The sequence below is a fragment of the Bacillus sp. FSL M8-0063 genome, from assembly GCF_038005545.1.
Classification (GTDB): Bacteria; Bacillota; Bacilli; order Bacillales; family Bacillaceae_G; genus Bacillus_A; species Bacillus_A wiedmannii.
The window spans coordinates 1,054,152-1,169,494 of the sequence record NZ_JBBOTJ010000001.1; the positions used below are offsets into that span (position 1 = coordinate 1,054,152).

At 35.5% G+C, this 115,343-nt stretch carries 125 protein-coding genes, 1 other RNA gene, 1 pseudogene, 2 riboswitches and 1 other annotated feature (1 of these 130 only partly in view); of the genes and pseudogenes, 102 read left to right on the forward strand and 25 right to left on the reverse strand.

Translation table 11 applies throughout. The features are described from left to right. Positions 1–12: 12 nt before the first annotated feature. Positions 13–271: a binding site (T-box leader), on the reverse strand. Positions 272–542: 271 nt separating this feature from the next. Continuing rightward, a complete protein-coding gene (locus MKX31_RS05450; RefSeq protein ID WP_000880630.1) occupies positions 543–752 on the forward strand; it encodes a hypothetical protein in 210 nt (69 codons plus the stop codon). A gap of 39 nt (positions 753–791) precedes the next feature. On the opposite strand, the gene MKX31_RS05455 is transcribed toward MKX31_RS05450, so the two are convergent. After that, entirely contained in the window at positions 792–1,568 is a 777-nt protein-coding gene (locus MKX31_RS05455) for a class I SAM-dependent methyltransferase (protein WP_064476647.1), read from the reverse strand. Between the two features lie 108 nt (positions 1,569–1,676). Here MKX31_RS05455 and MKX31_RS05460 point away from each other — a divergent pair, with 108 nt between their 5' ends. After that, positions 1,677–2,528: a hypothetical protein gene (locus MKX31_RS05460; RefSeq protein WP_142289430.1), complete on the forward strand. Its 852-nt coding sequence runs from the start codon at positions 1,677–1,679 to the stop codon at positions 2,526–2,528. A gap of 99 nt (positions 2,529–2,627) precedes the next feature. On the opposite strand, the gene MKX31_RS05465 is transcribed toward MKX31_RS05460, so the two are convergent. Continuing rightward, complete coding sequence (locus tag MKX31_RS05465; RefSeq protein WP_001053356.1) at positions 2,628–2,825, reverse strand: hypothetical protein; 198 nt, start codon at positions 2,823–2,825, stop codon at positions 2,628–2,630. A 150-nt stretch (positions 2,826–2,975) separates the two neighbouring features. Between MKX31_RS05465 and MKX31_RS05470 the strand changes: the two genes are divergently transcribed. From MKX31_RS05470 to hmpA, 3 genes are all read left to right on the forward strand, one after another. After that, complete coding sequence (locus tag MKX31_RS05470; protein WP_088048389.1) at positions 2,976–4,073, forward strand: site-2 protease family protein; 1,098 nt, start codon at positions 2,976–2,978, stop codon at positions 4,071–4,073. 114 nt (positions 4,074–4,187) lie between these two features. Further along, positions 4,188–4,706, forward strand: a complete 519-nt coding sequence (locus tag MKX31_RS05475; RefSeq protein WP_340980250.1) for a hypothetical protein — start codon at positions 4,188–4,190, stop codon at positions 4,704–4,706. A 159-nt stretch (positions 4,707–4,865) separates the two neighbouring features. After that, positions 4,866–6,074, forward strand: coding sequence for an NO-inducible flavohemoprotein (gene hmpA / locus MKX31_RS05480; RefSeq protein ID WP_088048390.1), 1,209 nt, complete (start codon positions 4,866–4,868; stop codon positions 6,072–6,074). Between the two features lie 32 nt (positions 6,075–6,106). Here hmpA and MKX31_RS05485 read toward each other — a convergent pair whose 3' ends face one another. After that, positions 6,107–6,619, reverse strand: a complete 513-nt coding sequence (locus MKX31_RS05485) for a Crp/Fnr family transcriptional regulator (protein ID WP_000600574.1) — start codon at positions 6,617–6,619, stop codon at positions 6,107–6,109. Between the two features lie 169 nt (positions 6,620–6,788). Here MKX31_RS05485 and MKX31_RS05490 point away from each other — a divergent pair, with 169 nt between their 5' ends. Continuing rightward, the gene (locus MKX31_RS05490; RefSeq protein WP_000882907.1) at positions 6,789–7,016 is read left to right on the forward strand and encodes a hypothetical protein; all 228 of its coding nucleotides are present in this window, start codon (positions 6,789–6,791) and stop codon (positions 7,014–7,016) included. A 293-nt stretch (positions 7,017–7,309) separates the two neighbouring features. Here the strand turns inward: MKX31_RS05490 and MKX31_RS05495 are convergent, their stop codons facing one another. From MKX31_RS05495 to MKX31_RS05505, 3 genes are all read right to left on the reverse strand, one after another. Then, entirely contained in the window at positions 7,310–8,110 is an 801-nt protein-coding gene (locus MKX31_RS05495) for a sulfite exporter TauE/SafE family protein (protein WP_000455764.1), read from the reverse strand. 117 nt (positions 8,111–8,227) lie between these two features. Continuing rightward, positions 8,228–9,226, reverse strand: a complete 999-nt coding sequence (locus tag MKX31_RS05500; protein ID WP_000380274.1) for an inorganic phosphate transporter — start codon at positions 9,224–9,226, stop codon at positions 8,228–8,230. A gap of 11 nt (positions 9,227–9,237) precedes the next feature. Further along, positions 9,238–9,858, reverse strand: a complete 621-nt coding sequence (locus MKX31_RS05505) for a DUF47 domain-containing protein (protein ID WP_000231446.1) — start codon at positions 9,856–9,858, stop codon at positions 9,238–9,240. Between the two features lie 312 nt (positions 9,859–10,170). On the opposite strand from MKX31_RS05505, the gene MKX31_RS05510 reads away from it, so the two are divergent. Next, positions 10,171–12,213: a transglycosylase domain-containing protein gene (locus tag MKX31_RS05510; protein ID WP_088048391.1), complete on the forward strand. Its 2,043-nt coding sequence runs from the start codon at positions 10,171–10,173 to the stop codon at positions 12,211–12,213. Positions 12,214–12,339: 126 nt separating this feature from the next. On the opposite strand, the gene MKX31_RS05515 is transcribed toward MKX31_RS05510, so the two are convergent. The 3 genes and pseudogenes from MKX31_RS05515 to MKX31_RS05525 all read right to left on the reverse strand — a co-directional run bounded on the left by MKX31_RS05515 (position 12,340) and on the right by MKX31_RS05525 (position 15,704). Continuing rightward, complete coding sequence (locus tag MKX31_RS05515) at positions 12,340–12,768, reverse strand: hypothetical protein (RefSeq protein ID WP_088048392.1); 429 nt, start codon at positions 12,766–12,768, stop codon at positions 12,340–12,342. Positions 12,769–12,963: 195 nt separating this feature from the next. Then, positions 12,964–14,225, reverse strand: a pseudogene (locus MKX31_RS05520) (Gly-Xaa-Xaa repeat protein). A gap of 207 nt (positions 14,226–14,432) precedes the next feature. Beyond that, positions 14,433–15,704 carry an ATP-binding protein gene (locus MKX31_RS05525; protein ID WP_064476640.1) on the reverse strand — a complete coding sequence of 424 codons (1,272 nt, stop codon included), beginning with the start codon at positions 15,702–15,704 and terminating at the stop codon, positions 14,433–14,435. A 160-nt stretch (positions 15,705–15,864) separates the two neighbouring features. On the opposite strand from MKX31_RS05525, the gene MKX31_RS05530 reads away from it, so the two are divergent. After that, entirely contained in the window at positions 15,865–16,710 is an 846-nt protein-coding gene (locus MKX31_RS05530; protein ID WP_064476639.1) for a DUF72 domain-containing protein, read from the forward strand. 290 nt (positions 16,711–17,000) lie between these two features. Here MKX31_RS05530 and MKX31_RS05535 read toward each other — a convergent pair whose 3' ends face one another. The 4 genes from MKX31_RS05535 to deoD form a co-directional block, all read right to left on the reverse strand. Then, the gene (locus MKX31_RS05535) at positions 17,001–17,195 is read right to left on the reverse strand and encodes a DUF3924 domain-containing protein (protein ID WP_001094858.1); all 195 of its coding nucleotides are present in this window, start codon (positions 17,193–17,195) and stop codon (positions 17,001–17,003) included. 124 nt (positions 17,196–17,319) lie between these two features. After that, positions 17,320–17,850: a tyrosine-type recombinase/integrase gene (locus MKX31_RS05540; RefSeq protein ID WP_000806236.1), complete on the reverse strand. Its 531-nt coding sequence runs from the start codon at positions 17,848–17,850 to the stop codon at positions 17,320–17,322. 107 nt (positions 17,851–17,957) lie between these two features. Further along, the gene (locus MKX31_RS05545; RefSeq protein WP_064476638.1) at positions 17,958–19,769 is read right to left on the reverse strand and encodes a sensor histidine kinase; all 1,812 of its coding nucleotides are present in this window, start codon (positions 19,767–19,769) and stop codon (positions 17,958–17,960) included. 156 nt (positions 19,770–19,925) lie between these two features. Continuing rightward, positions 19,926–20,633, reverse strand: a complete 708-nt coding sequence (gene deoD, locus MKX31_RS05550; RefSeq protein ID WP_000110707.1) for a purine-nucleoside phosphorylase — start codon at positions 20,631–20,633, stop codon at positions 19,926–19,928. A gap of 175 nt (positions 20,634–20,808) precedes the next feature. On the opposite strand from deoD, the gene MKX31_RS05555 reads away from it, so the two are divergent. After that, positions 20,809–21,597: a hypothetical protein gene (locus MKX31_RS05555; RefSeq protein WP_340980255.1), complete on the forward strand. Its 789-nt coding sequence runs from the start codon at positions 20,809–20,811 to the stop codon at positions 21,595–21,597. A 4-nt stretch (positions 21,598–21,601) separates the two neighbouring features. Here MKX31_RS05555 and mprF read toward each other — a convergent pair whose 3' ends face one another. Beyond that, positions 21,602–24,187 (reverse strand): bifunctional lysylphosphatidylglycerol flippase/synthetase MprF, encoded by a 2,586-nt coding sequence (gene mprF, locus MKX31_RS05560; protein ID WP_340980257.1) that lies wholly within the window; start codon positions 24,185–24,187, stop codon positions 21,602–21,604. 186 nt (positions 24,188–24,373) lie between these two features. Here mprF and MKX31_RS05565 point away from each other — a divergent pair, with 186 nt between their 5' ends. From MKX31_RS05565 to MKX31_RS05630, 14 genes are all read left to right on the forward strand, one after another. Beyond that, positions 24,374–24,763: a hypothetical protein gene (locus MKX31_RS05565; protein ID WP_340980259.1), complete on the forward strand. Its 390-nt coding sequence runs from the start codon at positions 24,374–24,376 to the stop codon at positions 24,761–24,763. Positions 24,764–24,785: 22 nt separating this feature from the next. Next, entirely contained in the window at positions 24,786–25,277 is a 492-nt protein-coding gene (locus MKX31_RS05570; RefSeq protein WP_016133998.1) for a YpuI family protein, read from the forward strand. 105 nt (positions 25,278–25,382) lie between these two features. Continuing rightward, positions 25,383–26,297, forward strand: a complete 915-nt coding sequence (locus MKX31_RS05575; protein ID WP_000082674.1) for a superoxide dismutase — start codon at positions 25,383–25,385, stop codon at positions 26,295–26,297. A 111-nt stretch (positions 26,298–26,408) separates the two neighbouring features. After that, positions 26,409–27,533 carry a D-alanyl-D-alanine carboxypeptidase DacB gene (gene dacB / locus MKX31_RS05580; protein ID WP_064476633.1) on the forward strand — a complete coding sequence of 375 codons (1,125 nt, stop codon included), beginning with the start codon at positions 26,409–26,411 and terminating at the stop codon, positions 27,531–27,533. Next, a complete protein-coding gene (spmA, locus tag MKX31_RS05585; protein WP_000247805.1) occupies positions 27,526–28,122 on the forward strand; it encodes a spore maturation protein SpmA in 597 nt (198 codons plus the stop codon). The genes dacB and spmA overlap by 8 nt, the downstream gene beginning before the upstream one ends. Continuing rightward, on the forward strand, positions 28,119–28,649 hold the full coding sequence (gene spmB, locus MKX31_RS05590) for a spore maturation protein SpmB (protein WP_000029511.1): 531 nt from the start codon (positions 28,119–28,121) through the stop codon (positions 28,647–28,649). The genes spmA and spmB overlap by 4 nt, the downstream gene beginning before the upstream one ends. 292 nt (positions 28,650–28,941) lie before the next feature. Beyond that, complete coding sequence (gene rluB / locus MKX31_RS05595) at positions 28,942–29,670, forward strand: 23S rRNA pseudouridine(2605) synthase RluB (RefSeq protein ID WP_064476632.1); 729 nt, start codon at positions 28,942–28,944, stop codon at positions 29,668–29,670. Between the two features lie 94 nt (positions 29,671–29,764). Beyond that, entirely contained in the window at positions 29,765–30,286 is a 522-nt protein-coding gene (gene resA, locus MKX31_RS05600) for a thiol-disulfide oxidoreductase ResA (protein ID WP_064476631.1), read from the forward strand. Between the two features lie 121 nt (positions 30,287–30,407). Then, a complete protein-coding gene (resB, locus tag MKX31_RS05605; protein WP_340980264.1) occupies positions 30,408–32,033 on the forward strand; it encodes a cytochrome c biogenesis protein ResB in 1,626 nt (541 codons plus the stop codon). A 14-nt stretch (positions 32,034–32,047) separates the two neighbouring features. Then, positions 32,048–33,205, forward strand: coding sequence for a cytochrome c biogenesis protein ResC (gene resC, locus MKX31_RS05610; RefSeq protein ID WP_088048397.1), 1,158 nt, complete (start codon positions 32,048–32,050; stop codon positions 33,203–33,205). 302 nt (positions 33,206–33,507) lie between these two features. After that, positions 33,508–34,224, forward strand: a complete 717-nt coding sequence (gene resD, locus MKX31_RS05615; RefSeq protein WP_000426862.1) for a DNA-binding response regulator ResD — start codon at positions 33,508–33,510, stop codon at positions 34,222–34,224. Further along, entirely contained in the window at positions 34,224–35,999 is a 1,776-nt protein-coding gene (resE, locus tag MKX31_RS05620; protein WP_088048398.1) for a sensor histidine kinase ResE, read from the forward strand. The genes resD and resE overlap by 1 nt, the downstream gene beginning before the upstream one ends. A 137-nt stretch (positions 36,000–36,136) precedes the next feature. Beyond that, on the forward strand, positions 36,137–36,718 hold the full coding sequence (locus MKX31_RS05625) for a cob(I)yrinic acid a,c-diamide adenosyltransferase (RefSeq protein WP_340981538.1): 582 nt from the start codon (positions 36,137–36,139) through the stop codon (positions 36,716–36,718). 85 nt (positions 36,719–36,803) lie between these two features. Beyond that, positions 36,804–37,418: a peptidoglycan DD-metalloendopeptidase family protein gene (locus MKX31_RS05630; RefSeq protein ID WP_088048399.1), complete on the forward strand. Its 615-nt coding sequence runs from the start codon at positions 36,804–36,806 to the stop codon at positions 37,416–37,418. A gap of 31 nt (positions 37,419–37,449) precedes the next feature. Here MKX31_RS05630 and MKX31_RS05635 read toward each other — a convergent pair whose 3' ends face one another. Then, positions 37,450–38,136, reverse strand: a complete 687-nt coding sequence (locus tag MKX31_RS05635; protein ID WP_340980267.1) for a hypothetical protein — start codon at positions 38,134–38,136, stop codon at positions 37,450–37,452. Between the two features lie 245 nt (positions 38,137–38,381). Further along, positions 38,382–38,521: riboswitch (FMN riboswitch) on the forward strand. A 162-nt stretch (positions 38,522–38,683) separates the two neighbouring features. On the opposite strand from MKX31_RS05635, the gene MKX31_RS05640 reads away from it, so the two are divergent. Then, complete coding sequence (locus MKX31_RS05640) at positions 38,684–39,262, forward strand: ECF transporter S component (protein WP_000810851.1); 579 nt, start codon at positions 38,684–38,686, stop codon at positions 39,260–39,262. Between the two features lie 123 nt (positions 39,263–39,385). On the opposite strand, the gene MKX31_RS05645 is transcribed toward MKX31_RS05640, so the two are convergent. After that, positions 39,386–39,634, reverse strand: a complete 249-nt coding sequence (locus MKX31_RS05645; protein WP_001151994.1) for a ferredoxin — start codon at positions 39,632–39,634, stop codon at positions 39,386–39,388. Positions 39,635–39,932: 298 nt separating this feature from the next. Here MKX31_RS05645 and MKX31_RS05650 point away from each other — a divergent pair, with 298 nt between their 5' ends. The 12 genes from MKX31_RS05650 to MKX31_RS05705 all read left to right on the forward strand — a co-directional run bounded on the left by MKX31_RS05650 (position 39,933) and on the right by MKX31_RS05705 (position 49,930). Continuing rightward, positions 39,933–40,994 (forward strand): helix-turn-helix domain-containing protein, encoded by a 1,062-nt coding sequence (locus MKX31_RS05650; protein ID WP_064476627.1) that lies wholly within the window; start codon positions 39,933–39,935, stop codon positions 40,992–40,994. Continuing rightward, a complete protein-coding gene (locus MKX31_RS05655) occupies positions 40,984–42,513 on the forward strand; it encodes a RecQ family ATP-dependent DNA helicase (RefSeq protein ID WP_064476626.1) in 1,530 nt (509 codons plus the stop codon). The genes MKX31_RS05650 and MKX31_RS05655 overlap by 11 nt, the downstream gene beginning before the upstream one ends. Next, complete coding sequence (locus tag MKX31_RS05660; protein ID WP_001025763.1) at positions 42,513–43,076, forward strand: CPBP family intramembrane glutamic endopeptidase; 564 nt, start codon at positions 42,513–42,515, stop codon at positions 43,074–43,076. Before MKX31_RS05655 ends, MKX31_RS05660 begins: the two co-directional genes overlap by 1 nt. A 22-nt stretch (positions 43,077–43,098) precedes the next feature. Continuing rightward, on the forward strand, positions 43,099–43,578 hold the full coding sequence (locus MKX31_RS05665) for a LysM peptidoglycan-binding domain-containing protein (RefSeq protein WP_064476625.1): 480 nt from the start codon (positions 43,099–43,101) through the stop codon (positions 43,576–43,578). 58 nt (positions 43,579–43,636) lie between these two features. Next, a complete protein-coding gene (locus tag MKX31_RS05670) occupies positions 43,637–44,413 on the forward strand; it encodes a metallophosphoesterase (RefSeq protein WP_064476624.1) in 777 nt (258 codons plus the stop codon). Continuing rightward, positions 44,413–45,288, forward strand: a complete 876-nt coding sequence (locus tag MKX31_RS05675) for a MerR family transcriptional regulator (protein WP_064476623.1) — start codon at positions 44,413–44,415, stop codon at positions 45,286–45,288. The genes MKX31_RS05670 and MKX31_RS05675 overlap by 1 nt, the downstream gene beginning before the upstream one ends. Before the next feature lie 77 nt (positions 45,289–45,365). Next, entirely contained in the window at positions 45,366–45,974 is a 609-nt protein-coding gene (locus tag MKX31_RS05680; protein WP_001235391.1) for a genetic competence negative regulator, read from the forward strand. A 351-nt stretch (positions 45,975–46,325) separates the two neighbouring features. Then, positions 46,326–47,612, forward strand: a complete 1,287-nt coding sequence (gudB, locus tag MKX31_RS05685) for an NAD-specific glutamate dehydrogenase (protein WP_000225171.1) — start codon at positions 46,326–46,328, stop codon at positions 47,610–47,612. Between the two features lie 78 nt (positions 47,613–47,690). After that, entirely contained in the window at positions 47,691–47,900 is a 210-nt protein-coding gene (locus MKX31_RS05690; protein WP_064476622.1) for a hypothetical protein, read from the forward strand. A gap of 93 nt (positions 47,901–47,993) precedes the next feature. Continuing rightward, positions 47,994–48,230, forward strand: a complete 237-nt coding sequence (locus MKX31_RS05695; RefSeq protein ID WP_001983018.1) for a DUF3961 domain-containing protein — start codon at positions 47,994–47,996, stop codon at positions 48,228–48,230. Between the two features lie 79 nt (positions 48,231–48,309). Next, on the forward strand, positions 48,310–48,840 hold the full coding sequence (locus MKX31_RS05700) for a peptidoglycan recognition protein family protein (protein ID WP_001240648.1): 531 nt from the start codon (positions 48,310–48,312) through the stop codon (positions 48,838–48,840). 109 nt (positions 48,841–48,949) lie between these two features. Then, positions 48,950–49,930, forward strand: coding sequence for a YpdA family putative bacillithiol disulfide reductase (locus MKX31_RS05705; RefSeq protein WP_001168483.1), 981 nt, complete (start codon positions 48,950–48,952; stop codon positions 49,928–49,930). Positions 49,931–49,966: 36 nt separating this feature from the next. Here MKX31_RS05705 and ansA read toward each other — a convergent pair whose 3' ends face one another. After that, complete coding sequence (ansA, locus tag MKX31_RS05710) at positions 49,967–50,941, reverse strand: asparaginase (RefSeq protein ID WP_081257388.1); 975 nt, start codon at positions 50,939–50,941, stop codon at positions 49,967–49,969. Positions 50,942–51,121: 180 nt separating this feature from the next. On the opposite strand from ansA, the gene MKX31_RS05715 reads away from it, so the two are divergent. The 4 genes from MKX31_RS05715 (at position 51,122) to MKX31_RS05730 (ending at position 54,644) form a co-directional block, all read left to right on the forward strand. Then, a complete protein-coding gene (locus tag MKX31_RS05715; protein ID WP_000738047.1) occupies positions 51,122–51,295 on the forward strand; it encodes a YpfB family protein in 174 nt (57 codons plus the stop codon). A gap of 128 nt (positions 51,296–51,423) precedes the next feature. After that, positions 51,424–52,101, forward strand: a complete 678-nt coding sequence (cmk, locus tag MKX31_RS05720) for a (d)CMP kinase (RefSeq protein WP_000361262.1) — start codon at positions 51,424–51,426, stop codon at positions 52,099–52,101. 332 nt (positions 52,102–52,433) lie between these two features. Continuing rightward, the gene (gene rpsA / locus MKX31_RS05725) at positions 52,434–53,582 is read left to right on the forward strand and encodes a 30S ribosomal protein S1 (protein ID WP_000229549.1); all 1,149 of its coding nucleotides are present in this window, start codon (positions 52,434–52,436) and stop codon (positions 53,580–53,582) included. Positions 53,583–53,594: 12 nt separating this feature from the next. Further along, a complete protein-coding gene (locus MKX31_RS05730) occupies positions 53,595–54,644 on the forward strand; it encodes a type 2 isopentenyl-diphosphate Delta-isomerase (protein ID WP_088048403.1) in 1,050 nt (349 codons plus the stop codon). Between the two features lie 331 nt (positions 54,645–54,975). Here MKX31_RS05730 and MKX31_RS05735 read toward each other — a convergent pair whose 3' ends face one another. Next, the gene (locus MKX31_RS05735) at positions 54,976–55,110 is read right to left on the reverse strand and encodes a YpzI family protein (protein WP_000513900.1); all 135 of its coding nucleotides are present in this window, start codon (positions 55,108–55,110) and stop codon (positions 54,976–54,978) included. Between the two features lie 116 nt (positions 55,111–55,226). On the opposite strand from MKX31_RS05735, the gene MKX31_RS05740 reads away from it, so the two are divergent. The 29 genes from MKX31_RS05740 to MKX31_RS05880 all read left to right on the forward strand — a co-directional run bounded on the left by MKX31_RS05740 (position 55,227) and on the right by MKX31_RS05880 (position 79,860). Beyond that, positions 55,227–55,838: a YphA family membrane protein gene (locus tag MKX31_RS05740; protein WP_000399216.1), complete on the forward strand. Its 612-nt coding sequence runs from the start codon at positions 55,227–55,229 to the stop codon at positions 55,836–55,838. Then, positions 55,831–56,724, forward strand: a complete 894-nt coding sequence (locus MKX31_RS05745; protein WP_064476620.1) for a YIEGIA family protein — start codon at positions 55,831–55,833, stop codon at positions 56,722–56,724. Before MKX31_RS05740 ends, MKX31_RS05745 begins: the two co-directional genes overlap by 8 nt. Beyond that, on the forward strand, positions 56,721–56,906 hold the full coding sequence (locus MKX31_RS05750) for a capping complex subunit for YIEGIA (RefSeq protein WP_000979052.1): 186 nt from the start codon (positions 56,721–56,723) through the stop codon (positions 56,904–56,906). Before MKX31_RS05745 ends, MKX31_RS05750 begins: the two co-directional genes overlap by 4 nt. A 124-nt stretch (positions 56,907–57,030) precedes the next feature. Continuing rightward, positions 57,031–58,341 (forward strand): ribosome biogenesis GTPase Der, encoded by a 1,311-nt coding sequence (gene der / locus MKX31_RS05755; RefSeq protein ID WP_001125888.1) that lies wholly within the window; start codon positions 57,031–57,033, stop codon positions 58,339–58,341. Positions 58,342–58,359: 18 nt separating this feature from the next. Continuing rightward, positions 58,360–59,382 carry an NAD(P)H-dependent glycerol-3-phosphate dehydrogenase gene (locus MKX31_RS05760; RefSeq protein WP_000161770.1) on the forward strand — a complete coding sequence of 341 codons (1,023 nt, stop codon included), beginning with the start codon at positions 58,360–58,362 and terminating at the stop codon, positions 59,380–59,382. Positions 59,383–59,497: 115 nt separating this feature from the next. Further along, complete coding sequence (locus MKX31_RS05765; protein ID WP_000369753.1) at positions 59,498–59,749, forward strand: stage VI sporulation protein F; 252 nt, start codon at positions 59,498–59,500, stop codon at positions 59,747–59,749. A 266-nt stretch (positions 59,750–60,015) separates the two neighbouring features. Continuing rightward, positions 60,016–60,219: a DUF2768 domain-containing protein gene (locus tag MKX31_RS05770; protein ID WP_001288995.1), complete on the forward strand. Its 204-nt coding sequence runs from the start codon at positions 60,016–60,018 to the stop codon at positions 60,217–60,219. A 64-nt stretch (positions 60,220–60,283) separates the two neighbouring features. After that, complete coding sequence (locus MKX31_RS05775) at positions 60,284–60,997, forward strand: hypothetical protein (RefSeq protein ID WP_064476619.1); 714 nt, start codon at positions 60,284–60,286, stop codon at positions 60,995–60,997. Positions 60,998–61,239: 242 nt separating this feature from the next. Then, positions 61,240–62,718: a stage IV sporulation protein A gene (gene spoIVA, locus MKX31_RS05780; protein ID WP_000416522.1), complete on the forward strand. Its 1,479-nt coding sequence runs from the start codon at positions 61,240–61,242 to the stop codon at positions 62,716–62,718. A gap of 298 nt (positions 62,719–63,016) precedes the next feature. Next, positions 63,017–63,289 (forward strand): HU family DNA-binding protein, encoded by a 273-nt coding sequence (locus MKX31_RS05785; RefSeq protein ID WP_001043860.1) that lies wholly within the window; start codon positions 63,017–63,019, stop codon positions 63,287–63,289. 120 nt (positions 63,290–63,409) lie between these two features. Further along, positions 63,410–63,979, forward strand: a complete 570-nt coding sequence (gene folE / locus MKX31_RS05790; RefSeq protein WP_001151478.1) for a GTP cyclohydrolase I FolE — start codon at positions 63,410–63,412, stop codon at positions 63,977–63,979. Between the two features lie 212 nt (positions 63,980–64,191). Beyond that, entirely contained in the window at positions 64,192–64,941 is a 750-nt protein-coding gene (locus MKX31_RS05795; RefSeq protein WP_002096763.1) for a heptaprenyl diphosphate synthase component 1, read from the forward strand. A 29-nt stretch (positions 64,942–64,970) separates the two neighbouring features. Then, complete coding sequence (menG, locus tag MKX31_RS05800; RefSeq protein WP_001187666.1) at positions 64,971–65,684, forward strand: 2-heptaprenyl-1,4-naphthoquinone methyltransferase; 714 nt, start codon at positions 64,971–64,973, stop codon at positions 65,682–65,684. A 39-nt stretch (positions 65,685–65,723) separates the two neighbouring features. After that, positions 65,724–66,686: a heptaprenyl diphosphate synthase component II gene (gene hepT / locus MKX31_RS05805; protein WP_064476618.1), complete on the forward strand. Its 963-nt coding sequence runs from the start codon at positions 65,724–65,726 to the stop codon at positions 66,684–66,686. 124 nt (positions 66,687–66,810) lie between these two features. After that, positions 66,811–67,257, forward strand: coding sequence for a nucleoside-diphosphate kinase (gene ndk, locus MKX31_RS05810; protein ID WP_098111393.1), 447 nt, complete (start codon positions 66,811–66,813; stop codon positions 67,255–67,257). 273 nt (positions 67,258–67,530) lie between these two features. Then, the gene (aroC, locus tag MKX31_RS05815) at positions 67,531–68,703 is read left to right on the forward strand and encodes a chorismate synthase (RefSeq protein ID WP_064476617.1); all 1,173 of its coding nucleotides are present in this window, start codon (positions 67,531–67,533) and stop codon (positions 68,701–68,703) included. After that, positions 68,703–69,788, forward strand: coding sequence for a 3-dehydroquinate synthase (aroB, locus tag MKX31_RS05820; RefSeq protein ID WP_098111394.1), 1,086 nt, complete (start codon positions 68,703–68,705; stop codon positions 69,786–69,788). The genes aroC and aroB overlap by 1 nt, the downstream gene beginning before the upstream one ends. A 116-nt stretch (positions 69,789–69,904) precedes the next feature. Beyond that, entirely contained in the window at positions 69,905–71,017 is a 1,113-nt protein-coding gene (gene hisC / locus MKX31_RS05825; protein WP_098111395.1) for a histidinol-phosphate transaminase, read from the forward strand. 363 nt (positions 71,018–71,380) lie between these two features. Continuing rightward, positions 71,381–72,643 (forward strand): tetratricopeptide repeat protein, encoded by a 1,263-nt coding sequence (locus tag MKX31_RS05830; RefSeq protein ID WP_064476614.1) that lies wholly within the window; start codon positions 71,381–71,383, stop codon positions 72,641–72,643. A 73-nt stretch (positions 72,644–72,716) separates the two neighbouring features. Beyond that, entirely contained in the window at positions 72,717–73,253 is a 537-nt protein-coding gene (locus tag MKX31_RS05835) for a ReoY family proteolytic degradation factor (RefSeq protein ID WP_001095922.1), read from the forward strand. Positions 73,254–73,407: 154 nt separating this feature from the next. Continuing rightward, positions 73,408–73,863 carry a YpiF family protein gene (locus MKX31_RS05840; protein WP_340980285.1) on the forward strand — a complete coding sequence of 152 codons (456 nt, stop codon included), beginning with the start codon at positions 73,408–73,410 and terminating at the stop codon, positions 73,861–73,863. Positions 73,864–74,006: 143 nt separating this feature from the next. After that, positions 74,007–74,519 carry a menaquinol-cytochrome c reductase iron-sulfur subunit gene (gene qcrA / locus MKX31_RS05845; protein ID WP_098111396.1) on the forward strand — a complete coding sequence of 171 codons (513 nt, stop codon included), beginning with the start codon at positions 74,007–74,009 and terminating at the stop codon, positions 74,517–74,519. Next, complete coding sequence (gene qcrB / locus MKX31_RS05850; RefSeq protein WP_000932700.1) at positions 74,520–75,194, forward strand: menaquinol-cytochrome c reductase cytochrome b subunit; 675 nt, start codon at positions 74,520–74,522, stop codon at positions 75,192–75,194. 43 nt (positions 75,195–75,237) lie between these two features. Then, a complete protein-coding gene (gene qcrC, locus MKX31_RS05855; protein ID WP_000554600.1) occupies positions 75,238–76,005 on the forward strand; it encodes a menaquinol-cytochrome c reductase cytochrome b/c subunit in 768 nt (255 codons plus the stop codon). 120 nt (positions 76,006–76,125) lie between these two features. Then, positions 76,126–76,716: a DUF1405 domain-containing protein gene (locus tag MKX31_RS05860; protein ID WP_098102214.1), complete on the forward strand. Its 591-nt coding sequence runs from the start codon at positions 76,126–76,128 to the stop codon at positions 76,714–76,716. A 25-nt stretch (positions 76,717–76,741) separates the two neighbouring features. Beyond that, positions 76,742–77,428, forward strand: a complete 687-nt coding sequence (lit, locus tag MKX31_RS05865) for a lipoprotein intramolecular transacylase Lit (protein ID WP_000739736.1) — start codon at positions 76,742–76,744, stop codon at positions 77,426–77,428. A 107-nt stretch (positions 77,429–77,535) separates the two neighbouring features. Beyond that, a complete protein-coding gene (ypjB, locus tag MKX31_RS05870; RefSeq protein ID WP_048561338.1) occupies positions 77,536–78,324 on the forward strand; it encodes a sporulation protein YpjB in 789 nt (262 codons plus the stop codon). A 101-nt stretch (positions 78,325–78,425) separates the two neighbouring features. Then, a complete protein-coding gene (locus tag MKX31_RS05875) occupies positions 78,426–79,109 on the forward strand; it encodes a zinc metallopeptidase (protein ID WP_073517780.1) in 684 nt (227 codons plus the stop codon). Between the two features lie 109 nt (positions 79,110–79,218). Continuing rightward, positions 79,219–79,860, forward strand: a complete 642-nt coding sequence (locus tag MKX31_RS05880; protein ID WP_088048408.1) for a uracil-DNA glycosylase — start codon at positions 79,219–79,221, stop codon at positions 79,858–79,860. Positions 79,861–79,888: 28 nt separating this feature from the next. On the opposite strand, the gene MKX31_RS05885 is transcribed toward MKX31_RS05880, so the two are convergent. Further along, complete coding sequence (locus tag MKX31_RS05885; protein ID WP_064476612.1) at positions 79,889–80,770, reverse strand: YitT family protein; 882 nt, start codon at positions 80,768–80,770, stop codon at positions 79,889–79,891. A 385-nt stretch (positions 80,771–81,155) separates the two neighbouring features. Here MKX31_RS05885 and MKX31_RS05890 point away from each other — a divergent pair, with 385 nt between their 5' ends. The 7 genes from MKX31_RS05890 to MKX31_RS05920 are packed head-to-tail and all read left to right on the forward strand — an operon-like array spanning position 81,156 to position 86,710. Then, positions 81,156–81,497 carry a nucleotide pyrophosphohydrolase gene (locus MKX31_RS05890; RefSeq protein WP_001992677.1) on the forward strand — a complete coding sequence of 114 codons (342 nt, stop codon included), beginning with the start codon at positions 81,156–81,158 and terminating at the stop codon, positions 81,495–81,497. Further along, positions 81,497–82,297, forward strand: a complete 801-nt coding sequence (gene dapB / locus MKX31_RS05895) for a dihydrodipicolinate reductase (RefSeq protein ID WP_000658814.1) — start codon at positions 81,497–81,499, stop codon at positions 82,295–82,297. The genes MKX31_RS05890 and dapB overlap by 1 nt, the downstream gene beginning before the upstream one ends. A 14-nt stretch (positions 82,298–82,311) precedes the next feature. Then, positions 82,312–82,707 carry a methylglyoxal synthase gene (gene mgsA, locus MKX31_RS05900; protein WP_000684766.1) on the forward strand — a complete coding sequence of 132 codons (396 nt, stop codon included), beginning with the start codon at positions 82,312–82,314 and terminating at the stop codon, positions 82,705–82,707. 11 nt (positions 82,708–82,718) lie between these two features. Further along, complete coding sequence (gene bshB1, locus MKX31_RS05905; RefSeq protein WP_087979995.1) at positions 82,719–83,423, forward strand: bacillithiol biosynthesis deacetylase BshB1; 705 nt, start codon at positions 82,719–82,721, stop codon at positions 83,421–83,423. Continuing rightward, positions 83,420–84,565: an N-acetyl-alpha-D-glucosaminyl L-malate synthase BshA gene (gene bshA / locus MKX31_RS05910; RefSeq protein WP_000768303.1), complete on the forward strand. Its 1,146-nt coding sequence runs from the start codon at positions 83,420–83,422 to the stop codon at positions 84,563–84,565. The genes bshB1 and bshA overlap by 4 nt, the downstream gene beginning before the upstream one ends. Then, complete coding sequence (locus MKX31_RS05915; RefSeq protein WP_098102158.1) at positions 84,552–85,745, forward strand: CCA tRNA nucleotidyltransferase; 1,194 nt, start codon at positions 84,552–84,554, stop codon at positions 85,743–85,745. Before bshA ends, MKX31_RS05915 begins: the two co-directional genes overlap by 14 nt. Further along, positions 85,730–86,710, forward strand: coding sequence for a biotin--[acetyl-CoA-carboxylase] ligase (locus MKX31_RS05920; RefSeq protein ID WP_064476609.1), 981 nt, complete (start codon positions 85,730–85,732; stop codon positions 86,708–86,710). Before MKX31_RS05915 ends, MKX31_RS05920 begins: the two co-directional genes overlap by 16 nt. 26 nt (positions 86,711–86,736) lie before the next feature. Here MKX31_RS05920 and MKX31_RS05925 read toward each other — a convergent pair whose 3' ends face one another. Beyond that, positions 86,737–87,126, reverse strand: coding sequence for a cupredoxin domain-containing protein (locus MKX31_RS05925; RefSeq protein ID WP_142315013.1), 390 nt, complete (start codon positions 87,124–87,126; stop codon positions 86,737–86,739). 412 nt (positions 87,127–87,538) lie between these two features. On the opposite strand from MKX31_RS05925, the gene panB reads away from it, so the two are divergent. The 10 genes from panB to MKX31_RS05975 all read left to right on the forward strand — a co-directional run bounded on the left by panB (position 87,539) and on the right by MKX31_RS05975 (position 96,704). Then, entirely contained in the window at positions 87,539–88,375 is an 837-nt protein-coding gene (gene panB, locus MKX31_RS05930) for a 3-methyl-2-oxobutanoate hydroxymethyltransferase (RefSeq protein WP_000853116.1), read from the forward strand. Further along, the gene (gene panC / locus MKX31_RS05935; RefSeq protein ID WP_098092965.1) at positions 88,375–89,223 is read left to right on the forward strand and encodes a pantoate--beta-alanine ligase; all 849 of its coding nucleotides are present in this window, start codon (positions 88,375–88,377) and stop codon (positions 89,221–89,223) included. Before panB ends, panC begins: the two co-directional genes overlap by 1 nt. Before the next feature lie 12 nt (positions 89,224–89,235). After that, positions 89,236–89,619 (forward strand): aspartate 1-decarboxylase, encoded by a 384-nt coding sequence (gene panD / locus MKX31_RS05940; protein ID WP_000490178.1) that lies wholly within the window; start codon positions 89,236–89,238, stop codon positions 89,617–89,619. Positions 89,620–89,747: 128 nt separating this feature from the next. Further along, complete coding sequence (dinG, locus tag MKX31_RS05945) at positions 89,748–92,552, forward strand: ATP-dependent DNA helicase DinG (RefSeq protein WP_098102163.1); 2,805 nt, start codon at positions 89,748–89,750, stop codon at positions 92,550–92,552. A gap of 250 nt (positions 92,553–92,802) precedes the next feature. Continuing rightward, positions 92,803–92,973: a YpmA family protein gene (locus MKX31_RS05950; protein WP_000358354.1), complete on the forward strand. Its 171-nt coding sequence runs from the start codon at positions 92,803–92,805 to the stop codon at positions 92,971–92,973. Between the two features lie 7 nt (positions 92,974–92,980). Further along, positions 92,981–93,484, forward strand: a complete 504-nt coding sequence (locus MKX31_RS05955; RefSeq protein ID WP_000758745.1) for a cell wall elongation regulator TseB-like domain-containing protein — start codon at positions 92,981–92,983, stop codon at positions 93,482–93,484. An 18-nt stretch (positions 93,485–93,502) separates the two neighbouring features. Continuing rightward, complete coding sequence (gene aspB / locus MKX31_RS05960) at positions 93,503–94,690, forward strand: aspartate transaminase AspB (protein ID WP_000761545.1); 1,188 nt, start codon at positions 93,503–93,505, stop codon at positions 94,688–94,690. Between the two features lie 121 nt (positions 94,691–94,811). Continuing rightward, positions 94,812–95,519, forward strand: coding sequence for a DNA replication protein DnaD (gene dnaD, locus MKX31_RS05965; RefSeq protein WP_064476605.1), 708 nt, complete (start codon positions 94,812–94,814; stop codon positions 95,517–95,519). 15 nt (positions 95,520–95,534) lie between these two features. Next, entirely contained in the window at positions 95,535–96,182 is a 648-nt protein-coding gene (gene nth, locus MKX31_RS05970; RefSeq protein WP_340980298.1) for an endonuclease III, read from the forward strand. Between the two features lie 3 nt (positions 96,183–96,185). Continuing rightward, on the forward strand, positions 96,186–96,704 hold the full coding sequence (locus MKX31_RS05975) for a YpoC family protein (RefSeq protein WP_064476604.1): 519 nt from the start codon (positions 96,186–96,188) through the stop codon (positions 96,702–96,704). Positions 96,705–96,727: 23 nt separating this feature from the next. On the opposite strand, the gene MKX31_RS05980 is transcribed toward MKX31_RS05975, so the two are convergent. Both MKX31_RS05980 and recU read right to left on the reverse strand, forming a co-directional pair. Beyond that, positions 96,728–99,415 carry a PBP1A family penicillin-binding protein gene (locus tag MKX31_RS05980; protein ID WP_088048409.1) on the reverse strand — a complete coding sequence of 896 codons (2,688 nt, stop codon included), beginning with the start codon at positions 99,413–99,415 and terminating at the stop codon, positions 96,728–96,730. Between the two features lie 65 nt (positions 99,416–99,480). Next, positions 99,481–100,083, reverse strand: a complete 603-nt coding sequence (gene recU, locus MKX31_RS05985; RefSeq protein ID WP_064476602.1) for a Holliday junction resolvase RecU — start codon at positions 100,081–100,083, stop codon at positions 99,481–99,483. A gap of 103 nt (positions 100,084–100,186) precedes the next feature. Here recU and MKX31_RS05990 point away from each other — a divergent pair, with 103 nt between their 5' ends. Continuing rightward, the gene (locus MKX31_RS05990; RefSeq protein WP_340980302.1) at positions 100,187–101,212 is read left to right on the forward strand and encodes a DUF2515 domain-containing protein; all 1,026 of its coding nucleotides are present in this window, start codon (positions 100,187–100,189) and stop codon (positions 101,210–101,212) included. A 139-nt stretch (positions 101,213–101,351) separates the two neighbouring features. Here MKX31_RS05990 and MKX31_RS05995 read toward each other — a convergent pair whose 3' ends face one another. After that, the gene (locus MKX31_RS05995) at positions 101,352–101,528 is read right to left on the reverse strand and encodes a hypothetical protein (protein WP_001982922.1); all 177 of its coding nucleotides are present in this window, start codon (positions 101,526–101,528) and stop codon (positions 101,352–101,354) included. Positions 101,529–101,613: 85 nt separating this feature from the next. On the opposite strand from MKX31_RS05995, the gene MKX31_RS06000 reads away from it, so the two are divergent. Continuing rightward, positions 101,614–101,856 (forward strand): hypothetical protein, encoded by a 243-nt coding sequence (locus MKX31_RS06000; protein ID WP_001252042.1) that lies wholly within the window; start codon positions 101,614–101,616, stop codon positions 101,854–101,856. A 15-nt stretch (positions 101,857–101,871) separates the two neighbouring features. Beyond that, positions 101,872–102,216, forward strand: coding sequence for a YppE family protein (locus MKX31_RS06005; protein WP_000872967.1), 345 nt, complete (start codon positions 101,872–101,874; stop codon positions 102,214–102,216). 24 nt (positions 102,217–102,240) lie between these two features. Here the strand turns inward: MKX31_RS06005 and MKX31_RS06010 are convergent, their stop codons facing one another. Beyond that, positions 102,241–102,432, reverse strand: a complete 192-nt coding sequence (locus MKX31_RS06010; RefSeq protein ID WP_000242661.1) for a YppF family protein — start codon at positions 102,430–102,432, stop codon at positions 102,241–102,243. A gap of 177 nt (positions 102,433–102,609) precedes the next feature. Between MKX31_RS06010 and MKX31_RS06015 the strand changes: the two genes are divergently transcribed. The 10 genes from MKX31_RS06015 (at position 102,610) to MKX31_RS06060 (ending at position 111,044) form a co-directional block, all read left to right on the forward strand. Further along, positions 102,610–103,146: a YppG family protein gene (locus MKX31_RS06015; protein WP_064476601.1), complete on the forward strand. Its 537-nt coding sequence runs from the start codon at positions 102,610–102,612 to the stop codon at positions 103,144–103,146. Positions 103,147–103,302: 156 nt separating this feature from the next. After that, the gene (locus tag MKX31_RS06020; RefSeq protein ID WP_000546280.1) at positions 103,303–103,743 is read left to right on the forward strand and encodes a CotD family spore coat protein; all 441 of its coding nucleotides are present in this window, start codon (positions 103,303–103,305) and stop codon (positions 103,741–103,743) included. A gap of 56 nt (positions 103,744–103,799) precedes the next feature. Next, entirely contained in the window at positions 103,800–104,354 is a 555-nt protein-coding gene (locus MKX31_RS06025) for a DUF1273 domain-containing protein (protein WP_048543489.1), read from the forward strand. Between the two features lie 97 nt (positions 104,355–104,451). Further along, positions 104,452–104,790, forward strand: a complete 339-nt coding sequence (gene gpsB / locus MKX31_RS06030) for a cell division regulator GpsB (RefSeq protein ID WP_000622425.1) — start codon at positions 104,452–104,454, stop codon at positions 104,788–104,790. Between the two features lie 87 nt (positions 104,791–104,877). Next, an RNA gene (gene rnpB / locus MKX31_RS06035) (RNase P RNA component class B) lies at positions 104,878–105,268 on the forward strand. Positions 105,269–105,448: 180 nt separating this feature from the next. Beyond that, positions 105,449–106,588: a THUMP domain-containing class I SAM-dependent RNA methyltransferase gene (locus MKX31_RS06040; RefSeq protein ID WP_064476600.1), complete on the forward strand. Its 1,140-nt coding sequence runs from the start codon at positions 105,449–105,451 to the stop codon at positions 106,586–106,588. 61 nt (positions 106,589–106,649) lie between these two features. Then, positions 106,650–106,832: a DUF3921 domain-containing protein gene (locus tag MKX31_RS06045; protein ID WP_000376887.1), complete on the forward strand. Its 183-nt coding sequence runs from the start codon at positions 106,650–106,652 to the stop codon at positions 106,830–106,832. A gap of 138 nt (positions 106,833–106,970) precedes the next feature. Further along, on the forward strand, positions 106,971–108,908 hold the full coding sequence (locus tag MKX31_RS06050) for an ATP-dependent DNA helicase (RefSeq protein ID WP_000493718.1): 1,938 nt from the start codon (positions 106,971–106,973) through the stop codon (positions 108,906–108,908). A gap of 100 nt (positions 108,909–109,008) precedes the next feature. Next, positions 109,009–110,526: a carboxypeptidase gene (gene ypwA / locus MKX31_RS06055; protein WP_088048410.1), complete on the forward strand. Its 1,518-nt coding sequence runs from the start codon at positions 109,009–109,011 to the stop codon at positions 110,524–110,526. Positions 110,527–110,573: 47 nt separating this feature from the next. Continuing rightward, positions 110,574–111,044 carry a GNAT family N-acetyltransferase gene (locus MKX31_RS06060; protein ID WP_340980305.1) on the forward strand — a complete coding sequence of 157 codons (471 nt, stop codon included), beginning with the start codon at positions 110,574–110,576 and terminating at the stop codon, positions 111,042–111,044. A 43-nt stretch (positions 111,045–111,087) separates the two neighbouring features. Here the strand turns inward: MKX31_RS06060 and mphL are convergent, their stop codons facing one another. Next, the gene (gene mphL / locus MKX31_RS06065) at positions 111,088–111,984 is read right to left on the reverse strand and encodes a macrolide 2'-phosphotransferase MphL (protein ID WP_088048411.1); all 897 of its coding nucleotides are present in this window, start codon (positions 111,982–111,984) and stop codon (positions 111,088–111,090) included. A gap of 607 nt (positions 111,985–112,591) precedes the next feature. On the opposite strand from mphL, the gene MKX31_RS06070 reads away from it, so the two are divergent. The 3 genes from MKX31_RS06070 to pbuX all read left to right on the forward strand — a co-directional run. After that, the gene (locus MKX31_RS06070; protein WP_088048412.1) at positions 112,592–113,338 is read left to right on the forward strand and encodes a type I methionyl aminopeptidase; all 747 of its coding nucleotides are present in this window, start codon (positions 112,592–112,594) and stop codon (positions 113,336–113,338) included. A gap of 116 nt (positions 113,339–113,454) precedes the next feature. Continuing rightward, a riboswitch (purine riboswitch) is annotated at positions 113,455–113,556 on the forward strand. 106 nt (positions 113,557–113,662) lie between these two features. Beyond that, positions 113,663–114,256 carry a xanthine phosphoribosyltransferase gene (locus tag MKX31_RS06075; protein WP_064476595.1) on the forward strand — a complete coding sequence of 198 codons (594 nt, stop codon included), beginning with the start codon at positions 113,663–113,665 and terminating at the stop codon, positions 114,254–114,256. A 3-nt stretch (positions 114,257–114,259) separates the two neighbouring features. Further along, a protein-coding gene (pbuX, locus tag MKX31_RS06080; protein WP_000809222.1) for a xanthine permease PbuX crosses the window boundary here: on the forward strand, positions 114,260–115,343 show its 5' portion. 239 nt of this gene lie beyond the right edge of the window; 1,084 of the gene's 1,323 nt are visible here — the first part of the coding sequence; it begins with the start codon at positions 114,260–114,262; its stop codon lies off the right edge, out of view.

A 115,343-nucleotide genomic window follows, 5' to 3' on the forward strand; every position in this document is an offset into this window, starting at 1 on the left:
CTCGTCCCTAAAGAAAGGGACGAGTTATATTTACCCGCGATACCACCCTAATTTATACATGTAGAAATTAGTCTATATGTATACGGCTTTACAACGTACAACATGATACGTGTTCCTTGTAACGGGGGACAGCCGGTAAGAACTTACTGTGACATTCGGTTCTACTTCTCGGAGATGATTTTCGGCTACGCACTGAACGTTGGCTTTCAGCAAATCGCCAACTCTCTGGGGGACAGTCCTATAACGTACTCGTTCTCGTCAATGAATTTTTATTCAAGTATTCTGAAAGTATTGTCACATGTTTTTTTTTGAAAGTCAATATTTTTTTGAAAGATATATGTATATACGGAAATATTGAATGTGATATTCGTTGATGTAAAGGGAATGGTGGATTGTAAAACGGGAGTGAAAATTTGTAGAGAATTGTAAAATTTGTAGAGAAAGTTGATATTTATAGGAGTAAAGAAGGTATTGTTTGAATTTACAGAGAATAATACAACAATCCACTTGCTGGAAAGAACAAACCAAAAGAGGTGACTGAAATGCTTGCGATGGGAGTATTATTTGGCATTATTGCTATAATTGGTTTTATGTGGTTATATTATTCGCGTTCGTTTAAACAAGCAGAAGTTTTACTCTTTCAAAAAGGTAGTTTGTTGACAAATCAGTCTAGATATTTAGTATGTCCGAAGTGTGGAAGTGCACAGGCCAGAAGTGGAGGCTATCAAGAGTGTTGCAAAATTAGATTATGAAAGAAGGAAGCCTCACATTATGTTGTGAGGCTTCCTTCCTTACAATTTCATGGCGCTCCAAATTGTCCACCGATCTCTTTCGATAATAGGAGAGATGCTTTGTAGTGCGGTCTGGACTTGTTGTAGAAGTTGAGAAAGTTCATGATCTGTTAATTCATATAGAATGGATCGACCTGTTCGAGGTGATAAATCTTGTAGCAATGCTTCTACAGAATCATGTATTTTTCGTACTTCCCATTGTGTTTGAGAGGGGAACACGTGAAGAAAATGTTTTTGTAATTCTTGCTGTATCGTGGTGGTTTTTGGCCGCCTTTTTGATTCTATTTCAATGAGTTTTGGAAAGATAGAGAAAAAATATCCACGAATGTGTTCGGGGCTTCCAGGAATTGTACAATCTTCAATGGTTCGGTCTTGTACAATAAGTACACCGTTTTTCTTTAATATACGAGAAGCTTCACGTAGAAATGTAGGAATGTCTTGTAAATGATGAATCACTGCGCGCGAAATAACAATGTCGAATGTATCATTAGAATATGGGACGCTATGTGCATCACCGTGAATGAATGAAATATTTGGAAAGCCGCTACAATTTTCTTTTGCAGCTTGTAATATTTCTTTTGAAAAATCAAGTCCAATGACATTTTTTGCCCCCATAAGAGCAAGTTCTTTCGTATAAATCCCGCCACCACAGCCAATATCAATTATTTGTTTGTTTTGTATATTTGTAATACTTTTTATCATTTCTCCCCAAGAAATATGGGCGTTTCGCTGTGCGTATGTGTATTTATTATTTGCATCGTGAAAATTAATGGACATGAAAAAGACCTCCTTTCAATACTTAGTATAGCGTATTTTATAGTGTGTCACGTTTTTGTTTTTTATATGAAGAGTATAAGAATTTCTTATTGTAAGAGGAGGATTAAGTTGAAAAGGAAATATGTATTGTTGTTATTTGCTATGTTACTAGCATCTTGTGGTCAAGTAGAGCAAAAAAAAGAAACAAAAAAAGTGGAAGAGACGGTGAATGAAGTGAAAGAAACAATAGGGGCAACCGTTATACAAAAAAAACATAAAGAGAAAAAGTTACAGGAATCAGAAGCTAAGTTAGTAATAGACATTATAGATAAAGCGGAAAAACAAGAAGTAACAGGTAGTTTTGGTGAACCGGAATATGAAATACAAATTAATAGGGATGGAAAAAAAGAAACATATTATGCATGGCTAAGAGGAGAAGACAGACGAGGATGGGTACAATATAAGAAAGCTATGTATATGCTGAATAAAAAAGATACGGAAAAGCTTTTGGCTATATTTCCAAATGTTTCAGAACAAAAAGAAGATGAGATGCAGGTAGGTCCTTTAACGGAAGTAACAAAAAAAGATTTGCAGATTACTGCGTTTCATATTAAAGCAGGCGATCAAAAAGTGAATTATACGGTGCGTTATACGATTTCACAATCACTATACAACAAGTTAGAGAAGGAACAAGAATATTATTTACAAGTCGTTTTCCCAGAAAAAGTTCAAAAATTAATTGGAGCAAAAGAGAGTGAAAAAATTTCAGGTGAAAAGGTAAAGGAAGGGTATAAACAATATGAATTGCATGCTACTGTGCAGGTAAAAGATGCTTCAGAATCACAATTAAAGTCATTAGAAACATATTATGAAAATTATGATTTGATAATATTAAATAGTAAAAAAGAAAAAATAGGTGTTTTTCAAAATATCATTCAAATTGTTAAAGAGTATGGTGAAAAAATGGATTTACAAAGATAAAATGAAACTTTAATTAGCCCTTACGGATCGGGATGAATGTAAAGTCTATATGACCTTTCCTAGGAAATGATAATAGAGAGGGGAAAACACCCCTCTCTATTATTTTGCTTTTGCAGATGGCTCATTCATTGATTTTCGTGTAATAAGAAAAGAAATCATAAGAGCGGAAAGGATGACAAGGGCAATAAATACGTGATTGGGCAACAAATCTAATAATAATACGTAACTAACAGTATAAAAAATAAGAGTTGAAGCTAAAAACGATAGAGCGCCTATTATGAGAGATTGTAAATTCATTTGCAAACACCTCCTTATATTTATATTTTTGGCTAAAAATGGATTAAATAAACATTATTTCTAACGATAGAAAAAAATATGTCATAATAGAGAAAAGAATAGTTTTGATGAATGAATATGATTCATTAATGAGAGATAAAGGAGAGAAATATGAAAAATAATAAAAAAGGATTATGGGGAATTATAGTTGCAATAGGGCTATTTTTACTCTCTAAGTTAAAGTGGGTATTTGCAATTTTTAAATTAGCAAAGTTTTCAACGGTATTTAGTATGTTTATATCACTTGGTGCATACGCAGTTATATATGGTTGGAAATTTGGGGTAGCGCTCATTTATTTATTGTTTATTCATGAAATGGGCCATTTATGGGCTGCGAAAAGAAAGGGGATACCAACATCGCCAGCAATATTTATTCCGTTTATGGGTGCTCTTATTGGGATGAAAGAGATGCCAAAAAATGCAAAAGATGAAGCTTATATCGCCTATATGGGACCTCTTTTCGGATTGTTGTCATTTTTACCTGCGATTCCACTTTATATAATAACGAAAGAGCCATTTTGGGCATTAATTATTTTACTTGGAAGTATGATTAACTTCTTTAACTTGATTCCGGTTTCTCCATTAGATGGTGGACGAATTATCTCAGTTGTAAGTACAAAGATTTGGGGAGCGGGTCTTATTGTATTGCTCGGTTATTCCATTTACTTTAAAAGTATTTTGGGAGGATTTATTTTTATTATCGGCTGTATGGAATTATATAGAGTAATAAAGAGAGATGAGCCAATTAAGGAATTAGGATATAGAATTGATGGAATGAAAGAATATGTTGCAAGGCTTGAAGAAGAGTTAAAAGAAACAGGTGCGGTGCATCGAAATATATATATGATGCAACATGAAATAAATATATTAAGGCAAAAAGAAAGAGAGAAAGAATTAAAAGTAGGAGAACTTCAAAAGATTGAAGTGTTAGAGCATCTTTTACCAAAGTTTGAGCCGCTTGATTACGTTCCATATGAAGATGAAAAAGAAACGCATACAATTCATATAAGAGAAGCATTTGAAATGTCAGAAAGAAAATTACAGGAATGGGAGACAGAAAAGAGACAACAGGAAAACTATTATAAAGTTGATATGAAAACAAAATGGACAGTCTTTGCTTGTTATATCGGATTAATGGCTATACTCGGTTACACAGCTTATGAAGGGTACATTGTTTTACAAGAACATTTACCAACGAGAAATGTATAGAAAAATATTGTCGAAATGATAGGAAGAATTTATACAGGAATTATATTTCTACGAGAGAATGTTACAAGTATAGTTATACATTGTAATATCTTTAGTAGAGAAGGAGTTCTGTATATGAAGAAATTGTTAATTGTATTCGGGAGTATTATCGTAATGATCATTGCGAGCTATAGTCTTATGAAATTGCTATTACATTATGCGAATAAGCCTGCTGAGGTAAGTACAATAGCTCAAATAGAAGATGGGCAAGAAGAGACAAAAGTGCTAGATTTTATTCGTATGACGCATGAAAGTTATAATAATTTCTTAAATTACGGTAAAGCAGAGAATTATACAGAAGGGGACTGGAACCAATTTAAACAATGGTTTCAACAACAAGAATCGTCTTTAAAAAATATACATACAGAAATAAAGAATGAAAAAATAAAACGTGATGTAAATAGAAGCTATGAAATTGTAAAAAAAGGTGTGGAACTTCAAAATATTGAGTATGTAGTTTATGCACATCGTGTATACCATGACTTAGATATTATTGTAAATAAATATAGAGGTGAAACGAACATCTGGGGGTATACAGAGTTTGGAGAGGGGAAAGATATAAGGGTAATTGAACAAGCTATACAGTCCAAATAATAAGCTAGCTAGAATTCTAGTTGGCTTATTTTCTTTTGTAAGTGCAATGTTCATATATTATTCACAAAAACACCGTGTTAATAGTGATTAAAATCACAATATGTACTATACAATTCAGTTAAACTAAAAACAGTTAAGGAAATAGAGGAGTGGGATACAATGTTAAGTGCAAAAACAATTGAAATCGTAAAGTCAACAGTACCATTATTACAAGAAAAAGGCGTTGAAATTACAACGAGATTTTATCAAATTTTATTTTCGGAACATCCGGAGTTATTGAATATTTTCAACCATACAAATCAGAAAAAGGGAAGACAACAACAAGCGCTAGCGAATGCTGTTTATGCAGCTGCAACGTATATTGATAATTTAGAAGCTATTATTCCAGTTGTAAAACAAATTGGTCATAAGCATAGAAGTTTAGGTATTAAAGCAGAGCATTACCCGATTGTAGGTACATGTTTACTACGTGCAATTAAAGAGGTCGCAGGTGCACCTGATGAAGTTTTAAATGCATGGGGAGAAGCTTATGGTGTCATTGCTGATGCATTCATTAGCATTGAAGCAGAGATGTATGAAGAAGCGGCACATAAAGAAGGTGGATGGAAAGATTTCCGTAACTTTGTGGTTGTTAAAAAAGTGAAGGAAAGCGACGTTATTACATCATTTTATTTAAAACCTGAAGATGGAGGGCAAGTTTCTTCATTCATCCCAGGACAATATGTAACGATTCAAATAAACATAGAAGGTGAAACGTATACACATAATCGTCAATATAGTTTATCAGATGCTCCTGGAAAAGAATATTATCGTATTAGTGTAAAGAAAGAAAAAGGTGTAGATACACCGGACGGTAAAGTATCTAACTACTTACACGATCATGTAGAAGAAGGGGATATGTTACCAGTAAGTGCACCAGCAGGAGATTTCGTATTAAATATGGATTCAACATTACCAGTTGTGCTAATTAGTGGTGGAGTAGGTATTACACCAATGATGAGTATGCTAAATACGTTAATTGAACAAAACTCAAAACGTAATGTATGTTTTGTTCAAGCAGCGATAAATAGTAATACACATGCAATGAAAGAACACGTTGAGGCAGTAGATAATGAATACGAACAAGTTAAAGCATACACTTGCTATTCTGCACCAACTGAAAAAGATTTGGAAATGAAGAACTTTGATAAAGAAGGTTTCATTGAAGCTGAATGGTTACAAACTATTATTCCGACAACTGAAGCAGAATTTTATTTTTGTGGTCCCGTACCATTTATGAAGCATATAAATGCTGCACTAACTAATTTAGGTGTGGAACAAGAGCATATTCATTATGAATTTTTCGGTCCAGCAGCAAGCTTACAATAGATGAAGTTTGAAATAAGTAAAAAAACGAGGTATTATTTTACCTCGTTTTTTATTTGTTCTCGTAACAGCCGATTTACCGTTTCACGGCGTATACCTATGAGTTGACCGATTTCAGTTTGTGTTAATATTTCATATATAGGAATGTCACCTAAATATAGTGTGAACCATTCTTGTAAACGATGTAGACGTTCTTTCGGAGAGACGGTTGTCAATTGATCGATACGCTGTTGCATCATTCTTAATTTTGATTGTAGTTGCATAGCAATATTTGCATATGATGCAGGATTTGCCTGAAGCTGATCGTACCATTCATTACTAATTATAGGTTCAACTTCTGTTTTCATTAAAGCGATTGCTGTACCGTGATATTCCTTCGGTGAAATTAAAGAATGGTGAGGTATCGTTTCACCTGGAACGATAATGTTGAATAGAAATGGTGTTCCATCTTCTTCTATCCGTACTACTTTTAATAAACCTGTTTTTATAAAATATAAAGGACCGTCCTCGCCTTGACGGAATAGTACATCTCCTTTGTGTAGAATCAATGTTAGCCCCCCATTTAAACATTTCTATTTCTTCTATTTTAGCGTATATGTATAAAGACAATATGCTTTTAAATAGCAATTTCATTGACGAAATATATGCTATTACAGTAGTATACTATTTAGTGTGTAATAGTACTAGCAATGAATACGCTGTAGGGGGTTTAGTATATTGTTAGATGCGATAAAAATGACGGATATGAGAATTCCGGCGAATGCTATCATTCATGTAGAAGAGATGAAAGGTGGAGTCGTGTTATCCGTTGAAGTAGACGGCCAAATTATTTATACGATGGCTTATGATGAAGAAACAGATAGTTATGCTGAATTATATGATCGAAACGATAAGAGGGCGTGCCAAGTACATGAGGATTTTATGGGATGGTCACTTCTTCACTAAAAAAGATGTCAATATGACATCTTTTTTTATTAAAACGATAGAATATACAAAGAAATGAAATATAAGGATAAAATTTGTAATAAATGATTTTGCATTGTTAGCACTTTGTAACTGCAAGTGAATTATTTTTTCGCTATCATAAAGATAACAGTCGCAGTTATAGGAGTGGTCAACTTGAAGAAAGTACATATTTCCAATTATATGTTATTATGTGTTTGTTTAATTTTATTTGTTCTCTTAGGAGGATTTTTATATTCATGTGTATAAGAAAAACGCATCCTAAAAAGAACGCGTTATAAAAAAGAAGTGATGATTAATCTAGTTCCGAGAATAATTAATGTGATACGTAATAAATTAATTACGGCATTACCACTTAATTTTGTATTAATATAAGCCCCGATTTTTCCGCCAATCCATGCACCAGGAATAAGAATTAATGCGTAAACCCAGCTGACATTTCCAAGGGAGATGTGAGTTGCAGAACTTACAATTGCTGATAAAAATACGATAAACATCGAAGTTGCTACAGCAATATGTGCTGGGAATGCAAAAAGTAGCATCATTGCTGGAACAAGTAAGGCACCGCCGCCAATTCCAAATAATCCAGATATAAAACCAACTATAAAGGCGATAAAGATAGCGAGAAGCGGTGGGAATTGATAGTGTACAGTGTTTCCTTCGTTATCTGTAAAAGAACGCTTAATTACCGTCATATTGGATAAAGAAAGGGGGTTTAATTTGTCTCGTAACATAAGAAGAATGGAGACAAAAATAAGGAAAATCCCAAAATATAAAGAAAATGTATCTTGGTTTAAAAATTTGTTTGCCCACGAGCCGATGATACCACCAGGGCCACTCCCGATAAATAAAATAAGTCCACTTTTGTAATCTACTCGTTTATGCTTCATATAAGTAAGGGTGGAAGATAGTCCTGTAAAAACGACTGTTACCATTGAAGTTCCTACTGCAAGTTGTGGTGATAGACTGTGTAATCCAATTAATAACGGAACAATAATAATTCCGCCACCAAGCCCGACTAGACTCCCGACTGTCCCGGCGATTAACCCGATGAAAAGTAACATGATGTATTCCAAAATTTCCAACTCCTCTATATAACTTATCCACCAATTATTATACACGCTTTTTAATAAAAAAAAGGTTTGTTCACAAAAAAGTCGTCTTCCTAGAAAAATAAGGAAGACGACTTTTAATTAAAAGATTAAGTGTAATAAAGCGTAAAATAATGCAGCTAACGAAGCTGAAATAGGAAGTGTAATAACCCATGTAATTAACATACGTTTTGCAGTTCCCCATTTTACACCTTTCACACGATGTGAAGCACCAACCCCTAAAATAGAAGAAGAGATAACGTGCGTTGTACTAACCGGTAAGTGAATGAATGTTGCGCCGAAAATAACAAGTGATGATGATAAATCAGCAGCTACACCATTTACAGGACGAATTTTCATAATTTGTCCACCGACAGTTTTAATAATTTTCCATCCGCCGACAGAAGTACCAAGACCCATTGCGATTGCACAACATAATTGTACCCAGAACGGGATGTCGTCAGAAGTATGATAGTTATTGGCCATAAGAGCCATCGTAATGATTCCCATTGCTTTTTGTGCATCATTCGTACCATGTGTATAAGCTTGTAATGCTGCAGTGAAGATCTGGAATATACGGAAGTTTTTGTTCGTTTTCGTTAAATTAAAGTTTTTAAAGACTACTTTAAAAATACTGTATACGATATAACCAATAACAAAAGCGATAATCGGTGAAATGATTAAAGCTTCAAGAATTTTTATGAACCCTTTAAGATTTAATGAGCTAATACCGGCAGCAGCGATAGCTGCACCTGCGATTGAGCCGATAATTGCATGCGAAGAACTACTTGGAATACCGTAGTACCAAGTAATTAAATTCCAAGCTATTGCCGCAAGTAAAGCAGCTAAAATTACAAGAGAACCATTTTGCAAGGCAAATGGATCAACGATATCTTTTGTAATCGTTTTTGCTACACCTGTAAATGTCATCGCACCTAAAAAGTTCATAATAGCTGCCATAATAATTGCATGTCTAGGCTTTAGAGCTTTCGTTGAAACAGCCGTTGCAATAGCGTTTGCTGTATCGTGAAATCCATTGATAAAGTCAAAAGCTAAAGCGCAAATGACTACTAAAACGGTCAGTATCAAGAGTGTATCCATGATCAAACTCCTTACGCGTTCTTCATAATAATTGTTTCTAATACGTTTGCAACGCTTTGGCAGCTATCCGCTACTTCTTCAAGCTCTTCGTAAATCTCTTTGTATTGAATAATCTTAATCGGATCTTTCTCACGAGAGAATAAGTGCTTAATCGCATGACGGCGAATATCATCACATTGTGATTCGTAATCCTTAATCTTAATCGCGTTCGTACGAATGTCGACTAACTTCTTTTTAGACAGTAGTTCAACAGAATTTGCAATCTCAATCGCACATTGATTAATTGCTTCAACGAATTTAATCATGTATTCATCAGCTTCTGTAATAGAATACATTTCGAATAGACCAGCACTATGATCTAATCCGTCTAATACATCATCCATACTCATTGCAAGTTGTAGGATGTCCTCACGTTCAATTGGAGTAATAAACGCTTTGTTTAGCTCCATAATGATTTCGTGAATAAATGAGTCACCTTTTGACTCATACTCTTTCATGCGCATAGAAAACTCTTTTAAATCGCTAGCATTTTTAATTTTATACTCCACGAAAAACTGCGCGCCTTCTTTTAAATTTTCGGAAACATTCATTAACATTTCAGAAAATTTATCTTTTTTTGATTTAAATACCATTATTAGTTACCCCCACAAAAGTAATATATGTAAAATATATTGGCTAGTCAATTCTAACAAAAAACTGTCGTTTTTTAAAACATTTTATCGAAAAGTTTACAAAAACTTAACATAACTCTCATTGTTGTATTAATAATATTAATAATCAATAGTGAATATCTTACTTGTAGAATGTCCTTTTCTTGCAAAAAGTATGAATGTGAAAGAAAAGCTTTACACTACAGGAAAGACTACGTTATTATAATAAATTTAAAAGGAGGTATATTCTTCCTTTTGAAAAGAAGAGTGTAAACAAACGAAGGAAGTGAACGAATGAAATTGAAGAACACTCACTTAAAAAAAATGCGGGAGTGGTTCAACAAGAGGAAGAAACTTCGTAATTCATTAATTGTATTAGGAAGTTTACTTGCTACTCTATTTATTGCTATAAATATAATAATTTCTATTCAAGACATATCTGAATTGAAACAAGCTGTTCCGCAACCGACCTTAATTTATGATGCAAATAATGAAGTTGCGACGAAATTAGCTTCTTCTAAAACAGAAGGTGTTAAAAGGAAAGATATTCCTGACATTATGGTTCAGGCAATTGTTGCAGTAGAAGATAAGGAATTTTTTAACCATCACGGTATTTACTATAGTGGAATTATAAGTGCAGTTTTTAAAAATATTACAGCAGGAGAAGTCGTGGCGGGGGGAAGTACAATTACACAACAACTTGCGAAAAATGTATTTCTGACACAAGACCGCACATACTCTCGAAAAATAAAGGAATATTTTTTAACAAAAAAAATAGAGCGTACGTATACGAAAGATGAAATTATTGAAATGTATATGAACCAAATTTATTTTGGTGAAGGTGCTTGGGGCATAAAAAGGGCAGCTAAATCTTATTTTGATAAAGATGTAAAAGATTTAACAGTTTCAGAAGCTGCAACGATTGCTGGCTTGATTAAAGCACCGTCTGCATATTCGCCTTATAAAAACTTTAATAAATCAATCGAACGACGTAATGTTGTATTAAGTTTAATGAAAGAGCAAGGATATATCTCTGACGAACAGTATAATAAAGAAAAAGAGAGCGGTCTTGTGTTAAAACGTGGTGTGGATGATAAATACAAGGGGAAATACTCTCAATATGTAGATTATATTGTTAGAGAAGCAATGGACAAGTACGAATTAACACAAAATGAAATTTTAGCGGGTGGTTATCGTATTTATACAGAGCTTGATCCGAAAAAACAACAGGCTGTGGAAGACGTTGTGAATAATGAGAGTTATTTCAAAGATAATGGCTCAGACCAGCTTATGCAAACGGGTGTAGTTCTTATGAATCCAAAAACAGGTGGCGTACCAGCTTTAGTTGGAGGAAGAGGGCCGTATCAGTTTTTACAGTTTAACCATGCAACTCAATTAAAAAGACAACCTGGCTCAACCTTAAAGCCCTTGGCTGTATATGTACCAGCGTTAGAGCAAGGGTATGAAGTATACGATATATTGAAAGATGAACCATTTAATATTAAAGAATATAAACCACAAAATAGCGATCACACTTTTCACGGTGATGTGACAATGTATGAAGCTGTGGCAAAGTCGTACAATGTTTCGGCTGTTTGGCTATTAGAACAAATTGGATTGGATAAGGGATTGAAATCTTTAGAGCGATTTGGTATTCCATTAGTGCCAGAAGATCGTACGTATCCGATCGCTTTAGGCGGTATGCATGTGGGGACATCTCCATTTGTAATGGCTCAAGCGTATAGTGCATTTGCAAATGACGGTGTCCAAGTGGAAGCTCATGCGATTAGAGAGATACAAAATGCTGAAGGTGAAATAATTGGAAAGTGGTATAAGAAAGAGACACGAGTGACGAGCGAGAAAATTGCTCAAAAGATGACATATTTATTAAAAGGTGTTGTCGAAAAGGGAACGGGCGAAAAGGCGAAAGTTAATAATGTTGATACGGCTGGTAAGACAGGAACGACTCAAATTGTAAATGGACCAAGCACCGGTGCAAAGGATTCATGGTTTGTTGGATACACACCAGATTTAGTAGGTGCGATTTGGGTAGGATATGATAAAACAGATAGTGATCATTATGTTCCGGGGGGAAGTCAAATTACGACGACAATGTTCCGGGATATTATGAAAAAAGCGAATGCCAATCCAGCTCAAAAAGCATTCCAGTTATCGCTCATATCTGAGGCTGATTATAAAAAACAATTGAATACAATAGAAGAGGAAAAACGAAGAAAAGAAGAAGAGAAGAGAAGAAAAGAAGAGGAACAACAAAGAAAAAAAGAGCAACAAGAGTGGATTGATAAAGTGAAAGAATGGATTCCTTCATTTTGGTAAAAGAAAGAGGCGAATAACGAAATTCGCCTCTTTTTCGTATGAGAAATTAAGTGAACTTTTAATCGGTGGGAGGAGCTGTATCTATCTCTACGAGTTGTTAGCCCATATCAATTGGGATAAATAGTATTACTCGTTAAGTGTAACATTTGTACTGCCAAAGGATTGAGAATCGTATGTGATGATTATTTTTCCTTTACTAATAGGCTCGTAAAGTAATTCTTCTTCGTAATTACCATTATTTTCATTGTGGATAGAAAGTGTGATTTCATCGATTTTTTTATTTGTATACTGATCTTTAATCGTTTCAGCAATTTGAAGTAACGCTTCGGAACTAGAAGCTTTCGTAATAAGCATTCCTTTTATAACCTTTTTTTCATTCTTTGTGGTATTGGAATAAGGGATGTTGCTTTGTTTTGTATACAAAAGTTTGTATGGAACAGTTTTTCTCTCTGCTTTTGATATAGTGGAATATTTTAGAGTTAAAAAAAATCCTACACATAAAATAATGCATACCATAAGAGCAAACCAAATGCGTATTAGTGACATAACTCTCATCTTCATCCCTCTTTCATATCTTTGACTTCACTATTTATCATACAAAATGAGGATTAAGACAGAGTAAATTTGAGGTAAAGAAACGTAAAGAAGGAGCACTTATCCTCCCAAATAAGTGCTCCTTTCTATATAAAGAGAGATTTAATGCACGGTTAAACGATACATATTAGTATAAATCTATTTATTGATTGAAAATTAGTAAATTCGGAATACGGATAGTGTTGCAGTTGTATCACCTGTGTTAGGAATAGAAATAGTGTTTGCTGTAGGCTGTATAGAAATCGTTGTACCAGCTTGTAAAGTAACGATTGTAGAGAAAGAAACAGCACTACCGATAACGTTAGTTGAGAAATTACGAGTAGGTGGTTGACCATTGAATGAAATACCGAATCCAAATGGTGAAGATCCTGGGAAAGTTGTAGACGCTGAGAAACTAATATCATATACGCCTGTTTCTAAAACTGTTAGAGTATCTGTAGTGTCATTAAAATTAATATTATTTATTTCAAAAACTTGATTGAATTGGATATTCATTCCAGGTGATATAGTTTGAGCATTGGAGTTTCCAATTGCAGCGATAGTTACAGGAATTGGAGTACCCGCTGGTCCTGTTGCGCCAGTAGCGCCTTGAGCACCAGTAGCACCTTGAGCACCAGTAGCGCCTTGAGCACCAGTAGCACCTTGAGCACCGGCTGGACCTTGAGCACCAGTAGCGCCTTGAGCACCGGCTGGACCTTGAGCACCAGTAGCACCTTGAGCGCCGGCTGGACCTTGAGCACCAGTAGCACCTTGAGCACCGGCTGGGCCTTGAGCACCAGTAGCGCCTTGAGCGCCGGCTGGACCTTGAATACCTTGAGCTCCCTGAGGTCCAGTAGCGCCTTGAGCACCCGCTGGTCCCTGAGCACCTTGAGGACCTTGAGCACCAGTAGCACCTTGAGGTCCAGTAGCTCCTGTTGCTCCTCCTCCAAGGCAACCTGATCCGTATTGAACTAGGATAGTTTGAATCTCTGTTATGAGTTTAACTAATTTGTCGATCGTACAACAATCTACTTTGAATAACTTAGCGATATACAATAAATAATTAAGCAGGCTTTGTAGTTCAACGTACAATGCTCCGCATGAGAAAGGGTTGTTCTTAAAATAGTTAATAGATTAGCAATAATAGAATTTCCAATTTGTTTTTGTGCTGGAGATAAATCTAAGCAATTGAGGAATTTTTGTAAGTTATTTAGGGCAGCGATTAAGTTATCGATATTATTTTGAGAAGGGTTTTGAAAGACAGCTTGAATAGCTTGGCCAAGAGCTTGAAGAAGTCTAACGAATTCTGTAAGTTCGGACTTAGAAATGTTAATATGACTACAAGCTCTGACTTCGCAACAATCATTCCCATAAAATACTTTTCCTTTATTTTTATTGTTCATCTTTTCATTCCTTTCTTTCATAGAATCAATAGTCATTACTATATATTAAAATGAAGTTCATACTAAATTCGTGATGGACAAACTACCATTTCTAAAAAAATAAGAAATTGGCCCATCTAGCAAAAATAAGTAAGATATAGAGAAGGGTTTATATAATGTAAAGAAGAAACGTGCAACATAAAAAACTGCATGCCAATTGTTGGGAGTGTTTAACAATTGGCATGCAGTTTGTGGCTTGGTCCTTTATTTGCATTGATTTAATTTTTCAAGGGCTGTTTTAGGTAAGATTGGAATTGAAATAGTGAAAGTTGTACCATCTTCAGTACTAGTCATTTTTAATGTACCGTTATGATTTTGAATGATTTTCTTCGTTACGGACAAGCCAAGCCCTGTACCTGAATCTTTTGTTGAGAAGAATGGATCAAAGATGTATTCTTGAATGGCTGGAGGAATACCAATCCCATTATCAGTGAAAGTAATACGAACAAAATTATCTAGGCGATAACTAGTAATTTGGATAGAAAGTTTTTTTTCACCTTGGGCATCGAAAGCGTTCTGAAATAGGTTTAAAAAAACTTGCACAAGTTCGTGACGATCAATATGGACCAATACATCATCTAATTCGGTAGAAAAATTATAATCAATTGAAATGTTATGTAAAAATACTTCACTAGCTAGTAACTGTTGAATATACTCACGTAAAAATGTATTAATAGGAAACGGTTCTCTTGTAAATTCGCGTGTTTTTGAAATAGATAAAAATTTTGTAATAATACTATTTGCACGATCTAATTCAGGAATAAGTAAGTTTTTAAATAGTTCTTTATTAGATGGAGAAACAGTTTCTTGTAAAAATTGTAAATAACCTCGTACGGTTGTAAGAGGATTACGTACTTCATGTGCAATACCGGCTGCGATTCGTCCTGCTAACGAAAATTTTTCTGCATCACGTTCTGTGTTTAAATAATGAAAGACACTAATAACTCTAAAAATCTCTCCGTTATAATCACGAATAATTCGGTTATTTAAAATGCCATAGTTTTTGTCTAAAACTTCTTCATTATATATTTCTGTTCCCGTTCTTAATGTTTCAAGAGCTTTAATTTTTTCTTCTGGTAATTGTAGTAATTGTTGAATTGGCTTTCCGATTATATCATTTCGTACTACACCAAAATCATCTGCTGCAATTTGATTACATAATGTTATATTTCCTTTATTATCAACAAAGGTTACATGATGTGAAAAAGCATCAAAAATATGAACAAAGTATGTTTCAAGTTGTTTAAATAAAAATAATGAATCGCAAGTAAGTTGAAAATCAGCCTCTCTATTCTCTTTTTGTATGTTTTGAATGGAATGAGTCGTTCTCGTTTTCTTTATTTGTAAACCAATATGTGGATTTTTGTATGTGAAATGATGTGGTAATTGATTCACAAGTTCTTCATAAAAACGTACTTTATTTTCTAATTCTTCTATTCGTTTTTCATGAGATACAATATCATCGTTTGGAAGCATAAATAAATAACCCCTCAATTTAAAAATTCTTCCATCTAGTATATCATATTTTTATACGGATACTCTTAAAGAAGGGGCTACTTAATAAAATTGATTAGCTGAATTGTTCGGGAAGTGAGTAGAATGAATAGAAGGTGAAGTGAAAAAGGGAGGGATATATTTGCTTTTCATTGGAGTGACAGGGTGGGGAGATCATGATTCTTTATATATAGATCCCTATGAAAATAGAAATAAATTACGAACATATAGTGAGCATTTTCCTATTGTGGAAGTAGATAGTTCATTTTATGCGATGCAACCTGCACGAAACTATACAAAATGGGCAATGGAGACACCGAAAGGTTTTTCTTTTGTCGTAAAAGCATATCAAGGGATGACCGGACATATGAAAGGTGAAATCCCTTTTTCTACGTTCGACGAGATGTTTGATGTGTACAAACAATCTATTCTGCCTTTAATAGAAGCTGATAAATTAAAAATGATTTTATTTCAATATCCACCATGGTTTGATTGTAAAAAGAAAAATGTGGATTTTCTTCGATATACGAAAGAAAAAATGGAAGGTTTACCGTGTGCTATAGAATTTCGGAACCAAACATGGTTTTATCCGGAAATGAGAGATAAGACGCTACAGTTTTTGGAACAAGAGAAATGGATTCATACCATTTGTGATGAGCCACAGGCCGGGACAGGTTCGGTACCGCTCGTATTAGAAGTAACGAATGCAGAGATGGTGTTAATACGTTTTCATGGTCGAAATGTTCATGGCTGGCTTGATAAAGGAGAAAATTGGAGAGCGGTTCGTTGCTTATATCGCTACAACAATAAAGAACTAGAAGAATGGGTAGAAAGACTAGAGCAATTAAAAAAGAAGACAAAGGACATATATGTACTATTTAACAATAATTCGGGCGGAGATGCAGCGGATAATGCGAAACAACTTATGAAAATGATGGACATTACATATGGTGAGCCGAAGCCCGAGCAATTAAATTTGTTTGAATGATAATAAACAAGAAAGGCACTGTACAAACAGGGGGAATGTACAGTGCCTTTCTATATGAAAAAGAGGGGTAACAATGTTACTGAGCGTTTGGTTGATTCATCAATTGTTGGCTTCGTAATAAATGATAATGGTTATCATTATCAATGTCAATAGTTTTCCGAAAAATAAATAAAAAACTTTTTATGAGACATTAAAAGTAGATAGATTTCTAAAAAAGTGTGGCTGATGCAAAGAAGTTTTTCGGGGTATCCAGTAAACCATTGATAAAGTATCAAAAAAAAGAACAGCAATTAATGCTGTTCTTTTCCAGTGATGAATTGTTGTAAATCAAAAGGAGTTATCGCTTGGATAAACTCTTTTGAGATAAGTGTTTGAACAAGAGTACTCTCAGAAATGGAAGCACCTGTTTTCTTTTCATAAGCTTGTTTTAATAAATCAAGTTTTTCAGCCGTTTCTTTCGGTAATTCAATTGTTAATGTGTTCATAATTTCTCCCCCTTACTATTAGAGTACCACTACAATATAGGAGAGACAAGACAAGAAAAGAGAATGTGAAACATAAAAAAGGTTACCATTTATAAATGGTAACCTTTTTTATGTATAAGAGTTATTAAGCAATACCGATATACTTTAAAGTTTTTGATGGAGTACTATGATCAAAGAAGTGTTGTAAAAATGCGATATCAACACCTGATTTGTATGCACAATATCCCCAAGTTTTTCGAAGTGTATGTGAGCTAATCCCTTCTAATCCAACTTCTTTTGCAGCTTTGTTTAAAATGTACCATGCATGTTGTCTCGTAATAGATTTCGTTCCTTTTTGAGACTTTAATAATGGTTCATTACGTTTCCAAGTTTTACGTTCTTTCATGTAGTCTTCGATCGCGTGCTGTAAGTCTTCATTTACAGCAAACCATTTATGTTTTTTTACTTTTTCATTGTAAAATAAAATGGAATGGCGAACATTTTCATTTTCATCAATTACATCACTAACTTTTAATTGTAAGATTTCACTTACTTTTAAGCCAGAATTTACAGCTAATACGAATAATAAGCCATCACGTTTCGAAGATTGTAAAAGTATATTTTTGATAGTTTCTAATTGTTTTTCATTTTGAATAGGTTGTCCTGCTTGTTTCATTTCACGCACTCTCCTCTTTTATGTGTGTAAAGGAAAGGATTAACTTGTTTCTTACTATAAAGGGAGAGTGTGAATTTCATGTGAACTCCTAGTGAAATTAAGACAAATTATTTGACTTCTTTTACTTTTTGTAAATTAAAGTAGAATACAACACTATTAGTCGTGTTATATACACCGTACTCGGCATGGTGGAGGTCTAAAATGTTTTTTACAATAGATAACCCGAGACCGGTACCTCCAGTATGACGGCTACGAGATGCATCTAAACGGTAGAAACGATCCCAAATTTTTTCAAGACTTTCTTCAGGGATAGGGTTTCCTGTGTTTTCGATTTCGACTTTTACTGTATCTTCCATTGCTATAACGGAGACTTGTATTTTTTCTCCATCTGGCGTATAGCGAATTGCATTGCTAAGTAAGTTCACAACTACTTGCTCAATACGACTACGATTCGCTTTAACAAATATCGAAGAGTCTACATCTATGTTCACTTGTAAATGCTTTTCCTCCATGCTAAATAATAACTTTGTATAGACTTGTTGAATTAATTCACCGATTGAGAATGTCGTCATATCTAGTTTGTACGTACCTGATTCTAATTTTGCTAATTCTAACATTTCAACAATAAGTCTGTTCATGTTTTCGGTTTCTTCTAAAATAACATCTGTGTAATATGTCGTATCTTTACTAACGCCATCTTTAATTCCTTCTGCGAAACTTCTAATTACACTGAGTGGTGTTTTTAATTCATGTGATACACCAGAAATGAATTCTTTTCGCGTTTTTTCCAATTGACGTTCACGTTCAATATCTTGTTGCAATTTTGTATTGGCAACATTTAATCGATCGATTCGGTCTTTTAAGTTTACAGATAACGTATTAATACTGCCGGAAAGCCCACCAATTTCATCGTCTGCTGTTACAGGTAATTTCTCACTAAAATCAAAATTGGCCATTTTCTTTGTAACGCGATTCATTTTAATTAATGGTTTCACAATGATTTTTGAATAGTAGAAGGATAATAAAATAATTACGAGAAAAACGATGATTAAGGCATAGACATAATAATCCTTTAAAACGAGCATTGCTTCATTAACAGGTTGCAAAGACGCTATGGCAAAAGCGTATTCTGTAATTTTTCCATTTTCCACAATAGGTTTTACAAAGATACTATTTTTTATATTCTCTCCACCATCTATTATATAAGTGTTTAATTGGTGCGAGTTAGCAGTGCCATTTCTAATAATGTCTGCAAAATATTGAACGGCTTGTAATGTTTCAAAATCATTTGCAAGACGAACCTCGGCTTTTGATGGAAGCTGTAATTTAGATACAATACCAGTAAACTCAATTTGAGTCACAGTTTTGGAGCGGTTTGTAAGTCTATTTTTAGAAGAGTTGCCATTAATGGATTGAAAATCTGAATTGAAACGTTCGTTTTGCCATCGATTATAATTTGTTGTCAATTCTAGTGGTGTTATTGTTTTCCCTCGTACCAAACCGACGACGTTTATCATGCCATCTTTTTTCAATCCTAAGTTTTCGAATTTCTTATATTCTTCAGGCGTTAAAAGATTATTGAGTGGAATGAAATATGTTTCATTATTTTTAGGATTAATTACATCAATGTAGTAATTGTTGTCACTTTTAATAATGCCCTCAGAATTTAAAAATTGCATATCAGCATTTGTTTTATCATGAAATTCTTGTTTTAGTTTTCTAACTTCCTCAGGGTCTTTTTCGCTTTTTTCATAATTAGCTACGAATTTTTCAAAAGCAGTTTGAACTGTTTTTACTTTTTTATTAATATAAAATTTCTCTAAAAATAGAGATTGTCCTAAGAAAAAAAGGAGGAATATGATTGTAAATAATGTTGATGTTAATAAAAATAGTTTAAAGACGATACTTCTGTTTTTCACTGCGTCACCTCTTGTGAGAAATACTGTAAATGATTTCTTTATTATAACAAACGTTACAAAAAAGTAGAGGAGAAAATCTGTCTCTTCCGAAAGTAGTTTTTAGTAAAAAGTCACATAAAAAGAACTCGACAGACGTATGACGAGTTCTTTAATGTATTATTGTTGAATTGCTGCATCTAAAGCGATTTCAATCATTTCGTTAAATGTAGTTTGACGCTCTTCAGATGTTGTTTCTTCACCAGTGAAAATGTGATCGCTTACTGTTAATACAGATAACGCATTTACACCGTATTTCGCCGCTAATGTATAAAGAGCAGTTGTTTCCATTTCTACTGCTAGTACACCATAATCTCCAAGTTTTTTAACCATGTCCATGCTTTCGCGGTAAAATACATCTGCTGTTAAAACATTACCAACACGAACGTGTAAGCCTTTTTCAGTTCCAGCATCGTAAGCTTTCTTTAAAAGGTCAAAGTTTGCAGCTGGTGCAAAATCAAAACCTGGGAATGTTAAACGGTTCATATTAGAATCCGTACAAGCTGTCATTGCAATAATAACGTCACGTACTTTTACGTCTTTTTGAATCGCACCGCAAGTTCCAACGCGAATTAAATTTTTAACTCCGTAGCTTTGGATTAATTCGTTTACATAAATAGAAATAGAAGGAACACCCATACCTGTACCTTGAACAGATACGCGTTTTCCTTTATAAGTTCCAGTGAAACCTAACATACCACGCACGTTATTATAGCAAGTAACGTCCTCTAGAAATGTTTCAGCGATATATTTTGCACGTAATGGATCACCAGGTAATAGAATAGATTCAGCAATTTCGCCTTGTTTTGCTTCAATATGTACACTCATGAAAAGTCCTCCTTATAATGTATCGATAGAAATCAATATCATTTGCATTATACACTATCAATCCTTTCAATTAAAATCTTTTAATTATTTGTAATATGTGCAAAGCAGGAGGATTTCATAAATCATAATCTAGAATATATATGTAAGAAGTTTTGTATGAACAGAGACAATAAAAATGGTAGGTGATGTTTTGAAAAATCTTGTCATTGGACTTGTTGCTTTGCTATTTATTGTAGTAGGAGGATTTTACATAAAAAAGTATCAGGAAACTACAGAGACTGTAGGTGATGTTCAGGAAGTAAAATGGGATGTGTCAAATGGAAAAGGAAATGAGAAAGTAGATATTTTGTTTCAATTACTAAATAATAAAAATAACGAAGTTCGTGGTGTGAATGATCAAATTCGGGCAGTTATTGTAGACGGACAATTAAAGCATGTACAACAAATGAAACCTACATTTGCAGGAAATGGATCCTATAAGGTATCTTCCAAAATAGCGAAAGATGAAGGGTATACAATATTTTTATATGAAGACAAAAATAAATCTGTGAAATCATTTGCGAAGAAAGATTTTGGGAGAGAAATAGAGGAGAAAAATAAGAAAAAAGTAAAGTTTCCAATCGATAGTGTACTTACAAAAAAAATAGGGGAGTATGAAGTTTCTCTTTTATTTGGTGCATTGCATCCGAATGAATCAGCGACGTTAACATTTCAATTCCAAGCGAAAAAGGGTGACAAATTGAAATTACATTCAGAGAGAGGAGAAGTAGAGGCGCTCTATATCGTGGACGAAACGAGAGAAAACTTTTTATACGCAATACCTGTTGATACAGATGAGCAATTACAATATCGTATTACATTTCCTATAGAAGGAACGTATAAAATATGGGGAGATTTCTATATAAATGGTAAGAAATATGAAAAAGAATTTATTGTACAAGTTCAAAAACGAAAAAACAGCTAAATGTTTAGCTGTTTTTTCGTTTTCCTATTAATTTTGTTACAGAGAGCATTGTAATTGGTAAAGAGTGATTCTTTCTAAATGCTAAATATTTACCGCTCCATGCTGGTTTATATTTTTCTTTAAAATGACGTAGCCCGCTGAAGCTATACGTATAACGAACATTATTAAAGATGGCAGCAGCAACTCGTTCAGACCAGAAAGATTGTGTCGATAAACCTACATTTGAAAGTGGGGCCATACCAATATTAAAGGAGTGGTATTCATTTTCTTTTGCCCACTGGAATAGGTGGATGAAAATTGCATCCATAATGCCGCTAGGCGCATCTGGATAATAGCGCATTAAATCAACAGACAATGATCCGTCTTGATATACGGGCATAAAGGTCGTGAATGCAATGATTTTTCCATCCGCATCACATAATGTAGCGATAGGAGCACGGCTAATATATTCATGATCAAAATATCCGAGGGAAAAACCTTTCTCTTTTTTTCCGCCGAGCCACGCATCTGAAACTTTTCTTAATTCTTCAAATAATTCGTTTGAGAACGGTGGCTGGTGAATAGAGAATGTATAGCCTTCTCTTTCAAAACGGTTGAAAGTTGCTCGCATACCGGCGCGTTTTTTTCCTGTTATTGTAAATGTGTTCAAATCAACGACAGCTTCTTCACCAAGTTTAAAGAAGTTATAACCAAAATCATGATATAAACTCATCCATTTACTTTCTATTTGGTAGAATACACAAATGTATCCAAATCGATCAGCTTCAGCTAAAAACTCTTGTAACACAGTACGGTAGGAGGAAGGAGCCCCAATTGGATCACCTAGCACAACGAGACGTTTTCCAGTTATAGAGAAGAGAAGGAGCGCTTTCCCATCACTACTGAAGAAGAATTGTTTATCTCCTAAAAATCCTAAATGACTAAGTACATTACCATCATGTTCATCTAAAAAGTTTTGCAATCTTTTATCATTAGCTGGTTGCCCGGGAAATTCATTTCGATAACGATTGGCAATGAGTGAGCCAATCAGTAAAAATGTAGGAACGAAAAAGGCAGCTGCTAATGCACTTCGTTTCACTTGCGTAATATTACGAACGACAAAATCAGGTTTAAAAGCTTCTTTTGCACCTGCAAATAAAATACCTAAGTTTTTATATAAATATAAAGTGATGAGTAAGAATATAAAAACTTTTACCATATCAGAAAGTGAGACTTCCATTTTCTCGCGTACAAATCTTTTACGAAGCATATATAATACAGCGAGTACGATTAATAAAATAAACGTCTCTTCAATATCAATCCCTTTTAGCGTATTAAAGATGGCTGCTCCGATTAAAGAAATAATCGTCATATAGTAAGAACGTTTTGTTCCATAATATATGCCTCGTGAAAGGATTAGGAGGAGAATACCAAATGTTAGTGATAAGCTAAAAGAAAATTGAATAAGATGTTTTGGAGCTAGAATATGTAAGGCGTGTGCTCTGTTTATACTTGTCGGTAGAATGGTCGATAAAATAACCATTAATCCAGCAAATACTGTTAAAGCAGCAGAGGCCCATGAACCTAGTTTTCCTAGAAAATCACGCTGCAAAGTCCATATAACACCAGTTGTTTCTAATGCAGGCGCAATAAAAGGTTTATCTTCAAACTTTTTAATGGCCACGCCTGTCATTTCAAAAGCTGCAAAAATAAGACCAAGGCAGAAAGGTAAAATGTAATAGACGAGGCGATATAATAACATGGCAGGTAGTAATACGCCTGTATCAATGCCATATTGTCCGAGCCCAGTTAAAAAGACAAGATCAAATGAACCAAGTCCACCAGGAACAAGACTAACAACACCAGCTAAAGCAGCAATTACATACACACCTAAAAACTTTTGAAATTCGATATCGATACCAAATAATATTAGTATGACGTACATAACAATACCGGCAGATACCCACTCAACTAATGAAACTAATGAGTATAAAACAGTTGGATTTTTCTCTTCTTCCCCCTCTTCTTGCTCTTCGGTTTGCTTTGATTTTCTATTTTTTAGTTTAGAAAAGCCAATGTATATAGGGACGAAAAGGGCGAAGAAAATAAGAACAGGCCATAGCCACGGTTTTTCATGCAAAATAAAACTTGTGTCTAATATTCCAATAAGACCGAGGAAAGAAAGAATTGCGAGTCCGTTAATAAAAGCGGTTGTCATCCAGGCAATACTTTTAATAAGTTTGCCATTTTCTTTTATGTATGGACGATAAAGCATTGTGCGTACACCAGCTCCAACGAGACCACCAAACCCAATAAATCCATTTAAAGTATTAGCAATCCATGAGATACGAAAAATCTTTTGGACTGGTATATCAGCTTTTAAATAACGAAGCATAACATAGTCATAAAAAAACATTGTTGATACGGCAAATGCACCAAGTGTAATTGCTAAAAAAACTCCTCCGGTTGGAATGTTTTTAATTGTATTGATTGCTTCTAAAAAAGAAATGCCTGCTAATTCTTTTTTTGCTTGAAAGAATACAATTGTTAATACAACAAATGGGAAGATAATTTTCCCGATTTGTAAGAAACGTTTCCATGAAAACGACATAAATACAACTCTCCTTGTATAAGAAAACTGAGACAATAATATTATTATGACAAACTTCAAGAAAAATAAAAAGGTAAATTCCTGTATAGGGAAGCTATTTTTTATATGGGTTATATTTAAAAGAGTATTTCGTTTGTCAGAAAATTAAGTTAAAATGAATTGAAAGAAGGAAGAGAGGGGAAGTAGATGATTATAATAGGTTATGCGGGATATGAGTTAGAGAAAGCGAAACCTAATACATCAGAAGATTTCTTTAATAGATCTGAAGTGACATATATATTAAATAATAAAGAAAGAACTTTTTCCGTTTTATACGTTCGATATTTTGAAGAAATTTTACAAGAAATTACTCCTTTTGAAGGAAATCCAGTATGTAAAGTAGAAGAACAAGACATATATTTCCGAGATATTGTAGCGATATGTTGTTTATTGAAAGAGAATGAGCATCGCATGCAAAAACGTTTATATTTAAATAATATAGAAGCATTCCAACAATATTTTGATGAGGGAACAGTGGTGAAAGTACAAGAAATATTGGCTGAATTACATAAAAATAAAAGAGTAGAAATAGCGTGAAATGGCAAAGGAGAGGGAAAAAATGTCTAATCTGATGGTTGAAAATCAAACAGAACAAGTTTCTATGTTTTTAGAAGATGTTATTACTTTGATAACCAATTATGTAAATTATCATACGTTGCCTTCTTTATTAGAAGAAACACCAGCAGGGAACGAGCAATATTATAAAGGGTTATTAGCATCAATGAGACGTCTTCTCGTTTTTTGTGAAGAAGGACATGATGCATGTTTTGTTTTGTTAAATAGCCAGCCATTTCGAAAAACAGCAGCTGAGAAAATTTTATATAAAATTTATCATCAAGTAATTGCAGAGTTTTTCTCACCAAAGAGTGATCATTGGTATGAAAATAGTCGGTCTGCCTATACAGGGAAAAACTCCATCGTTTTTCAACAAACGCCACCAGCATCTATAGAGCAAGTGATGAAGAGTTTAGAAGGTAAATTTCAATTGATGCGAGAAGAACTAGAATATTATGAGACGGATTACCAAACAAAGATGTTACACAAATATTAATTGCGAAAAAGAAGCTAAGGGGACTTAGCTTCTTTTCCTTTTGTAAAGTTATATAAGGGATTTCCTTTGAATATATTTATGGGGATAGCATTAAGGAGGTGTAACATGAGTCAGCAAGGTGTATTTACAGATTACTTTCATGAAGTAGAAAGCTGGTGTGAAAGTGTTCTTCACGTATTGGATAGCCGTGCAATGGAAGTGTATGATGTCCATATGCTTGCTTATAAAATTCAAACGTTATTAGATCGTATGAAAGAGCATGAGTATGATACAGATGCAGAGTTTATGTATGAAATAAGTGATGATGTAGAACATATTCAGCATCATTTGCAGGAAGTATTCGTGCAGGGAGAAGAGGAATATGAACTATATGAAAGAGGGGATAGTGAACGAGCTGTTCCAATTGGAGGGCATACACTTCCACCATTACCTTATCCGTATAATGCGTTAGAACCGTATATTTCTAGAGAAATTATGATGTTACACCATGATAAACATCATCGCAGTTACGTGGAAGGATTAAATAAGGCAGAGAAGATGATGGAAGAAGCGAGAAAAACAAATCAATTTGATTTAATTAAGCATTGGGAAAGAGAAGCGGCTTTTCATGGATCAGGTCATTACTTACACACGATATTTTGGAATAACATGAAAAAAGATGGTGGCGGAAGTCCAAGAGGGGCTCTTTCACAACAGATTGAACAAGATTTTGGGAGTTTTTTACGTTTTCAAAAACATTTCACAGAAGCAGCTTCTAAAGTGGAAGGATCAGGCTGGGCGCTTCTCGTTTGGGTACCACGATCTGGAAGATTAGAAATTTTGCAGAGTACACTTCATCAATTATTTACACAATGGGATACGATACCGCTCCTCGTACTAGACGTGTGGGAACATGCGTATTATTTACAATACCAAAATCGAAAAGATGAATATATTAAAAACTGGTGGAATGTTGTAAATTGGCCTGATGTAGAAAAAAGATTTGAAAGTGCGAAACAAATTGAATGGACACCGTATTAGACGCAGGTTCTCTGCGTCTTTTTTATTAGAAAGAGAAAGAGATTTCGTTCATATTTTAAAAGGCCAAGCATACACTTGTACAAAAAGTGCCAAAAGGACGTGGGGGGAAATATGAGACGAATTTGTGTAATAATCACGCTTCTTATTATGTACGCAAGCGTTATGCCAATTCCTACATATGCAAAGATGAACAGTAATGTCAGTGCTCGAAATGCTGTATTAATGGAGCAACAGTCCGGTCGTGTATTATACGGAAAAGCAGAACATGAGCCACAAAAAATTGCTAGTATAACAAAAATTATGACAGCCTTGTTAGCTGCTGAATCAGGAAAAATGAAAGAAATGGTATCGGTTAGTAATGAAGCGGTGAGAGTAGAAGGATCAGCAATTTATTTAAAGCCTGGACAGAAAGTAAAGTTAGAGGATTTAGTATATGGACTCATGCTTAGATCTGGTAATGATGCAGCGCAAGTAATTGCTGAAAATGTAGGAGGAAGTATAGAAGGATTCGTATATTTAATGAATGAAAAGGCGAAACAAATTGGAATGAAAGATACTCACTTTTCAAACCCACATGGTTTGGATGGAGATGGATCCCATTATTCATCAGCCTATGATATGGCACTTTTAACGAAGTATGCAATGGGGAACGAAACCTTTAAGAAGATTTTTGGGACGAAAACGTATAAATCAGATTCGTGGGATTATCCGTGGAAAAACAAACATAAACTCGTGACGTCTTATTATGAATTTGCGACAGGAGGAAAAACAGGTTTTACGAAGAAAGCAGGGCGGACACTTGTTACAACAGCATCAAAAGATGGACTAGATCTAATTGTCGTAACTTTGAGCGCTTCTAGCGATTGGGATGATCATATGAATTTATTTGATAAAGGTTTTGAACGTTTCAAGCAAACGAACGTTGTAGGACAAGGAGCTCTTGCTGAAATAACAGAAAAGAAATATGCCAATCATGTTTATATGAAAAATAGTTTTGCGGTGCCTTTAACTGAGCAAGAAAGAAAGAATGTCATATTAAAAGTTGAACTCGATAAAAGTGCAAAACTTAAGGATGGAGTAAAAGTTGGAAAGACAGAAATTTATGTTGGCAACGAGAAAGTTGGAGAACGGAATTTATTTTATAGTAAACGAAAGTTAGTAGCTACGACGGGAATGTATTGGAATAATGTGAAAGAAATTTTTTCTCATATGATAGGTGTTGGGAGCGATGGTTAATCTCGTATGGGTAGCGATGGCAGTCATAGGGATTGTATATGCCATGATAAATGGGACGATGGAAGCAATAAATAAAGCCGTATTTGACGGAGCAAAAGACGCAGTAACAATTTGTATAGGACTTATTAGTGTATTGGTATTTTGGCTCGGTTTAATGAAAATTGCAGAGGAAGCAGGGTTGTTAAAAAAGTTAGTGGCACTTTTTATGCCGATAGTAAAAAGGTTGTTTCCAGAAATACCGAAAGATCATCCGTCAATGGGATTTATTTTATCGAATATGATGGCGAACTTTTTTGGGCTAGGTAATGCAGCAACCCCTCTTGGTATTAAAGCGATGGAACAATTGAAAGAGTTAAATGGAGGAAAGGATTCGGCGAGCCGTTCTATGGTGACGTTTCTCGCGTTAAATACATCAGCGATTACTTTAATTCCTACTACTGTCATTTCGATTCGAATGACGTATGAATCAGCGAATCCTACTGAAATTGTTGGGGTAACATTCATTGCACAAGTACTCTCTATGATCGGAGCGATTTGGATTGACCGCTATTTTTACCGAAGAAGGAGTAGGAAGGGGCGGAAAAAATGAGTATTGTAAATACAATTTCATTATGGGTAATCCCTTGTGTAATTGGTTTTATCCTTTTATATGGCACGATAAAGAAAGTACCAACCTATGAATCGTTCGTTGAGGGAGGAAAAGAAGGAATTCAAATTGCAATCTCCATTTTACCGTTTATGGTTGGAATGCTCGTATCTATTTCTATATTTCGAGCTTCAGGTGCATTAGATGCAATGATATCAGTAATGAAGCCGATGTTAGATTTAATTCATGTCCCAGCAGAAATTGTTCCACTAGCACTTATACGCCCTATTTCAGGATCTGCTGGTTTAAGTATTACGACCGATTTAATTGCCACATATGGGCCAGACTCGTTTATTGGAAGATTGGCTTCTACGATGCAAGGGAGTACGGATACGACTTTTTATATTTTAACAGTATACTTCGGAGCTGTTGGAATTAGAAAAATGGGAGATGCATTAAAAGTAGGACTTTTTGCCGATTTAATCGGGATTATTTGTTCAATTGTGTTTGTTTCTTTAATGTTTAAGTAAGGCGGCTATTCATTTTTTATGCTATTTCGCTTATAATACGTATACGACCACTATTAAGGTGTTGCTTAATAGTGGTTTTTTTATGCGGTATTTTTGACAAAATGATGAACTTTTATTGTGAGCAATATGAAGAATATGGACAATAATAAAAGGTAAAAACATGATTTGCCCTTTATATGTTTATTATCATCGCTATGTTGTTTAAGTAAGATGAAGCGAAAAGCCGTCAAGCGTATGCGGTTGCCAAGTCTTTCTAATGTAAGGTAAGATAAATTCGAGGTGAAAAAAAGAAATGGAACGATTACAAAAAGTGATTGCGCAAGCAGGTATTGCATCGAGAAGAAAGGCTGAGGAATTAATTCAGCAAGGAAAAGTAAAAGTGAATGGAAAAATAGTGAAGGAGTTAGGAACGAAAGTAACTCCTCAAGATAAAGTAGAAGTAAATAACATCCCTCTTGAAAAAGAAGAACCTGTTTATTTTTTACTATATAAACCAACTGGCGTAATTTCAAGTGTATCAGATGATAAAGGAAGAAGTGTTGTAACAGACTTTTTCCCTGAAATTAGACAACGTTTATTCCCAATCGGACGCTTAGATTATGATACGTCTGGCGTATTATTGATGACAAATGATGGGGAATTTGCAAATGTATTAATGCATCCGAGATATAAAGTTGAAAAAACATATGTTGCAAAAATTAAAGGGCCATTAACAGGTGAGAAAATTCGCATGTTAGAACGAGGTGTTGCATTAGAAGATGGGAAAACAGCACCAGCACAAGTGAAAATTATTTCTTGGGACAAGCGTAAAGAGACTGCGATTGTACAATTAACGATTCATGAAGGACGTAATCGTCAAGTACGCCGCATGTTTGAAGCGTTAGATTGTAAAGTAGTGAAACTAAAGCGTGAACGCTACGCCTTTTTAGAAGTGGGTAACTTGCGACCTGGTGATGCGAGAGAATTGTCACCACATGAGGTGAAACAATTACGTGCATTGGCTTCTACAAAGCCGCGCTAATCGATAGTGTGAAACTTTCACCAGTGGAATGCTCCGCTGGTGATTTATTAAAAAATACATATATTTATCACTCGTCGAAGAGAGGGGAGACAATATGAAAAAAAATCGCTTATTATTTCGCGTTATTATTCTACTCATTTTAAGCGGTGCTGTAGGATTTACACTTTATCAAGGATTTTTTGCTGATAAAGAGAAAATGCAAATTGGAAAAGAAGCACCTAACTTTGTTGTGACAGATTTAGAAGGAAAGAAAATTGAACTGAAAGATTTAAAGGGAAAAGGTGTATTTTTAAACTTTTGGGGCACTTGGTGTAAACCGTGTGAGAAAGAAATGCCTTATATGAACGAATTATATCCAAAGTATAAAGAAAAAGGCGTTGAAATCATTGCGTTAGATGCAGATGAAACAGATATTGCTGTTAAGAACTTTGTGAAACAATATGATTTGAAATTCCCAGTTGCTATTGATAAAGGAACAAAAATCATAGGCACATATGGGGTAGGACCATTACCGACAAGCTTTTTGATTGATAAAGATGGAATAGTAGTCGAACAAATTATAGGTGAACAAACGAAAGAACAGTTAGAAGAATATTTAAAGAAAATTACTCCGTAATAAAGAAAGCCTTTACATATGAGGTGCATACTTATAGTGCCTCTGATTTAAAAATTCTGAGTATTGCGGTAACTTGAGGTTAGAATATACAATAGTACATATAGATATAGGGGCGGTGAGAGTGTTGAAAGAAATTAAGTGTGAATGTGGACATGTTAATCCAATAGGAACTGTTTTTTGTGAAGCATGTGGGAAACCATTTGAAAGTAATGAAAATATAAAACTATTGGATATGCGCTATGAGGGGAGTGCTCGGAGATCTCTCACACAAACAAAAACGATAGTCGATAAAATTTGGAGCTTTTTCTCTTCTGTAAAAGTGGGTGTCTGGCTCATTGTAATCACTTTAGCTGCATCAGCGATAGGAACTATTTTTCCGCAAGAAATGTACATAACTCCAGGGATTGCACCAGCTGAGTATTATAAGCAAGAATATGGGTTTTTAGGGCAAGTATACTATCAATTAGGATTTAATAATTTATACGGTTCGTGGTGGTATATGATTTTAATTGCTTCAATAGGTATTTCACTGGTGATATGTAGCTTAGACCGTGTTATACCACTTTATAAAGCTTTAAAGAAGCAAGGGGTGAAAAGACACCCTAGCTTTTTAAAGAGACAAAGATTATACGGGACTGGTACACCACAAGATGGTGACTTGGAAAGAGTGCAAAAGAATTTAAAGAAAGCAAACTATAATGTGAAAGTGGAAGACGGTAACATTTTAGCTGAAAAGGGACGGTTTTCACGCTGGGGTCCATATGTGAATCATATCGGTCTCATTATCTTTTTATTCGGTGCAATGCTCCGTTTTTTACCGAGTATGTACGTAGACGAAGCGCTTTGGTTACGTGATGGTGAAACGAAAGAAATACCAGGAACGGATGGTCAATACTATTTAAAAAACGAGAAATTTATAAAGGAAGTTTATGATAAAAGTAAGGACAAGGAAGTTTTTGATGAAGCAATTGACCGTGTAGGTGATAAAATGATTGCGAAAAACTTCCAAACGAATGCTGTATTATATAAAGCGGTCGGCGAAAATATAGCAGGACAAAAACCGAAATTAGAAAAAGTAAAAGAAGCGGAAATTCGAGTGAATGAACCGCTGAAATTTGATCAATTTGCTGTATATCAAGTGGATTACAAAGAAAGTGAATTTAAAAGCATGTCATTCCATTTGCAAAACAAAGAAAATAATCAAAAGTGGGGACCGATTAAAGTAGATTTAACGAATCCTACAGAAAAATTTGATTTAGGAAATGGTTATTCTTTAGAACTATTAAGCTATTTCCCTGATTTTTATTTTGACGAGAATGGAAGACCAAATACGAAAACGAAATTACCAAACAACCCTGCATTTGTGTTTAAAATGTTTACGCCTGAAACACCAGATGGTGAAGTGAGTTTTGTTGGTATTCAGCAAAATATAGAACCAGATGGGAATAACAAATATAAAATGTCCTTTGCAGGTGTTGAAATGCAAAATGCAACAGCACTTACTGTAAGGAAAGATTTAACGCTTTGGATTCTCGGTATTGGAGGATTTATATTTATGGTTGGTGTCATTCAAGGGATGTATTGGAATCATCGCCGTATTTGGATACAACGCGTTAATGATGAATGGTGGATTGCAGGACATACGAATAAAAATTGGTTCGGTTTAAAGAAAGATATTGAAAGAGTACTAGAAGGTACAGCAATTCCACAGCCAAGCGATAAAGTAGTGGATAAAAAAATTAGTTAAGGTGGGGAAACGATATGGTGCAAATAAGTAGTAACTTTCTCTTTACCGCATTTATTTTATATTTAATTGCAACTCTATTTTTCGGGGGAGCAATTAAAGAAAAAGGTCATAAATGGGCAAATATAGGAATAACGATTACAATTTTAGGGTTTATTGCACAAATAGTATATTTTGTTACGAGATGGATTGCATCAGGACATGCACCAGTTAGTAACTTTTTTGAGTTCGGTACGTTTTTCGGCATGATGCTTGTCGGAGCATTTATTGTCATGTATTTTATGTATCGCGTAAGTATAATCGGACTCTTTGCATTACCAGTTGCGCTTTTATTAATTGCCTATGCAAGTATGTTTCCGAGGGAAATATCTCCGCTTATTCCTTCTTTGAAAAGTAATTGGTTACATATTCACGTGACGACTGCAGCAGCAGGACAAGCAATTTTAGCAATTAGTTTTATTACGGGTGTTATGTATTTATTGAAAAATGTAGATCAATCAACGAGAAGTAAACGTACATTTTGGTTAGAAACGGTAGTGTTCACACTTGTTTGTACAGTTGGCTTTATTGCAGTGACAACGGTATTTTCTAGTATGAAATATGAAGCGAAGTTTCAATGGATTGATAAAAATGAACAACAAGTGGAAATGAAGTACAATCTTCCGGCTTTAGTAGGACCGCACGAAGGAAAGTTATTGACAGAAAATAAATTAGAACCGACAGTTGAAGTTCCAGCGATTGTAAATGCGAAAAAATTAAATACTGTTATTTGGTCAGTGTTAGTTGGGACATTACTTTATATTGTATTAAGACTTGTTTTACGCAAACGAGTATCGGCAGCACTTCAGCCGTTAGTAAAGAATACAAATAGTGATTTACTGGATGAAATCGGATATCGTTCTATTGCAATTGGATTCCCAGTTTTCACATTAGGTGCATTAATTTTCGCCATGATTTGGGCACAAATAGCGTGGACGCGTTTTTGGGGCTGGGATCCAAAAGAGGTTTGGGCGCTTATTACTTGGCTCTTTTATGCGGCGGTATTACATTTACGCTTATCAAAAGGGTGGCACGGAGAGAAGTCAGCGTGGTTAGCGGTAATTGGTTTTGCAATCATTATGTTTAACTTTATTGTAGTAAACTTAATTATCGCGGGTTTACATTCATACGCATAGAGAAATAAAATAGGAGAGTGAATGTCACTTTCCTATTTTATTTTTGTCAACTTTTCTTCTTTTTTGAGAAAAACATGACAAAGTAGCGGTTGATTTTGTAAAATGATGTCGAGGACATTATGTACTGTTCAAAAAAAATACATAGTTTTGGAAAAAAAATGAACAAACTTTATTATTCTTGTGAAGCATAATATGGGAAGTGAAACATTTAGAAGATTGCTTAAATAAACGAGAATAGCGCAACATACTAGTGTAGAAGGGTAGGTGTAAACCGTTGTGGTAAAAGTACGCAACGGGTAGAAATGGAAAATGAATCAAGAATTTTAATTGTAGACGATGAGGATCGTATTCGTCGTTTGTTGAAAATGTATTTAGAAAGAGAACAATACACAATTGAAGAAGCGGACAATGGTGATACAGCTTTAGAAATGGCGTTACAAAATGATTACGATTTGATCCTATTAGATCTTATGATGCCAGGTAAAGATGGTATTGAAGTGTGTAAAGGGGTTCGTGAGAAGAAAGCGACGCCAATTATTATGTTGACGGCAAAAGGTGAAGAAGTAAACCGAGTACAAGGGTTTGAGGTAGGAACTGATGATTATATTGTGAAACCATTTAGCCCACGTGAAGTAGTGCTTCGTGTGAAAGCGGTCTTACGCCGTTCTGTACCAACAACGTTCTTTACACAAGATACAACGACAAAAGATGTTACTGTGTTCCCTCATTTAACAATTGATAATGATGCACACCGTGTTACAGCAGATGGTAATGAAGTAAACTTAACACCGAAAGAGTACGAATTACTATTATTCTTAGCGAAAGCGCCTGATAAGGTATTTGATCGTGAGCAATTGTTAAAAGAAGTATGGCAATATGAATTCTTTGGAGATTTACGTACAGTTGATACGCATGTAAAGCGTTTACGTGAGAAGTTAAGCAAAAAATCACCAGATGCTGCGAAGATGATTGTTACCGTTTGGGGCGTAGGTTACAAGTTTGAGGTTGTGAACGACTGATGCTTTGGAGAAGTGTAGTAGGGAAGTTATGGATGACCATATTACTTCTCGTTTCGTTTGTGCTTGGATTTGTTGCGATTTTACTTTCACAGTTTTTTAGAACATATTATGTTGATATGAGTGAAGCTAGGCTTCAAAAAGTTGCAACAAGTGTTTCAGAGTTAATTGAAGAAGGTGCCGATGTAAAAACGATTGAGAATATCGCGTACAAATTCTCTGATCCACTTTCAAGGATCATTATTGTAGAAGATGGTAAAGAAATATCTTCTTCGCCGAAACAAGAAGGATTAGTCACTCTTACAATGGATGATTTGAAAGAAGATAAAGAATTAGCGGCTGTTTTTATAGACAAAAAAGAAATTAAGAATAACATTAGAAAAGCCTCTAATAGTAGAAAGAATAAAAACACTGAAAATGATATTATGATTGTCGGAAAACCAATGCATTCAAAAAATCAAAGTGCAGTGTTCGTATACGAATCTTTACAAGTACCGATACAAGGTATGGAGAGAACGACTGATTTTATATTCTTATCAGCAGGGATAGCGATTATATTAACAACGTTCTTTGCATTCTTCTTATCTACTCGAATTACAGCACCACTCCGTAAAATGCGTGAGGTTGCTTTTGAGGTCGCGCGTGGGAAGTTTGATGCGAAGGCACCTATGGTATCTCAGGACGAGATTGGTGAGCTTGCAACGGCCTTAAATCAAATGGGGAAACAGTTGAAGTTTAATATGAATGCCCTGCAGCAAGAAAAAGAACAGTTAGCTAGTATTTTAAGTAGTATGGCAGATGGGGTTATTACGTTAAATCAAGAAGGTGAAGTCGTTGTAATTAATCCGCCGGCTGAACATTTCTTACAAGTTTGGCAAGAGGAAAAGGAAGTCGAGCTCAGTAAAAAACTACCTTCTGAACTTGTTGAACTATTCCATCTCGTTGTAGAAAGCGAACAACAACAAGTGGTTGAAATTAATTTACAAAAAGGGAACTATGTAGTTCTTATGACTCCGCTGTACAACCAAACGAAAATTCGCGGTGCTGTAGCTGTATTACGTGATATGACGGAAGAACGCCGTCTTGAGAAGATGCGTCAAGACTTTATTGCGAACGTATCACATGAACTTCGTACACCGATGGTAATGCTTCAAGGGTATAGTGAAGCGATTTTAGATGATATTGTGCAAACGAAAGAAGAAATTAATGAGTTTGTTCAAATCATTTATGATGAATCCGTTCGTTTAGGTAAACTTGTAAATGAATTATTAGATTTAGCGCGTATGGAAAGTGGTAATGTAGAGTTACATATAGGTGAAGTTGATATTCATCCTTTCGTTGAAAAAATAGGTCGTAAATTCCAAGGGATTGCAAAGGACAAAGAAGTCGCATTAACGGTTGATTTCCAAAATCCAATTGAGCAATACCCGTTTGATGCAGATCGTATGGAACAAGTATTGACGAATTTAATTGATAACGCAATTCGTCATACGAATGCAGGCGGACATGTAACGCTTGTAATCGATACGAAAAATAATGGTCTTACTTTTGAAGTACAAGATTCGGGCGCTGGCATTCCAGAAGAAGATATTCCATTTTTATTTGATCGTTTCTACAAAGCTGATAAAGCAAGAACACGTGGGAAAAAAGGTGGAACAGGGCTCGGGCTTGCGATTGCAAAAAACATTGTGCAAGGCCATGATGGTAAAATTGCTGTTTCAAGTGTTGTTGGAGAGGGAACTACATTCTCTGTATATTTACCGAATCGTATAATTTAGATATACGTTTTTAAAGTTGATAATGAATAAAGTTCTACTGTTTTTTATTTTTTTGTAAAATCAATTAAATAAATAATAGTAGAACTTTTTTTCTATCTCAGTCGAATGAAGAATAATAAGAGGGGTGTCGTGAAGTGATGAAATTATACACGAAAACAGGAGATAAAGGGACAACAAGTGTAATAGGCGGTAGAGTGGATAAAGATAATATGCGAGTTGAAGCATATGGCACGATAGATGAGGCGAATTCTCATATTGGATATGCAATGACTAAGCTACAAGGCGGGCCTTTTGGAGATATTTACAATGAACTTGAAAATATTCAACATGAACTATTTGATTGCGGGGGAGACTTGGCGATAGTAGAGGGGAAAATACCTTATAAAGTAACGATCAAAATGGTTGAAAGCTTAGAAAGAAGGATTGATTCGTATATAGAAGAAGCACCGCCGTTAGAGCGTTTTATTTTACCGAGTGGAAGCGAGTCGGCAGCTGCTATTCATATTGCACGTACAGTTGTAAGGCGAGCAGAACGATGTGTAGTGTCCTTGCAAAAAGAAGGGGAAATAAATGAAGTTGTTCTAAAGTATGTAAATAGATTATCTGATTATTTGTTTGCGGTAGCTAGAGTAATAAACGCTCGATTACAAGTAAAAGATGTGGAGTATAATCGCAGTGCAATCGTTTTTTGTGATAAAAATGAGAAGGAAGTGGAGTGATTCACTTTCTTTTTTTGTATACTTTTTTCTGTAATATACCAAAATAAGAGAAGGTATGGTGTTAATTAGAAAACGGAGGATGTATATGAAAGTGTTAAAATATGGCGTCATGTTATTGATGGTATTGTTTTTATCTCAATTACATGTGTACGCAGAGGGAAATCAATGGACATGGCCTGTTGAAGGGCAGATAAGTGATTATTTTGGGACAAGGCATGGAAAACACTACGGTATAGATATAGCGGCACCGATTGGCACGCCTGTGGCAGCTATTCAAGAAGGTAAGGTAACAAAGTCTTATTATTCAAGTAGTTATGGAAACGTTGTATTTATTAAACATGGAGAATATGAGGCTGTGTATGCGCATTTAAATAAGAGATATGTAGTTCAAGGGGATTATATTTCAAAAGGAGAAATAATTGGAGAAGTAGGAAATACAGGAGAATCGAGAGGTGCACACTTACATTTAGAAGTTCATCAAGGAAGATGGACGATGGCGAAAAAGAATGCGATGAATCCATTGCTTGTTCTAAATGAACAGAGAAATGAAGTTGTTTCCTCATCCTTATATGTCGTCCAAAAAGGGGACACTTTAGTTAGTATTGCACGGAAATTTAGTATGTCAGTTAAGGAAGTTAAAGATAAAAATGGACTGCAGCAAGATTGGATTTATCCAAATCAACAATTATACGTAAAGTAAAAAAAAGAGCTAGTTAAACTAGCTCTTTTTTTTACCAAAAAATAAAGACACATATAAATCCAGAAATAGCTAAGTAGCTATATAAGTAAAATACTTTCGTTCTTGTTTTTTCGTTCGTTCGAAATAGTACAATAGTCGGTTCAATTAAACCGATTGTCAAACAAAGTAAACCAAGAAGCATACAACCGATTGAAATGGAGTACAGGGCGATTTGTGGCGCTTGAAATGGAATCATCCATTTTAATAAAAATGCAATAAGTGCAGTGTAGCAAATGCTGCCGATGTATTTATTCAACGGTGCATTAGAACGGAACCCTGGAAGTTTTTTCAAGAAAGAACGGGAAACAACTTCAGTTTGTAAAGATGTGTGCTCTTCAATTATTTTTTGAGCTTCTTTTCCTTTTTGGAAAAGGGATAATATCCAGTTTCGCTCACCTTGAAAAATAAATTGAGAAGTTGTCAAATAATGATCCACCTTCACTTTATTCCAACTCTTCCACGGGTGACGCTCACACAGTTTTAATTTACTCTCTGTTTTTTTATCATACTGATAAATACTGATGCCATCTTCATCGAAAGCAGCATAGTATGTCTCGCTTGAGAATGTGCCTAAATCAATTGGACAGTAGAAAAGTAATTCTTTTTTTAAGTAAAAGTATTCTTTTCTTAAGTTTTTTTTCATTGCTTCTTGAATAGAGTGTCTCTTTTCTTTTTTCATGACATTTCCTCCATAATCCAGAAAATGTTCTTATCTTAACAATTCAACATCTTATCACTTTTCATTATATATGACTAGGGGATTCATAGGGGAAATGCCGAATACTAAAAAATCTGGGGTGTATTGTAAAATATAGTGATTGGTTTTGATTATATAAAATTAGTAACTTATTTTTAATGAGTTACAATTTTTTTGTTCACAATACGATTATGTTGTTGTATAATAAAGTGGAAAATAGAATATCGGTCTATCTTCGGGGCAGGGTGAAAATCCCGACCGGCGGTGATGAACAGTATGTAATTTTGTTCTAAGCCCGCGAGCCGTTAAGGCAGGATTTGGTGTGATTCCAAAGCCGACAGTATAGTCTGGATGGGAGAAGATGGAGGTTCAAGCGTTCAAAAAAGATATGGATTTGAACGTCTGTTTGATGTGCCTTAAATTCTCCCTTTGTGTAAAACACAAAGGGTTTTTTCGTTCTATGAAAAAGTAGGCATAGCAGAACCTTTCCACTTTCCATGAGAAGATCGATGGAAAAGGAGAGAGAAAGATGAAACAAAAAAACAGTGTAGTGCAGATGGTGAGTGTAGCGATGCTAAGTAGTATTGCATATTTACTGATGATGTTGGATTTCCCGTTTCCAGGGCTTCCGCCATTTTTAAAAATTGATTTTAGTGATGTACCAGCTCTAATTGCAGCAATTATTTTCGGGCCAGTTGCAGGGATAATTGTAGAGGCGATAAAGAATATTTTACATTACGGAATTCAAGGGAGTTTAACGGGAGTGCCAGTTGGAGAAATTGCTAACTTTATTGCAGGGTGTTTATTTATTGGACCGGCAGCTTTCTTATTTAGAAAGTATCGTACTGTTAAGAGTTTAACGACAGGATTAATGCTAGGGACAATTACAATGGCGCTCATTATGAGTGTATTAAATTACATCATTATATTCCCAGCTTACACTTGGTTTTTAAATTCACCAGCTATGTCTAGCGAGGCTATAAGAACAACGGTTGTAACGGCAATCTTACCATTTAATTTGATTAAAGGAATTGTTGTGACAATTGTATTTGTAGCGTTATTCTCACGCCTGAAAGTATGGGTGTTTGCAAAAATGAAAAATGCATAAAATATAAAATAAAACCATTAGTAGTATGGAACTACTAGTGGTTTTTTATTAAGTAGAATGAAAATAGAAAACAAAAAATATCCCTCATATTAATGAGGGATATTTTTTGAAGTTAATAAAAGACTATTCGAATTTTAAAGAGTCGCCATCAAATGATTCATCAGCAACTTTAATTGAGTCAGTTGGACAACCTTCGAATGCATCCATCATATCTTCAATCAATACATCTGGAATTTCAACGATACCTTGGTTATCGTCTAACGTTACAAATGCAATACCTTCATCATCATAATCATAAATGTCTGGTGCAGCAGCGCCGCAAGCACCACATGCGATACAAGTATCTTTATCAACGATTGTATATTTTGCCATCTTTTTTCCCTCCTGATAATATGTATGTGAAAAGCTCGCCATAAAAATTATAACCTTATTGTAAAACGGTTTTTAAAACTTTTCAACATAAAATTATAATGATAATCCTTATCAATTAGAGTGTCAACTAATTTTTGCATTATGTCATAAGATTTTCAAAATACGTAAATGTTATTTCGTTTGGTACAATATACTATATACAAGTACATAGTGCCGATATGATAAGTTTAATGAGTAACATAGAATGGTGCAATCATACTAAAAAGTAATTAAGCTAGATTGAAAGGTGGAAGCGGTAATGCAACTACAATATACTTTATTGTATTGTTTAAAACAATTGAATGGTGAAAGGACCGTTTCTTCTATTTATTATTTATTAAAAGGAAAACGATCTTCGCAAACGTTACAAGATGGAAATATGTTCCGAATTTCATTTTTGTTTGGAATATATAAATCGTTAAATAGAACAGACTATGATCGGGAAGTTGCAAAGTTGTTGCAAGTAGATTTGATTCGAGAAATACATGAAAATACATATTTGTTAACATCTAAAGGTAAAATGCAGTTACATACATGGGAGGAAGTGTATGCTTTTCCCGCGCATTTACATGGTTTACACTATGGTGAATTAGGTGAAACATTTTGGAAACGATTATCATTAATTATTCAAACTATATCTAATTTACAACAGAATAATACGAAGTTTATTCCCATTCAACAAGATACAGAAATAATGATGTGGGTAAAACGTTTTTTAACAGGTATACCATATAGGCGAAGTGAATTGGCTAAAAGATTATGGAAAGAAATACATAATCTTTTAGGAAAAGGTGATGTGGTAGAAGCGACGATTGTAACATATAGATTAACAGGATATGAACGTATCGGTTGTACATTGCAGCAATTAGCGGAAATTACGAAACAAGATATATTCCGGGTGTATTTTTTATTTTGGGGTACAATTCACTTCTTTATACAAGAAGTTCGCGATAAAGAAAATGAATTTCCTCTATTAGCTGAGATTATCTCTTATCCAAATGAGAGAGCTGAATTATTTAGTTTATCAACGAAAAAAACATATAATTTTTGGAGACAAGGACGCTCTTTAGATGAAATAGCGACAATTAGAAATTTAAAGGTTGCAACGATAGAAGATCATTTTGTTGAAATTGCTTTGCGGGAAAAAGAGTTTTCAATCGAGATGTTTATGGAAAAAGACAAAATAGATAAAGTGACAAAAGTAATTGAGGCATTACAAACACGTAAGTTGCGTGAGTTGAAACAAGCGGTTGGAGAGGGTATCTCTTATTTTGAAGTTCGTCTTGTATTGGCGCGGATGGAGGGTATAAATGAAGCTTGAGGAATATTTATATAGATGGTTTGGATATTCTGAATTTCGTCCAGGACAAAAAGGGGTAATTACAGATTTGTTAGAAGGAAAAGATGTTATAGCAATGCTCCCGACTGGAAGAGGGAAGTCTATGTGCTATCAACTTCCTGGGTTAATGCAAGAAGGAACCGTGCTTGTTGTATCACCATTATTATCTTTGATGGAAGATCAGGTTACACAATTAAAGTATGTTGTGAAAAACCGAGTAATAGCATTTAATAGTTTTCGGACATTACATGAAAAAAGAGAAGCGATGAAAAAATTAGCTTCATATAAATTTATTTTTGTTTCACCAGAGATGTTGCAGTCGGAAGTGTTAATAAGAGAATTGAAGAAAGTTCATATTTCATTGTTTGTTGTGGATGAGGCTCATTGTATTTCACAATGGGGTTATGATTTTAGACCAGACTATAAAAAACTAAATGTAGTCATTGAGAATATCGGGTCTCCTACGGTGCTAGCATTAACGGCAACAGCGACAAAAGATGTACTCCGGGATATAGCAGAAAGTTTAGATTTGAAGAAAGTGACGCAGCATGTATACTCTATTGATCGTCCAAATATCGCAATGGAAGTACAATTTGTGGAGACGATAGAAGAGAAGAAAGAAGCGCTTTTGGACCAGGTGATGTATTTACAAGGGCCAGGGATTGTATATTGTTCAAGCAGAGCGTGGACAGAACGTTTAACGGAATATTTAAGAGGAAAAGGCGTGACTGGTGTCGCTTTTTATCATGGTGGTATGGAACATGAAGAGCGTATGTTAATTCAACAGCAGTTTATGAATGACCAGTTGCAGCTTGTAATATGTACAAGTGCTTTTGGTATGGGAGTAAATAAGTCGAATACGAGCTATATTATTCATTTTCATTATCCGACTAATGTAGCTTCCTATTTACAAGAAATCGGAAGAGCTGGAAGAGACGGTGAACCGAGTATAGCTATCTTACTATGTAGTCCGTTAGATCACGATTTACCAATTTCAATAATTGAAGATGAATTGCCAAGTCAGTCGCAAATACAATTTTTATTCTCTTTACTACAAGAAAGAATGTTTCCAACGAAAGAATTACCAATAGAAGAGGTAGAAGAAATTTGTTATAATGCAGCAAGATTTAATGAACAGTATTGGCGTTTCATCCGCTATCATCTCGAACAGCTTGGAATCATACAACAGCGAAAATTAAAATTAGAGAGCTTGTCAGATGAAATTATGAACAGATTAATAGCTGAAGTAGAAATAAGGCTACGTAATAAATATAGTGAGCTAGAAAACATGAAATCGTGGATACAAGTGAAAGAATGTAGGCGTGAATATTTGTTGCAACAGTTCGGTTATAGAAAAGAGAACGAGTTGAAAAATTGCTGTGACTATTGTGGTATTACAAAAACAGATTATAAAAAAAGACAAGCGCAACAATCGGATTTCGACTATAATTGGGAAACAGAGTTACAAAAGCTTTTCGGTCTAGAAAAGATGGGGGAATGATGAACATTCAAAGGCATAATATTGAAGATATGAGTCCGAAAGAAATAAGGCTGAATCTGTATATCACACAGTTCATTATTATCGGTATCGGTTGTTTACTAGCATATATATTATTCCGAGATATAAAATCGGTGTATAGTCTGTGGAAGTGGGAACCGGTGTCTATACTTATAATAGGTGGCTTGTTGGCGATTGGTATTGTGTTATTAGATTATGTTGCAATGCGAGTATTTCCAGAGTCTTGGTTTGATGATGGTGGTATTAACGATAAGATGTTTCAAGGAATGTCAGTTATGCACCTACTCGTTATTACGTTCATTATCGGCTTTGCAGAAGAATTTTTATTTAGAGGTGTAGTGCAGACGCACTTTGGAATTGTAATAGCCAGTTTAGTATTTGCAGTGTTACATATTCGGTATATAACAAAGCCATTTTTGTTTTGTTTCGTCTGTTTCATTAGTTTTGTCTTTGGTTATGTATTTGAATGGACAGGGAATTTGTTTATAACAATCTTTGCACACTTTCTTGTTGATTTTATAATGGGACTCCAATTAAGAAAATAAATGGAAGGTGGTGGTGAACAACATGAGAAAACGAATTCCTGATTTCGAAGAGGAATTAGAAGTTGAGCGAGTGGAAGAAAAAGAAAGTTTACCGCCGCGTAGTGAAATTCATAGAAATAAAGAGAAAAAAGAAAAGTTTAAAATGAATCATATTTTCGTCCGAGTTTTAACATTTCTATTCATATTACTACCAATTAGTATCTTATGGTATACAGATAAATATATTCAGGTGAAAAGTGATGGTAATAACGCTGGGAAAAGTGCGTTTGAGGTCATTTTCTTTGATTCAGCTAAATCTGATTCTGAGGCAACATCTGAGAAAGTAGTAACGCATACAGTGAAAGAAGGAGAAACTTTAGAAAGTATAGCGAAGCAATATTTTTCAGATGAAACTGGGATTGAAGTGATTAAAAAGTATAATGATTTACAAGAAGATGAAGTGAATGTAGGTCAAGAAATAAAAATTCCGATAAAAGATAAGTCCGCAAAGCAGGATAGCTAGTAACATACCTACTATAAAAACGGAGGATTATCTTTATGAGGAAGGGAGTAAAAAATATATGATATGGATTATCTTATTAAGTGCTCTCATATGTATTGGTATTATATTTCTTCTTGTAATGTATACAGAAGCGATGCGTAATACTGTGTTAGAACATACTTTACTTTTTGAAGAATTTCCGAAAAGTTTTCAAAAAGTAAAGGTGTTTTTTATTTCTGATATTCATAGAAGGGTCATTTCAAGTTCATTAATTGAACAAGTAAAAGGAAAAGTAGACCTTGTAATTATTGGCGGTGATTTAGCGGAAAGAGGCGTCCCTTTATCGAAAATTTCTGCAAATATACAAAAGTTAAGAGCGATAGCTCCTGTATATTTTGTATGGGGAAATAATGATTATGAGATTGAATATCATGAATTAGATGCTTTGTTATTAGAAAATAATGTGAAAGTTTTAGATAATACAAGAGTTGTATTTGAGTCTGAACTAGGAGAAAAAATTTGTTTACTCGGTATAGATGATGTTGGTTTGAAGCGTGATCGTTTAGATTTAGCGTTGGCTGATTGCAAAGAAGATGGTTTTCGCATATTAATTAGCCACAACCCTGATATAATAAATAAAATGTCTGGAAAAGAACAAATTTCACTTGTGTTAAGTGGACATACACATGGAGGACAGATTCGATTATTCCCATCTAAAAAATATTTAAAAGGTGGCGTATATAAGCATTCAAATATGACTCTTTTTGTTAGTAATGGGTATGGAACAACGTTGATTCCACTTCGCTTCCGAGCACCTGCTCAAACACATATTATTACGTTATGCGGAGGGAAATGATGCCAACTCTAAACGGGAAATATAACATAAAAGCTGTTTCGAATATAATTGGAATTCAGCCGAGTACGCTTCGTGCATGGGAAAGACGATATCAAATTATTGCCCCAAAGCGGAATCATGCGGGGCATCGATTATATACAGAAGAACATATTCAAATTTTGAAATGGTTAATGGACAAGGTTTCTTCCGGCATGATGATTGGACAAGCAGTTCAATTATTAGAAGAGAATCGTTTGCAGAGTAATGTTCAAAAAGAAATACATTACGATAGAGAAGTTGTTTTAGTGGACGATTTACTGCAAGCTTTGTTAAAATTTGATGAAATTACAACTTCTGCATTGTTAAACGAGGCTTTCAGTATTTATGCAACAGAAAAAGTCATAGCAAGTATTGTTCTTCAAGTGTCAAATAAATTGTTAACGTTAAAAAATAATAATGAAGTTACAATGGTGCAATTCCAATATGTCGTATCATTTTTACAAACTCGTCTAGGAATGGTGTATCATAATGCATCATCATTTTCTTCTATACACAAAGTTGTCGTGTTAGAAAATAATATGTTGAAAGGGTTTGTTTTCTCAACGTATTTACGCTTAAAAGGATATGAGGCGATATATATTAGGTCAAGCTTAGTGGAAGATGGTATTTTGTTAGCTGTTGAGCAAATACAACCTACATATGTAGTAGTCTCTTTTAATGAGGAACGAGAACTTAAGAACGCGATGAAAGACATGAATTTGTTGCAAGAAAAAAGTGAGAAACTTTCTGTTGGATTTATAGGAGAAATAGGTGCTCGAGATCAGTTGAACATTCAAACATGCCTAATTGGTGATACGAAAGAAGAATGGGATGATTGGTTAAAAATGTTAGAATAGTTGTTCGAAAAGAACCATCTATTTTCTATTTCATATAATAAAAATTATATTCATTGGTTACGTAGGGAGGGTATGAGATGAGGCTGGAACGATTAAATTACAATAAGATAAAAATTTTCTTAACATTTGATGATTTATCTGAACGAGGGTTAACAAAAGAAGATTTGTGGAGAAATGCACCGAAAGTACAGCAATTATTTCGTGATATGATGCAAGAAGCAAATAAGGAACTAGGGTTTGAAGCGGATGGCCCGATTGCAGTTGAAGTATTTTCTCTACAAGCGCAAGGAATGGTCGTAATTGTAACGAAAGAACATCAAGATGTGGATACAGATGATGAGTTCCGTGACGAGTTTATTGAAATGCAAGTGACTCTAGATGAAAGCGAGCATATACTTTATGAGTTTGCTACACTAGATGACGTAATTAACCTGTCGAATCGTTTATATAACCTTGATGTAACTGGCGGAAAACTATATACGTGGGATGGGCGTTTCTATCTTTGGATGGAAGAAGAGGAGCAAGTTCAATTACTGAAGGCAGATTTTATAGCTATTTTAGCGGAATATGGTAATCCGTCTACAGCAACTATTTATCGTCTAATGGAGTATGGTAAAGAATTAATGGCTTCTCAAGCAATTGAACAAATACACAATTACTTTGTGAAAAAACAAAACCTTAGCTAATATAACAAAGCTAAGGTTTTGTTTTTTATTTGGAGAAACCTAAAATGTTGGTCTGAAAATGTCAAAACGATTAATGGTATAGCGGGAATCATAAATATTTGGGTGCTCTTTACTATACTTAAAAATATCTTCTTAAGTTGTTATATATAAGTAAAATAAAAAATATTTAAATATTTAAGTATTTTACTTTTCTAAAAGCGATAAAAGGACTATAATGATAGTGAAAACGCTTGCAACAGGAAATAGTTTGTATATATTTGTTAGCGTTTTCTATTGCATTCCAAATTTAACGGTGTATACTAGGCAATGAAGGTTTACTAAACAAGTGAAATTACAGGGGGTTTACTTACTATGGTAGCCGAAAAGGGAACTCAAACAAAAACACAACAACAAAGGGAACAACATTTTGAACTATTGAATTCGACACAAATTGTTATTAGTGAAGCATTAGAAAAATTGGGTTATCCAAACGAAGTATATGAATTATTAAAAGAACCAATTCGTATGATGACAGTGAAAATACCAGTTCGTATGGATGACGGGACTGTTAAAATATTTACAGGATATCGTGCACAACATAATGATGCTGTTGGTCCAACGAAAGGTGGAATTCGCTTCCATCCGAATGTAACAGAAAATGAAGTGAAAGCACTTTCAATTTGGATGAGTTTAAAATGTGGTATTGTTGATTTACCATACGGTGGAGGTAAAGGTGGAATTATCTGTGACCCACGTGAAATGTCATTCCGTGAGTTAGAAAGATTAAGCCGCGGTTATGTACGAGCAATTAGCCAAATCGTAGGACCGACGAAAGATATTCCAGCTCCAGATGTATTCACAAACTCTCAAATCATGGCATGGATGATGGATGAATATAGCCGTATTGATGAATTTAATTCACCAGGATTTATTACAGGTAAGCCACTTGTATTAGGTGGATCACATGGACGTGAAACAGCAACGGCGAAAGGTGTAACAATTTGTATTCGCGAAGCTGCAAAAAAACGCGACATTGATATTAAAGGTGCACGCGTTGTTGTTCAAGGATTCGGTAATGCTGGTAGCTTCTTAGCTAAATTTATGCATGATGCAGGCGCGAAAGTTATTGCAATCTCGGATGCTTACGGTGCATTGCATGATCCAAACGGATTAGATATTGATTATTTATTAGACCGTCGTGATAGCTTCGGTACAGTAACAAAACTATTTAATAATACAATTTCAAACAAAGAATTGTTAGAACTGGATTGCGACATTTTAGTTCCAGCTGCAATTGAGAACCAAATTACAGAAGAAAATGCTAATAATATTAAAGCGAAAATCGTTGTTGAAGCTGCAAATGGTCCAACAACATTAGAAGCAACTAAAATTTTAACAGATCGCGGAATTTTACTTGTTCCAGACGTATTAGCAAGTGCTGGCGGTGTGACAGTATCTTACTTTGAGTGGGTACAAAATAACCAAGGTTACTACTGGACTGAAGAAGAAGTAGAACAACGTTTAGAAAAAGTAATGGTAAGATCATTTGATTCTATTTATGAAACAGCACAAGTTCGTAAAGTGAACATGCGCTTAGCTGCGTATATGGTCGGTGTTCGTAAAATGGCTGAAGCAAGTCGCTTCAGAGGTTGGGTATAATATTATATCGTGAGAAAACGTGATTCCTTTCGAGGGAATCACGTTTTTTTGTTGAAGTATTAGTGTGAGGTGTTGTATATGGAAAATGAAATGATGGAACGAGTAGAACAATTAGAAGAAAAGGTTAAGAGGTTAGAGGGAGAACTCTCAAGAACGATGAAAGGCCGAAAAACAAGTAACGTTCGGATGTTCGGAGAAGGACTACTGTTTTTAATATTTGGTGCAGTTGTAGTAGGGCCGATTATCGCTTTTGTAATCTCGATTCTTACTTGGATTGTTGAAAAATAAAATAAAAACAAAAAAGAACGCTTGTTCTGCACGAACAAACGTGCTATACTTTCCTTAGATAAACAAAACGGAAATGATTTTAAGGAGAGATAAATGATGAAAATGACAGTAGACCAAAGATTTATGATGCCAGCAGATGTTGTAGAACGAGTGGAAGTATTAAGAAACAAACAAAGTAAGCGCGGCACATTATTACAATCTGTAAATAAATTTTTCGGTTTAGATACGAAAGAAGATTGTGTTTGGTTTTACGGTTTTTATGGAGTTGCTGTAAGTATTTTATTATTTATGGTGTTCACATCAAATATTTTCGATTTTCTCTTCGCGTAAGAAATATGCGATAAGGACATTGCTACCGAATACATATATAAAGAAGTAAGGTAATCTTCTGAAGTGGGAGTTGGTAGTAATGGCGATGTTTCCTATAGAGCGTAACTATATTGGGTATGGAAGTTCACGACCGGGAATTCCTCTTTCTAAAGTAAGGTTTATTGTAAGTCATGATACGGGGAACCCTGGTAGCAATGCGATAGGGAATCGGGATTATTTTAATGAAATACAACCGAAAGCTTCGGCACATACATTTATAGATGATAAAACAATATTGGAAATTGTTCCTATAAATGAAGTTGCCTATCACGTTCGATATGGTGTGCCGACAGATAATGACTTATATGGTTATGATGCCAATAAGGCTGCCATTGGAGTGGAACTTTGTTATGGCGGTGATGTTAACTTTTGGGAAGCATATACCCGTTTTACGTGGTATCATGCGTATTTATGTCAAAACTTCGGCTTGAATCCGAAGAAAGATATCGTATCACATAAAACACTTGACCCAGCTAGAAAGATTGATCCTGAAAATGTATTAGGGAAACAAGGTATTAAATTTCAGCAGTTTTTAGCAGATGTCTATCGGATGTACGTTTCGTTTAGATGACAAATATATGAAAAATGAATACAATAAAGATAGGTGCCTACTGCTGTAAGTAGGTTTTTTCTTGTTTTTATAAATAGCGTATTGGTAGAAGACTAGGAGTGAGCTGAGTATGCAGAAAGAAACAGCTATCATAATTGGAGGCGGTCCGTGCGGATTAGCAGCAGCAATTTCGTTGCAAAAGGTAGGGATAAATCCGTTAGTAATTGAAAAAGGAAACATTGTAAATGCGATTTATAATTATCCAACTCATCAAACATTTTTCTCTTCTAGTGAAAAATTAGAAATTGGTGATGTAGCTTTTATTACAGAAAATCGTAAGCCAGTTCGAAATCAAGCGCTTGCGTATTATCGTGAAGTAGTAAAGCGTAAATCTGTACGTGTAAATGCTTTTGAGCGAGTGGAGAAAGTACAAAAAGATGGAGAAGTTTTTCATGTTGAGACAACAAAGCGTGACGGAAGTAAAGAAATATATATAGCGAAATATGTTGTTGTAGCAACTGGATATTATGACAATCCAAATTATATGAATGTTCCTGGCGAGGAACTGAAGAAAGTAGCTCACTATTTTAAAGAGGGACATCCTTATTTTGATCGAGATGTAGTAGTTATAGGTGGGAAAAACTCGAGTATAGATGCCGCGTTAGAACTTGTTAAAACCGGTGCGCGTGTAACGGTTTTATATCGCGGAAGTGAGTATTCACCAAGCATTAAGCCGTGGATTTTGCCGGAGTTTGAGGCGTTAGTACGAAGCGGCACAATTCAAATGCATTTCAGGGCTCACGTGAAAGAAATTACTGAACATACAGTAACGTTTACAGTCGATGATGAGGCATATACAATCCAAAATGATTTTGTATTTGCGATGACTGGTTACCATCCTGATCATAGTTTCTTAACGAAGATGGGTGTTCGGATTGATGAAGAAACAGGACGTCCGATTTATGCAGAGGATACAATGGAAACGAACGCTGAAAATATTTTCATTGCAGGTGTAATTGCTGCTGGAAATAATGCAAATGAAATATTTATTGAGAACGGTCGATTTCATGGGGATGCGATTGCGCAAACCATTGCGTCAAGGGAAATATAAAAAGAAGCTGTCGAAATAAACTTCGACAGCTTCTTTTTAATTGTGCATAAACATATTTTGGATTGTTTCATGAGAATTTGTATTCTCTAATGCAACTAATAATTTAATACGTGCTTTTTGAGCATTTAAACCGTATGTGAATACAATACCCATATCTTTTAATTGTTTGCCGCCACCTTCATATGAATATACATCTTGCACGATGCCATTGAAACAGCGAGAAACTAATACGACAGGAATTCCTTTGTCGATTAATCGTTCTAGACTAGGAAGTGTTCTTGGAGGTAAATTACCTTGTCCAAGTGCTTCAATAACAATCCCATCTACTGGAAGGTTTTCAATTGCTCCTAACAATGTATCGTCCATACCAGCGTATGCTTTTAGAACAACTACGTTTTTAGAAACCTTATTTACTGAATATGTTTCATGGTGTACTAAAGCGTGATGGAATACAACGCCGCGCTTTGTTACCATACCAATTGGTCCATACTGTGGACTCTGGAATGTTGCCACGTTACTTGTATGTGTTTTCGTTACATTTGTAGCGCAATGGATTTCGTCGTTTAATACGACTAAAACACCTTTTTCAGCAGCTTCACTACAGCTAGCTACTTTTACAGCCGATAAGAAGTTATATAGACCATCAGCACCTAATTCATTACTAGAACGCATTGCACCTGTTACAACGATTGGAATAGTTGCTTGCACTGTTAAATCTAAGAAATAGGCTGTTTCTTCTAATGTATCCGTACCATGCGTAATGACTACGCCATGAATGTTGTCTTGTTTTACTCTTTCATCAATGATGACTTGTAATTGTAACATTTCGCTCGGTGTCATATGAGGAGATGGTAGATGGAACACGTCTTCAACGATTAAATCAACATCGCCTTCTAAATCAGGAATAAATTTTAAAAGAGGATTTTTTTCACCTGGTTGTACGACCCCAGTTTCTTTATCTTCCTCCATTGCAATTGTTCCACCTGTGTGTAAAACTAGGATTCTTTTCAATGCTTATACCCCTTTCAAGTTGAAAAATACATTTAGAACATAACATGTTTTGAGTAAATTCGACAATGGAAATGTATAAAAGTATGCCTCGAAAATGACAATAAAGTTAGCTGCTATATATACGATGTATAAAATCACGAAACGAAATGTGTAAATGTAGGATAGGAGGGAGCAATTACATTGAAAAAGATGGAGAAAATTTTTATTCGTATATTAGTAATACAATTCATTTGTCTTTCTGTTGTGCAATTGTTATTTATACATAAGTCATCAGTGAAATATTTATCTAAAATTGTTTATTATGAAGGTGTCATGGTAAAAAACAAAGCAGAAATCTTACAGGTGAATAGGTAGTTTTCATTTTCTTCTATGGAGGATTATGCTACAATAATTGAGGATTTAATGACGTGAAGCAAATGAGAAGAAGCAGGAGAATACCTGCTTTTCGTTTTGTTTTATAAGTGAAAAAATGAGGTGTTACAATGGATAAACGAATTTCAATTGCTATAGATGGTCCAGCAGCTGCTGGAAAAAGTACGGTTGCAAAAGTTGTGGCAAAGAAACTTTCTTACGTTTATATTGATACAGGCGCAATGTACCGCACGATTACATATGCAGCCCTTGAACAAAAAGTGGACATTGAAAATGAAGAGAAGTTAATGGAAGTTGTAAAGAATGTAAATATTGAGTTTCAGCAAGGAGAAAATACACAACTTGTATTTTTAAATGGACAAGATGTTTCTGAAGTAATTCGTACACCTGAGGTGACGAATCGAGTATCTATTGTGGCGAAACATCGCCTTGTTCGTGAAGAAATGGTACGTCGTCAACAAGAGTTAGCGGAAAAAGGCGGCGTTGTAATGGATGGCCGTGATATTGGTACACATGTGTTACCAGATGCTGAAGTGAAGATCTTTATGCTTGCTTCTGTTGAAGAAAGAGCAGAAAGAAGACATTTAGAAAATATAAATAAAGGTTTCGATTCTAATTTAGAGCAGTTAAAAAAAGAAATTGCTCAGCGTGATAAATTAGATTCAGAACGCGAAGTTTCTCCTCTAAAGAAAGCTGATGATGCATTGGAATTAGATACAACTTCTTTATCAATTGAAGAAGTTGTCCAAAAAATTATGAGTATTGTTTCAGGAGTGTTTGCGAAATAAAGAAAGGGGATAACCTCTTTCTTTTTTGTTTATATAGCAATGTAAAGGATGCGTGAATTGTGAGTCTATTTCCTTGACAAATGATCGGATTTGTAAGAAGTTAGTAAAAGAAGGATAAAACTTTCAGAATATATTCGCTATTATATTTCAAAACATACTTTCTTCAAGATGATTTTGCTGTATACTATTTATATAGGTTTAATATATTTTCTAGTGAAATGTATGAAAACTGAGTATGTGATGATAAATTCTTAAACATGCAAATGAAAACATATGTTTTCATTTCGTATATACATAAAAATGCTTTGTCAATTCTGTAGGGAGGTATTTCCATGGTAGAGAAAATGAATGAAGAAGTTATGGATTCAAAAGAATTACAAGTTGGTGACGTTGTTACAGGTTCTGTAACGAAAGTTGAAGAGAAACAAGTGCTTGTAAATGTTGGATACAAAACAGATGGCGTAATTCCAATTAGTGAATTAGCTAACGTTCATATTGAAAAAGCAAGCGATGTTGTAGAATTAGATCAAATACTAGAATTGAAAATTATTAAATTAGAAGAAGATGATCTTGTCTTATCTAAACGTGCTGTTGATGCAGAAAAAGCATGGGTAGAATTACAAGAGAAATTTACTTCTGGTCATGTGTTTGATGTTACTGTAAAAGATATCGTGAATGGTGGATTAGTTGTGGACCTTGGTGTTCGTGGTTTTATCCCAGCTTCACTTGTAGAAGTACATTATGTAGAAGATTTTACTGACTATAAAGGCAAAACATTAGCCGTGAAAATTGTTGAATTAGACCGCGAAAAAAATCGTGTAATCCTTTCGCATAAAGCAGTAGTAGAATTAGAACTAGATTCTAAGAAAAAAGAAGCGATTTCTTCATTAAAAGAAGGAGACGTTGTTGAAGGAACAGTGCAACGATTAACGGATTTTGGTGCTTTCGTTAACGTTGGTGGTGTGGACGGTTTAGTTCATATTTCACAAATTTCACACGAACGTGTAGAGCAACCTTCTGAAGTATTAGAGCAAGGTCAAAAGGTAAAGGTAAAGGTATTATCTGTTGATGCTGATACACAACGTATTTCTTTATCAATTAAAGCAGCTCAGCCAGGACCTTGGGAGAATGTTGCTGGCGAAATAAAAGCTGGAGATATTCGTGAGGGAGTAGTAAAACGTCTTGTTACATTCGGTGCATTCGTTGAAATTTTACCTGGCGTTGAAGGTCTTGTGCATGTATCTCAAATTGCAAATCGTCACGTGAAAAATCCAAATGAAGTATTGGAAATGGGACAAGAAGTAAAAGTGAAAGTGCTTGAAGTCCATGTTGCAGAGAAACGTATTTCTTTAAGTATAAAAGAAACGCTTGAGGAAAATAATGTAATTGAGGATTACAGTCAGTATGAACCAAATGCTGATTCTGCTACTTTCCAATTAAGTGATATTATTGGTGAACAACTGAAAAAATTAAAGAAATAAAGAGGGGTACAAGTGGTAAGGGCAAAACGTAAATTAGATCATATTGAATACGCTCTTTCTACTGGTCAGTCTCGTACGCATGGCTTTCATGATATTGATTTTGTGCATCAAGGATTGCCAAATTCAAGTTATGACTCAATAACATGTGAAACAAAAATCGGCGAACTTTCACTAAGTTCGCCGATTTTTATCAATGCGATGACTGGTGGTGGGGGAGAGAGAACGTTACATATTAATGAGCAATTAGCATATGTAGCGAAACATCATAATCTTGCTATGGCTGTAGGGTCGCAAATGGCGGCGTTAAAAGATGAAAGTGAGGCTGCTTCTTATAAGATTATCAGAAAGGTAAACCCGAATGGTGTTTTCTTTGCTAATTTAGGTAGTGAGGCAACTATCGAACAAGCAGAGCGTGCCGTTAATATGATTGAAGCGAATGCATTGCAAATTCATTTAAACGTCATACAAGAGTTAACGATGCCAGAAGGAGACCGTGACTTTACTGGTGTACTTCAGCGCATTGAGAAAATTGTATTAAATAGTAAAGTTCCTGTCATTGTGAAAGAAGTTGGATTTGGGATGAGTAAGGAAACCGTACAACAGTTAGCGAGCATAGGTGTAACGGCAATTGATATTGGTGGACAAGGTGGTACAAATTTTGCTGCTGTTGAAAATGAAAGAAGACAGCGAATGCTTTCTTATTTTAATAACTGGGGCATACAAACAGCAACCTCGATTATTGAAGCAACCTCTACAAATAATAACCTCTCTTTTATTGCATCTGGGGGTATACAAACAGCGCTTGATGTAGCGAAAGCAATCGCATTAGGGGCGAATACAACTGCGTTTGCTGGATATTTTTTACGTATTTTAATGCAAGATGGTATCGAGAAGTTAGTGGATGAAATTGATCTTTTACATACAGATTTGAAATTTATTATGACAGCTCTTGGTGCAAAGACGATAGAAGAGTTACAGGCTGTACCTCTTGTTGTAAAGGGCGAAACGTATCATTGGTTAACGCAGCGTGGTATTGATACGACGCATTATAGTAGAAGATAAAAAATCAACCGTTTGGTTGATTTTTTTGTTTTTTGTTCGTTTTAGTAATATAAGGTGAGGAATGGAATTAATATTCTATCAAAATAAAATTATTCCTATATAAACACTATCTTGTGCAAGTTGCGACTGAAAAAGAGGCTGGAAAATGTAGATAGTTTGCTACTGAATTATTGGGGAGGGTTTAATTTCGCAAAGGAAAAAATAGGTGGAGATAAAAATAAACCATAGAAAAATTCGGATGTTAAATGTTATTTTGATATAAGTAAAAATCATTAAAATAATTATGTAAAAGACGGTTTCGTACAATATCGAAACCGTCTTTTTGTGTTCATTAGTGCTGATTTTGTTTTCGGGCTTGCTCTGGTGTATCCAGTCCAGTTGCACCCGGATATTGTAGTGATTGGTCACGATCAGATTCAACGCGTCGTGATTCTCTTAGTTTTCGTTCTTGACGATCTTTACCCATAATGAATAGCACCTCCTTATTAAAAGTGTTGCTGTTATATGAAAAAACTATGCGCGAAGAAAGTGGATTAACTTTCATAAAAAGTTCCCATAATGGAAAACATAGGAGGTGAAATGATGGAAGGGAGTACTTTTTATTTTTTAGCTTGGATAGGGTGGATCGTTGTAACTTTTTTTATGAAAAAAGACTCTATGCGCTGGAAGATAAGCGTTTGTATATTGATTTTTATTATTTGCTCTCCGTTACATGTAACGATTGCTTCATTCACGGTATCAGTAAATGCACTTTTGCTTTGTATTGTTGCTTTTATAGGAATCGCACTATATTCTATTTGGAAAAAATTATATAGCTTACTTTCGGCACTTATTATTGCAATGTTATATACAAGTTTTCATTTGTTAGAAGTATATGATCCGATTTGGATTGTGGTGGACAGGTTGTTTTTGTTAAGTGGTGCTCTTGTGTATGCATCGGTTTTATTGCATGAGGATCGCATATTGAGATTATGTTCTCTTTATATAGGAATGTTACAGGGGGAATTGTTAGTGACACTTATTTTTCGAAAACTACATTTCCCTTATGATTACGGAAGTTTAGCGTTTTTTGATATCGTCGCCGTTGCTACATTTTTCATGGCAATTTTGTTTTGGATTGCAAAAGCATCAGTATACATGGAACAGTTCAAGAGGAAAGCACGTAAAAGAAAGGCGAGGGTAATACATGATTGAATATACACCGGCCATTTTATGCGGAGTAATAGCGGGGACAATAACGAGAGTGCTAATGCTCCGGACAGATACGCGTCAATATCCGACGAGGCTCCACGGAAAAATTATTCACGTTGCGATGGGGTTAATTGCAGCGGCTTTAGGAGCGATTGCGATTCCGTCAATTTTGAAAAAAGATTTTTCTGCTATTACATTTCTTACATTAGCAGCAACACAGTTTCGTGATGTGCGTAATATGGAAAGAAATACCCTTCAACAATTAGATGGATATGAGCTCGTACCGCGTGGAAATACATATATTGAAGGGATTGCGTTAGTTTTTGAAAGTCGAAACTATTTGGCGATGTTAACGTCGTTTGCAACAACGTTTGCGTATATAGGATTCCATTCGTGGATTGCTGGAGTAATTATGGCTATAATCGCATTTATTATCGCGAAAAAATTAATGTCTGGCAGAAGGTTACATGATCTTGTTGATATCGAGCATGTTCCACTTCGTTTTGAAGGAGCGGGGCTGTATATTGATAACATTTACATTATGAATATTGGATTGCCAGCAAGGCAAGAGGAAATTATGAAATATGGAATGGGCTTTATTTTAAGGCCGAAAACAATTGATGCGATGGTGACAATCTCAAACTTAGGACAACGACAAGCTATTTTACATGATGTTTCTGTTGCTTTAGGGATTTATAGAGATTCTGGTACGCCAGCGCTTGTGCCGTTGGCAAAGCGTGATTTAGAAGATGGTAGGGTTGGGATTTTTGTCTTGCCACAAGATCAAGATGCAGAGAAAGCGATAGGTGTCATAGGGAATGTGCCGACGTTAGAAAGTGCTGTTCATATGTCATCGGAAGCCCCGAAAGGAAGGGGAGATAAAAGATGATGTTAGAAAGTGTGATTCTCGCGGTTATTACAACAACGCCGGAGAAATTTGCTGGTGGTGCCCCTTTGTTTACTTGTGAATCGACAGATGAGTTAGAATTTGTTGCAAATAATTTAGAGGCAATTTTAGATGGTATTGCGCATCGCTTACAAGAGAATGTATATATTATTGTGAAACATTAGTAACGTGTGGTATAATGTGAGGTGTTTTGATACGCTGAGAAATATTCTGGAATGCAAATCCCTTCTTGCACAAAGAAGGGTTTTTTACATAATAAACAGAAGCAAGTTGAAAGGATGAAAGTATATGCCGAAACCAGTAATAGCAATAGTAGGCCGCCCGAACGTAGGAAAATCTACTATTTTCAATAGAATTGTTGGAGAAAGAGTTTCAATCGTAGAAGATATACCAGGTATAACACGAGACCGTATTTATAGTGCGGGAGAATGGTTAAATCATGAATTTAACATTATTGATACAGGTGGAATTGATATTGGAGACGAGCCGTTCTTGACACAAATTCGTCAACAAGCGGAAGTAGCGATTGATGAAGCAGATGTTATCATTTTTATGACGAATGGTCGCGATGGTGTAACTGCAGCAGATGAAGAAGTTGCTAAAATTTTATATCGTTCTAAAAAACCAATTGTACTTGCGGTAAATAAGGTTGATAATCCAGAAATGCGTAGTGATATTTATGATTTTTATGCATTAGGATTTGGCGAGCCATTCCCGATTTCAGGTACACACGGTTTAGGACTTGGTGATTTGTTAGATGAAGCTGCAAATCATTTTCCAAAGATTGAAGAAGAAGCGTATGATGATGAAACAATCCGTTTCTCTTTAATTGGCCGTCCAAATGTAGGGAAATCATCACTTGTAAATGCACTTCTTGGTCAAGAACGTGTAATTGTAAGTAATATAGCGGGAACGACACGTGATGCTGTTGATACACCATATAGTAAAGATGGTCAAGATTATGTAATCATCGATACAGCTGGTATGCGTAAAAAAGGGAAAGTATACGAAAGCACAGAAAAGTATAGTGTACTTCGTGCGCTTAGAGCGATTGAACGTTCTGACGTTGTTTTAGTCGTTTTAGACGGAGAAGAAGGAATTATTGAACAGGATAAAAAAATTGCTGGATATGCTCATGATTCAGGACGTGCTGTTATTATCGTCGTAAACAAATGGGATGCAGTGAAAAAAGATGAAAAAACAATGAAAGCATTTGAAGAAAACATCCGTGCTCATTTCCAATTTTTAGAGTACGCACCGATTGTATTCTTATCTGCGAAAACGAAAAAACGTACACAAACATTATTACCAGTTATTAATGAAGTAAATGAAAGTCATAGTATCCGTATTCAAACGAACGTATTAAATGATGTAATTATGGATGCGGTAGCGATGAATCCAACACCAACTCATAATGGTAGCCGTCTGAAAATCTTCTATGCGACACAGGTTGCGGTAAAACCACCAACATTTGTTATATTTGTAAACGATACAGAATTAATGCACTTTTCATATGAGCGCTTCTTAAAGAATCGTTTACGTGAAGCGTTCGGTTTTGTAGGAACGCCGATTCACATTATCGCTAGAGCAAGAGACTAATGGAGAGGATGTGATTTTATGACAAAAATCACAGTAGTTGGAGCAGGTAGCTGGGGAACAGCGTTAGCGATGGTATTAGCTGACAATGGACATGATGTACGTATTTGGGGAAATCGTTCTGAACTTATGGATGAGATTAATACAAAACATGAGAATAGTCGATACCTTCCAGGAATTACATTGCCAAGCACAATCGCAGCCTACTCTTCTTTAGAAGAAGCATTAGTAGATGTAAATGTAGTACTTCTTGTAGTACCAACGAAAGCGTATAGAGAGGTATTACAAGATATGAAGAAATATGTAGCGGGTCCGACTACTTGGATTCATGCAAGTAAAGGGATTGAACCTGGTACGTCAAAACGTATTTCGGAAGTGATTGAGGAAGAAATTCCAGAGGGCTTGATTAAAGACGTTGTTGTACTGTCTGGACCGAGTCATGCTGAAGAAGTCGGTTTACGTCAAGAGACGACGGTTACGTCTGCAGCAAAGCGTATGGAAGCTGCTGAGGAAGTACAAGATTTGTTTATGAATAGTTACTTCCGTGTATACACAAATCCGGATATTGTTGGGGTTGAGCTTGGTGGTGCGTTAAAAAATATTATCGCATTAGCTGCTGGGATAACTGATGGACTTGGATTAGGTGATAATGCGAAAGCGGCATTAATGACACGTGGTTTAACGGAGATTGCTCGTTTAGGAAGAAAAATGGGCGGAAATCCATTAACGTTTGCTGGTCTAACTGGTATGGGAGACTTAATTGTAACTTGTACAAGTGTTCATAGCCGAAATTGGCGCGCTGGAAATATGCTTGGAAAAGGACACTCTTTAGAAGAGGTGTTAGAAAGCATGGGTATGGTTGTAGAAGGTGTAAGAACAACGAAAGCTGCTCACGAATTAGCAGAGAAAATGGAAGTTGAAATGCCGATTACAGCTGCTTTATATGACGTGCTGTTCAATGGGAATAATGTGAAAGATGCAGTAGGCTCATTAATGGGACGTGTTCGAAAACATGAAGTGGAAGCTATACCTGACTTACTTTAAAGAAAAGCGACAGAAGTACATTTGTACTTCTGTCGCTTTTTATTTTTATGGGTCTTTTCACCATTTTTTTAATTTTGCATAGGATGAAGAGTAACTTGAGGAGAGGGTGAAAAGAATGGATAATAACATTTTTAATAACATTGAAAAAGAAGCGAAAGTGAATAAAGAAGATATTTTTAAATTAGCATCATCTGTACAGAATGCGAATTTACGTGATGAGACTGTGCTTCGTCAATTGATTCATCAAGTGGCTCTTATGGCAGGACGTGAAGTGCCGAAAGAACAAGAGGATCAAATTGTAAAAGCGATCATTAACAATAATATGCCCGCTGATTTTGGCTCGTTAAGCAAAATGTTTAAAAAATAAAATATAAGAAACAAAGAGTTTGTAGATTGCATATGATAGCCATGAAAGTATGGGAATAGAGCTGTTTTGGGCATATTTGGTCAACCGAAGCGAGAGATATACTCGCTTCGGTTTTATTTTTATCTAGATTAGTGGAAGATGCGAAAAAACCTGTTGATTAAAGTTATATATTCGTAATTTGTAGTAAAATGTTCTTTTTGTATTTGTTTAAAGATTTTAATTTGTTAAAATAGTATAAAAATAGATTAATAAAAAGGGGTGTGTATATGTCAGAAGGGCTCATAAAAATGTGGTTTGCTTTAGGAGCAATTGGATTTATGTTTTTTGCAGTAAGTTTTATTTTACTAAGTAGATACAAAATAAAGAATAAATTTTTGAAAGGGATTACAGCGTTAGTAGCGTACACCCTTATGATTGTGTCAGGAATTGTTATTTTTCTTGTTGTATTTAGTGGACCTGTACAGCAGTAAAGGGAATGGTCTCGAAAATGCTACATACGGAGCAAGTTATATTAGTATGAAAAGGTGATTGCTAGTGAAAAAAGTCCATATTATTTTAATATTTTGTTGTATGAGCCTTTTAACAGGATGTCTGTATCCGAAAGAAAATATGAAACAAAATGCCGTTCCTTATGAAGATCAGATACAGGTTGTTCAAAAAGCTATAGTGACATTTAAGGAGCAAAATGAGGGTATATTGCCAATTAAGACGCGGGATATGAGTACGCCTATTTATCAAAAGTATCCAATTGATTTTCAAAAGATTGCTCCGCGCTACATACAAGAAGCGCCAGGAAATGCGTATGAAAGCGGAGGAGTATACCAATACGTATTAATAGACGTTGAAACAAACCCGACAGTAAAGTTAATTGATGTTAGGATGGCTGAACAAATCCAGGAATTATCATTAAAGCTTAGGATGTATCGAGATGAACATCAATATCCACCTTTTAAAAAGGTAATTTCAGATGGTGTGTATGAATTAGATTTCAAAAAACTAGGATATAAAGATGTACCGCAAGTGACAAGTCCGTATTCTGGTAAAGGGCTTCCTTTTGTAATCAATGAAAAGGGAGAAATTTATGTTGATTATCGAATCGATTTATATGAAGCGTTGAAAAAAAATGAAGGGCAATTTAAGGAGGGGGAAGATATTCGGAATATACTTTCGAAAGATTCTCCATTTGTACCTGCGTATTCTTTACCGTATACGGTAAAGAATGGAGAACCAATTTTTTTAAAATCATAAGTCATGAACCTTTCTTTTAGTGAATAAGTTCTAGAAGAAAGGTTTTTTATGTTACACAACTTGCGATGCAAACAAAAGGTATTTTTTAATAGTCATATGAAATTGGACAAAATTATATGATATATTGTCCGAACTTCTAGAATACCATTATATTATATCAGATATTATAGGCAACGTTAGAGAAGGTATTAGTTGACTATAAATGTGGAATTATTCCCAAAAATATTGAGGGAGGGAATCACTTGGAAAAGGTAGATATTTTTAAAGATATTGCGGAACGCACAGGCGGTGATATTTATTTTGGAGTTGTAGGAGCTGTTCGAACAGGGAAATCAACATTCATTAAAAAATTTATGGAACTTGTAGTTATTCCTAATATTGAGAATGAGTCTGACCGTCAAAGGGCGCAGGATGAACTGCCTCAAAGTGCTGCTGGTCGTACAATCATGACGACGGAACCGAAGTTTGTTCCAAACCAAGCGGTTTCTATCGAAGTAGATGAAGGTCTTGAAGTGAATATTCGATTGGTAGATTGCGTTGGATATACGGTTCCAGGAGCAAAAGGCTATGAAGATGAGAATGGCCCACGCATGATTAATACTCCTTGGTATGAAGAACCTATTCCATTCCATGAAGCTGCAGAAATCGGAACACGTAAAGTAATTCAAGAACATTCCACAATTGGTGTTGTAATTACAACAGATGGAACGATTGGTGAAATTCCAAGAAGAGATTATATAGAGGCAGAAGAACGCGTAGTAAATGAGTTAAAAGAAGTCGGAAAACCTTTCATTATGATCATCAACACTGTACAGCCGTATCATCCAGATACAGAGCAATTGCGCCAAAGTTTATCTGAAGAATATGATATCCCAGTCATTGCGATGAGTGTAGAGAGTTTAAGGGAAACAGATGTGTACAATGTGCTTCGAGAAGCGTTATTTGAGTTCCCTGTTTTAGAAGTGAATGTTAACCTTCCGAGCTGGGTGATGGTGTTAAATGAAGGACATTGGTTACGCCAAAGTTATCAAGAAGCTGTTCAAGAGACTGTGAAGGATATAAAACGTCTTCGTGATGTGGACCGTGTCGTTTGGCAGTTTAGTCAGTATGAATTTATTGATCGAGCGAGCCTAGCTGGCATTGATATGGGGCAAGGTGTAGCAGAGATTGATTTATATGCACCAGATGAATTATATGATCAAATTTTAAAAGAAGTAGTAGGAGTAGAAATTCGAGGGAAAGATCATTTATTGAAGCTTATGCTCGATTTATCTCATGCGAAAGTAGAATACGATCAAGTGGCGGATGCTCTGCGTATGGTAAAGCAAACAGGATATGGTGTAGCAGCGCCTGCGTTAGCTGACATGAGCTTGGATGAGCCGGAAATTATTCGTCACGGTTCAAGGTTTGGTGTGAAATTAAAAGCTGTAGCTCCGTCTATTCATATGATTAAAGTAGATGTGGAGTCAACGTTTGAGCCGATCATTGGTACTGAAAAGCAAAGTGAAGAATTAGTTCGTTATTTAATGCAGGATTTTGAAGATGACCCATTATCAATTTGGAATTCTGATATATTCGGACGTTCACTTAGCTCTATTGTTCGAGAAGGCATTCAAGCGAAACTATCTTTAATGCCAGAAAATGCGAGATATAAATTAAAAGAAACGCTAGAAAGAATTATTAATGAAGGATCTGGCGGATTAATTGCGATTATATTATAAGAAAAAATCCCTCTCATCGTAGAGGGATTTTTTTAATTTTCGCGTATAGAATAGAGAAATAAACAGTCATTATCTAATATATTGTTGTAAATTGTCAAGTTTCATCAGATTTTCACATTTTAAGAGTAACAATTTCCTTAAAAATATTGAATTATAAAGGAGAATCGTATAATATAGGCGTTGATAATGATTTATCTACATCTTTGTAGTATAGAATTTGTAAAAATTGCCTACAAATGAAAGTAAGACTCATTTTATGATCATTATACAGTCTTATCTTTGGGAGGAGGTGAATGGCATGAACAAGACAGATTTAATCAATGCTGTTGCAGAAGCAAGTTCCCTTTCTAAAAAGGACGCAACAAAAGCAGTAGACGCTGTTTTTGATTCTATCTTAGAAGCTTTAAAACAAGGTGATAAAGTACAACTGATCGGATTCGGTAACTTCGAAGTTCGTGAGCGTGCGGCTCGTAAAGGTCGTAACCCACAAACAGGTGAGGAGATTGAAATCGCTGCAAGTAAAGTACCTGCATTCAAACCTGGTAAAGCGTTAAAAGATGCGGTTAAATAATCCTTACATATTAACAGGGAAGAAGAGTTTCCTTTTTGGGAACTCTTCTTTTTGCTTTTAAAAACATAAATATGCTAGAATGTGTTCGTATCACTTTTAGGTTTTCGGGAGGGCTAGCGGATGGCAAAAGTTAATTTAGAACAAATTGAACATGCAGTACGCCTTATTTTAGAGGCAATCGGAGATGACCCAAATCGTGAGGGAGTACTTGATACACCAAAGCGTGTGGCAAAAATGTACGCAGAAGTGTTCGCGGGTATGCATGAAGATCCGAAAGAACATTTGCATAAAGTGTTCGGAGAAGATCACGAGGAGCTTGTATTAGTAAAAGATATACCGTTTTATTCGATGTGTGAGCATCATTTAGTTCCATTCTATGGAGTTGCTCACGTTGCATATATTCCGCAAGGCGGAAAAGTGACAGGGTTAAGTAAATTAGCTCGAACTGTAGATACAATTGCACGTCGTCCACAACTGCAAGAACGTATTACATCAACAGTAGCGAACTCTATTATGGAAGTACTAGAGCCGCATGGTGTAATGGTAGTAGTAGAAGCGGAACATATGTGCATGACGATGCGTGGTGTGAAAAAGCCGGGCGCGAAAACTGTAACAACAGCAGTACGTGGTGTGTTAGAAAATGATGCAGCGGCACGTAGTGAAATTTTATCTTTTATTAAAACAAAGTAAAGAAAAGTAGGAAACTGCTTTTCTTTTTTTTTTATGTAAATAAATGATATAGTTTTAGCAAGGCAGAGTGAGAATAGAAAGACTACTAAAAAGAATGGAAGATGTTATTTAGTTCGGTGGAAGTTTGGAAAGAGTAGTCAAGTTTTGGTTATAGAAAATAGAATGTATGTGTTATAATAAGTTTTATGAATTAGAAAACAAGGGTGATTTTTGTGTGTGACATCTACGGAGGGTATGCGGGTATAAGAGAGAAATTGATGGAGAAATTACGCCATCCTTATTTTATAAACTATATTGAAGAACCATTTATTGATGAAGAAAAAATAGCATTGTTATATGGTGCTTTAAAAAGTGAAAATTTACATATAGAACAAATTGAGCATTATGTAGTAACGATTATGCTTGTGCAAATTGCGCTTGATACACATGAAAGAGTATCAAATAAAGCAGGGGAAGAAGCGGTTGAATCGCATAAACGTCGCCAGTTAACAGTACTTGCTGGTGATTACTATAGTGGGTTATATTATTACTTATTGTCTATGAATCGTGATATTGTTTTAATTCGCGCGCTTGCTGAAGGAATTAAAGAAATTAATGAACACAAAATAATGTTATATCAAAAAGCGCATGAAACGATGGATGACATAATGGAAAGTGTAGTAACGATTGAGTCTGCACTCTTGCAAAAAACATGTGATCATTTTCATGTATCGCATTGGAAACCATTTATAACGTATGTACTAGGAAAAAACCGTCTTCAAAAAGAATGTGAACTGCACGCTGATAAACAACATTCACCTGTTTTTCAAGCAGTTCAAGGGATTATGAAGGATAAAGCGGAGGTAGAAACAGTTATTCATGGATGGATGATGGAACTCAGAAAGAAAGAAAATCAATATTTGGAAAACCACACAGATATAAGCGAAATAAACTCTGTGTTAAGAGATAAATCGAAGACATAAGCAATTTTACATTGGAAGAAGGTACGAGCATGCAACAATCAAAAGAAGAAAGAGTACATGATGTATTTGAGAAAATCTCTGATAAATACGATGTGATGAATTCTGTCATTAGTTTTCAAAGACATAAAGCGTGGCGTAAAGAGACGATGCGCATTATGGATGTAAAACCAGGTAGCAAAGCTCTTGATGTATGCTGCGGGACAGCGGACTGGACAATTGCGCTAGCTGGGGCGGTAGGTGAACAGGGCAAGGTTGTTGGTTTAGACTTCAGTGAAAATATGTTATCTGTCGGTAAGCAAAAGGTAGAGGCGTTACAATTAAAACAAGTAGAACTTTTACACGGGAATGCAATGGAGCTTCCATTTGAAGATAACACATTTGATTATGTAACGATTGGATTTGGTTTACGTAACGTACCGGATTATATGCACGTATTAAAAGAAATGACACGTGTAGTAAAACCAGGTGGAAAAGTAATTTGTTTAGAAACATCTCAACCAACAATGATTGGTTTTCGACAAGGGTATATTTTATACTTTAAATATATCATGCCGTTATTTGGAAAGTTATTTGCGAAAAGTTTTAAAGAATATTCATGGCTGCAAGAATCTGCTAGTACATTCCCAGGTATGAAAGAGTTGGCTCATATGTTTGAAAAAGCTGGACTTGAACATGTACAAGTGAAGCCGTTTACTTTTGGGGTAGCAGCGATGCATTTAGGTATGAAACCAGAATCAAAATAGAAAAAAAGAAAAAAGAAGTTTTAGGTTAAGGTGAACAATATGAAGTTACAACTTATGTACTCTTTTTTACGATCGGATATTAATGTGATAGAAAAAGAATTAAAAAAGACAGTTGCTTCTGAACAGCCATTGGTAGAAGAGGCGGCATTACAACTTATTGAAGCTGGTGGGAAGCGAATTCGTCCTGTATTTGTGTTGCTTGCGGGAAAATTTGGAGATTATAAGTTAGATGCAATTAAGCATGTAGCTGTTGCGTTAGAACTTATTCATATGGCTTCTCTTGTTCACGATGATGTTATTGATGCTGCATTTTTACGACGTGGTAGTGCAACTGTGAATGCGAAATGGGGAGATCGTATTGCAATGTATACAGGGGACTATTTGTTCGCTAAGTCTCTTGAATGTATTACAAATATTGAAATTCCAGAGGCGCATCAGGCGCTATCGCATACCATTTTAGAAGTGTGTAAAGGTGAAATTGAACAAATTAAAGATAAATACAATTATGACCAAAATTTACGAACGTATTTAAGAAGAATAAAGCGAAAAACAGCATTATTAATTGCTGCGAGTTGTCAACTAGGAGCGATTGCTGCTGGTGCTAATCGTGATACGGTAAATCGACTATTTTGGTATGGGTATTTTGTAGGAATGTCGTATCAAATTATTGATGATATTTTAGACTTCGTTTCCACAGAAGAGAAGCTTGGAAAACCTGCTGGCGGAGATTTACTACAAGGGAATATTACGCTTCCTGCCCTATACGCTATGGAAGATCCAGTGCTTCGTAAGAAAATCATATCTGTACATGAAAATACAACAGCGGACGAAATGAAAGAAATTATTGAGGCTGTAAAGAATAGTACCGCTATTGATCAAGCATTTGCGTTTAGTGAACGTTATTTACATAAAGCATTAGAAATTATAAAACCACTCCCACGTGGACAAGCGAAGTATGCATTACAAAATGTAGCAAAGTATATTGGAAAACGAAAATTTTAGTGTTTTTTCTAAAAAATAAAATAATCTCTCTATTTCAAAACTATTGCACAATTGTGATAAGGGTGTTAATATGTGTGTGGGGATATACAATTACATACATAATTCAGAAGTGGAGAGATTTTTTATGGAAAAAACATTTCTAATGGTAAAACCAGACGGTGTACAACGTGCCTTCATTGGGGAAATCGTAACTCGTTTTGAGAAGAAAGGCTTTCAATTAGTTGGTGCAAAATTAATGCAAGTCACTCCGGAAATTGCTGGACAACACTATGCTGAGCACACAGAAAAACCTTTCTTTGGTGAATTAGTTGACTTTATTACATCTGGACCTGTATTCGCAATGGTATGGCAAGGTGAAGGTGTAGTAGATACAGCTCGTAACATGATGGGTAAAACAAGACCACATGAAGCAGCTCCTGGAACAATTCGTGGAGATTTCGGTGTAACTGTTGCGAAAAACATTATCCATGGTTCTGATTCGTTAGAAAGTGCAGAGCGCGAGATTGCTATTTTCTTTAAGGAAGAAGAATTAGTTGACTACTCAAAATTAATGAATGAATGGATTTACTAATTATTTTGAAATAATTTGTAAACGCTTTAATCACTGTGATAATAGTAGAAAGTGCAAGGAGAATAGGGGTATTCTTCTTGCACTTTTTTTATTTCAATTAGTTACGAAGTTAGAGCTGTTATGATATATTGATATGTAAAGTAAAAGGCCTATCGGAGAATAAGCGAATGGCTGATCAAATATATAATTTCTTTCATATTTTTAGAGTAAGGAAAGATAATATCATTGCTTAATATAGCGGGATAAATACATATACGAAAAGAGGAATAACGTATGCGATATATTACAGCTGGTGAATCTCATGGTCCACAACTTACAACGATTATAGAAGGTGTTCCGGCAGGACTGCCTTTAGTAGCGGATGATATAAATGAAGAGTTAGCTAGAAGGCAAAAGGGGTATGGGCGTGGTAGACGCATGCAAATCGAAACAGATCAAGCGCAAATTGTAAGTGGTGTTAGACATGGAGAGACATTAGGTTCTCCAATTGCACTTGTTGTTGAAAATCGTGATTTTGCACATTGGACAAAAATTATGGGCGCAGAGCCTTTAACGGAACAAGAAGAAAAAGAAATGAAAAGGAAAGTAACAAAACCAAGACCTGGACATGCTGATTTAAATGGTGCGATTAAATATGGTCATAGAGATATGAGAAATGTACTTGAGCGTTCTTCAGCACGCGAAACGACAGTGCGTGTAGCTGCTGGTTCGGTTGCTAAAAAAGTGTTAGCAGAACTTGGTATTACAGTGGCTGGCCATGTAATTGAAATTGGCGGTGTTGAGGCTCAGGAAATTACGTATAGTTCAATTGAAGAATTAAAAAGTATTACAGAAGCATCACCTGTACGTTGCTTAGATGAAGAATCAGGTAACCAAATGATGAAAGCAATTGATGATGCGAAAGCAAATGGTGATTCAATCGGTGGAATCGTTGAAGTGATTGTGGAAGGAATGCCAATTGGGATCGGTAGCTATGTGCATTATGACCGAAAACTGGATGCAAAATTAGCAGCCGCAATTATGAGCATTAATGCTTTTAAAGGCGTCGAGATTGGAATTGGTTTTGAAGCAGCGCATAGACCGGGAAGTGAAGTTCATGATGAAATTCTGTGGAACGAGGAACATGGATATACACGAAGAACAAATAATGCAGGTGGATTAGAAGGCGGTATGACGACTGGAATGCCAATTGTGGTGCGAGGTGTGATGAAACCCATACCTACACTATATAAACCTCTTCAAAGTGTAGATATTGAAACGAAAGAGCCTTTTACAGCGAGCATTGAACGTTCAGATAGTTGTGCTGTGCCAGCAGCTAGTGTCGTTGCAGAAGCGGTTGTGGCTTGGGAATTAGCGACAGCTTTAATAGAACAATTCGGATTAGATCGTATGGACCTTATTCGTGAAAATATTGAGAAACATAATGAATATGCGAGGGGATTTTAATGGGAAACATACATATTCAAACGAAATCAAAAGAATATGATGTACATGTAGGAAAAGAATCGTTGTCACATTTGACAACAATCATTCAAAACATGCAGCCATCTGTATCAAATATCATGATCATTTCAGATGAAGCTGTTGCATCTTTCCATTTACAGACAGTTGTAGATGCATTGCAAATAGAGCAAAACGTATTTTCATTTGTCGTACCGAGTGGTGAAAAAGAGAAGTCTTTTGAAAATTTCTATGCGGCTCATACGTCAGCTCTTGAAAATAAATTAGATAGAAATTCTTTAATTATCGCACTTGGAGGCGGGATGATTGGAGATTTAGCTGGTTTTGTTGCTGCGTCGTTTATGCGTGGAATTCGCTTCGTTCAAGTTCCAACGACTTTATTAGCTCACGATAGCGCTGTAGGTGGGAAAGTAGCGATCAATCATCTGTTAGGTAAAAATATGATCGGTGCATTCCATCAACCGGAAGCAGTTGTATATCATACGCCGTTTTTACAGTCACTTCCTGAAAAAGAGTGGCGTTCAGGTTATGCAGAAGTGATAAAACATGCTCTTATTGGTGATGTAAAGCTGTATCATTGGCTAAAAGAAGAAGTGCAAACATTAGCGGATCTTCGTGAGGAGAAGTTAATCCATATATTAACGAAGGCAATTCCTGTAAAGGCAAATATTGTATCACAAGATGAAACAGAAAAAGGTGTACGTGCCCATTTGAACTTTGGACATACGTTAGGCCATGCTCTTGAAAAAGAACTAGGATATGGAAATATTACTCACGGTGACGGAGTAGCGGTTGGAATGTTATTTGCCTTGTTTTTAAGTGAGCAAGTGTACAAAGTTGATCTTTCTTATGAAGAGATGAAGCAGTGGTTCTTAAAGTACGGCTATCCAAAAATGCCGAGTGATTTGAATGTAGAACGCCTCGTTCAATTGATGAAACAGGATAAGAAAGCGAATGCTGGAGCAATTCATATGGTGCTAATGCAGGAATATGGGGTAGTGAACGTCGTATCTATTCCAGATGAGACTGTTCATATTGCGTTAGAGGCATTTCAAAAGGATATGGCTTAAGAGGTTGAGAAGTGCTTGTTTAGAGGTATTCTCGTAATAGTGACGGTAATGATAAACGATTATAGTAAGGGATTATAACCGTATTGTAATTGAATAAAATGACTGGGGGAAGAAAAATGAGAGTGAAAGAGCAATTGTTAACTTTGAGAGCATATGTACCTGGGAAAAATATTGAAGAAGTAAAAAGGGAATATGGATTATCAAAAATTGTGAAATTAGCATCGAACGAAAATCCATTCGGTTGCTCAGCACGCGTAACAGAAGCATTAACTTCTTTAGCGAGTCAATACGCTCTTTATCCAGATGGATATGCATTTGAACTTCGGACAAAAGTAGCAGAGCAGTTAGGTGTCAAAGCAGAACAACTGTTATTTGGTAGTGGATTAGATGAAGTCATTCAAATGATTAGCCGTGCATTACTACACGAAGGAACAAATGTTATAATGGCGAATCCAACATTCTCGCAATACCATCACCATGCTGTTATTGAAGGAGCAGAAGTTCGTGAAGTACCACTAAAAGATGGCATTCACGATTTAGATGCGATGTTACAGCAAGTAGATGATAAAACGAAGATTGTATGGATTTGTAACCCAAATAATCCGACAGGTACATATGTAGAGAAACAAAAATTACTTTCATTTTTAGAATCAGTTCCTAAGTCAGCACTCGTTATTATGGACGAAGCATACTATGAATATGCCGGAGCAGAAGACTATCCGCAAACATTACCACTTCTTGAAAAGTATGAAAATCTTATGGTTTTACGCACGTTTTCAAAAGCATATGGTTTAGCTGCTTTCCGTATCGGATATGCGGTTGGTAATGAGAAGTTAATTGGGCAACTAGAAGTAGCAAGGTTACCATTTAATACATCGACTGTAGCGCAATCTGTAGCACTCGCTGCATTAGAAGATCAAACGTTTTTACAAGAATGTGTGAAAAAGAATGAAGAAGGATTAAATCAATATTACGCATTTTGTAAGGAATATAACGTATTCTATTATCCATCTCAAACAAATTTCATTTTCTTAAAGCTCGGTGTTCCTGGTAATGAAGCTTTCGAACGATTAATGAAAAAAGGCTATATTGTTCGTTCTGGTGCTGCATTTGGTATACATGATGGTATTCGTATTACTGTAGGTTTGAAAGAAGAAAATGATGAAATTATAGAATTATTGAAAGAGCTTGTAAACGAGCAAGTAAAGAAAGAAGAAACATACTCTTAAGAGTGTGTGAAGGCTCCTATATAGGAGTCTTTTTATTTAAATAAAGATCGAAGTGGAGAAGGCCTGTAAAGCTTGATCCGTGTGTGTTAATAATTAATAAGGGAAGTTATTTGCACGGTAATGAAAGAAAACGGTACAATAGAAAGTAGTAATGCGGTATCGGTGTCATATTCGAATGTTATCAGTGAAAGTACAAGAAGAAGTATGCTCATTCTAAAGGTTGCGTTGGTACACATAGTTGCTTATGATAAAGTGACACTTTAATCAGTGAGGGGATGCTCATTCTCTCACTGATTATTAGCCCGCACCAATCGGGGGTAAATGAACAGAAAAGAATATTTTTTAGAATTAAAGGAGACGTTTATGCAAAAGTTTGAACAAGCTGTTTCATATATTGAAAATGGTGAAGCGGAAAAAGGATTACAATTATTAAAAGAGCAATTAAAAGTTGCGAATGATGAAGAGAAATATGATATTGCTCGTTACTATCATACACTTGGATTTACGGATGAAGCGTTAGCGATTACAGAAGACTTGCGTTTATTGTATCCGGAAGAAAGTGAATTCACTGTATTTTTAGCAGAATTATATATTGATCTAGACAAAGAAGATGAAGCAATTGAAGTGCTTCATGATATTCCAGAAAATGATGATTTATATGTCCAATCGTTATTACTTGTTGCAGATTTATTCCAAATGCAAGGTTTCGATGATGTAGCAGAACAAAAACTATTAAAGGCGAAAGAAATGATGCCTGACGAACCTGTTATTACGTTTGGATTAGCAGAGTTATATAGTAGTAAAGGTGAAGAACAAAAGGCAATCACTCATTATGAGTCGCTATTAGCGGAACATAAAGTAATGGGTGGAGTTGTCATTGCACTTCGCCTCGCAGAAACGTTAAGTGCGATTGGGAATTGGGAAGAAGCGATCTCTTACTACGAAGCAGGTTTAGAGGAACAAAAAGATATCCACTCATTATTTGGATATGCCTTCACATTATACCAAGGTGAAGAATACCAAAGAGCAATTGGTGCTTGGCAAGAACTAAAAGAATTAGATCCGGAGTATGCATCGCTTTACATGTATTTGGCGAAAAGCTATGAAAAAGAAGGAATGCTTCAAGAAAGCTATGAAACACTTCAAGAAGGAATTAAAGTAGATGAGCTTTCTGTACCATTTTATGTAGAATTAGCGAACATTGCGGCGAAATTAGGAAAAATAGCGGAAGCAGAGGAAGTGCTTCAAAAAGCGCTTGAGTTAGATCCAGGACATTTAGGTGCGATATTAAAATATGCGTATATCTTAAAAGAACAAGAAAAGTATGAAGAGTTAATTGCAGTTGTAGAGCGTGCGATTGATAGCGGAGAACCAGATACACAACTACTTTGGGATCTTGCGTTTGCAAAAAAACAATTAGAAATGTATTCGGATGCATTAAAACACTATGAAAGTGCATATACTTCTTTTAAGAATCATCCAGACTTCTTGGAAGAGTACGGTTATTTCTTATTGGAAGAAGGTATGCGAAAAGAGGCGAAAGAAGTATTTACTCAGTTAATACAACTAGACCCGACACAAATTCATATTGAAGAATTGTTATATAATTTAGAGGATTTTTCATAAGTTGGAAGGAAACTGAATGCCGCTTCTTGAATCTAAAAAGAAAAGAGAAAGACAGAGGAGGGACTTAATTGCTATGAATACCCCTGTTTCTGTAAACGAGAAGAAGGATTTTGTAAAATGGTTTTTGAATAATTACCAACTGAAACAGCGTGAATGCGTATGGATTTTGAATTATTTAATGAGTCATGACCAATTGATGCATAAAGTCCACTTCGTAGAGCATGCAAAATATTGTCCGCGTGGTTTAGTGATGTCCGCGAATTGTGTGAAGGACACACCATTTCACTTTTTTAAACAAAATGTTATGACAACAGATGCTGAAAAATCGTTTCATGATATTCGTTTAAATCGAGATGAAGATATTTATATTCAACTCAATTTTAAATCATCGTTTCAAAATGCCAATTATGTAGCTGTATTAGAAGAAAACCCGTATTTACCAAAGCATATTGAAGTAAATGAAAAAGATCGTTTACTTGCAGAAAGATTTTTAGAAGAAAGTGTATTTTCTTTTAGAAGAGAACGTCTTTTGAAACAAATTGATGAAGCGCTGGATAAGCAAGATAAGGAAGCGTTTCATAAGTTAACAGCTGAGTTAAAGATGTTATAGAATTCATTTGGATTCATAAAATTTTACAAATTTCAGACTTTTTAAGAAAAACTACCTTAATATAGGTAGTTTTTCTTTTTTTACCTCTTTTAGTATGGTTTAATATATATAAAGTGAAAGTTCTGTAATTTGTAGATGAAGGGAGGGAAGACATTTGAAATGGAGTGTAAAAGATGTGGAGCAGTTTGAGCAAGCAAGAGAGTATGTAGATACCGGTGTTATACCACTTTTATCAATTTCGGCAGCAAAAGAAATGAAAATGGTAGTAGAACAAGGTGAATTTATCGAATTGTTGAGTATGGAGTTGGAAAGAGAATATAAAGGAAGAGTACTTTTACTACCTGCATTTACGTATTTAGTAGAAAGTCAAAAAAATGAAAAAGGTCGTTTGCAAGAATGGACAAATCATTTGCAAAAGCAAGGTTTTAAGCATATTGCTTATGTTACAAGTGATTTTTCATGGAAAGAAGATATGCAAGAGTTACAAGGAGATTTATTATGGTTTCCTTCATTAGCGTTAGAACAATTTAGTGATCAAGCGAAAAGAGAAGTTATTCATGCACATATAAAAAATATAATGGTGATGTTAGAAGAAAAATGGGGAAAGTAATAATAAACAGAAAGTTCTTATTATTATGAGTAGTATGATATTGACCTGTACCTAAGCGTATTATATCATGATAGTGTCCTAGTTTTTATTTTTTATATAATTTATCACGAGGGGACAATTTCTGATAGAGGGGGGAAATTTTCGTGAGCGAGAAAGAACATCGTGTATCAAGAAGACAGTTTTTAAATTACACCCTTACAGGGGTAGGAGGCTTTATGGCAGCGGGTATTTTAATGCCGATGACGCGATTTGCGCTTGATCCGGTGTTAAGAAAAGAAGCGGGAACGGATATGGTTGCTGTTGCACAAGTAAAGGATATTACAACAGAGCCGAAACGTTTCGACTTTAAGGTGAAGCAGGTTGATGGTTGGTACAAGTCCGAAGAGCCAAAATCAGCTTGGGTTCATAAAGATGAAAGCGGAGACATTATTGCGTTCTCTCCGGTATGTAAACATTTAGGGTGTACAGTTAACTGGAATTCGGACAAAGCACATCCGAATCAATTCTTTTGTCCATGTCACGGGGGCCGTTACACAAAAGACGGGATGAACATTAAAGGCACGCCGCCCCTTGCTCCGCTTGATGTATACGAGTCCAAAGTAAAAGATGGAACGCTGTATTTAGGAAAAGCGAAGCCAAAAGGGGGTGCAAAGTAGATGCTAAATAAAATTTATGATTGGGTAGATGAAAGGTTAGATATTACACCAATATGGCGTGATATCGCTGATCATGAAGTACCTGAACATGTAAACCCGGCACATCACTTTTCTGCATTCGTTTATTGCTTTGGAGGACTTACCTTTTTCGTTACTGTAATTCAAATTTTATCAGGAATGTTTTTGACGATGTATTATGTGCCTGATATTAAAAATGCTTGGGAATCGGTTTATTATTTACAAAATGAAGTTGCATATGGGCAAATTGTTCGTGGGATGCACCACTGGGGCGCTAGTCTCGTCATTGTAATGATGTTTTTACATACACTTAGAGTTTTCTTCCAGGGTGCGTATAAAAAGCCTCGTGAGTTAAACTGGATTGTTGGTGTTCTTATTTTCTTTGTTATGTTAGGTCTTGGTTTTACCGGATATTTACTACCGTGGGATATGAAAGCATTATTTGCTACGAAAGTAGGGATTCAAATTGCAGAGCAAACGCCACTCATTGGTCCTTATATTAAAACATTACTCGCTGGTCATTCCGAAATTGTTGGCGCTCAAACATTAACTCGCTTCTTTGCTATTCACGTCTTCTTCTTACCAGCAGCACTTCTAGGTTTAATGGCCTTCCACTTCATCATGATTCGCAAACAAGGTATTTCCGGTCCGCTATAAGAGATTGCTAAATTAAAGGGGAAAGAACTAAAGGAGGGAGATTATGCATCGCGGCAAAGGGATGAAGTTTGTAGGAGATTCTCGGGTACCAGTAGCTAGGAAACCAAATATTCCGAAAGACTATTCTGAATACCCAGGAAAAACAGAAGCGTTTTGGCCGAACTTCTTGTTAAAAGAATGGATGGTTGGTGCAGTTTTTTTAATCGGTTATTTATGTTTAACAGTGGCGCATCCGTCACCACTTGAGAGAATGGCGGATCCAACTGATGCCGGATATATACCACTTCCAGATTGGTATTTCTTATTCTTGTATCAGTTATTAAAGTATTCTTATGCTTCTGGTTCATTTACTGTAATTGGAGCGTTTATTATGCCAGGGATTGCGTTTGGCGCATTACTATTAGCTCCATTTCTTGATCGAGGACCAGAAAGACGCCCGTTAAAGCGTCCTGTAGCAACTGGATTTATGCTTTTAGCCATTGCATCAATTATCTTTTTAACTTGGGAATCTGTAGCACACCACGACTGGGAAGCTGCAAAAAAACAAGGAGCAATTGTAAAAACAGCACCAGTTGATAAAAATGATGACGGCTATAAATTAATGCAAAAAAATACTTGTTTAACGTGTCACGGTGACAATTTACAAGGCGGGGCAGCAGCACCGGCACTGCAAAATTTAACTTTAAAGCCAGAAGAAATTGCTAAAATTGCGAAAGATGGAAAAGGTTCAATGCCTAAAGGCGTATTTAAAGGTACGGATGAGGAATTGAAGAAGCTTTCGGAATTCATTGCTAAGTATAATAAAAAATAATAAAAAGCTGACTACAAAATTTGTAGTCAGCTTTTTATTTTGATGAAAGAAAGTTTACTATATAATAGAGTAGAGTTTGAGGAAAGAATGACTTTGTTTGAAAGGTGTTGGACATGCAGCTTGGTTTATTTGTATGCAATGTTAAGACAACGCTCTGTATTATTATTTTTATTAGTTGTTAACATATTAGGTACAATATACGGATTTATATGGTATGGAAATCAATTAAAAGAGACCTCACCTATATTTTGGCCGTTTGTACCTGATAGCCCGATGGCGAGTCTCTTTTTTGTCTTTGTTTTAATTGCTTTTTTAAGAAAGAGAAATTGGGGGTTAATAGAGGCGTTAGCGATTGTTACTTTAATAAAATATGGTATATGGGCTGTTGTTGTAAATGCAATTATGATCTATGTAAAAGGTCCCATTGGTCTTATCGGATATCTGTTAATGTTTTCGCATTTTGCGATGGCAGTACAAGGATTGTTATATGCACCGTTTTACCGTATAGAAAAATGGCATTTTGCGGTAGCGGCTATATGGACATTACATAATGATGCAATTGATTATTTATTTTGGCAAATGCCGAGATATGGAATTATGCATTTGTTTGTAGAAGAAATTGGTTACTTTACGTTTTGGCTAAGTATCACCACACTATGTATTACATATTATTATTGCTTGCGTGAGAATCGAAAACAGTTTTCTTTATGATTGTTAGAACATGTAGGGGGAGAAAATGAAGAAAAATAAGAGTGGTACAAAAATATTGGATCGATTGATTACTATAGTTGTTTCATATAGCATAGCATTTTCTATATTTGCACTCGCAACAACGGCGGTTGTATACGGAAAATGGCTATATTATTTTGAAATTGATTTTTTAAACATTCCAGATTTAGCGGATATGACGAAGGATGATATTAAAAGAAATTATGATGTGCTTATTACATATTTATCGCCGTTTTATGATGGAGCATTGCAGTTGCCAACATTAGATATGTCTACAAATGGCCGTATTCATTTTGTAGATGTTAAAAATATTTTAGTAAAGATTCAATATGTAATGTATGCGACAATTATGATTGCAATAATAGGCGGCATTTATTTATTAAAAAAGAAAAATGAAAAGTTTTTACTGCACGGATCAATTTTAACAATTATCTTACCGATCGCGCTCATGTTACCGATCGCTATTAATTTTGAAAAGAGTTTTGTATTATTCCATAAGCTTTTATTCAGTAATGATTATTGGATGTTTGATATTGAAACGGATCCAATTATATTAATGCTACCAGAAGAATTCTTTATGCATGCTGCGTGTGCAATTTTATTATTTATTTTATGCGGCAGCATACTTTGTTACAGCTTGTATAGATATTTCGTAAAAAAGAAAAGGATTTCAAAGGAAAAATTCTCTGTTTAAAGAGAATTTTTTTGTTTGTAAAACGATAATATATTTTTCGGTCCAGTACTGTTCTATTCTTGTCCAAATTAACATATTTTGTACTAGTAGTTATAGGGGGGACCGTGATGAAGAGAACATTAATTGGATTAATAGTATTTCTAATTATAATGTTTCCGTTACGTATATATGCTGAAGAGTGGAGTGAACTAACAGGGTTGTTAGACGACTCATTACAATTAGTGAAGCGTAATGAAGATGAAAAAGCAGTACAAGTATTACAACATTTCTCCGAGCAGTTTGTTATAAAGGGGAATGAAAAGAAGCAAGAAGTAACGCCAGATCAAGTTAGAGTTATTTCTTTAGCTTACGACAAGGCGAAACAATCTCTCTCGGAAACAGATTTAGGTAAACAAGTTAAAATTGATAATGTGTTAGCCCTGCAGCTCGCTGTTGATGCGCAAGTGTCGAAATATCAACCACTTTGGATGGAAAGAGAAAGAAAAGTAATGGGTGCCTTTTCTCAAATGGAAAAAGCGATGAAAAAAGAAGATACGGGACAGTTTCAACAAACGTTAAACACATTTTTACATGAATTTAATATTATTTATCCAAGCTTAATGATCGCCCTGCCAGAAAATGAAGTGCAGCGTGTAAATGCCCATTTATCTTATTTGGATGAATTTCGTAACGTTATGTTAAATACGAAAGGGGGGCAAATGCAAGTAGGAATCATTAAAGGGGATTTGCAAAAAATATTTCACACAGTAAAAAAAGATGAAATTGCACCCTCTCTCATTTGGTTTATGACAATTACTGGAGGTCTTATTTTATTCACATTAACTTATGTTGGATGGAGAAAGTATAAAGGAGAGAGAGAAAAAAGAAAAAGTAATGTACACTCTAAGAATAGATAATGCAATAAATAAAGATATGGATTGTAAGGTTTATTCATTGACAATGATGACAGAAGAAAATAGAATGAGAAGTACTATAATTAAAACTTCAATGGAGGTTCATGATGTTTTATTTAATTTACTTCGCGATCATAATGATCATACCGTTGTATGCACAGTCAAGAGTACGTAGTGCTTATAGCAAGTATTCACAAGTTTATTCAACATCAGGTATGACAGGAGCGGAAGTGGCTCGAAAGATTTTAGATGAAAATGGATTATACAACGTAGCTGTAGAAGAAACACCAGGTCATTTATCAGACCATTATGATCCAACTGCCAAAACAGTTCGATTATCAACAGATAACTATTACGGTCATTCAGTTGCTGGTACAGCAGTGGCAGCACACGAAGTAGGACACGCAATTCAAGATGCAAAAGATTATAACTTTATGCGTATTCGTCATTCGTTAGTGCCTGTGGCGAATTTTGGATCGAATATATCATGGGTATTTATTATGATTGGTATATTTGCGACAATGTCAAAACTATTGTTATTAGGAATTATTTTAATGGCAGCAGGTGTTGTGTTCCAACTCGTTACATTACCAGTTGAGTTTGATGCATCAAAGCGTGCAATGCAACAAATTGAAGCGTTAGGTATCGTATCAACAGATGAATATGGCCAAGCTCGTAAAGTATTAAATGCGGCGGCATTAACATATGTAGCGGCTGCAGCTGTAGCGGTATTTGAATTATTACGTCTCGTATTAATGTATACTGGTATGCAGCGTAGCGACGACTAAAGACTATCAATTTTGATAGTCTTTTTTGTTTTGTGGATTGAATTATATAATGTATTGCAAATAGAAATAATAGAAGGAATAGAAATAATGCGGAAAGGCGGTGGGGGAAGTGAAATATCCAAGTCATATAGTAAAACAAGTGAAAGAACAAAGCGCTTCTTATCAGTTAGAAGGCTTTTTAAGTGGACAAGGTCCTGAAAATCCAAAATTTATGCTGTTAGGAGAAGCGCCTGGTGAAACAGAAATTCATAATGGGATTCCGTTTAGCGGGAGAGCGGGAAAACAATTAATGGTTTTTTTAGAACGGATTCACGTTACAAGGGAAGAAGTATATATTACGAGCGCTGTTCGGAGTAGACCTTATAAGTGGCGAGAGAAAAGAGAACGAAATGGTGAAATCATACAGAAAAAGTATAATAGAACGCCAAATCAAGGAGAAATACTTGCCCATGCACCTTTGTTAGATTATGAATTAGAGAAAATAAACCCGAATCTTATCGTCACACTTGGAAATATCGGCCTTCAACGTTTAACAGGAAAAAATAAAAAAATAACTGATGTGCACGGACAATTATTAAAACAGCCTATTCAAAAAGTAAAGGATATGCAAAGTGCAGAGTTTACATGGTCAGAGAAAGAATATCATATTTTCCCGACTTTTCATCCTGCGTCCATTTTTTATAATCGGAGTTTATTGGAGCTTATTTATGAGGATTTAGAGAAACTTAAAAAACATGTAATAAAAAACTAGAAAAGCTAGAGAGCTTTTCTAGTTGCGTTTATGTATGTAACGGATTTTTATTTTCATCTAACGTAAAACCTTCACCAACTACATCATGTACATCACTTACTGCAACAAAAGCATGAGGATCTACAGAAGTAATAATATTTTTTAATTTCACGATTTCATTTTTAGCAACAACGCAATATAATACGTTCCGTTCCACTTTTGTATACGATCCAACAGCTTTTAAAAAAGTAGCTCCGCGTTCCATATCAGATAAAATTTTGGCAGCAATTTCATCGTTTTTATCTGAGATAATAGTTGCTCCTTTCGCCGCATAAGCTCCTTCTTGCATAAAATCAATGACCTTAGCACCGATAAAAACAGCAACTAACGTATACATGCCCTCGCGGTATGATAAATATGTAAGAATCGAGACGATAATGACGATAGCATCAAACATAAACATCGTTTTCCCCATACTCCAGCCAACATATTTATGAGCGAGTCTCGCGATAATATCTACACCGCCAGTAGTCCCGCCATATTTAAATATTATTCCAAGACCGATACCAATAAATGCCCCGGCGAATAAAGCCGCGAGTGTCATATCATTTTGTAAATTTAAATGTAAGTTCAGAACATCGTAACGCTGAAAAATCCATAGAAATAAAGATACGCTAAAGGTGCCGATTAGTGTATATAAAAATGTCGTTCTTCCAAGTAACTTCCAACCAATAATAAATATAGGGATATTTAAAATTAAGTTTGAGTAAGAAGGATCAAACTTAAATAGAAAATACAATAATAGTGTAATACCGGTAAATCCACCTTCCGCAAGGTGATTTTCAATATTGATATTCACAATACCGAAAGAAAAAATAGCGGAACCGATTAAAATGAAAATGATATTTCGAATCTTCAAATTTGATGTCATATAGAAATCCCCCTAATTATGTAGATTGCATTGCTCCGCTGAAACGGTAAAACATAATGATAAGTAATTTCTAGTTGTTAGTAAAAATAGTGAAGGCTAAAAAAATCCGATTGGTTCAACTAATCTTTTGCGAAAAGCATGCAAAAGAAGTTTCACTTTACCCCGTTCCAACGGCTGGTAGGGGATAAAGCTCTGAAGAAGGACAAACCAGCCGTAGGAACCCGATTGGTTCAACTAATCTTTTGCGAAAAGCATGCAAAAGAAGTTTCACTTTATTATAGTCTATCCAAAAAAGGGGCGCAAATAGGTGTTTTGCGGGGAATAATATTTGTCAAATCGCGATGAATTGGCTAACATGAAAGAGGAAGGATTAGAGGTGAATTGTATGGAAGCAAAAACGATGAAGGATATGCAGAAAGAAGTAGATGCATATATTGGTCAGTTTAAAGAAGGTTATTTCAGTCCACTTGCAATGATGGCTCGTTTAACGGAAGAAATGGGGGAGCTTGCAAGAGAGGTTAATCATTATTATGGTGAGAAACCGAAGAAAACAACTGAAACAGAACGTAGTATTGAAGAAGAGCTTGGAGATGTATTATTTGTTATGATTTGTATGGCAAATAGTTTAAATATTGATTTAGAAACAGCACATAACATTGTAATGAATAAATTTAATACTCGCGATAAAGATCGCTGGACACGTATTGATGAGGGAGAGAAAGAATAATGAAAGAAATTAAAGTAATTATCGCTGGACCAAGAGGACGTATGGGACATGAAGCAGTCCTTCTTATGGAAAGAACGGAACATTTTAATTTAGTAGCAGCAGTGGATTATAAGCATGGTGGAGAGAAAATCTCTGATTTACCGGGCATGCCAGCGTTACAAGCGCCAATTTACGCGGATTTACATACTTGTTTAGAGGAAGTAGAAGCAGATGTGTTGTTAGATTTAACAACGCCAGAAGTTGGAAAACAACACGTTACACTAGCAGTTGAGCGTGGACTTCGTTCTGTTATTGGTACAACTGGATTTACAGAAGAAGAACTAAAGCAATTAACAGAGAATGCGAAAGAAAAAGCAGTAGGAACAATTATCGCTCCAAACTTTGCAATTGGTGCAGTTCTTATGATGAAATTCTCACAAATGGCAGCGAAGTACTTCCAAGATGTTGAAGTAATTGAATTGCATCATGATCAAAAATTAGATGCACCATCTGGTACAGCTGTAAAAACAGTAGAATTAATTCGTCAAAACCGTGAATCAAAGCAGCAAGGTCACCCGAATGAAGTAGAGCAACTAGAAGGTGCTCGTGGTGCAAATGTAGACGGCATTCACATTCATAGTGTACGTTTACCAGGACTTATTGCACACCAAGAAGTAATGTTTGGTGGAGATGGACAAATGTTAACGGTTCGCCATGATTCATTCAATCGTGCATCCTTTATGTCAGGTGTAAAACTATCAATTGATACAGTAATGAATTTAGATCATCTTGTGTACGGATTAGAAAACATTATCGACTAAAGGGGAGACAACGGATGAAAATTGCCTTAATCGCACATGACAAAAAGAAAAATGACATGGTTTCGTTTGCATACGCATATAAACCAATTTTTGAACAACATGAATTGTTTGCAACAGGGACGACAGGACTTCGTATTATGGAGGCAACTGGTTTAGTTGTAACAAGATATCAATCGGGTCCTCTTGGTGGTGATCAAGAAATTGGTGCCATGATTGCGAAAAATGATATGGATATGGTGATTTTTTTCCGGGATCCACTAACTGCTCAGCCGCATGAACCAGATGTAAATGCATTGCTTCGTCTATGTGATGTATATGCGATTCCACTTGCAACGAACATGGCAAGTGCTGAAATGTTAATGCACGCATTAGAGCGAGGAGATTTAGATTACCGTAAGTTTAGAAAATGAGGGGAACAATTATGAGTGGATTACATATATTAGCGTTTGGTGCTCATGCCGATGATGTTGAAATCGGCATGGCCGGTACCATTGCTAAATATACGAAGCAAGGGTATGAAGTAGGTATTTGTGATTTAACAGAAGCTGATCTTTCTTCTAATGGAACAATAGAATTGAGAAAAGAAGAAGCAAAGGCGGCAGCTCGTATAATGGGAGTAAAAACGAGACTGAATTTAGCGATGCCAGACCGTGGTTTGTATATGAAAGAAGAGTATATACGTGAAATTGTAAAGGTGATTCGTACATATAAACCAAAACTAGTTTTTGCGCCGTATTATGAAGATCGTCATCCAGATCATGCGAATTGTGCAAAACTTGTGGAAGAAGCTATTTTTTCAGCGGGAATTCGTAAATATATGCCAGAGCTTCCACCACATCGTGTGGAGTCTTTTTATTATTATATGATTAATGGTTTTCATAAACCGAATTTTTGTATAGATATAAGTGAGTACCTTTCTATAAAAGTGGAAGCATTAGAAGCATATGAAAGTCAGTTTTCAACAAGTAGTGATGGTGTGAAAACGCCGTTAACAGAAGGTTATGTTGAAACTGTGGTCGCTCGAGAGAAAATGTTTGGAAAAGAAGTTGGAGTCTTATATGCCGAGGGATTTATGAGTAAGAAACCGGTTTTATTACATGCTGATTTAATAGGGGGATGTAAATGAAATTAAAAATAGGTATTACATGTTATCCTTCTGTAGGTGGTTCTGGAGTTGTTGGAACAGAATTAGGAAAGCAATTAGCGGAACGCGGGCATGAAATTCATTTTATTACATCGGGTTTACCATTCCGGTTAAATAAAGTGTATCCAAACATTTATTTTCATGAAGTGACGGTAAATCAATACTCTGTATTTCAATATCCACCATACGATTTAGCGTTAGCGAGTAAAATGGCAGAAGTTGCACAAAGAGAAAACCTAGATATTTTACATGTGCATTACGCAATACCACATGCAATTTGTGCTTATTTAGCAAAACAAATGATTGGAGAGCGTATTAAAATTGTTACAACCTTGCATGGAACAGATATTACTGTGTTAGGTTCCGACCCTTCGCTAAATAATTTAATTCGTTTTGGTATTGAGCAATCTGATGTTGTGACGGCGGTCTCGCATTCATTAATTAACGAAACGCATGAGCTTGTAAAACCAAATAAAAACATTCAAACGGTATATAACTTTATAGACGAACGTGTATATTTCAAGCGTGATATGTCTCAATTAAAGAAAGAATACGGTATAAGTGAGAGTGAAAAGATACTAATTCACATTTCAAATTTCCGTAAAGTGAAACGTGTGCAAGATGTTGTTCAGGCATTTGCTAAAATTGTTACAGAAGTAGATGCGAAGTTGCTTCTTGTTGGAGATGGACCAGAATTTTGCACGATTTTACAGATAGTGAAAAATCTACATATTGAAGATCGCGTCTTATTCTTAGGGAAGCAAGATAATGTTGCAGAACTACTTGCGATGAGTGATTTAATGTTGCTTCTTTCAGAGAAGGAGAGTTTTGGTCTTGTTTTATTAGAAGCGATGGCGTGTGGTGTACCTTGTATCGGAACAAGGGTTGGAGGTATTCCGGAAGTCATTCAACATGGTGAAACAGGATATTTATGTGAAGTTGGCAATCCAACAGGAGTGGCAAATCAAGCCATTCAGCTATTAAAGGATGAAGAACTTCACCGTAATATGGGAGAGCGAGCAAGAGAAAGTGTTTACGAGCAGTTCCGCTCTGAAAAAATCGTCTCACAATATGAAACGATTTACTACGATGTACTAAGGGATGACAAAAATGGAAAGATTTAAAAAAGCTAGTTCTATTATTGAGACTTTAAAGCAACAAGGACATGAGGCTTACTTTGTCGGTGGAAGCGTACGAGATCTTATTATCGATAGGCCAATTGGTGATATTGATATTGCGACATCTGCTTTACCAGAAGAAGTGATGGCTATATTTCCAAGACATGTTCCTGTTGGTCTTGAGCATGGAACTGTAATTGTGGTAGAAAATGGTGAACCTTATGAGGTAACTACTTTTCGAACAGAGAGCGAATATGAAGATTTTCGAAGACCTAGTAGTGTTCAATTCGTTCGTTCATTAGAAGAGGATTTAAAACGTCGTGATTTCACAATGAATGCAATTGCGATGACAGAAGAAGGCAAAATGGTTGATTTATTTGCTGGACAGGAAGCGATTCAAAAGAGAGAAGTTGTGACGGTTGGAAATGCTGCGGATCGTTTTCAAGAAGACGCCCTGCGAATGATGCGTGGTATTCGTTTCGTAAGTACGTTAGGTTTTTCTTTAGAAATGAAAACGAAACAAGCAATTGAAACATATGGACATTTGCTAGAACATATTGCAATTGAGCGAATTACAGTGGAGTTTGAGAAACTGTTAACTGGTACATATTGTGTGAAGGGCTTGCAAGAATTAGTAGAAACGAAGCTATTTTCTCATCTGCCATATTTACAAATGTCAGAAGAGAGATTATTAAAAGCTACGCAGTATAACTGGGATTCTTTTGAAACGGACATTGAGGCATGGGCATTCTTCTTATATTGTATTGGGGAAGAGCATCCATCTGTCTTTTTACGTCAATGGAAGTTTTCGAATAAAAAAATAAAAGATATCGTCGCAGTTTTATTAACAATTCGTACGAGAAAGGAGAAGGATTGGGATACAGTTCTTCTTTATAAAACGGGACTTCATATCGCTGAAATGGCCGAAAGAGTATATGAAGCGATGATTGAAAGCTATGATCATACATCTGTTAAACGAGTACAAATGTTGTTTGAAGTATTGCCAATAAAGAGTCGCCAAGAAATGAATGTGACTGGGAATGATTTATTAAACTGGGCAAATAAAAAGCCCGGTCCGTGGGTTGCTGAAATGATTCAAAAAATTGAGGAAGCAATCGTACAAGGAAACGTAGGTAATGAGAAAGAGTGTATAAGGGAGTGGCTGCAAGAATGCAATCTACTATAAGAAAGCAGTTATTGCAAGTTTTTTCGGAAGCGGATGGCGCGTTTGTATCTGGCCAAACGATTAGTGATAAACTTGGTTGTTCAAGAACCGCTGTGTGGAAACATATGGAGGACCTTCGGAATGAGGGATATGAACTTGAAGCTGTGCGTCGATTAGGTTATCGCATTGCGAGTAAGCCAGACAAAGTAACTGCTAATGAAATTCAGTTAGGGTTACAAACGAAACATATTGGTAGAACGGTATATTTTGAAGAAACTGTCGAATCCACGCAGCATATTGCAGCAAAACTTGCTTATGAAGGTGCGGAAGAAGGAACGATTGTTGTTGCAGAAGAACAAACAGCTGGCAGAGGTCGTTTAAGCAGGAAATGGCATTCACCAAAAGGAACAGGAATTTGGATGAGTATTATTTTACGTCCATCAATCCCGGTTCATCATGCACCACAACTTACTTTATTAGCGGCTGTTAGCGTGGCACAAGCAATTGAAAAGTGCACGGGTGTAAACGTAGGAATAAAATGGCCGAATGATATTTTAATTCAAGGTAAAAAGGCTGTAGGTATATTAACAGAAATGCAGGCAGATCCTGATAAAATTAATGCTGTCATTATGGGCATTGGTATTAATGCGAATCAAAAGCAAGAACATTTTGATGAGGAAATTCAACATATTGCTACTTCTTTAGCGATTGAATCCGGTGAGCCAATTGTTCGTGCAGAGCTTATGCAACAAATCTTTTTACAACTAGAAAAATTATATGAAGAGTATTTACAAAATGGTTTTTCTGTCATTAAAATTCTTTGGGAAAGTTACGCTGTGAGCGTCGGGAAAGAAATTACCGCTCGAACGATGAGAGAGACAATTACAGGGGTAGCAAAAGGAATTACAGAGGATGGTGTATTGCTTCTGGAGGACCATGAAGGGAAAGTACATCACATTCATTCTGCAGATATCGAAATTAAGTAAAAGAAGTTCCAAAAAGGAACTTCTTTTTATTTGACTATTACTTTGCCTTCCATTCCTTTAAGAAGATGGTACCGGCATATTAATTCATATGTACCAGTATTTTTAGGTTTCACGGTAATGTTTTTTTCTTTTCCTGACTCGACTACGACATCAATGCCGAGTTTTTTTACTGTAAAGGTATGTTCATTCTTACCTTTGTTTTTTAATAACAATGTTGTTGACTCTTCAATTGGAATGGTGATGACGTTTGGATGAAAGTAATCATCATTCAGTTCGACCTCAATTACTTTCGTTGAATCGATAGGTTGTGTTACGACGTTAACTGAGGCAAATGCATGGAAGGAGCTAAAAGTTATCATCACTACAATCATCAGAAGCAAACCGGTCGATGGAAATAACCATTTGTTCATAAACATTCGCAATTCTCCTTTTGTAAGTACTTTTCTCAATTAACCTGCATCATTAGTTCACGAGTTATACAATGCATATAAACTAAAAGCTATTTACCCTTTCTATGAGTTCGTTAGTTATGAAATTTTCACATACCGTAATGGGAATAAAAAATTATTTTTTCAAAAAAATGTAGTAATTCCTTTTTGGAGTTTGCTATAATTAGTTCGAATGTGGGCAGTATCAGAGCGAACTGCACCATGATTCGAAGCAATACGAAAAATAATAACTTGGATTCTGCCTTGATCCAATAACGGACTGGGACAGAGGGATGAATAATGCCGACTAACACACAACCCTTCTGCCCTTTTATGGCCAGAGGGGTTTTTTATATGATTTCGGCCATCTCCTCTCTCCTGTATAAAGGAGGAGTAGTTTTTGAAAACAAAAACAGATTTTTTGAAGATGAAAGAGCAAGGTGAGCCGATTACGATGCTAACGGCGTATGATTATCCATCTGCTAAGTTAGCAGAAGAAGCTGAAGTTGATATGATTCTAGTTGGAGATTCCCTTGGGATGGTTGTGCTCGGCTACGATTCAACAGTACCTGTCACAGTAGAGGATATGATTCATCATACGAAAGCTGTACGCCGAGGAGCGAAAGAGACGTTTATTGTAACTGATATGCCATTTATGTCGTATCATGTGTCGCCTCAAGATACGATGGTGAATGCACGCCGCATTGTTCAAGAGAGTGGTGCTCATGCATTGAAGGTAGAAGGTGCAGGGGAAGTGGTATCAACTATTCATTACTTGACGAATGCGGGAATTCCTGTCGTGGCACACTTAGGCTTAACTCCTCAATCTGTAGGAGTACTAGGTGGGTATAAAGTACAAGGGAAAGATGCTGAAAGTGCAAAAAAATTAATAGAAGATGCGAAGAGATGTGAGGAAGCTGGTGCGATAGCGCTTGTGTTAGAATGTGTGCCAATGCAGTTAGCGGAATTAATTTCGAAGCAACTAACAATTCCGACGATTGGAATTGGAGCAGGGAAAAAAGTAGATGGGCAAGTACTTGTCTATCATGATCTTATCTCATACGGCGTAAATCGTGTTCCGAAATTTGTGAAGCAATATACGTCTGTTCAAGAGGAGATTGTGCGAGGGATTTCACAATACGTTACTGAAGTAAAGACGGGACAATTTCCAGAAGAAAAACATTCGTTCACAATGAAAGAGGAAGAATGCTTAGCGTTATACGGAGGAAAACAATAATGAAAATCGTAACTACAGTGCAAGAGATGCAGCAAATTACAAACGAACTTCGTATAAGTGGAAAAAGTATTGGTTTTGTTCCAACGATGGGTTATTTACATGAAGGTCATGCGACTTTATTACGTAAGGCAAGAGCAGAAAATGAAATTGTAGTTTTAAGCGTGTTTGTCAATCCACTACAGTTTGGGCCGAATGAAGATTTAGATCGATACCCTCGTGATATTGATAGAGATGAAAATGTAGCAAAAGAAAACGGTGTAGATTATTTATTTTATCCGAGCGTAGAAGAAATGTATCCAGCAGAACAAACGACAACAGTAGCAGTTGTGAAACGTACTGATGTATTATGTGGCAAACAAAGACCTGGTCATTTCGCTGGAGTTGCGACTGTACTAATGAAACTATTTAATATTACATTGCCAACGCGTGCTTATTTTGGTATGAAAGATGCACAGCAAGTTGCTGTCATTGAAGGATTTGTCGCTGATTTTAATATCCCGGTTACGATCGTACCAGTGGATATTGTGAGGGAAGTAGATGGATTAGCGAAAAGTTCTCGTAACGTGTATTTATCACAAGAAGAGCGTGAAGAGGCTCCTCATTTATACAGCAGTCTATGTAAAGCGAAAGAAAGAATTGAAGCAGGCGAACGTAATGCAGAAATCATTACAACTCTTGTGAAAGAGTATATTGAGACGTATACGAAAGGCACTGTAGATTATGCTGATTTATATGCCTATCCTTCACTACAAGTAATAGATAAAATTGAAGGACGAATGATTTTAGCAATTGCAGTTAAATTTGAGAATGTACGATTAATTGACAATATAACATTAACGGTTAAATAAGGGGGAGCATCTATGTTTCGCACAATGATGAGAGCGAAGTTACATCGCGCTACGGTAACAGAAGCAAATTTAAATTATGTAGGTAGTATTACAATTGATGAAGATTTAATGGATGCAGTAAATATTGTAGAAAATGAAAAAGTACAAATTGTAAATAACAATAATGGTGCTCGCTTAGAGACATATGTTATTAAAGGAGAACGAGGTAGCGGTGTTGTTTGTTTAAATGGTGCAGCTGCAAGGCTTGTACAGCCAGGGGATAAAGTTATTATTATTTGCTACGGTTTAGTGGCAGAAGAAAATATTCATAACCAAGAGCCGAAAATTGCAGTATTAGACGATGATAATCAAATTATCCAAATGTTAGGCGCTGAAAAAGCGGGTACGATATTATAAGTAAGAAGGCTATCTCTATTACGGAGATAGCTTTTTTGTGCATCTTTTCATTAAGATGAGATAAAACGTGGTATAGTAACATTATATAATTTTGTGTTTGATAGGTAAGAAATTGAGGTGTTACATATATGAGTAAACGTTATGTCGTTGTGGATTTAGAGACGACAGGGAACTCCTGGAAGGACGGGAAGGATAAAATTACCCAAATCGCAGCTGTTGTAGTGGAAGATGGAGAGATACTAGAGATTTTTTCATCTTTTATTAATCCGAAGAGAGAGATTCCGCCATTTATTACAGAATTAACAGGGATTGATGAGAGTATGGTTAAGCAAGCCCCGTTATTTCAAGATGTAGCCCCGATGGTTGTTGAGCTATTGCAAGGTGCAGCTTTCGTTGCACATAACGTTCACTTTGATTGGAATTTTTTAACAGAAGAATTAAGGCGTGCTGGATATACAGAAGTACATTGTCCGAAAGTTGATACAGTTGAGTTGGCGCAAATTCTTTTGCCGACGGCTGATAGTTATAAATTACGTGATTTAGCTAAACAACATGAATTAGAGCACGATCAACCGCATCGTGCGGATAGTGATGCTCTTGCAACAGCGGAATTATTTTTACAATTTTTAAATGAAATTGAAAATTTGCCACTTGTCACCTTGCAATCGCTTTATGAATTGAGCGATGTTTTTCAAAGTGATATAGCGGATGTACTTTCTGAAAATATTTTAAAGAAAATGATGCATGGTAGAAAAGGGGCAGAGGGGTATGAAGTATATCGAAATATTGCGCTTCGAAAACGAAATTATGCTTTAAATCTCAGTGAAACATGTTCATCTAAATTTGATGCTTTCTTGCATAAGGCAATCGATAAACTTGAATTGAATATGCCAAAGTTTGAAAAAAGAGAAAGCCAACAGATTATGATGAAGGAAATATATACAGCACTAAGAGATTCTAGGTTTTCACTAATTGAAGCAGGAACAGGAACAGGGAAGACTCTTGCATATTTACTTCCAAGTATTTATTTTGCAACGAAAAAAGAAGAACCTGTCATCATAAGTACCCAAACAGTACAACTGCAACAACAAATATTAGAAAAAGAAATTCCATTATTACAGAAAATAATGCCATTTTCATTTGAAGTAGCTCTTTTGAAAGGAAGAAAGCATTATCTTTGTCTACATAAATTTGAATATGCTTTGCAAGAGGAAGAGAAAAATTATGATATGGCGCTCACAAAGGCAAAAATTTTAGTGTGGTTATTGCAAACAGAAACTGGCGATCGTGATGAATTAAATATTCCTGAGGGCGGAAAGTTACTTTGGAACCGTATTTGTAGTGATGTACATAGTCCAGGCGGGATGCAAAGCAACTGGTATAGCCGTTGTTTTTATCAACGAGCAAAGAATAAAGCATTATTTGCAGATATCGTTATTACAAATCATGCGTTATTATTTCAAGATTTTTCAAGCGAAGAACCACTATTTGCTTCATGTGAACATATTATTTTTGATGAAGCTCATCATATCGAGGAAGCGGCGAGTAGAACATTAGGTGAACAGTTCTCCTGTATGTATTTTCAATTAGTTTTATCTCGTCTTGGTACGCTAGAAACAGATGATGTACTTTCTAAAGTATATAAAATGATGAAAAAATCAGAGCAAGCCTCTCGTTCGACTTTCCGTATGGTGAGTCATAGTTTGAAGGAATTGAAATTTGATGCGGATGAGCTATTCCAAATGTTACGTGCTTTCATCTTTAAACAAACAAAGCAGGAACAAGGGATAAGCAATATGCCACTCATTTATCGATATAACACGGAAGTAGAGAAAGGTAAGTTATGGGATAGCATTACCGAGTTAACAAATCGTTTTGTATACGATGTAAGAAAATTATTGACTACACTTGAGAAGCAAGTTGATATATTGCAAAGTAAATTAGAATGGGAGATGCATGTTGTTACAGGTGAATTTATGCATTTAATTGAGTTGTTGAGAAAGATGGAACAATCTTTACAATTACTCATTTTAGAAAAAAATTCATACGTGACATGGATGGAGACTGAAACGAAGGGGACAATTCATTCAACCGTTTTATATGCACAGCCTGTTCATATTGGTGAAAGGCTTGCGGATGAATTTTTAACACAGAAAAAGAGTGTTATTTTCACATCAGCAACGTTAACAGTAAACGATTCATTTGACTATATAAAAGAAGAGCTAGGTTTACATGATTTTGCTCCCAATACATTACAGGTTCCGTCACCATTCCGTTTTGAAGAACAGATGAAATTAATGGTTTCAACAGATGTGCCTTTTATTAAGCAAGCAAGTAATGAAGAATATATTGAATCTGTGTCGGCACATATTGCAAAAATAGCGAAAGCTACAAAAGGTAGAATGCTTGTTTTATTCACTTCTTATGAGATGTTAAAAGAAGCGTATACGAATTTGAAAAATGATGAGGAATTAGAGGGGTATTTATTATTAACGCAAAGTGTGAATAATAAGAGCCGAAGTCGTCTCATTCGTAAATTTCAAGAGTTCGACAAATCGATTTTGTTAGGAACAAGTAGTTTTTGGGAAGGGATAGATATACCTGGAGATGCCCTTAGTTGTCTTGTTATTGTACGACTTCCCTTTACACCTCCGCATCAACCGATGATGGAAGCAAAAGGAGAGTGGTTACAAAATCAAGGACAGGACGTATTCGCTAAGTTAGCACTCCCGCAAGCAATCTTGCGTTTCAAACAAGGATTTGGTCGTCTAATTAGAACAAGTACAGATACCGGAACAGTATTTGTATTAGACCGTCGTTTGACAAGCGCTTCTTATGGAAAACGTTTTTTACAATCAATCCCAACTGTTCCGCTTTATGAAGGCCCTTTAGAAGAATTATTAGAACAATTAAAGGAACGGCCAAATAAATAAAATTGGAAGAAAAATACGCCTGAAGTACATTTAAGCTTCAGGCGTAAAAAATGTGGGTAGGAGGAATTTTATTTTTCTTACTTCTTGTATACAAAATGTATTGGTTTTCGACTTGAAACCTTTTTTTGCAGTACATGTCCTGCTATAATAGATGGGTGATGAAGCAGGGGTTGTAAAGAATGTACTCTTATTGTAACCGTATTGCGTTCTTCTATAATTAGAAATTTTTGTGTAACGGAGGAGTTTTTTCATGGATAAGAAAATCGAAGTCCTATCAACGACGCGTCTTAAATATTCGTCTGATTTGTATAAAATCGTTGATAGTTTGAATCGTACGTTAAAAGAGCAGGACCTCATGTTCGGATTAGCATTAGACGAAAAAGATAAAGAAACAGCTGTATTTACGATCTACAGAACGTAGTGATACAATGAAAAAGTGGATCTTTGCAATCGTTATCGTAATCGTTGCTAGCGGAATATATGGGGCGTATGTTTATAATAAAGCAATGGAAAAGAAAATCCATAAAGAGGAAAAATCTGTAGAAATTGCAAAAGAAAAGGCAAAGCTTACAAAAGTAAAATCTGTAGATTATTATAACGGAAATTCTTCATATACAGTCGTACAAGGTGTAGACGAAAAAGGAGAACAAATTATTGTTTGGGTGCCAAATAAAAAAGGGAATGTCCTTGTGAAGAAAAAGAGTGAAGGTATTCCTGAAAAAGAAGCTTTGCAAAAGTTGGCTGAACAAGCTACAGGAAAAGGCGATGAGCCGAAGCCAAAGCCAAAAGAAATTATAAAAGTAAAATTAGGTGCTCAAAACGATATTCCGTTGTGGGAAATTACATATATTGATCAGGAAGATCGTTATACGTATTATTATTTAGAGTTTCAAAATGGGGCTTATGCTGGTCATTACAGCATTGAAAAATAGATGTAGGGGGAACTACAAATGAAATTAGCAAAGCGAGTAGCTGCTTTAACACCATCTGCAACTTTAGAAATTACAGCAAAGGCACAAGCATTAAAAGCAGAAGGTCATGATGTAATTGGATTAGGGGCAGGAGAACCTGACTTTAATACGCCAGAACATATTATGGATGCTGCACATAAAGCGATGTTAGAAGGACATACGAAGTATACACCAACAGGTGGATTACAAGCGTTAAAACAAGAAATTGTGAAGAAGTTTACACGTGATCAAGGAATTGCGTATGATCCATCTGAAATTATTGTATGTAACGGTGCAAAGCATGCATTATATACATTATTCCAAGTGTTGCTTGATGAAGGAGATGAAGTTATCATCCCAACTCCTTATTGGGTAAGTTATCCTGAGCAAGTAAAGCTTGCTGGAGGTAAGCCAGTTTACGTAGAAGGCCTGGAAGACAATGAGTACAAAATTACAGCGAAGCAGCTGCGTGAGGCAATTACAGAGAAAACGAAAGCAGTTATTATTAATTCACCGAGCAATCCAACAGGAATGATTTATAGCAAAGAGGAATTACAACAGCTTGGAGAAGTATGTTTAGAACACGATATTTTAATCGTTTCAGATGAAATTTATGAAAAATTAATTTATGGTGGAGCAGAATATACTTCGATTGCCCAGCTTTCTAATGCATTAAAAGAACAAACACTTATTATTAATGGTGTATCTAAATCTCATTCTATGACAGGATGGCGTATTGGATATGCAGCAGGAAATAAGCAGCTTATTAAAGCGATGACGAACTTAGCGAGTCATAGTACGTCAAACCCTACTTCAATCGCTCAATACGGCGCAATTGCAGCATATGCAGGCTCACAAGAACCTGTAGAAACAATGCGTCAAGCATTTGAAGAAAGATTAAACATTATTTATGATAAATTAATTCAAATCCCTGGCTTTACTTGCATTAAACCACAAGGTGCATTTTACTTATTCCCTAATGTAAAAGAAGCTGTAGCTTTATCAGGATACGAAACTGTAGATGATTGGGCAAAAGCTCTATTAGAAGAGGAAAAAGTGGCTCTTGTACCAGGTACAGGATTTGGTGCTCCAAATAATGTTCGTTTATCATATGCGACATCTCTTGAACAAGTAGAGAAAGCATTAGAACGCATTCATACGTTTATGAAAAGTAAAGTGCAAGCTTAATTGTATATTTTATTAACGCAATACAAAAAACCTTCCTACATAATAGGGAGGTTTTTTTGACGAATTGTGACAAAAAGAAATAGCGAAAGGTGTGTTATACTAGAGAGCGAGGTGTTTGGTGATGAAAAAGAAAATGATGTTACAGTGGTTTGAGCAGGGAAGCATTGCAATTCCAAAATTACTTATGATGCATTATAAAAAATTAGGGTTAAATGAAGTGGAATTTATGGTTGTACTTCATGTACACACATTTTTAGAATCGGGCAATTCGTTCCCGACTCCGTCAGAGATTTCAGAACGGATGACGATTACTGAAATGAAATGTATGGAAGTAATTCAGACATTGATTCAAAAAGGTTTTTTATCATTAGAAGGTGGACAAAAATCAGAAGCGATGATTTGTGAAAGTTATTCTTTACAACCGCTATGGGAAAAAATATTGCATTTCTTAATGAACGAATCAATAGAGGAAGAACAAAAAGAAATAAAACAACTGCAAGTAAATTTATATACAGTATTTGAAAAAGAATTTGGAAGACCACTTTCTCCGTTTGAATGTGAAACGTTGGGTATGTGGGAAGATCAAGATCAACATCATCCGAATTTAATTCAAGCGGCCCTCAGGGAAGCTGTAATGAGTGGTAAGCTTAATTTCCGATATATTGATCGTATTTTATTTGAGTGGAAAAAGAATGGTATTAAAACAGTAGATCAAGCCCAAAACCAAGGACGGAAATTTAGAGCAAATCAACAACGAACGCAGCAAACGACAAAACAAGAGACGAAATTTACTGGGAAAGTGCCTTTTTATAATTGGTTGGAGCAGTAATGTAGGAGGAAGTATATGTTAAATAAAACGCAAATTCGCTATTGTTTAGACACAATGGCGGATATGTATCCAGAAGCACATTGTGAATTAATTCATGATAATCCGTTTGAATTAGTAATCGCGGTGGCATTATCTGCACAATGTACAGATGCACTTGTAAATAAAGTGACGAAAAATTTATTTCAAAAATACAAAACACCAGAGGATTATTTAAGTGTGTCTTTAGAAGAATTACAACAAGATATACGTTCCATTGGATTGTTTAGAAATAAGGCGAAAAACATTCAAAAATTGTGCCAGATGTTGCTAGATGATTATAACGGGAAAGTTCCAGAAGACTGGGACGAGCTGACGAAACTACCAGGAGTAGGAAGAAAGACAGCGAATGTAGTTGTTTCGGTTGCATTTGGAATTCCAGCGATTGCTGTTGATACGCATGTAGAGAGAGTGAGTAAACGGTTAGCAATTTGTAGATGGAAAGATTCTGTGTTAGAAGTGGAAAAGACATTGATGAAGAAAATTCCAATGGATGAGTGGGGAGTTACACACCACCGTATGATTTTCTTTGGACGTTATTACTGTAAGGCGCAACGACCACAATGTGAAGAGTGCCGATTACTAGAAATATGTCGCGAAGGAAAGAAACGAATGAAGGGGAAATAAAGGATGGAGCGAGTTATAGAAATACCGAAAGAGTTTCGGTGCGTACCATTTTTTAAAGAGAGTGCGAATTCGATTACGTATCACACAGACCAATCTTTTGAAGAAATAATACAAAATACTTACTTTATACATGATATTGAAAGACAATATGAGCCATGGAATGAAATTGAAAATAGTATTCCTGTACTGTTGAAAGTGTGGAAAAGTAAGCATGAAGACATTGCTACACTATTTCGAAACAGAAATAAGCAAGAAGCTGAAGGTCCAATGATTCTTTTTGCGGCACATTTGTTATCGATTGTATTTTGGTTAAATGAGCAACCTGTTCATAGTTTGAATGAAATGGAAGCTTATACGAGTAAATTGGAAGTACAACCAGTTAATTTTATGGAGCGATATTCGTTCATTATAAAGAAACCGAATAATTATCATTCCTACATTCAGTTAGCGCAGTTGTATATTGAAATAGAAAAGCTATATGTAAAGAAAATGATAACAAAAAAGAAGTCCTTTTCTCGTTAAGAGAAAGGACTTCTTTTTTTGTATTAAGATTCTGTTGTAACAACATTTCCGTCTGCGTGAGGTGTATCTCCTCCGGTATTTTGTTGTTGTTCTTGTTGCTTGTGTTGTTCTTCTTCAGCTTTTTTTCTAGCAGCCTCTTCTTCAGCTTTCTTTCTAGCAGCTTCTTCTTCGGCTTTCTTTCTAGCGGCTTCTTCTTCAGCAGCCTTTTTCTGAGCTTCTTCTTGTTGTTTACGTTGTTGTTCTTGTTGTTGCTGTTGCTCTTGTTGTTTACGCTGTTCTTCATCAGCCTTTTTCTTAGCTTCTTCTTGTTTTAGTTTATCTTCATTAGCTTTTTTCTGAGTTTCCTCATCAGCTTTTTTCTTAGCTTCTTCTTCAGCCTTCTTCTTAGCCTCTTCTTCAGCTTTTTTCGGGTCTGGAGTTCCGCCAGGTGCAGTGAAGGATGCACCAACTGCAGGGCTTGTTCCATTACCTTTTTTCGCTACTACAGAGAAGCTGTAAGTAACGCCTGGTTTAATACCACCAAGAGTAGCTGTCGTACCACTTATTGATAGGCTACCACTTGAACCGTCAGTTGCTTTATAGCTTGCTGCATACGCATCAACTTCTGCTGGTCCAGACCAGTTTAGTGTAACTGTGCTAGCGCCATCGAAAGCGACATTAAGACCACTAGGTGCATCTACTTTAATTTGTTTAACCGCATCTTTCTTAGCACCTTTTACGTACAATTCACCATATAATTCTTGTACAGAAGAAGGGCGTTCGAAACGAGATTTATCTGTAGCGAATTTGCTCATCATTACTTGGAACATTTGTTGCGCAATTCTAGTAGAGCGATCGCCAATGTAATTTTCTGAGCTATCTTTTTCGTAACCAGTCCACACCGCCATTGTATATTGCGGTGAATATCCAGCAAACCAGCTATCTCTGTTTGCATCAGCTGGGATACCATATTTTTTTATAACGTCTTCATCAAAGTTTTGTGTTCCTGTTTTACCAGCTACGTCTATACCGGAAACGTATGCTGTTGGACCTGTACCACCAGAACCAGGTCTTATTACGTCACGAAGTACGTCAGTAACCATATATGCTGTATAGTCGTGCATTGCACGTTGTTCTTTCGGCTTAAAGTTTTTCTTTTTCCCGTCTGGGAAGATGACTTCTTTTACGAAGTGAGGCTTATTATATACACCGTCATTACCAAATGCGGCATATGCACCTGCTAGTTCTAATGGAGAACTATCGTTACTACCAATTGCTGTTGATTCATATGTTTTGCCGTCTTTAAATGTCATACCCAACCCTTCAGCAAACGCTTGTGACTTAGGAAGACCCACCGCTTGGGCTGTTTTTAAAGCCGGGATGTTTAATGATTTTTTCAAAGCTTCACGTAGTGAAACGTCACCTTTGTAACTATTTGTTGCATTTCGTATTTTTTTACCATTGGAATACGTATACTCTGAGTCATTTAATTGATGGTATGTAGACCATTGTAAATTCTCAATTGCTGGACCGTAGTCGAAAATTGGTTTCATTGTTGAACCAACTTGGCGTTTTAGATCAATGGCCATATTATGACCTTTGAAAGTAGACTTACTTTCTTTACGCCCAGCTCCAATTGCTCGAACTTCTCCAGATTGTGTATCCATAAATACGAATGATCCTTGGAATTGATCGTTAGGATACTTAATGAGATTGCCATCCATAATTTTGTCAGCGTAATCTTGAGCATCTTGGTCCAGTGTTGTATGAATCGTTAAACCATCTGAACCGATATTTATATCGGGATATTCTTTTTCAACTTCTTTTACAACAGCATCTAAAAATGCTTGATACTTCATCTCAGTTACTTCTGAAGACGGTTGAAGACCCTCAGTTACAGAGATTTTCATTGCGTTATTCATTTCATCTTTTGTTATATAACCATGTCGATTCATTAATGATAATACGACGTTACGACGTTGTGTAGCTCGTTCAACGTTGTCTTGTTTTGTTGGGTCATAAATATTAGGACCTTGGGGTAAACCTGCAAGCATTGCAGCTTCATGTAACTGTAAGTCTTTTAAGTCTTTGTTATAATATTTTTTGGCTGCTGTTGCAATACCGTACGAACGGTTACCTAAGTTAATCTTATTTAAGTACATTTCTAAGATCTCATGTTTAGAGTATTGTTGCTCTAATTTGTAAGATAGGTACCATTCTTGTACTTTTCTCTTCGCAGTTTTGTCCATCGTTAGAAAATAGTTTTTGACTACTTGTTGTGTAATCGTACTACCACCTTGAGATCCGAAGCCTCCAGTGACATTTTCCATAACTGCTTTTGTAGTTCGTTTAAAATCAATTCCATTATGATCATAGAAACGTGAATCCTCAGTTGCAAGGAATGCACTTTCAACTACCTTTGGAATTTGATCATACGTAACGTGGGTTCGTTTTTCAGCACCGTATTCATAGAAAAAGTTCCCATTCTTATCAAGAAACTTTGTTGATAAAGGATTGACAAGTTTTGATTTGTCTAATTTTGGAGCGTCCTTCACCATAACAAAGAAAGCGGAAACGCCAGCTACAAGACCAACGATACCAAGAAGTAGACAACCTATAAGGAATTTTTTTAAAAAGGAGCCTTTTTTCTTTGGTTTGTTCTCTTTATTTGTTTCTTGCTTTTGATTTTTTACATGATTTCGTTCTGTACGAGAACGATAATTATCTGACATTATACTTTCTCCTACCTTTCATTCTCTCCCCAAAAGTCGAAAAAAGAGCCTTAGTGATGACTCTATCACGAAAAATAAACCGTGTCTAGTACACGGATATAATCAATCCGAGGGTGATAACCGCATGATAATAAAGATCCATGCTCTTCTATTTCTTCTTTCGTAATCGATTTCCGTCCACCAGTATTTTGACGATTCCAAAATGCAATAATATGTTTTGCATCTAGTAAATAAAGTTCATCAAAAAGTGTAAATTTAATAATAACAAATGCAATTCCATCATGAGCGAGTACTTGCTTCATATGTTCAATTTGATGAAGGTGGAAGTTTTGAAGTGGAAAGCTGGTTTTATTTTTTGTTTCTTTCGCTTCAAAATCGATGTATTTCCCTTTGTATACACCGTTGTAATCTGTTGTAGAAGGTTGTTTAAAATACGCTTCTTTTACCACTGCAGCACTTCGAGCGGGGTAATCTACTTTTACAATTTGAAGAGGTGTAGGCTTTTTATGTACACATGCAATATTATGGGTTAAGTAATATTCATTTGTTTCATTCAATTCCTCTTCAAGGGACATACCTCTATTACTATAAGTATGTTTTTTAATTGGTGTTTTATGAGGTTGTGAAGCTTGATTGTACCGTTTTCCGTTTGGGTAACGAATGGTCATAGTGTGTCCACTCCCAACTTGCTAAGAATTACTTACAAAGGTGATTATAACAAAAAATGAAAAAAGATGTGACCTTTTTGAAGAAAGGTATGATGACTTATTTATGTTTACATGGAATGATTATGAAAAAATTAAACAATATCGTAAAAATATGGTTTGTACAGACGAAGAAAAAACAATCGTTTATAACATTAAGGGGAAAATAGAAATGGCTAATATGGACAACATTTCTCGAACACACTCTTATCAAGAATATTATGTAAGGAACAGTGAAATTAGGTGGGCCTTTTTAGCAAGTATGGTCTCGAGAAATGCGGGATGGAATATGACTGATTTAAAAGGGATATATTATGCTACTGTTTTACCTCAAACAGTAAAAAAACATTTGTTTCTGACTTATGAAGAAGCGAATTGGATTATTTTTTTAGATGCATTTCCTCAGCTATTGTTATACGAAGAAAGTAAGAGGAGGCAGGTACCACTATTCTATTTGTTACAATATTTTAACGTATCAATTTTTATGGAAAAAGAATGGATTTATTTTTGGGAAAAAAAAGATATAAATAGGCTCATGACAGCGCTTATTATAAATGAGCAAAATAAAATTCAAAAACCAGTTATTGAGAATACATATTTTAAAAAACATGTATTCCATACTGCACTTTTTAAATTGCAAGAAATGCTTCATATTAGTGCTGTTATTTTTCCGACTGTGGAAGGGAGGATGTATGGTTTTTCAGTTTATCAATTTGAAACGTTACAAAAGCGTATAGAACTAGGGCAGAAACTAGCGGAGTTACTGTTTCATCCGAATTATAAAAGTTCATTCCATAGGTTTGCATTGCAAACTATACACACAGGATCAAGAGCAGATTATGAATATTATGTAAGAGAAGCTAGAAAATCTTGTACGCCAGCCCTTAGAGAGGTTTATCCTGTCGTTGCACATAAGGAAATAAGTATGAGAGATTGGTTTTGTAGAGATACGGAAATAAATGAGTTGTTTCTACTGGAAGAGTATAAGGGGGAAGTTGATATAACAGAATGGTATAAAAGAAAGAGGGAGCAAATATATGTTGCTTCTATCGTAAATCGTTTTGTTAAAAGGATGGATGAGTTCGTGATATAATAAAAAAGAAGTCCCGTCTTCATAAATGAAGACGGGACTTCTTAATGTGAAGTAATCCTGCCCTGTATGCTAAAAATTTAATTAAGAGATTAAGGATGCTTTAGAAATTAGCTTTTTGTAAAAGTGCTAAAGTTTCACTTTATGTAGCAGGGAAGTTTGGACCATCTAACTTAGGGTTGCCAGTCTCGGGTTTATTTTGTTTGTTTTGTTTTTTCTTTTTTTCGTTTTTGTTCTTTGCCATTTTCATACACCTCCTTTTTGTATTGTTACCATTTCTATAAATGACATACAAAATGATTTCTTTGACGAATAACAACTAGTTTTGTCATGTGAGCAGGAGTGAAGAGTCATTCGGCGAAATTACATGACAAAGGAAAAGCAAAGAAGGGGGCGTTTTGTATATGGCGATGGTTCAGAAGGAAGATGTAATGAAAACAATGGATCAAATGTTAAGTTCTCTCGATTTGCTGGAAATGAATATAGGGATTAGAATGAATCATGCATTGAAGGATACGAGTGAAAAAATATGCAATAAAATAGAAATAACAGAAATGCATATTGAGCATATGGAAAATAAATTAGTGCATCACGAAGAAAAAGGGAATTGGGTGAAGGCATTTCAAAACGTCGTAGTGAGTGCATAATAAGGTGGGAATAAAATGAAGTATGAAGCATTAATACAATCTTCAGAAAAACTCATGCAGTATAATAATGAAGCGAATGTGAAAAAAAGAGAAATGATTGAGTACGATTTTTATAAGGATATGAAACCATTTGTAGATATGGTAGATGAGGAATTAAAAGTGTGGAAAGAATTAGCTTATAAATGGATTAAGGAAGAAAAACCGAAGTATATACATGTACAGCAAATTGATCAAGTGTACGATAATTTACAGACAAATGTGTTGCAATGTTTTGTAAATAAAGGTAAAGGTAAGCGATTCTTTGAAACACATCAAGCCATTTCGTATACTTTGCAAAATATAATTGAGCAATGTAAGTAACAAGAGGGGAAACCCTCTTGTTTTTTATGCTTCTGTCATTGTTGTAGGTTTTGTTGCACCGTTTATTTCTAATTCTTTTATTAATGTTCGGTAATCTGAAATGCATATTTTTCCTTCGAGATACCAATGTCTCGCAAAGTCTAACAATTCATTTACATTCTCTGTGTAATACCCCTTTTTTTGAGAAAACGCTTGTTTTAAATCCCCTAATACCATGTTGATTCCTCCCCCATGAGAATCTTCTTCTTTATTATCATAGCATGGAAGGGTTTTCTTTTTTAATTTTTTAAAAATTTAAACTTCCGACAAAAATAGACAGATACTCCGTCACACATATTATTTTACTGGTACATATTATATATGTAGAAACTTATGTGAAGGAGGAGAGAATGCATGTTTCAACAACCAAACGTATATCAGCAATCTAATCCATATACACAGCAAAATATGTACCAATATAATACGGATACATATTTACGGTATAATATGTATCCTTTCGAGCCTCATTATGGAAATCAAAATTATTACCAGCCATTTGAAGTGTCGTTTATGAATCAACCGCAACAACAGCAGCAGCCCTATATGGATCAGCAACAGCAACCTTATATGAATCAACCGCAACCGCAGCAGCAGCCCTATATGGATCAACAACAGCAATCTTATATGAATTCACAATACTATATGCCACCACCATCTCCCTATGGAAATCAACAAGCGATGTTTTATCCACCAAAACAACCGTACCCGACGCAGAATAAACAAAAACAACAACAGCAACCGAGTCAATTTTCTAGTTTTGTTTCCCAATTTAAAAACTCAGATGGTAACTATGATGTAAATAAAATGATGAATACAGCTGGACAAATGATGAATGCGATGAACCAAGTGACGGGTATTGTAAAGCAAGTTGGAGGTTTTTTTGGTAAGTAATCTTGGGGGATTGTCTATAAAAAGCATTACGTATAAAGCAGAAAGCTAGACAAATTTCCTTGTAATAAATGGGTATATATAACAAACGGCTTTCCCTCTTTTCTCATATTGTAAAGTGTAGTCAGATTTTTTTAACGAGAGAGGAGAGAAAAAACTATGCATCATTGTCATCCTTGTTTTGGAGGGCATAAGCCTGTAGGACCTATCTGTACAACTGCTCCTGTCATTCATCCGACGAAACAGTGTGTAACACATTCTTTTTCAACAACGGTGGTGCCACACATTTTCCCAACGCATACAACACATGTTCATCATCAACAAATTAAAAACCAAAACTTCTTCCCACAAACAAACTCGAATGTAAATGTTGTAGACCCAATCGATCCAGGATTCGGCGGTGGATGTGGACCATGTGGTCATGGACATCATGGACATCACGGACATCACGTATCACCATTTGGTCCAGGACCAAATGTATCTCCGTTTGGACCAAACGTATCACCATTCGGACCAAATGTATCACCATTTTTACCAAACAATGTATCACCAGTAGGTCCGAATATTGGACCAAACGTTGGTGGAATATTTAAAAAGTAAATGATATGTTAGAACTAGCGAAATGCTAGTTCTTTTTTTGTAATTGGAGTGTTGATATGAAAGTTATTGCTGTAACGGGATATAAGCCATTTGAACTTGGTATATTTAAAAATGATCATCCAGGGGTGGAATGTATAAAAAAAGCATTGCACCGAAAATTAACTACTTTTGTAGAAGAAGGTTTGGAATGGGTGATAATAAGTGGGCAGTTAGGAGTCGAATTATGGGCTGCTGAAGTTGTTTTTGAAATTCAAGTAGAATATCCAAATCTAAAATTAGCGGTATTTACTCCGTTTTTAGAACAAGAAGAAAGCTGGAAGGAAGATAACCGTGAATATTACGAATGTATTCTCTCTCAAGCAGACCATATTGATAGTATTACGAAACGGAAGTACGAAAGCCCGGAACAATTTAAATTAAAAAATCAATTTTTTATTGAAAAAAGTGATGCACTTTTAGCTGTATATGATGAAGAAAAACCAGGGAGTCCCAAATATATTGTAGAAGCAGCAAAGAAAAAAGGAGAAATAGAAAATTATCACAGTTATTTCATTCTTTTTTCTGATTTACAAGATATAATAGAAGAGGAACAGTGGAATAATGCTGAGTAATATGTAATATAGTACTCGTATATATGATTGACAAAAGGCGTTGTTTCTGAAAAAATTTAGGTAATGAAAGTTTTGGCAAAAATTTGAGGTGAAGAAAATGATTTCGGATAAAATTAAATTAACGGCGAAAGATATTTTAGAAAAAGAATTTAAAACAGGCATGAGAGGCTATCAACAAGAAGAAGTAGACAAGTTTCTTGACATGATCATTAAAGACTATGAAGCTTTCCACAAGGAGTTTGATCAATTAAAGCAACAAAATGCTCGTTTAAAGCGTGAATTAGAGGAACAAAAATTAGTAGCAACGCAAGTGCCACAACAACCAGTTGTACAAACACCAGTTGCACAACCTGTATATAACAACACGAATACGGACATTTTAAAACGTCTATCTAATTTAGAAAAAGCTGTATTTGGAAGTAAGTTATACGAATAATTTTTAGTGGTAAAAAGGTTAAAGCATTTTACATAGAAAAAAACATTGCAAAATCTTTTTGTTTCCACTATACTAATGGATGTCATAACGTTTGGGTAATCGCTGCAACGCCAACGTTGTAGAGGAAAGTCCATGCTCGCACGGCCTGAGATGGCTGTAGTGTTCGTGCCTAGCCAATTCATAAGCTAGGGTATTCTGGCTGTAAGGCTGGTTTAACGGCAGGGAAAAAACCTAAGTCCTTTCGGATATGGTTTGACTACCTTTAAAGTGCCACAGTGACGAAGTCCTTGAAGAAATGATAGGAGTGGAACGAGGTAAACCCCACGAGCGAGAAACCCAAATAATGGTAGGGGAATCTTTTCCAAGGAAATGAACGATGGGAAAGGACAGGTTGTATAACCTGTAGATAGATGATTGCCACCGGAGTACGAGGCGTGGGCCGTTTGCAGTACAAAGGAACAGAACATGGCTTACAGAACGTTATGAACCAACTATGAAATAACTCAGCTCTCCTTTGTTAGAGGAGGGCTTTTTATTTGTATGAAGTTATAAATTATGAGTTAAAATGGTTAATGAGAAAATTCTTCGTAAAATGTAATGATTAATAGGACAAATTGCTATTAATTATTGTTTAACTATACATAAGAGGTGAATGCAAATGGGAAAAGTTACTTTAATTGCAACAGCGGCAATGGGTATTGAATCGTTAGTTGCCCGAGAAGTTCGTGATCTTGGTTATGAATGCCAAGTGGAAAACAGCAAAGTAACATTTGAAGCAGATGAAAAGGCGATTTGTCGCACGAACTTATGGTTACGTACTGCGGACCGTGTGAAAATTAAAGTTGGCGAATTCAAAGCGACAACATTTGATGAGCTGTTTGAAAAAACGAAAGCATTAAACTGGGGAGATTATATTCCAGAGAACGGAGAGTTCCCTGTAATTGGTAAATCGTTAAAATCTGAGTTGTTCAGTGTTTCAGATTGCCAACGTATCGTTAAAAAAGCTGTCGTTGAAAAATTAAAAACAACATATAAACGTACAACTTGGTTTGAAGAAGATGGTCCGTTATTCCGTATTGAGATCGCAATGCTCAAGGATATTGCAACATTAACAATTGATGCAAGTGGTGTTGGACTTCATAAACGTGGATACCGTATGGATCAAGGGGAAGCTCCATTAAAAGAAACATTGGCTGCGTCTTTAATTAAGTTAACAAACTGGAAGCCGGATCGTCCTTTCGTGGATCCTTTCTGTGGATCAGGTACAATTCCGATTGAAGCAGCATTAATTGGACAAAATATTGCACCAGGATTTAACCGTGGCTTCGCATCAGATGCGTGGGGCTGGGTTGGTAAACAAAACTGGCGTGAAGCTCGTCAAGAAGCTGAAGATTTAGCGAATTATAATCAACCACTACAAATCATTGGATCAGATATCGATCATCGTATGATCCGAGTTGCTCAAGACAACGCTGAAGAAGTAGGTTTAGGTGATTTAATTACATTTAAACAAATGCAAGTAAAAGATTTCACGACAAAAGAGGATTATGGATATGTTGTAACGAATCCTCCATACGGAGAACGTTTAAGTGAAAAAGCACTCGTTGAACAATTGTACAAAGAAATGGGACAAGTATTCCGCCCATTAGACACATGGTCAGCGTATGTATTAACAAGCTACGAAGCATTTGAAAAGTGTTATGGAAAAGATGCATCGAAGAAACGTAAACTATTTAATGGATTTATCCGTACAGATTACTACCAATACTTCGGAAAACGTCCACCGCGTAATTCATAGTATAAAACTCCTCCAGCGCGCATATACTGGCTATTATGTAATGCGTAAAGGAGGACGTGATATGGATAGTTTCCAATTATCAATGATTCAAAAAGCTATTCATCGTACGTATGATGAGATCGGGAAAGAAGTGGATAGCCAAGGTGCGATTGTAGATGAAATACAAAAAGCACAAGAAGAATATTTGTCAGCTCTTTCACACGAAACAGCGATTGATAAACGATATTTAAAGTCATTAATATAGAAAAAAATTTTCCTTTTTCGAAAGGAAAATTTTTTTTCGTGTATTTCTATGTATGGCAACAGGGGAAAGTGGCTGCACACATATGAGTAGCAGTTGCTATATCTTTTTATAGAAAAACTTTTTGGTTGGAGGCTAAGGATGTTTACTGAGAAGAGATTACCATTTGAAGTAGGGAAACAAGATAATTTTTATGATAAGTTGAATGAATGGATTGGAGATGTGTTTTACGATATCCTTCCGGAAAAAGGCTTTGAAGAGCGTGATGAACAAATTTTTATGGCGTTTCAATTAGAGCGTGCTTTCCAAGAAAAGAAAGTAATGTTCGCAGAAGCGGGTGTAGGAACAGGGAAAACAATTGTATATCTTCTATATGCAATTTGCTATGCGCGTTATACTGGAAAACCAGCTATTATCGCTTGTGCTGATGAAACGTTAATTGAGCAGCTTGTGAAAGAAGAAGGGGACATTGCTAAGTTATCTGAAGCATTAGGACTATCTGTTGATGTTAGACTTGCGAAATCAATGGATAATTATTTATGTTTACGTAAACTTGAAGATGTTATGAGTGGACGAGCTCCAGAAGTAATTGAAGATGTATACTACGAATTACCACAGTTTGTATTCGATCATGGTACGATGCAAAACTTTACCCACTACGGTGACAGAAAAGAATTTCCACTTTTAAATGATGAGGAATGGTCAAAAGTAAATTGGGATTACTTCCAAGATTGCTTCACTTGTGATTCTCGTCATCGTTGTGGTCAAACTCTTTCTCGTGAACATTATCGTAAAGCGGCAGATTTAATTATTTGTTCTCAAGATTTCTACATGGATCATATTTGGACGTACGATGCTCGTAAGCGTGAAGGGCAAATTCCGTTATTACCTGAAAGTAGCTGCGTTGTATTCGATGAAGGACATCTTGTAGAATATGCAGCTCAAAAAGCTTTAACATATCGTTTAAAGCAAACGATGATGGAGCAACTTTTAACAAGATTGTTGCAAAACGATATTCGTGAAGAGTTTGCGCATTTAGTAGAAGAAACAATTTGGCAAACAGAGCGATTCTTTGATGTGTTACAAGAAAATAAAAAGGAAATCGCCGGTTCTGATCGTTTAGAAATTACTGTGACAGAAAAAGTAACAGCTGAAGCGAATAGACTTTATGCGAAAATTGGTGAAGTCGGTGATGCATTAGTATTTGAAAGTGAAATGCATACAGTAAACACGTATGATTTAAATATCGTTGATGAACATTTAGATGTATTAGAACATTCACTTCGTCTGTTCATGCACGAGAAAAATGTAATTACATGGGGTGAAGAAGGTGATGGAGCCTTCACGTTAGTGATTATGCCACGTGCAGTTGAAGAAGTATTACAAGAGAAAGTATTCTCGAAGAAAATCCCGTATATTTTCTCTTCTGCTACATTATCTAACAACGATTCATTCGCATTTACAGCAAATAGCCTAGGGGTAAAAGATTACTTATCATTCTCAGTTGCCTCACCGTTTGATTATGAGGAGCAAATGGCAGTAAACTTACTATCGCATACGAAAGAAAATGAATGGGAAAGAAAGTGTCAATATACACTTGAAAATATACAGAAAACAAATGGACGTACACTTGTATTATTCCGTACAACACAAGAACTTGCAGCGTTTAAAGAATATGTAAGTAAAGAACAAATGTCCGTTCCGTTCCTATATGAAGGGGATCAAGAAATTAGTCAGCTCGTTTCTCGTTTCCAAAATGAAGAAGAGACTGTACTTTGTGCTGTTCATTTATGGGAAGGTTTAGATATTCCTGGTTCATCATTATCGCATGTTATTATTTGGTCATTACCATTCCCTCCAAACGATCCTGTGTTTGAAGCGAAGCGTAAACATGTAAATGATCCATTCTGGGATGTAGATGTACCGTATATGATTTTACGTCTTCGTCAAGGGATTGGACGTTTAATTCGTACGAGCGACGATAAAGGTGCTATATCAATCTTCTTATCTGATACAGAAGATGAGAAAGTGATAGAAGCGGTGAAAAACGTACTACCAGTAGAAGGTAAAGAATTATAAGGAGAAAGCTTGGCACTTGCCAAGCTTTTTTTCTATTATAAAAGGGATTTAGAGTTCCATGTCGAATTAAGTTTGAGGTAGAAAAGGGAGGTTTTATACGATGACAGTAGCTACATATGAAGTAGAAAAACAATTTTTAACATATGTGAAGAAGATACAGAATTATGAGGAAGCATTAAGCTTAATGTTTTGGGACTTAAGAACAGGTGCGCCTAAAAAAGGTGTAGACCAGCGTTCAGAAGTAATTGGTATGCTTTCATCAGAAGTGTTTGTCATGTCGACTTCAGATGAGATGGGAAATTATTTAACAGAGCTTGAAGCTTTAATAAGTGAAGATAAACTTTCTGAAACGACGAAGAAAATGGTTGAAGAGTGTCGTAAAGAATATGATAGAAATAAGAAAATTCCACAAGCGGAATACGAGGCGTATGTGAAATTAGAAGCGAAAGCGGAAAGTGTGTGGGAAGAAGCTCGGGAAAAATCTGATTTCGAAATGTTCCGTCCTTATTTAGAACAAATAGTTGAATTTAAAAAGAAATTCATTACATATTGGGGTTACGAAACATATAAATATAATACATTATTAGATATGTATGAGCCAGGTATTACAGTAGAAGTGTTAGATCACGTATTTGGTCAACTTCGTGAGCGTATCGTTCCGCTCGTAAAAGAAATATCGGAGTCACAAAAGAGATTAAAGACAAGTGCTTTATCAGAACATTTTTCAAAAGAAAAACAAAAGAACTTTACATTAGAGTTATTAAAGCAATTGAATTATGACTTTGAAGCAGGTCGTCTTGATGAAACGGTACATCCATTTGAGATTACATTAAATAGAGGGGACGTTCGTATTACAACACGCTATGATGAAAAAGATTTCCGTATGGCAGTGTTTGGAACAATTCATGAATGTGGCCATGCTGTATATGAACAAAATATTGCAGAGAAATTCGAAGGTACACCGCTATGTAGTGGAACTTCTATGGGTATTCATGAGTCGCAATCATTATTCTTTGAGAACTTTATCGGTCGTAATAAATCATTCTGGAAGAAAAATTATGATTTATTAAAAGAGTATAGCGATGGTCAATTCAATGATATATCAGTAGATGAGTTTTATGATGCGATTAACGAATCGAAGCCATCGTTCATTCGTATAGAAGCAGATGAGCTTACATATCCGCTTCACGTCATGGTTCGTTATGAACTTGAGAAAGAATTATTTGATGGTACATTACAAGTGAAGGATTTGCCGGAGGCTTGGAATGATAAGATGGAAGCATATTTAGGAATTCGTCCGGAAAACAATGCACAAGGTGTATTGCAAGATGTTCACTGGGCTGGTGGTTCATTTGGATACTTCCCATCTTATGCGCTTGGTTATATGTATGCAGCGCAATTTAAGCAAAGAATGTTAAAAGACATTCCGAACTTTGATGCATTATTAGAAGAAGGAAACGTAACACCAATTCGTGAATGGCTAACAGAAAATATTCACCAATACGGTAAAACGAAAAAGCCACTTGAAATTTTAGAAGATGTGACAGGTGAAGGATTAAATGCAAACTACTTAGCAGATTATTTAGAAGCGAAGTATAAAGAAATCTATGAGTTATAAAAAAGAGCTGCTTAATTGCAGCTCTTTTTTTCAAGGGGGATAGAAGAATGGCTTATACATATACAGTAATGACGCAAGAAGAAGCAGAAGAAATTGCATATAACTGGCATTATGAAGGGAGGTATTCCTTTTACGATATAGGTGCAGATGAAGAAGATTTAGCTGAGTTTTTACATGATGAGAGTAGAGGAGATCATACATTTTCTGTGAAGGAAAACGGCACTCTCATTGGTTTTTTTACTGTTTGTAAAATAAATGATGGAACGTTTGATATAGGTCTTGGAATGAGACCTGATATAACTGGAAATGGATTTGGTTTACAGTTCGTAAACGCTGGACTAGCTTTTAGTAAAGAAAAATATGGTTGCAAGTATATAACACTATCAGTAGCGACATGTAATGAGAGAGCGATTAAAGTGTATAAAAGAGAAGGATTTGAAGTTGTTGGAACGTTTATACAGAAAACAAATGGTAGTTGTTTTGAGTTTTTGAAAATGAATTATATATGTAAAAAATAACAAAAAAACAGAAGAGGGTTCTTCTGTTTTTTTTGCAATTTCATTATCTTTCAGTTGCTAGCATGTGCACAGCTATTTCATGCATGTCTTTCAAACCTGAAACTTGAGCGTATTCAGCAACAGTAATACTACTCGTTGTTAGAAGTTCGATAATATGTTCATCCATTTTTGACCAAGTTTTACCGCCAGCGTTGTCATAAGAGTGAATTAACTTTGTTAGTCCATCCTTCCCAAAGAGTAGATAATGCGATGTGAAATCTATAGATACATCACCTATTCCTACTTCTGTCCAATCGATTAAGCCAGTTACTTTATTTTTATTATTAATCAGGATATGACCTGGATGGATATCCCCGTGCTTTACTCCTACGTGAGATGGCCAAAAAGAATCTTCAGCTAGCCATGCTTGCCAACGATCCCATAAGTCTTGATTAATATGGTATTGTTCCTTCACTCGATTCATCCTTTGTTTCATAGAAGTTCTTAATTCATTAGCAGTAAGAATTTCAACACCTGTATTATTAAATTTTTGTTGAGGTAATGAGTGTAAATTCGCTAGAACTTTTCCTAATGAAGTATGGTATTCAGTTGGTACATTCTTTTCGTTAAAGGTCCATATATAACCTTGTTGTTCTATATCAATAGTAGCGGCAGGAACGCCGCTTAGTTGTTTATAAGCAATTAGTTCCTCAGAAAATATAGACCAATCAGGAATTTGGAATTCTGCATGTTTTTTCATGATTTCTAATGCTTCTTTTTCACGTAGAGCATGTCTCATAGATTCTGGTCTACGAGGAATTCTTAGTATCCATTTATCCCCGTTTTGTTCTTTAACGTGTGCTACTTGAAAGTCAACGCCAGATTCATTGATTTCTATTGAATCTTCTAATATATTTAGGCCTTTCGTATTTGCTAATTGTTTCACTTTAAGTGTATTCATTTTTATTTCCTCCAAATGTTTATTCTAATTTCAATGTTTTCATGCGTTTTCTGTTACTTTTTGTCTCTAACTACATCAATATGCTTAAAGTAGCGAGATATAAGAAAATGTAATCATAAAAAAACCACAGACGGGCTTCTGTCTGTGGTTAAGAGTAAACGAGGATATAATGAATAAACGTCTCTCTTTGTATGAAAAAATATACGAAAAAAAGACAGATGTATATCTGCCTTTCTTCATGTGGAAAGTGTACTCTTCCGATGAAGATTATTAAAAATGTGCAGACTAATCCCGTTTACTCTGCTTTATGAAAACAGAGCCTTTGAACATATTAAATTACTTAGTGTTCAAAGGTTGCTGACGTAGTCTTCCTGCATGCATCATCTTTAACAATCCTCCTTTTAATAGTATAGTAACAATATACTTTGTTTATAAATAAACATCAATAAAAAATACTAGATGTAATATTTTAAAAAACGAATTAAATAAAAATTTATATTCGGAAAATAGAAGAAATGATGTTTGCTTTTATAATTGGAAGTTTTGGAAGAGGATGTGTATGATTGAACTTTAGTAGCAAATAGCAGGTTTAGCAAGGAGAGATAGAATGATTACAATTAAAACGAAAAATGAAATAGATTTGATGCATGAATCTGGGAAATTACTTGCTTCATGTCATAGGGAAATTGCCCAAATGATGAAACCAGGTATTACGACAAAAGAAATTGATACGTTTGTTGAAGCATATTTAGAAAAGCACGGTGCAACATCTGAACAGAAAGGTTACAACGGGTATCCATATGCGATATGCGCATCTGTAAACGATGAAATGTGTCATGGGTTTCCGGCGGATGTTCCTTTAACTGAGGGTGATATTGTAACAATTGACATGGTAGTAAACTTAAATGGTGGTCTTTCAGATTCTGCTTGGACGTATAGAGTTGGAAATGTTTCTGAAGAAGCAGAAATGTTATTGGTAGTAGCTGAGAATGCATTGTATAAAGGAATTGATCAGGCGATAATCGGTAATCATGTAGGAGATATTGGCTATGCGATTGAAAGTTATGTAGCAAATAAAGGTTTTTCTGTCGCAAGAGACTTTACGGGACATGGAATAGGTAAAGAGATTCATGAAGAACCAGCAATTTTTCATTTTGGGAAACAAGGACAAGGGCCTGAACTACAAGAAGGAATGGTAATTACAATTGAGCCTATTGTCAATGTAGGTATGCGATATTCGAAAGTAGATTTAAATGGATGGGCTGCAAGAACGATGGACGGGAAATTATCAGCGCAATATGAGCATACAATTGCGATTACAAAAGATGGGCCAATCATTTTAACGACACTTTGAAATAATATGTAAGAGTTTACAAAACTCGAACGAAAATGATGTTTTTATAAAATTTGTACGTGTTTTATTAAGAAATGCTTTTCAAAGTATAAAAAGTGCGTTATAATCCATCTATAAAATAAATAGTTAGCTACACTCATATAATCGCGGGGATATGGCCTGCAAGTTTCTACCGAAGTACCGTAAATACTTTGACTATGAGTGAGGACGAATATATTTGCTTGTTTAGCATTCTTTTTTGCGAAACTCCAAAAGCGCGTCTCTCACTTGTAACGAGTGGTGGCGGCTTTTGGAGTTTTTTATTGCATAAGAGGGGGAACAAACATGAAAGTATTACAAGAAAAGATTTTGAACGAAGGAAAGGTTTTATCTGGTGACGTATTAAAGGTAGATGCCTTTTTAAATCATCAAATTGACCCAGTACTTATGCAAGAGATCGGAAAAGAATTTGCTAAACGTTTTAAAGAAGAGAACATTACAAAAATCGTGACGATTGAATCTTCAGGCATTGCACCAGCGGTTATGGCTGCATTAGAGCTTGGTGTAAAAGTAATCTTTGCAAGAAAACGTAAATCGTTAACGTTACAAGATAATATGTACGTTGCAAACGTACATTCATTTACGAAACAAGAAACGAATGAAATTTCATTATCTCGAAATCATATCGATGAAAATGATCGTGTTTTAATTATTGATGACTTTTTAGCAAACGGTCAGGCTGCTTTAGGTTTAATGAGTTTAGTAGAGCAAGCTGGAGCAAGTATTGCAGGAATTGGTATTGTTATTGAAAAAGCATTTCAAGATGGAGGAAAGAAGCTTCGTGAACAAGGAGTTCGTGTTGAGTCACTAGCAGAAATTGCATCACTTGATAACGGCACAGTTACATTTGTACAGCAAGAAACTGCGGAGGTGAAATAAACGATGAAGCAACATCCATTTAAAATCGCATCGCTTGGTATGCAGCATATGCTTGCTATGTATGCTGGAGCAATTATTGTTCCGCTTATTGTGGGCGGCGGACTTGGTTTAAATCAAAAAGAGTTAACATACTTAGTCTCAATTGATTTATTAATGTGCGGCGTTGCGACAATTTTACAAGCATTATCAAATCGCTTTTTCGGTATTGGACTTCCAGTTGTACTTGGTTGTACATTTACAGCGGTTGGGCCAATGATTGCAATCGGGAAACAATACGGCGTGTCTTCTATTTATGGAGCAATTATTGCTGCCGGGTTATTCGTTGTTATTTTTGCGAAATTATTTGGAAAGCTTGTAAAACTGTTTCCACCTGTCGTAACAGGATCTGTCGTTACTGTAATTGGAGTTACACTTGTTCCAGCAGCAATTAATGATATGGCTGGAGGAGTAGGAAGTAAGGATTTTGGTAGTCTTGAAAATTTAGCGTTAGCATTTGGTGTATTACTATTTATCATCATTATGTATCGTTTCTTTGACGGATTTATTCGTTCAATCTCTATTTTACTTGGTCTATTGTTCGGTACAATTGTTGCAGCATTTATGGGGAAAGTAAGTTTGCAAGCGGTTGGAGAAGCGGATTGGTTCCATGGTATTCAGCCGTTTTACTTCGGTACACCAACGTTTGAATTGACGCCAATCATTACGATGATCTTAGTTGCTTGCGTAGGAATTGTAGAAGCAACAGGTGTTTACTTTGCATTATCTGATATTTGCAATAAAAAGATCGGTGAAAAAGAATTAACAAAAGGGTATCGTGCAGAAGGATTAGCGATGGTGTTAGGCGGTATTTTCAACGCGTTCCCATATACAACATACTCTCAAAACGTAGGACTTGTTCAATTAACTGGAGTAAGAAATCGCGTTATTATTTATACTTGTGGTGGTATGTTAATTGTTCTTGGATTCATTCCTAAAATCGCAGCTATTACAACTATTATCCCGAAATCAGTACTTGGCGGTGCAATGTTAGCGATGTTCGGTATGGTAATGGCATATGGTATTAAAATGTTAAGTAGCGTTGATTTTG

What these genes read in the sequence shown, in the direction of transcription:
- MKX31_RS05450 (WP_000880630.1), top strand. Translation starts at nt 543, where the DNA reads ATGCTTGCGATGGGAGTATTATTTGGCATTATTGCTATAATTGGTTTT.
- MKX31_RS05455 (WP_064476647.1), bottom strand. Translation starts at nt 1,568, where the DNA reads ATGTCCATTAATTTTCACGATGCAAATAATAAATACACATACGCACAG.
- MKX31_RS05465 (WP_001053356.1), bottom strand. Translation starts at nt 2,825, where the DNA reads ATGAATTTACAATCTCTCATAATAGGCGCTCTATCGTTTTTAGCTTCA.
- MKX31_RS05470 (WP_088048389.1), top strand. Translation starts at nt 2,976, where the DNA reads ATGAAAAATAATAAAAAAGGATTATGGGGAATTATAGTTGCAATAGGG.
- MKX31_RS05475 (WP_340980250.1), top strand. Translation starts at nt 4,188, where the DNA reads ATGAAGAAATTGTTAATTGTATTCGGGAGTATTATCGTAATGATCATT.
- hmpA (WP_088048390.1), top strand. Translation starts at nt 4,866, where the DNA reads ATGTTAAGTGCAAAAACAATTGAAATCGTAAAGTCAACAGTACCATTA.
- MKX31_RS05500 (WP_000380274.1), bottom strand. Translation starts at nt 9,226, where the DNA reads ATGGATACACTCTTGATACTGACCGTTTTAGTAGTCATTTGCGCTTTA.
- MKX31_RS05505 (WP_000231446.1), bottom strand. Translation starts at nt 9,858, where the DNA reads ATGGTATTTAAATCAAAAAAAGATAAATTTTCTGAAATGTTAATGAAT.
- MKX31_RS05510 (WP_088048391.1), top strand. Translation starts at nt 10,171, where the DNA reads ATGAAATTGAAGAACACTCACTTAAAAAAAATGCGGGAGTGGTTCAAC.
- MKX31_RS05515 (WP_088048392.1), bottom strand. Translation starts at nt 12,768, where the DNA reads ATGAGAGTTATGTCACTAATACGCATTTGGTTTGCTCTTATGGTATGC.
- MKX31_RS05525 (WP_064476640.1), bottom strand. Translation starts at nt 15,704, where the DNA reads ATGCTTCCAAACGATGATATTGTATCTCATGAAAAACGAATAGAAGAA.
- MKX31_RS05535 (WP_001094858.1), bottom strand. Translation starts at nt 17,195, where the DNA reads ATGAACACATTAACAATTGAATTACCGAAAGAAACGGCTGAAAAACTT.
- MKX31_RS05540 (WP_000806236.1), bottom strand. Translation starts at nt 17,850, where the DNA reads ATGAAACAAGCAGGACAACCTATTCAAAATGAAAAACAATTAGAAACT.
- deoD (WP_000110707.1), bottom strand. Translation starts at nt 20,633, where the DNA reads ATGAGTGTACATATTGAAGCAAAACAAGGCGAAATTGCTGAATCTATT.
- MKX31_RS05555 (WP_340980255.1), top strand. Translation starts at nt 20,809, where the DNA reads ATGGTAGGTGATGTTTTGAAAAATCTTGTCATTGGACTTGTTGCTTTG.
- mprF (WP_340980257.1), bottom strand. Translation starts at nt 24,187, where the DNA reads ATGTCGTTTTCATGGAAACGTTTCTTACAAATCGGGAAAATTATCTTC.
- MKX31_RS05565 (WP_340980259.1), top strand. Translation starts at nt 24,374, where the DNA reads ATGATTATAATAGGTTATGCGGGATATGAGTTAGAGAAAGCGAAACCT.
- MKX31_RS05570 (WP_016133998.1), top strand. Translation starts at nt 24,786, where the DNA reads ATGTCTAATCTGATGGTTGAAAATCAAACAGAACAAGTTTCTATGTTT.
- MKX31_RS05575 (WP_000082674.1), top strand. Translation starts at nt 25,383, where the DNA reads ATGAGTCAGCAAGGTGTATTTACAGATTACTTTCATGAAGTAGAAAGC.
- dacB (WP_064476633.1), top strand. Translation starts at nt 26,409, where the DNA reads ATGAGACGAATTTGTGTAATAATCACGCTTCTTATTATGTACGCAAGC.
- spmA (WP_000247805.1), top strand. Translation starts at nt 27,526, where the DNA reads ATGGTTAATCTCGTATGGGTAGCGATGGCAGTCATAGGGATTGTATAT.
- spmB (WP_000029511.1), top strand. Translation starts at nt 28,119, where the DNA reads ATGAGTATTGTAAATACAATTTCATTATGGGTAATCCCTTGTGTAATT.
- rluB (WP_064476632.1), top strand. Translation starts at nt 28,942, where the DNA reads ATGGAACGATTACAAAAAGTGATTGCGCAAGCAGGTATTGCATCGAGA.
- resA (WP_064476631.1), top strand. Translation starts at nt 29,765, where the DNA reads ATGAAAAAAAATCGCTTATTATTTCGCGTTATTATTCTACTCATTTTA.
- resC (WP_088048397.1), top strand. Translation starts at nt 32,048, where the DNA reads ATGGTGCAAATAAGTAGTAACTTTCTCTTTACCGCATTTATTTTATAT.
- resD (WP_000426862.1), top strand. Translation starts at nt 33,508, where the DNA reads ATGGAAAATGAATCAAGAATTTTAATTGTAGACGATGAGGATCGTATT.
- resE (WP_088048398.1), top strand. Translation starts at nt 34,224, where the DNA reads ATGCTTTGGAGAAGTGTAGTAGGGAAGTTATGGATGACCATATTACTT.
- MKX31_RS05625 (WP_340981538.1), top strand. Translation starts at nt 36,137, where the DNA reads ATGAAATTATACACGAAAACAGGAGATAAAGGGACAACAAGTGTAATA.
- MKX31_RS05630 (WP_088048399.1), top strand. Translation starts at nt 36,804, where the DNA reads ATGAAAGTGTTAAAATATGGCGTCATGTTATTGATGGTATTGTTTTTA.
- MKX31_RS05635 (WP_340980267.1), bottom strand. Translation starts at nt 38,136, where the DNA reads ATGAAAAAAGAAAAGAGACACTCTATTCAAGAAGCAATGAAAAAAAAC.
- MKX31_RS05640 (WP_000810851.1), top strand. Translation starts at nt 38,684, where the DNA reads ATGAAACAAAAAAACAGTGTAGTGCAGATGGTGAGTGTAGCGATGCTA.
- MKX31_RS05645 (WP_001151994.1), bottom strand. Translation starts at nt 39,634, where the DNA reads ATGGCAAAATATACAATCGTTGATAAAGATACTTGTATCGCATGTGGT.
- MKX31_RS05650 (WP_064476627.1), top strand. Translation starts at nt 39,933, where the DNA reads ATGCAACTACAATATACTTTATTGTATTGTTTAAAACAATTGAATGGT.
- MKX31_RS05655 (WP_064476626.1), top strand. Translation starts at nt 40,984, where the DNA reads ATGAAGCTTGAGGAATATTTATATAGATGGTTTGGATATTCTGAATTT.
- MKX31_RS05660 (WP_001025763.1), top strand. Translation starts at nt 42,513, where the DNA reads ATGAACATTCAAAGGCATAATATTGAAGATATGAGTCCGAAAGAAATA.
- MKX31_RS05665 (WP_064476625.1), top strand. Translation starts at nt 43,099, where the DNA reads ATGAGAAAACGAATTCCTGATTTCGAAGAGGAATTAGAAGTTGAGCGA.
- MKX31_RS05670 (WP_064476624.1), top strand. Translation starts at nt 43,637, where the DNA reads ATGATATGGATTATCTTATTAAGTGCTCTCATATGTATTGGTATTATA.
- MKX31_RS05675 (WP_064476623.1), top strand. Translation starts at nt 44,413, where the DNA reads ATGCCAACTCTAAACGGGAAATATAACATAAAAGCTGTTTCGAATATA.
- MKX31_RS05680 (WP_001235391.1), top strand. Translation starts at nt 45,366, where the DNA reads ATGAGGCTGGAACGATTAAATTACAATAAGATAAAAATTTTCTTAACA.
- gudB (WP_000225171.1), top strand. Translation starts at nt 46,326, where the DNA reads ATGGTAGCCGAAAAGGGAACTCAAACAAAAACACAACAACAAAGGGAA.
- MKX31_RS05690 (WP_064476622.1), top strand. Translation starts at nt 47,691, where the DNA reads ATGGAAAATGAAATGATGGAACGAGTAGAACAATTAGAAGAAAAGGTT.
- MKX31_RS05695 (WP_001983018.1), top strand. Translation starts at nt 47,994, where the DNA reads ATGATGAAAATGACAGTAGACCAAAGATTTATGATGCCAGCAGATGTT.
- MKX31_RS05700 (WP_001240648.1), top strand. Translation starts at nt 48,310, where the DNA reads ATGGCGATGTTTCCTATAGAGCGTAACTATATTGGGTATGGAAGTTCA.
- MKX31_RS05705 (WP_001168483.1), top strand. Translation starts at nt 48,950, where the DNA reads ATGCAGAAAGAAACAGCTATCATAATTGGAGGCGGTCCGTGCGGATTA.
- cmk (WP_000361262.1), top strand. Translation starts at nt 51,424, where the DNA reads ATGGATAAACGAATTTCAATTGCTATAGATGGTCCAGCAGCTGCTGGA.
- rpsA (WP_000229549.1), top strand. Translation starts at nt 52,434, where the DNA reads ATGGTAGAGAAAATGAATGAAGAAGTTATGGATTCAAAAGAATTACAA.
- MKX31_RS05735 (WP_000513900.1), bottom strand. Translation starts at nt 55,110, where the DNA reads ATGGGTAAAGATCGTCAAGAACGAAAACTAAGAGAATCACGACGCGTT.
- MKX31_RS05740 (WP_000399216.1), top strand. Translation starts at nt 55,227, where the DNA reads ATGGAAGGGAGTACTTTTTATTTTTTAGCTTGGATAGGGTGGATCGTT.
- MKX31_RS05745 (WP_064476620.1), top strand. Translation starts at nt 55,831, where the DNA reads ATGATTGAATATACACCGGCCATTTTATGCGGAGTAATAGCGGGGACA.
- MKX31_RS05750 (WP_000979052.1), top strand. Translation starts at nt 56,721, where the DNA reads ATGATGTTAGAAAGTGTGATTCTCGCGGTTATTACAACAACGCCGGAG.
- der (WP_001125888.1), top strand. Translation starts at nt 57,031, where the DNA reads ATGCCGAAACCAGTAATAGCAATAGTAGGCCGCCCGAACGTAGGAAAA.
- MKX31_RS05760 (WP_000161770.1), top strand. Translation starts at nt 58,360, where the DNA reads ATGACAAAAATCACAGTAGTTGGAGCAGGTAGCTGGGGAACAGCGTTA.
- MKX31_RS05765 (WP_000369753.1), top strand. Translation starts at nt 59,498, where the DNA reads ATGGATAATAACATTTTTAATAACATTGAAAAAGAAGCGAAAGTGAAT.
- MKX31_RS05770 (WP_001288995.1), top strand. Translation starts at nt 60,016, where the DNA reads ATGTCAGAAGGGCTCATAAAAATGTGGTTTGCTTTAGGAGCAATTGGA.
- MKX31_RS05785 (WP_001043860.1), top strand. Translation starts at nt 63,017, where the DNA reads ATGAACAAGACAGATTTAATCAATGCTGTTGCAGAAGCAAGTTCCCTT.
- folE (WP_001151478.1), top strand. Translation starts at nt 63,410, where the DNA reads ATGGCAAAAGTTAATTTAGAACAAATTGAACATGCAGTACGCCTTATT.
- menG (WP_001187666.1), top strand. Translation starts at nt 64,971, where the DNA reads ATGCAACAATCAAAAGAAGAAAGAGTACATGATGTATTTGAGAAAATC.
- hepT (WP_064476618.1), top strand. Translation starts at nt 65,724, where the DNA reads ATGAAGTTACAACTTATGTACTCTTTTTTACGATCGGATATTAATGTG.
- ndk (WP_098111393.1), top strand. Translation starts at nt 66,811, where the DNA reads ATGGAAAAAACATTTCTAATGGTAAAACCAGACGGTGTACAACGTGCC.
- aroC (WP_064476617.1), top strand. Translation starts at nt 67,531, where the DNA reads ATGCGATATATTACAGCTGGTGAATCTCATGGTCCACAACTTACAACG.
- aroB (WP_098111394.1), top strand. Translation starts at nt 68,703, where the DNA reads ATGGGAAACATACATATTCAAACGAAATCAAAAGAATATGATGTACAT.
- hisC (WP_098111395.1), top strand. Translation starts at nt 69,905, where the DNA reads ATGAGAGTGAAAGAGCAATTGTTAACTTTGAGAGCATATGTACCTGGG.
- MKX31_RS05830 (WP_064476614.1), top strand. Translation starts at nt 71,381, where the DNA reads ATGCAAAAGTTTGAACAAGCTGTTTCATATATTGAAAATGGTGAAGCG.
- MKX31_RS05835 (WP_001095922.1), top strand. Translation starts at nt 72,717, where the DNA reads ATGAATACCCCTGTTTCTGTAAACGAGAAGAAGGATTTTGTAAAATGG.
- qcrB (WP_000932700.1), top strand. Translation starts at nt 74,520, where the DNA reads ATGCTAAATAAAATTTATGATTGGGTAGATGAAAGGTTAGATATTACA.
- qcrC (WP_000554600.1), top strand. Translation starts at nt 75,238, where the DNA reads ATGCATCGCGGCAAAGGGATGAAGTTTGTAGGAGATTCTCGGGTACCA.
- lit (WP_000739736.1), top strand. Translation starts at nt 76,742, where the DNA reads ATGAAGAAAAATAAGAGTGGTACAAAAATATTGGATCGATTGATTACT.
- ypjB (WP_048561338.1), top strand. Translation starts at nt 77,536, where the DNA reads ATGAAGAGAACATTAATTGGATTAATAGTATTTCTAATTATAATGTTT.
- MKX31_RS05875 (WP_073517780.1), top strand. Translation starts at nt 78,426, where the DNA reads ATGATGTTTTATTTAATTTACTTCGCGATCATAATGATCATACCGTTG.
- MKX31_RS05885 (WP_064476612.1), bottom strand. Translation starts at nt 80,770, where the DNA reads ATGACATCAAATTTGAAGATTCGAAATATCATTTTCATTTTAATCGGT.
- MKX31_RS05890 (WP_001992677.1), top strand. Translation starts at nt 81,156, where the DNA reads ATGGAAGCAAAAACGATGAAGGATATGCAGAAAGAAGTAGATGCATAT.
- dapB (WP_000658814.1), top strand. Translation starts at nt 81,497, where the DNA reads ATGAAAGAAATTAAAGTAATTATCGCTGGACCAAGAGGACGTATGGGA.
- mgsA (WP_000684766.1), top strand. Translation starts at nt 82,312, where the DNA reads ATGAAAATTGCCTTAATCGCACATGACAAAAAGAAAAATGACATGGTT.
- bshB1 (WP_087979995.1), top strand. Translation starts at nt 82,719, where the DNA reads ATGAGTGGATTACATATATTAGCGTTTGGTGCTCATGCCGATGATGTT.
- bshA (WP_000768303.1), top strand. Translation starts at nt 83,420, where the DNA reads ATGAAATTAAAAATAGGTATTACATGTTATCCTTCTGTAGGTGGTTCT.
- MKX31_RS05915 (WP_098102158.1), top strand. Translation starts at nt 84,552, where the DNA reads ATGGAAAGATTTAAAAAAGCTAGTTCTATTATTGAGACTTTAAAGCAA.
- MKX31_RS05920 (WP_064476609.1), top strand. Translation starts at nt 85,730, where the DNA reads ATGCAATCTACTATAAGAAAGCAGTTATTGCAAGTTTTTTCGGAAGCG.
- MKX31_RS05925 (WP_142315013.1), bottom strand. Translation starts at nt 87,126, where the DNA reads ATGTTTATGAACAAATGGTTATTTCCATCGACCGGTTTGCTTCTGATG.
- panC (WP_098092965.1), top strand. Translation starts at nt 88,375, where the DNA reads ATGAAAATCGTAACTACAGTGCAAGAGATGCAGCAAATTACAAACGAA.
- panD (WP_000490178.1), top strand. Translation starts at nt 89,236, where the DNA reads ATGTTTCGCACAATGATGAGAGCGAAGTTACATCGCGCTACGGTAACA.
- dinG (WP_098102163.1), top strand. Translation starts at nt 89,748, where the DNA reads ATGAGTAAACGTTATGTCGTTGTGGATTTAGAGACGACAGGGAACTCC.
- MKX31_RS05950 (WP_000358354.1), top strand. Translation starts at nt 92,803, where the DNA reads ATGGATAAGAAAATCGAAGTCCTATCAACGACGCGTCTTAAATATTCG.
- MKX31_RS05955 (WP_000758745.1), top strand. Translation starts at nt 92,981, where the DNA reads ATGAAAAAGTGGATCTTTGCAATCGTTATCGTAATCGTTGCTAGCGGA.
- aspB (WP_000761545.1), top strand. Translation starts at nt 93,503, where the DNA reads ATGAAATTAGCAAAGCGAGTAGCTGCTTTAACACCATCTGCAACTTTA.
- dnaD (WP_064476605.1), top strand. Translation starts at nt 94,812, where the DNA reads ATGAAAAAGAAAATGATGTTACAGTGGTTTGAGCAGGGAAGCATTGCA.
- nth (WP_340980298.1), top strand. Translation starts at nt 95,535, where the DNA reads ATGTTAAATAAAACGCAAATTCGCTATTGTTTAGACACAATGGCGGAT.
- MKX31_RS05975 (WP_064476604.1), top strand. Translation starts at nt 96,186, where the DNA reads ATGGAGCGAGTTATAGAAATACCGAAAGAGTTTCGGTGCGTACCATTT.
- MKX31_RS05980 (WP_088048409.1), bottom strand. Translation starts at nt 99,415, where the DNA reads ATGTCAGATAATTATCGTTCTCGTACAGAACGAAATCATGTAAAAAAT.
- recU (WP_064476602.1), bottom strand. Translation starts at nt 100,083, where the DNA reads ATGACCATTCGTTACCCAAACGGAAAACGGTACAATCAAGCTTCACAA.
- MKX31_RS05990 (WP_340980302.1), top strand. Translation starts at nt 100,187, where the DNA reads ATGTTTACATGGAATGATTATGAAAAAATTAAACAATATCGTAAAAAT.
- MKX31_RS06000 (WP_001252042.1), top strand. Translation starts at nt 101,614, where the DNA reads ATGGCGATGGTTCAGAAGGAAGATGTAATGAAAACAATGGATCAAATG.
- MKX31_RS06005 (WP_000872967.1), top strand. Translation starts at nt 101,872, where the DNA reads ATGAAGTATGAAGCATTAATACAATCTTCAGAAAAACTCATGCAGTAT.
- MKX31_RS06010 (WP_000242661.1), bottom strand. Translation starts at nt 102,432, where the DNA reads ATGGTATTAGGGGATTTAAAACAAGCGTTTTCTCAAAAAAAGGGGTAT.
- MKX31_RS06015 (WP_064476601.1), top strand. Translation starts at nt 102,610, where the DNA reads ATGTTTCAACAACCAAACGTATATCAGCAATCTAATCCATATACACAG.
- MKX31_RS06020 (WP_000546280.1), top strand. Translation starts at nt 103,303, where the DNA reads ATGCATCATTGTCATCCTTGTTTTGGAGGGCATAAGCCTGTAGGACCT.
- MKX31_RS06025 (WP_048543489.1), top strand. Translation starts at nt 103,800, where the DNA reads ATGAAAGTTATTGCTGTAACGGGATATAAGCCATTTGAACTTGGTATA.
- gpsB (WP_000622425.1), top strand. Translation starts at nt 104,452, where the DNA reads ATGATTTCGGATAAAATTAAATTAACGGCGAAAGATATTTTAGAAAAA.
- MKX31_RS06040 (WP_064476600.1), top strand. Translation starts at nt 105,449, where the DNA reads ATGGGAAAAGTTACTTTAATTGCAACAGCGGCAATGGGTATTGAATCG.
- MKX31_RS06045 (WP_000376887.1), top strand. Translation starts at nt 106,650, where the DNA reads ATGGATAGTTTCCAATTATCAATGATTCAAAAAGCTATTCATCGTACG.
- MKX31_RS06050 (WP_000493718.1), top strand. Translation starts at nt 106,971, where the DNA reads ATGTTTACTGAGAAGAGATTACCATTTGAAGTAGGGAAACAAGATAAT.
- ypwA (WP_088048410.1), top strand. Translation starts at nt 109,009, where the DNA reads ATGACAGTAGCTACATATGAAGTAGAAAAACAATTTTTAACATATGTG.
- MKX31_RS06060 (WP_340980305.1), top strand. Translation starts at nt 110,574, where the DNA reads ATGGCTTATACATATACAGTAATGACGCAAGAAGAAGCAGAAGAAATT.
- mphL (WP_088048411.1), bottom strand. Translation starts at nt 111,984, where the DNA reads ATGAATACACTTAAAGTGAAACAATTAGCAAATACGAAAGGCCTAAAT.
- MKX31_RS06070 (WP_088048412.1), top strand. Translation starts at nt 112,592, where the DNA reads ATGATTACAATTAAAACGAAAAATGAAATAGATTTGATGCATGAATCT.
- MKX31_RS06075 (WP_064476595.1), top strand. Translation starts at nt 113,663, where the DNA reads ATGAAAGTATTACAAGAAAAGATTTTGAACGAAGGAAAGGTTTTATCT.